105 protein-coding genes and 1 tRNA gene (2 of these 106 running past the window's edge) are annotated in these 114,225 nt (G+C 63.4%); 47 read left to right on the forward strand and 59 right to left on the reverse strand.

Annotation, left to right across the window (positions count from 1 at the left end):
• From PSV38_RS10495 to PSV38_RS10515, 5 genes are all read right to left on the reverse strand, one after another.
• On the reverse strand, positions 1–126 hold the 5' portion of the coding sequence (locus tag PSV38_RS10495; RefSeq protein WP_300547199.1) for a cytochrome oxidase small assembly protein. Its footprint begins 6 nt before the window's first position; the window shows 126 of its 132 coding nt (coding positions 1–126); it begins with the start codon at positions 124–126; the stop codon falls past the left edge of the window.
• Between the two features lie 14 nt (positions 127–140).
• Entirely contained in the window at positions 141–1,766 is a 1,626-nt protein-coding gene (gene ctaD, locus PSV38_RS10500) for a cytochrome c oxidase subunit I (RefSeq protein ID WP_300547201.1), read from the reverse strand.
• A gap of 38 nt (positions 1,767–1,804) precedes the next feature.
• Positions 1,805–2,998, reverse strand: coding sequence for a cytochrome c oxidase subunit II (gene coxB, locus PSV38_RS10505; protein ID WP_300547202.1), 1,194 nt, complete (start codon positions 2,996–2,998; stop codon positions 1,805–1,807).
• Between the two features lie 98 nt (positions 2,999–3,096).
• On the reverse strand, positions 3,097–3,651 hold the full coding sequence (locus PSV38_RS10510; protein ID WP_300547204.1) for a DUF2244 domain-containing protein: 555 nt from the start codon (positions 3,649–3,651) through the stop codon (positions 3,097–3,099).
• 218 nt (positions 3,652–3,869) lie between these two features.
• On the reverse strand, positions 3,870–4,802 hold the full coding sequence (locus tag PSV38_RS10515) for a biotin synthase (protein ID WP_300547206.1): 933 nt from the start codon (positions 4,800–4,802) through the stop codon (positions 3,870–3,872).
• A gap of 73 nt (positions 4,803–4,875) precedes the next feature.
• Between PSV38_RS10515 and PSV38_RS10520 the strand changes: the two genes are divergently transcribed.
• Both PSV38_RS10520 and PSV38_RS10525 read left to right on the forward strand, forming a co-directional pair.
• Entirely contained in the window at positions 4,876–5,598 is a 723-nt protein-coding gene (locus PSV38_RS10520) for a ComF family protein (protein ID WP_300547207.1), read from the forward strand.
• Positions 5,599–5,751: 153 nt separating this feature from the next.
• Complete coding sequence (locus PSV38_RS10525) at positions 5,752–6,186, forward strand: hypothetical protein (RefSeq protein ID WP_300547208.1); 435 nt, start codon at positions 5,752–5,754, stop codon at positions 6,184–6,186.
• Positions 6,187–6,199: 13 nt separating this feature from the next.
• On the opposite strand, the gene PSV38_RS10530 is transcribed toward PSV38_RS10525, so the two are convergent.
• Entirely contained in the window at positions 6,200–6,727 is a 528-nt protein-coding gene (locus PSV38_RS10530; RefSeq protein WP_300547210.1) for a hypothetical protein, read from the reverse strand.
• A 190-nt stretch (positions 6,728–6,917) separates the two neighbouring features.
• On the opposite strand from PSV38_RS10530, the gene PSV38_RS10535 reads away from it, so the two are divergent.
• On the forward strand, positions 6,918–7,133 hold the full coding sequence (locus PSV38_RS10535; RefSeq protein WP_300547212.1) for a hypothetical protein: 216 nt from the start codon (positions 6,918–6,920) through the stop codon (positions 7,131–7,133).
• Between the two features lie 16 nt (positions 7,134–7,149).
• Here PSV38_RS10535 and PSV38_RS10540 read toward each other — a convergent pair whose 3' ends face one another.
• From PSV38_RS10540 to PSV38_RS10560, 5 genes are all read right to left on the reverse strand, one after another.
• Positions 7,150–8,292 carry an NAD(P)/FAD-dependent oxidoreductase gene (locus tag PSV38_RS10540; protein ID WP_300547213.1) on the reverse strand — a complete coding sequence of 381 codons (1,143 nt, stop codon included), beginning with the start codon at positions 8,290–8,292 and terminating at the stop codon, positions 7,150–7,152.
• Positions 8,289–9,767 carry an FAD-dependent oxidoreductase gene (locus PSV38_RS10545; RefSeq protein WP_300547214.1) on the reverse strand — a complete coding sequence of 493 codons (1,479 nt, stop codon included), beginning with the start codon at positions 9,765–9,767 and terminating at the stop codon, positions 8,289–8,291. The genes PSV38_RS10540 and PSV38_RS10545 overlap by 4 nt, the downstream gene beginning before the upstream one ends.
• A 62-nt stretch (positions 9,768–9,829) precedes the next feature.
• Entirely contained in the window at positions 9,830–11,851 is a 2,022-nt protein-coding gene (locus PSV38_RS10550) for a neutral/alkaline ceramidase (RefSeq protein WP_300547234.1), read from the reverse strand.
• Between the two features lie 155 nt (positions 11,852–12,006).
• A complete protein-coding gene (locus tag PSV38_RS10555) occupies positions 12,007–14,841 on the reverse strand; it encodes a NosD domain-containing protein (RefSeq protein ID WP_300547235.1) in 2,835 nt (944 codons plus the stop codon).
• A 189-nt stretch (positions 14,842–15,030) separates the two neighbouring features.
• The gene (locus PSV38_RS10560) at positions 15,031–16,758 is read right to left on the reverse strand and encodes a hemagglutinin repeat-containing protein (protein ID WP_300547237.1); all 1,728 of its coding nucleotides are present in this window, start codon (positions 16,756–16,758) and stop codon (positions 15,031–15,033) included.
• Positions 16,759–17,358: 600 nt separating this feature from the next.
• On the opposite strand from PSV38_RS10560, the gene PSV38_RS10565 reads away from it, so the two are divergent.
• Positions 17,359–18,780: a Fic family protein gene (locus PSV38_RS10565; RefSeq protein WP_300547238.1), complete on the forward strand. Its 1,422-nt coding sequence runs from the start codon at positions 17,359–17,361 to the stop codon at positions 18,778–18,780.
• An 81-nt stretch (positions 18,781–18,861) separates the two neighbouring features.
• Here PSV38_RS10565 and PSV38_RS10570 read toward each other — a convergent pair.
• The 10 genes from PSV38_RS10570 to PSV38_RS10615 all read right to left on the reverse strand — a co-directional run bounded on the left by PSV38_RS10570 (position 18,862) and on the right by PSV38_RS10615 (position 25,906).
• Positions 18,862–18,936, reverse strand: a tRNA-Val gene (locus tag PSV38_RS10570).
• A gap of 47 nt (positions 18,937–18,983) precedes the next feature.
• Positions 18,984–19,706 carry a DNA polymerase III subunit epsilon gene (gene dnaQ / locus PSV38_RS10575; RefSeq protein ID WP_300547239.1) on the reverse strand — a complete coding sequence of 241 codons (723 nt, stop codon included), beginning with the start codon at positions 19,704–19,706 and terminating at the stop codon, positions 18,984–18,986.
• A gap of 1 nt (position 19,707) precedes the next feature.
• Positions 19,708–20,046 carry an ISC system 2Fe-2S type ferredoxin gene (fdx, locus tag PSV38_RS10580; RefSeq protein ID WP_300547240.1) on the reverse strand — a complete coding sequence of 113 codons (339 nt, stop codon included), beginning with the start codon at positions 20,044–20,046 and terminating at the stop codon, positions 19,708–19,710.
• 4 nt (positions 20,047–20,050) lie between these two features.
• Positions 20,051–21,919, reverse strand: coding sequence for a Fe-S protein assembly chaperone HscA (gene hscA, locus PSV38_RS10585; RefSeq protein ID WP_300547241.1), 1,869 nt, complete (start codon positions 21,917–21,919; stop codon positions 20,051–20,053).
• 11 nt (positions 21,920–21,930) lie between these two features.
• Positions 21,931–22,455: a Fe-S protein assembly co-chaperone HscB gene (gene hscB, locus PSV38_RS10590; RefSeq protein WP_300547242.1), complete on the reverse strand. Its 525-nt coding sequence runs from the start codon at positions 22,453–22,455 to the stop codon at positions 21,931–21,933.
• 69 nt (positions 22,456–22,524) lie between these two features.
• The gene (gene iscA, locus PSV38_RS10595) at positions 22,525–22,848 is read right to left on the reverse strand and encodes an iron-sulfur cluster assembly protein IscA (protein ID WP_290663065.1); all 324 of its coding nucleotides are present in this window, start codon (positions 22,846–22,848) and stop codon (positions 22,525–22,527) included.
• A 97-nt stretch (positions 22,849–22,945) separates the two neighbouring features.
• Complete coding sequence (gene iscU / locus PSV38_RS10600) at positions 22,946–23,332, reverse strand: Fe-S cluster assembly scaffold IscU (protein WP_300547243.1); 387 nt, start codon at positions 23,330–23,332, stop codon at positions 22,946–22,948.
• A 45-nt stretch (positions 23,333–23,377) separates the two neighbouring features.
• On the reverse strand, positions 23,378–24,598 hold the full coding sequence (locus tag PSV38_RS10605; RefSeq protein WP_300547244.1) for an IscS subfamily cysteine desulfurase: 1,221 nt from the start codon (positions 24,596–24,598) through the stop codon (positions 23,378–23,380).
• Between the two features lie 103 nt (positions 24,599–24,701).
• Positions 24,702–25,238: a Fe-S cluster assembly transcriptional regulator IscR gene (gene iscR, locus PSV38_RS10610; protein ID WP_300547245.1), complete on the reverse strand. Its 537-nt coding sequence runs from the start codon at positions 25,236–25,238 to the stop codon at positions 24,702–24,704.
• Positions 25,239–25,414: 176 nt separating this feature from the next.
• Positions 25,415–25,906 carry a low molecular weight protein-tyrosine-phosphatase gene (locus PSV38_RS10615; protein ID WP_300547478.1) on the reverse strand — a complete coding sequence of 164 codons (492 nt, stop codon included), beginning with the start codon at positions 25,904–25,906 and terminating at the stop codon, positions 25,415–25,417.
• Between the two features lie 260 nt (positions 25,907–26,166).
• Here PSV38_RS10615 and PSV38_RS10620 point away from each other — a divergent pair, with 260 nt between their 5' ends.
• Both PSV38_RS10620 and PSV38_RS10625 read left to right on the forward strand, forming a co-directional pair.
• Positions 26,167–27,246: a GGDEF domain-containing protein gene (locus tag PSV38_RS10620; RefSeq protein ID WP_300547246.1), complete on the forward strand. Its 1,080-nt coding sequence runs from the start codon at positions 26,167–26,169 to the stop codon at positions 27,244–27,246.
• Positions 27,243–28,409, forward strand: a complete 1,167-nt coding sequence (locus tag PSV38_RS10625; RefSeq protein WP_300547247.1) for a GGDEF domain-containing protein — start codon at positions 27,243–27,245, stop codon at positions 28,407–28,409. Before PSV38_RS10620 ends, PSV38_RS10625 begins: the two co-directional genes overlap by 4 nt.
• On the opposite strand, the gene uvrB is transcribed toward PSV38_RS10625, so the two are convergent.
• Positions 28,366–30,507 carry an excinuclease ABC subunit UvrB gene (uvrB, locus tag PSV38_RS10630; protein WP_300547248.1) on the reverse strand — a complete coding sequence of 714 codons (2,142 nt, stop codon included), beginning with the start codon at positions 30,505–30,507 and terminating at the stop codon, positions 28,366–28,368. The genes PSV38_RS10625 and uvrB overlap by 44 nt on opposite strands.
• 71 nt (positions 30,508–30,578) lie before the next feature.
• On the opposite strand from uvrB, the gene PSV38_RS10635 reads away from it, so the two are divergent.
• A complete protein-coding gene (locus PSV38_RS10635; protein ID WP_300547249.1) occupies positions 30,579–31,778 on the forward strand; it encodes an amino acid aminotransferase in 1,200 nt (399 codons plus the stop codon).
• A 73-nt stretch (positions 31,779–31,851) separates the two neighbouring features.
• On the opposite strand, the gene PSV38_RS10640 is transcribed toward PSV38_RS10635, so the two are convergent.
• Positions 31,852–33,453, reverse strand: coding sequence for a glyoxal oxidase (locus PSV38_RS10640; RefSeq protein ID WP_300547250.1), 1,602 nt, complete (start codon positions 33,451–33,453; stop codon positions 31,852–31,854).
• 208 nt (positions 33,454–33,661) lie between these two features.
• Between PSV38_RS10640 and phaZ the strand changes: the two genes are divergently transcribed.
• From phaZ to nth, 10 genes are all read left to right on the forward strand, one after another.
• The gene (phaZ, locus tag PSV38_RS10645) at positions 33,662–34,942 is read left to right on the forward strand and encodes a polyhydroxyalkanoate depolymerase (RefSeq protein ID WP_300547251.1); all 1,281 of its coding nucleotides are present in this window, start codon (positions 33,662–33,664) and stop codon (positions 34,940–34,942) included.
• A gap of 16 nt (positions 34,943–34,958) precedes the next feature.
• The gene (gene rsxB, locus PSV38_RS10650; protein WP_300547252.1) at positions 34,959–35,624 is read left to right on the forward strand and encodes an electron transport complex subunit RsxB; all 666 of its coding nucleotides are present in this window, start codon (positions 34,959–34,961) and stop codon (positions 35,622–35,624) included.
• 222 nt (positions 35,625–35,846) lie between these two features.
• The gene (locus PSV38_RS10655) at positions 35,847–36,062 is read left to right on the forward strand and encodes a hypothetical protein (RefSeq protein ID WP_300547253.1); all 216 of its coding nucleotides are present in this window, start codon (positions 35,847–35,849) and stop codon (positions 36,060–36,062) included.
• A 128-nt stretch (positions 36,063–36,190) separates the two neighbouring features.
• Positions 36,191–36,805 carry a LemA family protein gene (locus PSV38_RS10660; protein WP_300547254.1) on the forward strand — a complete coding sequence of 205 codons (615 nt, stop codon included), beginning with the start codon at positions 36,191–36,193 and terminating at the stop codon, positions 36,803–36,805.
• Positions 36,806–36,818: 13 nt separating this feature from the next.
• Positions 36,819–37,745: a TPM domain-containing protein gene (locus tag PSV38_RS10665; RefSeq protein ID WP_300547255.1), complete on the forward strand. Its 927-nt coding sequence runs from the start codon at positions 36,819–36,821 to the stop codon at positions 37,743–37,745.
• A gap of 64 nt (positions 37,746–37,809) precedes the next feature.
• A complete protein-coding gene (locus tag PSV38_RS10670; RefSeq protein ID WP_300547256.1) occupies positions 37,810–38,265 on the forward strand; it encodes a TPM domain-containing protein in 456 nt (151 codons plus the stop codon).
• A 70-nt stretch (positions 38,266–38,335) separates the two neighbouring features.
• Complete coding sequence (locus PSV38_RS10675) at positions 38,336–39,556, forward strand: efflux RND transporter periplasmic adaptor subunit (RefSeq protein ID WP_300547257.1); 1,221 nt, start codon at positions 38,336–38,338, stop codon at positions 39,554–39,556.
• Positions 39,556–40,764: an ABC transporter permease gene (locus PSV38_RS10680; protein WP_300547258.1), complete on the forward strand. Its 1,209-nt coding sequence runs from the start codon at positions 39,556–39,558 to the stop codon at positions 40,762–40,764. Before PSV38_RS10675 ends, PSV38_RS10680 begins: the two co-directional genes overlap by 1 nt.
• Entirely contained in the window at positions 40,757–41,470 is a 714-nt protein-coding gene (locus PSV38_RS10685; RefSeq protein WP_300547259.1) for an ABC transporter ATP-binding protein, read from the forward strand. Before PSV38_RS10680 ends, PSV38_RS10685 begins: the two co-directional genes overlap by 8 nt.
• A gap of 37 nt (positions 41,471–41,507) precedes the next feature.
• Positions 41,508–42,152, forward strand: coding sequence for an endonuclease III (nth, locus tag PSV38_RS10690; protein ID WP_300547260.1), 645 nt, complete (start codon positions 41,508–41,510; stop codon positions 42,150–42,152).
• Between the two features lie 30 nt (positions 42,153–42,182).
• Here nth and PSV38_RS10695 read toward each other — a convergent pair whose 3' ends face one another.
• Both PSV38_RS10695 and PSV38_RS10700 read right to left on the reverse strand, forming a co-directional pair.
• Positions 42,183–43,154: an SGNH/GDSL hydrolase family protein gene (locus tag PSV38_RS10695; protein WP_300547261.1), complete on the reverse strand. Its 972-nt coding sequence runs from the start codon at positions 43,152–43,154 to the stop codon at positions 42,183–42,185.
• A 48-nt stretch (positions 43,155–43,202) separates the two neighbouring features.
• Positions 43,203–44,111, reverse strand: a complete 909-nt coding sequence (locus tag PSV38_RS10700) for an SDR family oxidoreductase (protein WP_300547262.1) — start codon at positions 44,109–44,111, stop codon at positions 43,203–43,205.
• A gap of 50 nt (positions 44,112–44,161) precedes the next feature.
• Here PSV38_RS10700 and PSV38_RS10705 point away from each other — a divergent pair, with 50 nt between their 5' ends.
• Positions 44,162–45,226, forward strand: a complete 1,065-nt coding sequence (locus PSV38_RS10705; RefSeq protein ID WP_300547263.1) for a CDP-6-deoxy-delta-3,4-glucoseen reductase — start codon at positions 44,162–44,164, stop codon at positions 45,224–45,226.
• Here PSV38_RS10705 and PSV38_RS10710 read toward each other — a convergent pair.
• The 6 genes from PSV38_RS10710 to PSV38_RS10735 form a co-directional block, all read right to left on the reverse strand.
• Positions 45,211–45,921, reverse strand: a complete 711-nt coding sequence (locus PSV38_RS10710) for an ABC transporter ATP-binding protein (RefSeq protein ID WP_300547264.1) — start codon at positions 45,919–45,921, stop codon at positions 45,211–45,213. The genes PSV38_RS10705 and PSV38_RS10710 overlap by 16 nt on opposite strands.
• On the reverse strand, positions 45,918–46,706 hold the full coding sequence (locus PSV38_RS10715; protein ID WP_300547265.1) for an ABC transporter ATP-binding protein: 789 nt from the start codon (positions 46,704–46,706) through the stop codon (positions 45,918–45,920). Before PSV38_RS10715 ends, PSV38_RS10710 begins: the two co-directional genes overlap by 4 nt.
• Positions 46,703–47,788 carry an ABC transporter ATP-binding protein gene (locus PSV38_RS10720; RefSeq protein WP_300547480.1) on the reverse strand — a complete coding sequence of 362 codons (1,086 nt, stop codon included), beginning with the start codon at positions 47,786–47,788 and terminating at the stop codon, positions 46,703–46,705. The genes PSV38_RS10715 and PSV38_RS10720 overlap by 4 nt, the downstream gene beginning before the upstream one ends.
• A gap of 5 nt (positions 47,789–47,793) precedes the next feature.
• Positions 47,794–48,717, reverse strand: coding sequence for a branched-chain amino acid ABC transporter permease (locus tag PSV38_RS10725; RefSeq protein WP_300547266.1), 924 nt, complete (start codon positions 48,715–48,717; stop codon positions 47,794–47,796).
• Positions 48,718–48,848: 131 nt separating this feature from the next.
• A complete protein-coding gene (locus tag PSV38_RS10730; RefSeq protein WP_300547267.1) occupies positions 48,849–50,321 on the reverse strand; it encodes an aldehyde dehydrogenase family protein in 1,473 nt (490 codons plus the stop codon).
• 43 nt (positions 50,322–50,364) lie between these two features.
• Positions 50,365–50,637 (reverse strand): hypothetical protein, encoded by a 273-nt coding sequence (locus tag PSV38_RS10735; RefSeq protein WP_300547268.1) that lies wholly within the window; start codon positions 50,635–50,637, stop codon positions 50,365–50,367.
• Positions 50,638–50,786: 149 nt separating this feature from the next.
• Here PSV38_RS10735 and PSV38_RS10740 point away from each other — a divergent pair, with 149 nt between their 5' ends.
• Positions 50,787–51,029, forward strand: coding sequence for an RNA-binding S4 domain-containing protein (locus PSV38_RS10740; RefSeq protein WP_300547482.1), 243 nt, complete (start codon positions 50,787–50,789; stop codon positions 51,027–51,029).
• Entirely contained in the window at positions 51,026–52,675 is a 1,650-nt protein-coding gene (locus PSV38_RS10745) for an acyl-CoA synthetase (RefSeq protein ID WP_300547270.1), read from the forward strand. Before PSV38_RS10740 ends, PSV38_RS10745 begins: the two co-directional genes overlap by 4 nt.
• Before the next feature lie 388 nt (positions 52,676–53,063).
• Here PSV38_RS10745 and PSV38_RS10750 read toward each other — a convergent pair whose 3' ends face one another.
• Positions 53,064–53,543 (reverse strand): hypothetical protein, encoded by a 480-nt coding sequence (locus PSV38_RS10750; protein WP_300547271.1) that lies wholly within the window; start codon positions 53,541–53,543, stop codon positions 53,064–53,066.
• Positions 53,544–53,684: 141 nt separating this feature from the next.
• On the opposite strand from PSV38_RS10750, the gene PSV38_RS10755 reads away from it, so the two are divergent.
• From PSV38_RS10755 to PSV38_RS10765, 3 genes are read left to right on the forward strand one after another with little or no spacing between them, the layout of a single operon-like run.
• Positions 53,685–55,229, forward strand: a complete 1,545-nt coding sequence (locus tag PSV38_RS10755; RefSeq protein ID WP_300547273.1) for an AMP-binding protein — start codon at positions 53,685–53,687, stop codon at positions 55,227–55,229.
• The gene (locus PSV38_RS10760; protein WP_300547274.1) at positions 55,226–55,990 is read left to right on the forward strand and encodes a class II aldolase/adducin family protein; all 765 of its coding nucleotides are present in this window, start codon (positions 55,226–55,228) and stop codon (positions 55,988–55,990) included. Before PSV38_RS10755 ends, PSV38_RS10760 begins: the two co-directional genes overlap by 4 nt.
• A gap of 13 nt (positions 55,991–56,003) precedes the next feature.
• Complete coding sequence (locus PSV38_RS10765) at positions 56,004–56,708, forward strand: hypothetical protein (protein ID WP_300547276.1); 705 nt, start codon at positions 56,004–56,006, stop codon at positions 56,706–56,708.
• Here the strand turns inward: PSV38_RS10765 and PSV38_RS10770 are convergent, their stop codons facing one another.
• From PSV38_RS10770 to PSV38_RS10785, 4 genes are all read right to left on the reverse strand, one after another.
• On the reverse strand, positions 56,709–57,593 hold the full coding sequence (locus tag PSV38_RS10770) for an acyltransferase (RefSeq protein ID WP_300547278.1): 885 nt from the start codon (positions 57,591–57,593) through the stop codon (positions 56,709–56,711).
• Between the two features lie 85 nt (positions 57,594–57,678).
• On the reverse strand, positions 57,679–59,442 hold the full coding sequence (locus PSV38_RS10775; protein ID WP_300547280.1) for an ABC transporter transmembrane domain-containing protein: 1,764 nt from the start codon (positions 59,440–59,442) through the stop codon (positions 57,679–57,681).
• Positions 59,429–61,192 (reverse strand): ABC transporter transmembrane domain-containing protein, encoded by a 1,764-nt coding sequence (locus PSV38_RS10780; protein ID WP_300547282.1) that lies wholly within the window; start codon positions 61,190–61,192, stop codon positions 59,429–59,431. Before PSV38_RS10780 ends, PSV38_RS10775 begins: the two co-directional genes overlap by 14 nt.
• Positions 61,193–61,195: 3 nt before the next feature.
• Positions 61,196–61,438, reverse strand: coding sequence for a VF530 family protein (locus tag PSV38_RS10785; protein ID WP_300547284.1), 243 nt, complete (start codon positions 61,436–61,438; stop codon positions 61,196–61,198).
• A gap of 60 nt (positions 61,439–61,498) precedes the next feature.
• Here PSV38_RS10785 and PSV38_RS10790 point away from each other — a divergent pair, with 60 nt between their 5' ends.
• Together PSV38_RS10790 and fghA are read left to right on the forward strand one after the other, a co-directional pair.
• On the forward strand, positions 61,499–62,605 hold the full coding sequence (locus PSV38_RS10790; RefSeq protein ID WP_300547286.1) for an S-(hydroxymethyl)glutathione dehydrogenase/class III alcohol dehydrogenase: 1,107 nt from the start codon (positions 61,499–61,501) through the stop codon (positions 62,603–62,605).
• Between the two features lie 13 nt (positions 62,606–62,618).
• Positions 62,619–63,473, forward strand: a complete 855-nt coding sequence (gene fghA / locus PSV38_RS10795) for an S-formylglutathione hydrolase (protein ID WP_300547288.1) — start codon at positions 62,619–62,621, stop codon at positions 63,471–63,473.
• 31 nt (positions 63,474–63,504) lie between these two features.
• On the opposite strand, the gene PSV38_RS10800 is transcribed toward fghA, so the two are convergent.
• Positions 63,505–67,173, reverse strand: coding sequence for a hypothetical protein (locus PSV38_RS10800; RefSeq protein ID WP_300547290.1), 3,669 nt, complete (start codon positions 67,171–67,173; stop codon positions 63,505–63,507).
• 90 nt (positions 67,174–67,263) lie between these two features.
• Here PSV38_RS10800 and dbpA point away from each other — a divergent pair, with 90 nt between their 5' ends.
• The 3 genes from dbpA to PSV38_RS10815 all read left to right on the forward strand — a co-directional run bounded on the left by dbpA (position 67,264) and on the right by PSV38_RS10815 (position 71,869).
• A complete protein-coding gene (dbpA, locus tag PSV38_RS10805) occupies positions 67,264–68,682 on the forward strand; it encodes an ATP-dependent RNA helicase DbpA (RefSeq protein ID WP_300547292.1) in 1,419 nt (472 codons plus the stop codon).
• A 64-nt stretch (positions 68,683–68,746) separates the two neighbouring features.
• Positions 68,747–69,349 (forward strand): CatB-related O-acetyltransferase, encoded by a 603-nt coding sequence (locus tag PSV38_RS10810; RefSeq protein WP_300547294.1) that lies wholly within the window; start codon positions 68,747–68,749, stop codon positions 69,347–69,349.
• Positions 69,350–69,448: 99 nt separating this feature from the next.
• Positions 69,449–71,869: a YgiQ family radical SAM protein gene (locus tag PSV38_RS10815; RefSeq protein ID WP_300547296.1), complete on the forward strand. Its 2,421-nt coding sequence runs from the start codon at positions 69,449–69,451 to the stop codon at positions 71,867–71,869.
• Between the two features lie 3 nt (positions 71,870–71,872).
• On the opposite strand, the gene PSV38_RS10820 is transcribed toward PSV38_RS10815, so the two are convergent.
• Positions 71,873–72,415, reverse strand: a complete 543-nt coding sequence (locus tag PSV38_RS10820; RefSeq protein ID WP_300547297.1) for a glutaredoxin family protein — start codon at positions 72,413–72,415, stop codon at positions 71,873–71,875.
• A gap of 116 nt (positions 72,416–72,531) precedes the next feature.
• Here PSV38_RS10820 and PSV38_RS10825 point away from each other — a divergent pair, with 116 nt between their 5' ends.
• On the forward strand, positions 72,532–73,302 hold the full coding sequence (locus PSV38_RS10825; protein WP_300547299.1) for a ParA family protein: 771 nt from the start codon (positions 72,532–72,534) through the stop codon (positions 73,300–73,302).
• 74 nt (positions 73,303–73,376) lie between these two features.
• A complete protein-coding gene (locus PSV38_RS10830) occupies positions 73,377–74,264 on the forward strand; it encodes an alpha/beta hydrolase (protein WP_300547301.1) in 888 nt (295 codons plus the stop codon).
• On the opposite strand, the gene PSV38_RS10835 is transcribed toward PSV38_RS10830, so the two are convergent.
• On the reverse strand, positions 74,258–75,109 hold the full coding sequence (locus tag PSV38_RS10835; protein ID WP_300547302.1) for a PA4780 family RIO1-like protein kinase: 852 nt from the start codon (positions 75,107–75,109) through the stop codon (positions 74,258–74,260). The genes PSV38_RS10830 and PSV38_RS10835 overlap by 7 nt on opposite strands.
• Positions 75,110–75,186: 77 nt before the next feature.
• Between PSV38_RS10835 and PSV38_RS10840 the strand changes: the two genes are divergently transcribed.
• Positions 75,187–75,705, forward strand: a complete 519-nt coding sequence (locus PSV38_RS10840; protein ID WP_300547304.1) for a GNAT family N-acetyltransferase — start codon at positions 75,187–75,189, stop codon at positions 75,703–75,705.
• A gap of 24 nt (positions 75,706–75,729) precedes the next feature.
• Here the strand turns inward: PSV38_RS10840 and PSV38_RS10845 are convergent, their stop codons facing one another.
• Positions 75,730–76,614 (reverse strand): HDOD domain-containing protein, encoded by an 885-nt coding sequence (locus PSV38_RS10845; RefSeq protein ID WP_300547305.1) that lies wholly within the window; start codon positions 76,612–76,614, stop codon positions 75,730–75,732.
• A gap of 146 nt (positions 76,615–76,760) precedes the next feature.
• Between PSV38_RS10845 and PSV38_RS10850 the strand changes: the two genes are divergently transcribed.
• A complete protein-coding gene (locus tag PSV38_RS10850) occupies positions 76,761–77,351 on the forward strand; it encodes a chalcone isomerase family protein (RefSeq protein ID WP_300547307.1) in 591 nt (196 codons plus the stop codon).
• Here the strand turns inward: PSV38_RS10850 and PSV38_RS10855 are convergent.
• Complete coding sequence (locus tag PSV38_RS10855; RefSeq protein WP_300547309.1) at positions 77,344–78,765, reverse strand: cytochrome P450; 1,422 nt, start codon at positions 78,763–78,765, stop codon at positions 77,344–77,346. The genes PSV38_RS10850 and PSV38_RS10855 overlap by 8 nt on opposite strands.
• Positions 78,766–78,865: 100 nt before the next feature.
• On the opposite strand from PSV38_RS10855, the gene PSV38_RS10860 reads away from it, so the two are divergent.
• Complete coding sequence (locus tag PSV38_RS10860) at positions 78,866–79,795, forward strand: tRNA-dihydrouridine synthase (RefSeq protein WP_300547311.1); 930 nt, start codon at positions 78,866–78,868, stop codon at positions 79,793–79,795.
• On the opposite strand, the gene ppk2 is transcribed toward PSV38_RS10860, so the two are convergent.
• Genes ppk2 through PSV38_RS10875 form a run of 3 tightly spaced genes read right to left on the reverse strand, consistent with a single transcriptional unit; the run spans position 79,792 to position 82,552 of the window.
• On the reverse strand, positions 79,792–80,622 hold the full coding sequence (ppk2, locus tag PSV38_RS10865; RefSeq protein ID WP_300547313.1) for a polyphosphate kinase 2: 831 nt from the start codon (positions 80,620–80,622) through the stop codon (positions 79,792–79,794). The two genes, PSV38_RS10860 and ppk2, sit on opposite strands and share 4 nt — an antisense overlap.
• A 58-nt stretch (positions 80,623–80,680) precedes the next feature.
• Entirely contained in the window at positions 80,681–81,796 is a 1,116-nt protein-coding gene (locus PSV38_RS10870; protein WP_300547314.1) for a PA0069 family radical SAM protein, read from the reverse strand.
• 57 nt (positions 81,797–81,853) lie between these two features.
• Positions 81,854–82,552 carry a YkgJ family cysteine cluster protein gene (locus PSV38_RS10875; RefSeq protein ID WP_300547316.1) on the reverse strand — a complete coding sequence of 233 codons (699 nt, stop codon included), beginning with the start codon at positions 82,550–82,552 and terminating at the stop codon, positions 81,854–81,856.
• Positions 82,553–82,736: 184 nt separating this feature from the next.
• On the opposite strand from PSV38_RS10875, the gene rpoH reads away from it, so the two are divergent.
• Positions 82,737–83,666, forward strand: a complete 930-nt coding sequence (gene rpoH / locus PSV38_RS10880) for an RNA polymerase sigma factor RpoH (protein ID WP_300547318.1) — start codon at positions 82,737–82,739, stop codon at positions 83,664–83,666.
• Positions 83,667–83,673: 7 nt separating this feature from the next.
• On the opposite strand, the gene PSV38_RS10885 is transcribed toward rpoH, so the two are convergent.
• Genes PSV38_RS10885 through tal form a run of 3 tightly spaced genes read right to left on the reverse strand, consistent with a single transcriptional unit; the run spans position 83,674 to position 86,953 of the window.
• Positions 83,674–84,336 (reverse strand): HAD family phosphatase, encoded by a 663-nt coding sequence (locus PSV38_RS10885; protein ID WP_300547319.1) that lies wholly within the window; start codon positions 84,334–84,336, stop codon positions 83,674–83,676.
• Positions 84,333–85,973, reverse strand: a complete 1,641-nt coding sequence (gene pgi / locus PSV38_RS10890) for a glucose-6-phosphate isomerase (RefSeq protein WP_300547320.1) — start codon at positions 85,971–85,973, stop codon at positions 84,333–84,335. The genes PSV38_RS10885 and pgi overlap by 4 nt, the downstream gene beginning before the upstream one ends.
• 17 nt (positions 85,974–85,990) lie before the next feature.
• Positions 85,991–86,953 (reverse strand): transaldolase, encoded by a 963-nt coding sequence (gene tal, locus PSV38_RS10895; RefSeq protein ID WP_300547321.1) that lies wholly within the window; start codon positions 86,951–86,953, stop codon positions 85,991–85,993.
• Between the two features lie 101 nt (positions 86,954–87,054).
• Between tal and zwf the strand changes: the two genes are divergently transcribed.
• Positions 87,055–88,512, forward strand: a complete 1,458-nt coding sequence (gene zwf, locus PSV38_RS10900) for a glucose-6-phosphate dehydrogenase (RefSeq protein ID WP_300547322.1) — start codon at positions 87,055–87,057, stop codon at positions 88,510–88,512.
• Between the two features lie 16 nt (positions 88,513–88,528).
• Here the strand turns inward: zwf and PSV38_RS10905 are convergent, their stop codons facing one another.
• The 9 genes from PSV38_RS10905 to PSV38_RS10945 all read right to left on the reverse strand — a co-directional run bounded on the left by PSV38_RS10905 (position 88,529) and on the right by PSV38_RS10945 (position 99,934).
• Positions 88,529–88,816, reverse strand: coding sequence for an STAS domain-containing protein (locus tag PSV38_RS10905; RefSeq protein ID WP_300547324.1), 288 nt, complete (start codon positions 88,814–88,816; stop codon positions 88,529–88,531).
• Between the two features lie 5 nt (positions 88,817–88,821).
• The gene (locus PSV38_RS10910) at positions 88,822–89,511 is read right to left on the reverse strand and encodes an ABC transporter substrate-binding protein (protein WP_366526654.1); all 690 of its coding nucleotides are present in this window, start codon (positions 89,509–89,511) and stop codon (positions 88,822–88,824) included.
• 33 nt (positions 89,512–89,544) lie between these two features.
• Positions 89,545–90,411, reverse strand: a complete 867-nt coding sequence (locus PSV38_RS10915) for a VacJ family lipoprotein (protein ID WP_300547325.1) — start codon at positions 90,409–90,411, stop codon at positions 89,545–89,547.
• On the reverse strand, positions 90,408–90,890 hold the full coding sequence (gene mlaD, locus PSV38_RS10920; protein ID WP_300547327.1) for an outer membrane lipid asymmetry maintenance protein MlaD: 483 nt from the start codon (positions 90,888–90,890) through the stop codon (positions 90,408–90,410). Before mlaD ends, PSV38_RS10915 begins: the two co-directional genes overlap by 4 nt.
• 33 nt (positions 90,891–90,923) lie before the next feature.
• Positions 90,924–91,706: a lipid asymmetry maintenance ABC transporter permease subunit MlaE gene (gene mlaE / locus PSV38_RS10925; protein ID WP_300547329.1), complete on the reverse strand. Its 783-nt coding sequence runs from the start codon at positions 91,704–91,706 to the stop codon at positions 90,924–90,926.
• Positions 91,706–92,548, reverse strand: a complete 843-nt coding sequence (locus tag PSV38_RS10930; protein ID WP_300547331.1) for an ABC transporter ATP-binding protein — start codon at positions 92,546–92,548, stop codon at positions 91,706–91,708. The genes mlaE and PSV38_RS10930 overlap by 1 nt, the downstream gene beginning before the upstream one ends.
• Positions 92,549–92,774: 226 nt before the next feature.
• On the reverse strand, positions 92,775–94,250 hold the full coding sequence (locus PSV38_RS10935; RefSeq protein WP_300547333.1) for a glutamate synthase subunit beta: 1,476 nt from the start codon (positions 94,248–94,250) through the stop codon (positions 92,775–92,777).
• 28 nt (positions 94,251–94,278) lie between these two features.
• Positions 94,279–98,955 (reverse strand): glutamate synthase-related protein, encoded by a 4,677-nt coding sequence (locus tag PSV38_RS10940; protein ID WP_300547485.1) that lies wholly within the window; start codon positions 98,953–98,955, stop codon positions 94,279–94,281.
• 268 nt (positions 98,956–99,223) lie between these two features.
• Positions 99,224–99,934, reverse strand: coding sequence for a transposase (locus PSV38_RS10945; protein WP_300547335.1), 711 nt, complete (start codon positions 99,932–99,934; stop codon positions 99,224–99,226).
• 241 nt (positions 99,935–100,175) lie between these two features.
• On the opposite strand from PSV38_RS10945, the gene PSV38_RS10950 reads away from it, so the two are divergent.
• The 5 genes from PSV38_RS10950 to flhC (PSV38_RS10970) all read left to right on the forward strand — a co-directional run bounded on the left by PSV38_RS10950 (position 100,176) and on the right by flhC (PSV38_RS10970) (position 104,853).
• Positions 100,176–101,315, forward strand: a complete 1,140-nt coding sequence (locus PSV38_RS10950; protein WP_300547336.1) for a ferredoxin reductase — start codon at positions 100,176–100,178, stop codon at positions 101,313–101,315.
• 25 nt (positions 101,316–101,340) lie between these two features.
• Positions 101,341–102,492, forward strand: a complete 1,152-nt coding sequence (locus tag PSV38_RS10955) for an acyl-CoA desaturase (protein ID WP_300547338.1) — start codon at positions 101,341–101,343, stop codon at positions 102,490–102,492.
• A 1-nt stretch (position 102,493) separates the two neighbouring features.
• A complete protein-coding gene (locus PSV38_RS10960) occupies positions 102,494–103,681 on the forward strand; it encodes an acyl-CoA desaturase (protein WP_300547340.1) in 1,188 nt (395 codons plus the stop codon).
• 266 nt (positions 103,682–103,947) lie between these two features.
• On the forward strand, positions 103,948–104,268 hold the full coding sequence (gene flhD / locus PSV38_RS10965; RefSeq protein ID WP_300547341.1) for a flagellar transcriptional regulator FlhD: 321 nt from the start codon (positions 103,948–103,950) through the stop codon (positions 104,266–104,268).
• 48 nt (positions 104,269–104,316) lie between these two features.
• On the forward strand, positions 104,317–104,853 hold the full coding sequence (gene flhC / locus PSV38_RS10970) for a flagellar transcriptional regulator FlhC (RefSeq protein WP_300547342.1): 537 nt from the start codon (positions 104,317–104,319) through the stop codon (positions 104,851–104,853).
• 144 nt (positions 104,854–104,997) lie between these two features.
• On the opposite strand, the gene PSV38_RS10975 is transcribed toward flhC (PSV38_RS10970), so the two are convergent.
• Positions 104,998–106,437: a cytochrome P450 gene (locus PSV38_RS10975; RefSeq protein ID WP_300547344.1), complete on the reverse strand. Its 1,440-nt coding sequence runs from the start codon at positions 106,435–106,437 to the stop codon at positions 104,998–105,000.
• Between the two features lie 436 nt (positions 106,438–106,873).
• Here PSV38_RS10975 and flhD (PSV38_RS10980) point away from each other — a divergent pair, with 436 nt between their 5' ends.
• The 6 genes from flhD (PSV38_RS10980) (at position 106,874) to PSV38_RS11005 (ending at position 111,056) form a co-directional block, all read left to right on the forward strand.
• Positions 106,874–107,194, forward strand: coding sequence for a flagellar transcriptional regulator FlhD (gene flhD, locus PSV38_RS10980; protein ID WP_300547341.1), 321 nt, complete (start codon positions 106,874–106,876; stop codon positions 107,192–107,194).
• 48 nt (positions 107,195–107,242) lie between these two features.
• Positions 107,243–107,779: a flagellar transcriptional regulator FlhC gene (flhC, locus tag PSV38_RS10985; RefSeq protein ID WP_300547342.1), complete on the forward strand. Its 537-nt coding sequence runs from the start codon at positions 107,243–107,245 to the stop codon at positions 107,777–107,779.
• 263 nt (positions 107,780–108,042) lie between these two features.
• Entirely contained in the window at positions 108,043–108,903 is an 861-nt protein-coding gene (gene motA / locus PSV38_RS10990; RefSeq protein ID WP_300547346.1) for a flagellar motor stator protein MotA, read from the forward strand.
• A 33-nt stretch (positions 108,904–108,936) separates the two neighbouring features.
• Positions 108,937–109,914: a flagellar motor protein MotB gene (gene motB, locus PSV38_RS10995; RefSeq protein ID WP_300547348.1), complete on the forward strand. Its 978-nt coding sequence runs from the start codon at positions 108,937–108,939 to the stop codon at positions 109,912–109,914.
• A gap of 61 nt (positions 109,915–109,975) precedes the next feature.
• A complete protein-coding gene (cheY, locus tag PSV38_RS11000) occupies positions 109,976–110,377 on the forward strand; it encodes a chemotaxis response regulator CheY (RefSeq protein WP_300547350.1) in 402 nt (133 codons plus the stop codon).
• Positions 110,378–110,393: 16 nt separating this feature from the next.
• Positions 110,394–111,056 (forward strand): protein phosphatase CheZ, encoded by a 663-nt coding sequence (locus tag PSV38_RS11005; RefSeq protein ID WP_300547351.1) that lies wholly within the window; start codon positions 110,394–110,396, stop codon positions 111,054–111,056.
• A gap of 25 nt (positions 111,057–111,081) precedes the next feature.
• Here the strand turns inward: PSV38_RS11005 and PSV38_RS11010 are convergent, their stop codons facing one another.
• Both PSV38_RS11010 and PSV38_RS11015 read right to left on the reverse strand, forming a co-directional pair.
• Positions 111,082–111,855 (reverse strand): LytTR family DNA-binding domain-containing protein, encoded by a 774-nt coding sequence (locus tag PSV38_RS11010; protein WP_300547352.1) that lies wholly within the window; start codon positions 111,853–111,855, stop codon positions 111,082–111,084.
• Positions 111,852–112,940, reverse strand: a complete 1,089-nt coding sequence (locus PSV38_RS11015) for a histidine kinase (RefSeq protein ID WP_300547354.1) — start codon at positions 112,938–112,940, stop codon at positions 111,852–111,854. The genes PSV38_RS11010 and PSV38_RS11015 overlap by 4 nt, the downstream gene beginning before the upstream one ends.
• Positions 112,941–113,102: 162 nt before the next feature.
• Between PSV38_RS11015 and argH the strand changes: the two genes are divergently transcribed.
• Positions 113,103–114,225: the 5' portion of an argininosuccinate lyase gene (gene argH, locus PSV38_RS11020; protein WP_300547356.1), read on the forward strand. The gene runs 293 nt beyond the window's last position; 1,123 of the gene's 1,416 nt are visible here — the first part of the coding sequence; its start codon is at positions 113,103–113,105; its stop codon lies beyond the right edge, outside the window.

Here is a 114,225-nt window from a genome sequence, read left to right on the forward strand (position 1 = left end):
CTTGAGCAAAACCAGCCGCGTGATGAAGCCCACGAAAAAGACCAGGGCCACCGAGCCCAGGATCAATCCCAGGCGCACGTTGCGCGAGCGCAAGGCTTTCTGGCTGTCAGGGGTAGGCCGGGTCATCTTGATCACCTGGCTCAGCCGATCACGCGCGTGGCCGTGGGGTCCAGCTTGGGCGGCGTCTCGAAGGTGTGGAAAGGCGCTGGCGAGGGGATTTCCCACTCCAGGCCTTCAGCACCCTCCCAGGGACGGGCCGGGGCCGGCACGCCCTTGCCACGCATGGCCGGGATCATCACGCCAAAGATGAAATACACCTGGGCCAGGCCGAAGGCGAAGGAACCGATGGAGGCAATCTCGTTGAAATCGGCGAACTGCATCGGGTAGTCGGCATAACGACGTGGCATGCCCGCCAGCCCCAGGAAGTGCATCGGGAAGAAGGTGACGTTGAAGGCGATCAGCGACCACCAGAAGTGCAGTTGGCCCTTCCAGTCGGGGATCATCACGCCGGTCCACTTGGGGGCCCAGTAATAAAAGCCGGCGAACAGCGCGAACAGCGAACCTGCGACCAGCACGTAGTGGAAGTGGGCCACCACGTAATACGTGTCCTGCAGTTGCGTGTCGATCGGGGCCATCGACAGGATCAGGCCGGTGAAGCCGCCCATCGTGAACACGAAGATGAAGCCCACGGCCCACACCATCGGGGCCTCGAAGGTCATGGAGCCGCGCCACATGGTGGCCACCCAGTTGAAGATCTTCACGCCGGTGGGCACCGAGATCAGCATGGTGGCGTACATGAAGAACAGCTGGCCAGTCACGGGCATGCCGGTGGCAAACATGTGGTGAGCCCACACGATGAAGCTCAGGATGGCGATGGAAGCCGTGGCGTACACCATGGACTCGTAGCCGAACAGCTTCTTGCGGGCGAAGGCCGGGATGATCTGGCTGACGATGCCGAAGGCCGGCAAGATCATGATGTAGACCTCAGGGTGACCGAAGAACCAGAAGATGTGCTGGTACATCACCGGATCGCCGCCGCCAGCGGGGTTGAAGAAGCTGGTGCCGAAATGGCGGTCGGTCAGCGTCATGGTGATGGCGCCAGCCAGCACGGGCATCACGGCGATCAGCAGGTAGGCCGTGATCAACCAGGTCCACGAGAACATGGGCATCTTCATCAAGGTCATGCCCGGCGCGCGCATGTTCAGGATGGTGACGACGATGTTGATCGAGCCCATGACCGAGCTGGCACCCATGATGTGCATGGCGAAAATGCCGGCATCCATTGACGGGCCCATCTGCAGGGTCAGCGGCGCGTACAGCGTCCAGCCTGCGGCGGGCGCGCCACCAGGCATGAAGAAGGAGCCGACCAGCAGCAGCGACGCAGGGATCAACAGCCAGAAGCTGAAGTTGTTCATCCGCGCGAAGGCCATGTCGGAGGCGCCAATCTGCAGCGGGATCATCCAGTTGGCCATGCCCACGAAGGCCGGCATGATGGCGCCGAACACCATGATGATGCCGTGCATGGTGGTGAACTGGTTGAACAACTCGGGGTTGAACAACTGCAGGCCGGGCTTGAACAGCTCGGCGCGGATGCACAGGGCCAGCACGCCGCCGATCATCAGCATGGTCAGCGAGAACAGCAGGTACAAGGTCCCGATGTCTTTGTGGTTGGTGGCGAACACCCAACGGCGCCAGCCGTGGGGGTGGTCGTGGGCGTGATCGTCGTGCCCGTGGGCGTGACCGCCGTGATCAATGACTGCGCTCATGTCGAATCCTTTACGTATCTTGTCAGGTCAGCGCCGCGTCACTGACGGGCAGTGCGCACTTCGGCAGGCTGCACGACCTGCCCGGTCTTGTTGGACCAATGATTCTTGGTGTAGGTGATGACCGCAGCGATCTCGGTGTCGGAGAGTTGCTTCCAGGCGGGCATGATGTTGTTCTGCCCATTGAGCAGCACCTTGATCTGCAGACTCTTGTCGTCATTGAGCACAACGGCGGCGCCATCCAGCGGCTTGATCGCGCCACCACCCTTGCCGTTGGGCAAGTGGCAGGCGGCGCAATTGGCGGTGTAGACCTTCTCGCCACGCGCGATCAGATCGTCTTGGTTCCAGACCTTGTTGGGATCATCGGCCTTGGCCTTCATTTCTTTCAACTGGCCTTGCACCCAGGCGCTGTAGTCGGCATCAGACACGACCTTCACGTGGATGGGCATGTAGGCGTGTTCCTTGCCGCACAGCTCGACGCACTGGCCGTAGTAATCGCCGATCTTTTCAGCGCGGAACCAGGTGTCGCGCACGAAACCGGGGATGGCGTCTTGCTTGATGCCGAAGGCCGGCACCATGAAGGAGTGGATCACGTCGTTGGCGGTGGTGATGATGCGCACTTTTTTGTTGACGGGCACCACCAGAGCGTTGTCGACCTTCAACAGGTAGTTGTCACCCTGAGGAGTGCCCGCATCCGACAAGGCGCGGTGCGAAGCGTCCAGCGTGGACAGAAAGCCAATGCCCTCGCCTTCGCCCCGAAGGTAGTCATAGCCCCACTTCCATTGGTAGCCGGTGGCCTTGATGGTCAGGTCGGCGTTGGTGGTGTCTTTCTGGGCCACAACCACCTTGGTGGCGGGCAGGGCCATGCCGATCACGATGATGAAGGGGACCACGGTCCAGATGATTTCAACCGTGGTTGATTCGTGGAAATCGGCGGACTTGGCGCCCTTGGACTTGCGGTGTTTGAAGATGGAATAGAACATCACCCCGAACACACCAATGAAGATGATGCTGCAAATCCACAGCAACAAATAGTGCAGGTTTTGCTGCTCCAGGGCGATTTTGGTGACGGCGGGATGCATGTCCAACTGATTGACCGCCGGGCCGCCCGGCAAATCGTTGACCGCCCAGGCCGCAGAACTGGCCGCCAAAGACGCCAACGCGCCGCCAAACGCACAACCGACCGCCCGTCCTGCGGACCACCGACTCACCTGATGCCCAAGATCCTTGATCATTTCTTCGCTCGTCTATGGTTGAACTTGTTGTTTGAGAGGTCTGTTTGCGGAGGGACTGCCAGGCGCATGAACGCGACACAAGGTCACGGTCAGGCGCCTCAGTCCTCCAGGTGCTTGAGCGCCCAGCGGAACTCGTCCGCCAGCTGGCGTCGATGCTGGCGCTGAACGAATTCACCCACCACCACACTGCGCCCTTGCCCCGACAAACGCACCAGGGAGCCATCGTCCCGATCGGGCTCGACGCGCACCCAGCGCGGGTTGAATTCGACACAGTTGGTGCGGCCACCGCTTCGGCGTTCGACCCGCAGCAGATTGGGGCGCATCGCAATGTACTCGCGATCGGCGGCATGGCGGGAGTACATCAGCACCGCGGCCATGACGGCGAGCATTTCCATGAATGCAAAGGGCAGCACGAAGGCCGCCCCGAAATACCAGAAACCACCTGCCAGGCTGACCGACACCAGGCAAAGGGCGGCATACACCGACCAGACCTGGCGGGCGCTGAACGCACCATCGCGCTGAAGAAGCCACTCGACCCGCCAGCTGGCGGCATCGGGCGCCGCCATGGAAGCCGCACCCTGCACCAGATTCAGCAAAGGGCGCCACACCCCAAAGCGCAGGGCGGCTGAGGACATCAGGGGGACTGGGGACAAGGCGGCAGGCATTTACGCCACGGCTCCAAGGCCACAAAGGGCGGAAAAGGGCGAAACACCCGGAAAAAGGTCAGCTTCGTGGGCCGACCTCAATGATCCGGCTATTTTAACCGGGGTCTGTCGCTATCTCAACTCGCGAGGAATTTACTTTTGCTATGGCTAACCCGTGATTTTGCGGGATTCGCAACGTGCAGGCACCCCCACACGGCCTCGGAAACTCAGGTTTTGGACGAACCGTGCCGGATCATCGCCTTCATGTCATCGAGGGATACGCGGGTCTCGGCGGCGATGGGTGGACGGGGCGCGGGCTTGACCGCGTGGCCGTAGACCAACTCGATCGTCAGACCCAGGCGGCCGTCTGCCCGCATCAAACCCTGGGTGAGCGCCTTCAACAAGCGCGCACGCCAGCGAGGTGTCCGCAAGCCAGCAAATCGACCCTGTGCCACATTGCCACCCCAGGTGCGCCACTCGGCCAGCATTTCTTCGGCACTGCCCCAGGTGAGGGTGACCTGTTCCATGTCCATGACGGGATCGGCAAACCCGGCCTCGACCAAGGCGTCGCCCAGGTCGTGCATGTCGATGAAACTGATGGTGGGCAGGGGCCAGCCCAGCTCCCGGTAAAGATGGCGCAGTTCACGGGCGGTGTCGGGCCCCAGGCCGGAGCACATCAGGAAGCCGTCCACGGCCAGGGCCTGGTGCCATTGCTTCAACAAGCCCGGCAGGTCCGGGTGAGCGTGCAGCGCCATGTTGGCCCACAGCATCTGGACGCCTTGCGGCGCCCACGGGGCGGGCTCGGTGGAGGTGCCCAGCACGACCGGGTCAGTGTCACGGCGCCAAGGCGCCCACCAGATTCTGGGCGCCTGGGCCCGCCACTGATCCCGACTGCGTTGCTGCAACTCAGGCACAGGCTCCCTCACCCAACGCTGGGCTTGCGGGTAGTGGGCCTGCACCTCGGCGGCCCCGCCCCCCAGAAACCCACCCCAATCCAGCCATTGCAAAGGTTGCAAGAGGATGATTTCCAGCTTGGAGGCCAGTCGGCGCGCCACTTCCTGGTAAAGCCAAGGCGCTCCAGGTAGACCGGCCAGACGGCGCGCCTGGTGCAACAAAGCCTGGGATTGAGGCGCGACAGGATTGAGAGAAGGGGCGGACATGGGACACCGGTGACAGCAAGGACCCCTCCACGGAGCGATGGCTTGCGGGCGGAGCGCTCAGTATATTGACTGGATGCTTTCTTTGCCCAGCCCCTCTCTTCGCTGGCGCTTGCCGTGGCCCGGCCTGTGCCTGGTGTGCCAGCGCGCGCAATGGCAGGCCATCTGCCATCACTGCCTGTCGGCTTTTGCCCCGCCGCGCCTGCGTTGCCAGCGTTGCGCCTTGACGCTGAAAACCGGTCAGTCAGCCTGCACGGCCTGTGAAGACTACCCCCCGGAATTTGACCGCGCCCTGGCTGCCGTGGACTACACCTCGCCCTGGCGCGAGCTGATCGCGCGCTTCAAGTTCCAGGGCGATCTGGCGCTGGCCAAGCCTTTGGCCAATTTGATGGCCGCCCAAATCAACGCCTTGCCGCCCCGCGCTCGGCCTCACTGGATCATTCCCACACCCTTGTCGGCGCTTCGTTTGCGCGAACGGGGCTACAACCAGTCGTGGCAACTGGCCAGGCACCTTTCCCGGCAAACGGGCATCCCCACCCTGCCCGATGCCCTCCGCCGCGTGAAAGACACGCCCCGGATGATGACGCTGGAGGCGGACGATCGCCGAAATCAAATTCGAGGGGCGTTCGAGGTCAACACACCCTGGCGCCGTGCCTTGGTCGGGCGCCGGGTGGCCCTGGTGGATGACGTGCTGACCACGGGCGCCACGGTCGATGAGATCACGCGGACTCTGCAGGCCGCCGGGGTGCGCAGCGTGTCGGTGTGGGTGGTGGCCCGGACACCTGCGCCCGGTGCGTGAGACCGCGCAGGCCACGGGAGATCGCTGGTATTTCTAAAAAAATGATTTCTTGACGTAACGGTGAGCGGGCACGCTGGTTGCCCTGTCATTCAAGGCACTGCACTCGCACGAGTTGCAGAGATGTTGTCCTTGATTCACCAGAGAGCTCCTCCCATGCGCGCCGTCATCTTCTCGATCCTTGCGGGGGCCGCCTGCGCATCACATGCTGCGCAGCCTGACTGCTTGCCCGCGAGCCTGGCCTTGTCGAGCACGCCCACCGGGCAACCGATTGCCCGACACACCCAGCGACCCAGCTTGTTCATGGCGTCCAACCACGGCTTGGCCGCTTACTGGTTTTGCCAAGCTCCACATGGCCAAATCACTTACTGGGAGGTTCATGGCACGCCAAAAGCCATCTTGGAAGCAGGCGGGGCCAGCGTGCTGGAAATGCTCTACATCCAGGATCGCGACGCTTCCTTGAGCAAACTGTCGGCAACGCCCTGCAACCGCGCGAACATTGCCGACCTGGACGAACAGCAACTCTGCAAAGAATTGCTGGACGAGGTCAGGGCCCAGTGGCCCCAATCCTCGGTCACAACGTCCCCTTGAAACGGGACGCTTTTCAGCGGTAAATCTGCTCGCCGTTGTAGCTCTTCCAGCTTTGCTCAATGTGGGCCGCATCATTATCCGAACGCGGCCTCACGCCCATCAAGATCCCGCCTTCTTGAATGCCGGCTTCATACTGCTTGACCCGCTCTTCGGGGATGCCCAAGCCAATCAGGGCGCCGATCAGCCCTCCGCCAGCGGCGCCCGCGCCCGCGCCAGCCAAAGCGGCCGCCAACGGTCCCGCCACCACCACGCCCAGACCCGGAATGAGCAGTGAGGTGCCGATGGCTGCGACTGCTGCCGCGATGGCGCCAACGGTGCCGCCGATCGCTCCGCCGATGCCTGCACCTTCGGCGGCCTTGTTGCCCAGTTCGGTTTCGGGCAAGGAGGATGACTTGAAATGACGATTGCGTGTGTCATCGGACATCACCAGGTTCACGTCATCCTGACTGTAGCCGCGTTCAGACAGCGACTGGTAGGCGCGCTCTGCGCTCTCGCGGTCCTTGAACAGACCAGTGACGTAAGGGGTGTTGGTATTGGCCATGGTGGCTCCTCAGCGTTAAGTTAGTGACGCTCCATGTGTGGCAAATGGCGAGCCCATCGCGCTTGAACGCCCCAATAGTCGGCGCCACCCCCCTCATCTGCCCCGATCAAGGTGATGGCAATCCCGCAAAATTGCCACAAGGCGGATCGAACCTCACCAAGTCGCCTTCTTTTGAAAGCGATGGTAAAAAATGCCGATCAACGCAGCATCTACCCGCAGGCACGCCCTGGCCCTGTATTTCTTGGGCCTGGGTTTGATCATGCTGGGCGCCGCTCTGATGGACTACTTTGACTCCCTCATCCCGATGGCAACGTGCGCGTCCGCCGGACTGATGCTCAGCGCCCCATTGGTCCAGCAGCTGGTGTGGCGATTCCTGGGCCGTCCTTTGGACCGATCTGCGGAATGATTGCGTACCAGTGGGCCTAATGCCGGTGTGACAGGGCGATGAGTCGCCCCAACTGTCGCGCTTCCTGGGCGATTTCACGCAGCATGCCGGTGGGCGAGACGTAATAGCCGCAGAAGTACAAGCCGTGGGCCTGACTCAAGGCCTGGCCGCTGAGCAGGGGTGTCCCACCTTCGCCGAACACGCCCTCCCCCACTTCCAGCCAGGATCGGACATTCGGCCGATAGCCCGTGGCCAGCACCACGGCATCAAAGGCCTCGGCCCGGCCATCGCTGAAGACCACACCACCCTCGGTGAAGCGCTCGATGCCCGGCCTGACCTGGACCAATCCCTGCTTGATCAAGGCGATGGTGCCCACATCAATGAAAGGCACCCGCCCGTGCTTTCGAATCTGCGTCACCGGGCCCTCGCTGGGTTGGCGCAAGCCGTATTTCGACAAGTCGCCCGTGAGCAGGCGCATCACTGGCGCGTTCAGGGCGTCGGCCAGTTGGGGCGGCAAGGCTTTCTGCAGGATGCCGATGGTCAGGAAAGGGATGCCGAACACCTCGCGCCGGATGACGTTGACGGGGCTGCGCACGGCCAGGGTGGGCCGCGCGCCATGCTCGTGAAGATCAATGGCGATCTCGCCACCCGAGTTGCCCAGGCCGACCACCAGCACGCGTTGGCCCTTGAAGGCGGCGCCATGGGCGTAGGCCGAACTGTGCAGAATCTGGCCTTGGAAGGTGTCCATGCCAGGCCAGGCGGGACGTTGCGGCTCGCGGTTGTAGCCAGCGGCCACCACGAGCGATCGGGCGTGGTAAACGGTGTCCTGTGAGTGGACCTCCCAGCCATGCTCGCTGCGGCACGCACGCACGATCTTCTGTCCATAGAAGGGCTGGATCTGGTGGTGGCGCGCGTAGGCGTTCAGGTAGTCCACCACTTGTTGGCGCGAGGGGTAGCGCGGGTAGGACTTGGGGAAGTCAAAGAATGGCAAGGCCGAGTGGGCCTTGTCGGTGTGCAGGTGAAGGCGGTGGTAATGGCCGACCCAGGACGAACCCACGTGGTCGTGCTGCTCCAGCACAATGCAGGGCACCTTCTCTTTTTGCAGGCAGGCCGCCATGGCCAGGCCCGCGGGGCCCGCACCCACCACGATCACGGGCGAGGCCCGAGCCACCGCGTTCATGTGCTGAGGATCTCCTGGGCGACCCGCTCGCCCGAGCGCACGGCGCCTTCCATGTAGCCGGTCCAGACGGACGAGGTCTCGGTGCCGGCCCAATGCAGCTTGCCCACGGGCGCGCGCAGGCTGGGGCCGAAGCCGGTCAGCACGCCGGGTGGGAAGACCCCGGTGGGCCCGCCCCCGCTGAAGTTTTCGGCTTGCCAGTTGTTTTCCATGTAGGCCAGTGGCGTGACCGCCTTGGGGCCGAAGAACACGGCCAAGGCCTCCAGCACCTTGCGCTTGCGCACGGCGGGTGTCATCAAGGCCGCATCGCGGGCGTCCTGGCCATCGATGAAGGCCATGATCACGCCAGGCGCGCCAGCCGTGGGCTGGGTGGTGTCGAACACGATCTTGGGCAGGAAGGCATCACTGGTGACTTGGCCACTGAGGCCTTCGTCGCGCCAGAAAGGCCGGTCATAGACGACGTGGATCTTCCAGGCCGAGCCCATGGGCACGCGCTGCATCATTTGCAAACGCACCTGGGTGGGGCCGTCCAGCGGCTCGTAGCTCAGGCGCGAAGCCATCCAGGGCGCCATGGCCACGACCGCACGCTGAGCCCGCACGGTGAAGCCATCGCCCGAGACCGCGATGCCGCCGCCGTCTTGCTTGACCGACCGGGCCGCCGCGCGGAACAGGATGCGGCCACCCAACTCGCGCGCCATGCCCAAAGCGATCGATTGCGATCCACCCACGATGCGGTCTTGCTGCGCCCCGCCTTGCGTGCTGAGCAGGCTGGTCAGACCGCCGCCCGAGTGAACATAGTGCAGCATGTACAGGAAGGAGATGTCGCGCGGCTCGGTCGACACCAGGGACAGGACGCACAGGCGCAGCAGGCTCTTGGCATCGGCGGTGAGCAGGTTGCGGTCTATCCAGGTCTGCATGCTCTGCGCATCCCACTCGGCGGCCTTCAAGGCAGTCCAGGGGGCATCAAGCGGCACCTGCTTGGCCATGGCGTCGATCTTGAGCATGGTGATGGCCACCTCGCCCGAGGCCAGCAAATTGGACCAGGGCAGCACGCCCGTGTAGGTGCTGCGCTTGCCGTTAGCGTAGTTGATCAGCTTGCCGGTGTCGTAGACGGGATAGGTCTTCAGGCCCAGCTGCTGGACCAGGGCGTACATGCGGTCTTGCGTGGGGCCGATGAAGGCAGCGCCACCCTCGACCACGTAATTGCCAAAGGGGGCGGGCAGGTTCTGATTCCAGCAACGGCCACCGACACGGTCACGCGCTTCCAGCAGCAAGACCTGCCGACCTGCGGCCACCAGGGCTCGGGCACAGGCCAGGCCGGAGTAGCCGCCACCGATGATGACCACGTCGGTGCTGTACTCGCCAGTGGCCGTGGGGCCCGTGGCGGCCTGGGCCTGCCCACCCGTCATCAGGGTGGAGGCGGCTGATGCCGTGAGCGCCGCGAGAACGTTGCGGCGGTGGATGGTGGGCTGGGTCATGGTGGCCTTTCAAGGTGGAAAACAAGGCGTCGTCAAAAACGGTGCGTCGACCTCCTCCGCCGTCAACCGGACGTCAGCACCTGGAAGCTGCGGGAGGTGCCGGTGAAGGGCTTGATGACGCCCAGCAGCGACTTGGCATGGCCATGGTGCACGATGCGGTAAGTTCCCAATGGAGCATCAGCGGGGATGGTCCATGAAATCTCGGCCCTGGATTCTGCGGCGAACACCCGCTCCCAGCGGTACTTGGTGGACCAGTCCCCATCATCGGCCACCGCCTTCCAGCCCGCTGGGGTGAGTTGCTGCACCTCAAGGTAGGTGCCGCCTCGGCGCAGATTGTTCTTGGGGTGACCGGTCTGGAATCGCACGACCACGGTATCACCCCGCTTGTAGCTGCTGGCCGCATCGCTCAGCACGCTGCCAAAGGTGCGGCCCAGTGAGGGTGCATCCATGATCACGCCGGTCTGGAAGTTCATCTGGCAGCACGCCAGATCACGGGGTTGAAGCGTGTTGGTGGTGGGCACACCAGCCACCATGTCCTTGGCCAACTTGTCGAGTTCTTGCTGGTAAGCCGGTTGCGTCCAGGGGCCAAACAAGGTGCTGCCACCTTCGTAGTCCTGCTGGCTGTACTCCTCGGGGGTGGTGATGTAGTTGGTGTAGGCATTGGTGTAGCCCACCACCAGAACCTGCCGGATGTCCGTCCCGAGAGTCTGGGCCAACTGGCGCCGAATGCGGTAACCCGACATGACGGTGGCTTCACCGGGCAGGGTCGCCAGGTAGAGCTGACCCAAGCGCACCAGTTGGACGGGGACCACTTCGGGCGTCCAGGGGTAGGGTTGCAGCCGACCCGTTGGCACGAAGATCTGCTTGGCGCCATGGCACTCGCGCAGGCTGCTGGGGATGGTGAACACCAATCCACCCACGGATTGAAGGAAGGGGTTGGACACCCCCTCATTGGCCACACCAGGGCCGGGTCCATCTTCCGTGCTGCCTGCGGCAAACGCCGCGCCCAGCGCAGCGGAGCAGGTGGTGTGTGGTTGCGCATCCGGGGTGTAGGCCGCCGCCACTTGCACGCTGCTCATGTCGATGAAGCGCATGCGGTAGTCCAGCCCCCCGCTCAACACCGTGCTGGATTGGTTGGACAAGGCCAGGGCCTTGTCGGTCTGGCGCTGGCCAATGATCCGGGTGTTCTCAAACTCGTCCTCGGTGGGGCCACTCCCCGGCTTGAGGTTGAGGTTGGGCGTCATGTCGCCGGCATTGGTCTGCGCAAACCCCGCCACAAACGGTGAGGTGCTGCTGCGATAGCGCACGCCTTGGTGGTCATGCTCCCAGCGGTAAGCCGCGTAACCCTTGTTGTCGCCACTGATCAGGGTGTTCTTGCCGGTCATGCTGGTGCCATGGGTGGGGAACAGGCTCAGGGCGCCCACGGCCTGGCCACCCTTTTTGAAGGTCAGCACCGTCATCAAGGGGTCGATCTCCTGCGGGAAGGCAGCACGGTCAGACGCAGGGTTGCGCTGAAACGCGGGGGATGAGCGGTTTTTGCTGACGGTCGTCAACTCGCCTTGATTGAGCAGGATGTCGCCGGGCGCCTTGCTGGCATGAGCACGGTCAATGGATTCGACAATGCCATCAACGATGGCGTTGAAGGTTGCTTTCTGAAAACCCAGGATGGTGATGTTGTAGAGCGCGTAATGCGAATAGCCGCCGGGGCCCGCGTGCGTGTGCGTGGCCGTGATCACCAGGTTTTGCTGGTGGTACAGCGAACCATAGCGGGTGGCCAGTCTGGCCAGCACGGCTTGGTGAATGGACTGCGTGACCAAGCCAAGGTCGGTGACCACCAGCGCCACAGTTTTGTGGGTGGCAACGTCTTCGCTGATGAAGGCGCGGGCACGCAGGCGCTGGTGGATGCCCGAGGTTTTCTGGCCCAGCTCGGCATAGCCCATCATGCCCACCTCGGCGGCTTCGCCAGTGATGTCGCTGATGCCCACGCCGACCAGGTAGTTAGACGCAGCGGATGCCGGCCATTGAATGCACAAGGTCGTGAGCAAGGCAGCCGCAGCTGTGCTCAGGCTTCTTTGAATCGGCATGACGGGCTCCAATGATGGGAAGGCGAAAGCATTCGGGGCCGCCCACAAAGGCAGCCCATAGCAAAAACAATATGTTTTAAAAAAACATCGTTTTAATGATACGTGCCAATCGCACGCAAAGTCATCATTGGAAACCCTGCCTCCTGCCCAGCGGGTCAGGGCGAGGTGGGGCAGCCCGCCTCATCGACACCGCTCAGGCTCACGTCGGTGCCAGCGCAAGAGTCACGACCATTGGGCACACCATCCACATCGGAATCAAGCCAGGACTGGGCGTTCAAGCCAATGACCTTGGAGCCCCATGCCGATACCGACAAAGGGAAGCTCACGGGGGCCTTGGTCTTCACATCGATGTAGCTGCCGCAAGCCGCCGCATCCGGGTTCGGGCAAGCGATGCCCGTCCTGACGGTCGGTGAGGCGTTGTAGTAGCCCACGGGGGCGGCATTGCCGGTGAACACTTGCGCTTTGCGGAGCGACACATTGGCCAGCTTGAACGGCGACCCACCAAAGAACTTGAAATAGACCATGGCGTTGTTGCTCATCAACTCCTCGACGGTCAACAGGCGGCTGTAAGTGGCCTTGCCCAGGGAGCCCATGACCTGGGATTCGCCCGTCTGTGCAAAAACGGGCACGGCGACGTCATCCCACGGGGAGTCGCTGCGCAGGATCGAGGCCAGCAAGGGCGAGCCTGGCGCACCCGCAAAATTGAAGGACAACCAGTACTTGGTGTTCTTCTCCAGCGAAATCGGTGCTCCCGTGTTGACCGAGAACGAAACCCCCTGGGTGCTGCTGGGGTTGGTCGGCGTGACCGTCAGGAAGTTCTCACCGCTCAGGACACTGAGGGAGGCATCTCCCGTCCACCAACCATTGGTGTTGCCCGGGCTGAACACCCCGTTGAGGATCAACTCGGGGGCACCCGCCACGGCACCAATGCCATAAGACGTGGCATGCAGTGCACTGCCGGAGCTGGCCAAATCACGCCCACTGGCCTGCCACTGCTTGAAGGTCATGAAACGGCGAGTGCTGGCCGGCGTGTCGTTCTCGGCAAACTCAGCAGACCGGTAGCTCGCGTAAGCGTTGTTCGTGAAAGTGCCCAGGTCGGTGGTCGCCCGGTACAGGCTTTGTTGGTAGACCAGCGGCTCGGACGAGTTCGAGGCGAACACATTGCCGTTGAACACGTTGTTGGACATGGGGTAGGTGCTGGAGATGTTCTCCTGCAGCCACACCTGACGGCGATTGTTCACCACCGTGTTCGACGAGATGGTGTTGTTGCTGCCCTGGTGGATCAGCACGCCCATGTCGGATCCCGACACATGGTTGTTGCTCACCTGGGTGGCGCTGGCGTAGTCATCAAGGTAGATGCCGCCGACATAGGTCTTGCGCACGCCGTCGTTGAAGCCGTTGCTCATGGCCGAGCCGTCAAGCCGGTTGTCGGCCACCAAGGTGCCTTCGATGAAATTGTTGGAGATTGTCGTGCCCACGTCGAACTCGGTCCAGGCCGGGGTGTGGGGCTCATCGGTGATGCCGTACAGCTTGCCATTCACGTAGATGGCACCACAGTCGTCGTAGCCCAGACAGGCGTTCTTGACCAGGTTGTACGAGATGGTGTTGAGCTTGCCACCATGGATGCCGATGGCGGATGGGCTTTCCACCAGGTTGCCTGTGGCGTTGCCCTTGCGACCCAGTAAAATGGCAGCCCGGGCATAGGTGCCCGAGCCGGCATTCACCACCGTGTTGTTGGTGATGTTGATGTTCCGCGTGATGCTGTTGGCCCAACGTCGGTCGCCACTCACATCAATGCCTTCATTGACGCTGTTCTCGACGCGCGACTGATTGATGGAGCCTGTGCCCGCGCTGGACGACGACGTGTTGTTGACCACGTTGATGCCCTTGCGCCCCGCATGATTGACGACCACGTTGTTGATGGTGACGCTGGCGCCAGCTTTCCAGCCATGATCGATCACGATGCCATCGCCGCGCGTTTCGCGCACCTCCAGCCCGTTGATGCTGACCGACGCGACCTTGTCGGCCTGGATGCCGTGCATGCGCACCGCCGCGGTCAGGGCCTTGCCTTGGGGGGAAGTGCCATCGGGCAGCCAGACGTAGAGCTTCTTGGTGGCAGCGTCATACGACCACTCACCGGGTGCGTCCAGCATCCAGCGCTTGTTCTCCAGCCAATAGCCATACCGAGGATCGATCGGATAAGTGCCCACGCCGGGCCAATCGCCATCCCGAGCTTTCAGGATGTCGGCCGCGTATTCAGCGGTGGGCTGCATGTCGGCCGTGATGTTGACCTTGCCGCTTGCCACGGCTGAGGAGGTCGACACATACCGGGTCATGTACCAGTCATTGTTCTTGACGTAGACCAGGGCGTTGAGCAGGTCCTTGTTTTGCAAGCCAGAGGTATCCGGAGACACGTCCAACTGGTGTGAATACTCGTCGGCGAGTTGCACATTGGCAGGGCCGGTCTGCAGGAACTTGCGCGACCCCTTCTTGAACGTGCCGAAACCGACATTGGGGTGCCGGGCCCTGGTCAGCCGCACGCCATTCAGGAAGAGTTGGTCGACGCCGGAAGCGATGGCATTACCGCTGGCATTCGCCTCACTGACCAAAAGCGTGGATGCATTGGCAACCCAGACATTGGCGCCATCTGACGCCCAGGTGAGGCCGCCAGCAGGCACCGAGCCGCTGAGGATGGGCCTGGCCGTGGAGACGAAAGGCGGCGTGTAGCTGTTGTAGGTGACGCCCGACTTGACCTTCAAGGTCTCGTTCCAACGGTCGCCCGTTTTGAAGGAAACAATGTCACCCGGCTGAAGATTGGCACCATTGACCTTGCTGACTGATTTCCATGGAGTGGTAGTTCCATTGCCACTGTTGGCATCATTACCCGCGTTGCCGCTGGAGACATAGTACTGAGCGGCCCAGGCCGTCTGAGACAAGACCAGGCCTGCTGCGGCAAGGCCCAATGCTGTAGAAATTTTACCAAGTGGCATGCTTAACCCCTGCTGATGTGTGAAAGACCAGTGCCGTCACTGGATGGACATAGTTAACCGCAAAAATATAGCAACTTATTGGTATTTAAATTGCTACTTAATGGCAATTAAGTGATCACACCCCCAAGGTGAAGGGCAGGGAAACCCTCACCGGGATGCGAGACCGATCGGCACGGGAGCGGAAAGGTGTCACCGCCCGATCTTGACCCGCACCGTCTTCACGCTGCCATCGGCCTGCGGCACCTTGACCACCAGGTTGAGCGTGCCCTTGAAGTCGGCCGGCGGGGAGCCCGTGAAGGCGCCAGTGGCCGGGTCGAACTTCAGCCACGTCGGCATGGGCTTGCCGCTCGCGGTCTTGACCTCGATCTTCTTGCCCGGCGGCAAGGTGGCCGGCACCTGCACCACGGCCTTCACCTGAGGCCCGGCGGCCGCACCGGCCTTCTCGACGCTGCCACCCTTGGCCACCATGGCTGTCGTGGTCTTGCTGACCTCGCCCCCGGCCTTGGTCAGCCCGATCGCGGCGTTGCCACTGACCTCATCCGACTTGCTGATGCCCCCAGCCGCGTTGATGCTGGCCGTGCGATCGACCTTGGTGCCCACCAAGGTCACGTCCTTGCCCGCCACGATGTCGACCCCCTTGCCGCCTGCAATGCTCGCCGCGCTGGACGTGGTCGACTTGCTGCCCGACAGTTGCAAGGTGTTGCCCGATTCGCCGGTGTACTGGGTCGTGCCTTTGGTGGCGCCAGGCGTCGCCTGCCCTGCGCCGGCTGGTGCATCGCCGGCCGAGGTCTCGCGCTTGCCGGAAGCGGTGAGTGAGCCGCTCACGGCGAAACCCGAAGAGGTGCTTTCCGCCGCCTTCACATTGACGTTGCCGCCCGCCGCCACTGTCGTCTTGCCCTGTGCGGTCACCTGCGTGCCTTCCAGCGTGGTGTCCTTGCCTGACGACAGCGTGAGCTTGCCGCCAGACTGGACCGTGCTGCCCTTGGCCGTGGTGCTGCTGCCCTGCGCGTAGCCCGCGCTGAGGCCGACATTGCCTTCTGAAGACGAGCTGGCCTTGGTGGTTTCGCCCGTCTTGGCGTCTGTGCCGCCCGGGCTGCTGGACTTGGTCGCGCCGACCTTGCCGCTCACGTCCAGCGACTTGCTGGTCGCCGTGTCCTTGGCCGCATTGAAGGCCAGGTCACCCTTCGCTGCGATGCTGGCGTCGCCCTTGGCGGCGATGTTGCTGCCCTCGAAGCTCGCGTTCCCGCCGGACTTGACGTCGAGCTTGCCGCCCGACTGGATGCTGCTGACCACGGCCTGCGAAGAACTGGCACTGCTGTCCTTGTAGCCGCCGCTGAGCTCGGCCCCAGCCGACGAGCCACCCTTGCCCTTGTCGGCCGTGACCGAGGCGGCCACGTTGAAGCCCGTGGTGGCACTGGACTGCGTGTTGCGTGCGGCATCGACCTGAAGGTTGCCGCCGGTGGTGCCCTTGCCCGTGGTGGTGGAGGTGTTGGCCGCAGCCTTGTAGTCCAGCGAACCGGCGTTCAGCTCGACATCCTTGCCCGCTTTGATCTGCGTGCCTTCCAGGCTGGTCTTGCCGCCCGATGTGCTGCTGACCTTGCCGCCTGCCTTGATGTTGGACACGACGGCCGTGCTGGTCGACGACGCGCTTTGGCTCTGGTCGTTCTCGTAGCTGGCCTTGAAGCCCGCAGCAGCCGTCGCACTGGTTTCGGGCTTGGCGGTGGTCACCGGCCCCCCGAGGCCCACCGAGGCATCGGCCTTCATGGAGGCGCTGGCACCCGCCTCGGCGTACACGCCCAGCTTGGCCGTGTTCGTTTCCGACTTGGACGACTCGTAAGTGGTGTTTTGTGCGGCCTTGCTGGTGATGGTTTTGGCCGACTGCATGAAGTCGCCCCCCGCTTCGATGTTGGTGCCCACGTCGATGATGCTGTTGGCTGCCGAGCGTTGGATAGCCCTTGCGACGGATCTTGGCCCGCCAGTACTGCCCGCGTTTCTCGAAAGTTGCCATCTGCTCCTCATGTGGTGGTTGAGTGCGAGTGCCAGGCCTGACTGCTGCCCCACTGTCCCAAAATTGTCCCAAATTTTGAAACGGGCAAGAAAAAAAGCACCTAGCATCGCTGCTAAGTGCTTGATTTTCCTTGGTGGGCGGTGCAGGGTTCGAACCTGCGACCCCTGCCGTGTGAAAGCCCTCCGACCCCTAGGCGGGACACTGAAAACCGCCAAAAATCAACAACTTAACTACTCCACACATACCGAATTATTTACCAATATAACCGAGCGAGTGTCGGAGAAGTGTCGGAGATTTTGAAGCGACTTGAGCGTCAGCAGACCGGTGCCAGATCACACCATCGACCGGGTGGGCCACCCATTTTGGACTGTCCCGAAGCGCTTGGACTGGTCAGCCCTGTGTAGATGAGATGTCGTGAATACTAAAATCACGACACATAACTGTCGCAATACTTCTTGCGCGACAAATAAATTGTCGCGATACTCGGGCTCTGGCGCCAAGGAATGTACATGCCCCGAGTCCCCCCGCAACAAGAGCTTGATCGTCTGGCTGCGCTGATTAGCCAACAGCCTGATGGCATCGGGATCGATGCGCTTTCGCATGCGCTAGGCAACAACTTGCAGCGCCGCACCTTGCAGCGCCGCCTGGCCTTGCTGGTAGAACAAGGCCGCATACAGATGCTGGGCGAAGCCCGCGCTGTGCGCTACGCCATAGCGCCACAGGCCATCGGGGCCGCCACGCCTGACCAGATCAAAGCCGTAGATCAAGCCCCTGCTGATATCTACGTGCCGACATCAGCAAAGGGGCAGGAAATCAAGGCCTATGTGCGACAGGCCCGCCAACTGCGCAAGCCGGTGGGCTACCAACTGGGCTTCCTTGAGCAGTACCACCCCAATGTCACGGCCTATCTGCCTGAAGCACTGCGCGATCAATTGCATGCGCTGGGCAAATCGCCCGCAGACCAAACGCCAGCAGGCACATTTGCGCGCGACATCCTCAATCGCCTGTTGATTGATTTGTCCTGGGCATCGTCTCAACTGGAGGGCAACACCTACAGCAGGTTGGATACCGAGCGCCTGATCGAGTATGGCCAGGCCGCAGAAGGCAAGGATGTGCTGGAAACACAGATGATCCTGAACCACAAGCAGGCCATCGAGTACCTGGTTCATGACCCTGACCATGCCCGCGTGGCCCCGGACACCATCATCGCTCTGCATGCCTTGCTGTCAGACGGCTTGATGGCCGACCCCAGCGCCTGTGGCCGCATCCGCAGCAGAGCAGTTGAGATCGGCGGCAGCGTGTACCTGCCAGTCGCCCTGCCCCAGCGGCTGGAGGAACTGTTCGGCATCGTGGTGCAGATGGCGGCAGACATCCTTGACCCGTTCGAGCAAGCCTTCTTCTTGATGGTGCATCTGCCTTACCTGCAGCCATTCGAAGATGTGAACAAGCGCGTGTCACGCTTGGCGGCGAACATCCCGCTTATTCGCCACAACCTGTGCCCGCTGTCCTTCATTGATGTGCCGCAGCAAGCCTATGTAGATGCCATGATTGGCGTGTATGAGCTGAACCGGGTCGATTTGCTGCGCGACGTTTTCGTTTGGGCCTACGAACGCTCGTGCCAGCAATATGTCGCGGTCAAGCAGAACCTGGTGCCGCCCGATATCTTTCGCCTGCGCTATCGGCAGGCCTTGGGTGAGGTCATCGCCCAGATCGTCCGTGGTGATGAGGTCGCAACCCAGGCCACTGTGAACGCGAGAGTGCCGTCTGCCGTGCCTGAGGCGGACAAGGCGCATTTCATCAAGCTGGTTCTCGATGAGTTCAGCACTTTGCACCCCGGCAACGCTGTGCGCTTTGGCATTCGGCCTTTGGAGCTGGCCGCCTGGCGAAGCGCCCAGCGAGCCACTGACAGCTCACCACCTCAATCGCCATAAGTCTTTGAAAATCAAACACTTATAGGCAATCAAGGCAACAAAAAACCCGACCTGCTTTGAGGCAGTGTCGGGTTCATGTTTTGGTGGGCGGTGCAGGGTTCGAACCTGCGACCCCTGCCGTGTGAAGGCAGTGCTCTACCACTGAGCTAACCGCCCGAAACTGGTGATTTCGGCTACGCCTAGGTGTTTGGCGAAGAGCAAGATTATAGCACGGCTTCCAATGATTTCCAAATCGCCTTGCCGCCACTGGCTTTGTCGATGTCGGCCAGCGCCTTGTCAAAGGCCTCGGCTTCGGCCGTGCTGGGCTCGATCACCCTCAGCGCGAACAGGCTCAAATCCACGGCAGCGGCGTCGAGCGCGGCCTGGCTGCCCTCTTCGTCGCCCCCAGCATCGATCAACAGCGCATCCTGGCCGCGCGTCATGTTGATGTAGACCGTGGCCAGCAACTCGGCGTCCATCAAGGCGCCGTGCAAGGTCCGATGGGTGTTGTCGACTTCCAGCCGTTTGCACAAGGCGTCCAGCGAATTGGACTTGCCCGGGAACATCTCGCGCGCCATCACCAGGGTGTCGAGCACACCCTCGATGTGGTGGGCCATCACCCCCTTGCTCACGCGGCGCAACTCGGCATTCAGGAAGCCGATGTCGAAGCTGGCGTTGTGGATGATCAACTCGGAGCCAGCCACGTAGTCCAGAAACTCGTCGACCACGGACGCGAACAGGGGCTTGTCGGCCAGGAACTCGTCGGTCAATCCGTGGATGCGGACAGCATCTTCATGGTTGGGCCGCTGCGGGTTCAGGTAGAAGTGCAGGTGCCGGCCGGTCAAGCGCCGGTTCACCATCTCCACACAGCCGATTTCGATGATGCGGTCGCCCGACTCGGGGCTCAGGCCAGTGGTCTCGGTGTCGAGGAAGATCTGGCGCGACATGTCAGTGGTTCTCGCGCGCGTGGTTGATCGTGTACTTGGGGATGTCGATCACCAGGTCTTTGCCCGCCACGATGGCCTGGCAGCTCAGGCGCGAGTTGGGCTCCAGGCCCCAGGCGCGGTCGAGCAGGTCTTCTTCGGTCTCGTCCATCTCGTTGAGGCTGTTGAAGCCCTCGCGCACGATGACGTGGCAGGTGGTGCAAGCCGCGCTCATGTCGCAGGCGTGTTCGATGGCGATGTTGTTCTCGAGCAGCGCCTCGCAGACCGAGGTACCGGGTGCCACGGTGATGCTGGCGCCTTGTGGGCACAACTCGGCATGGGGCAGGATTTTGATGATGGGCATGGCGTCAGACTTGATCGATGGTGCGGCCGGCCAAAGCCTGGCGGATGCCGCGGTTCATCCGTTCGGCAGCGAAGGCTTCGGTGCCATTGGCCAGGGCTTTGATCGAGGCCTCCAGGGCATCCACATCGCCCCAATCACAGCGCTGGCCCACATTGGCCATCAGCTGATCGATCTCGGTGCGCTGGCCTGCGCTCAGCAGGTCGCCATCGGCGGTCAGCGCGGTGCGCGTGGCCTCCAGCATGCGCTCGGCCTCGACGCGCGCTTCGCGCAGCGAGCGGTCCTTCATGTCGGCTTCGGCCGTGGTGAAGCCTTCGCGCAGCATGTGGGCCACCTGGTCGTCACTCAGGCCATAGCTGGGCTTGACCACCACCGAGGCCTCGACGCCCGAGTGCTGTTCACGCGCGGTGACGCTGAGCAAGCCATCGGCATCGACCTGGAAGGTCACGCGGATGCGCGCAGCCCCAGCAGCCATGGGCGGGATGCCGCGCAACTCGAAACGCGCCAGCGAGCGGCAATGCTCGACCTGCTCGCGCTCGCCTTGCAGCACGTGCACGGCCAAGGCGGTCTGCCCTTCCTTGAATGTGGTGAAGTCTTGTGCCAGGGCGCAGGGAATGGGCGTGTTGCGCGGGATGATGCGCTCGACCAACCCCCCCATGGTTTCCAGGCCCAGGGACAGGGGCAGCACGTCCAGCAGCAGGTGATCGCCCTTGTCGTTGTTGCCCGCCAGTTGATTGGCCTGGATGCCCGCGCCCAGGGCCACCACTTCGTCAGGGTTGAGGTCGGTCAGAGGCGGTTGGCCAAAGAATGCGCCCACGGCATCGCGCACGGCCGGCATGCGGGTTGAGCCGCCGACCATCACCACGCCTTTGACTTCATCAGGCTTGACCTTGGCATCGCGCAGCACGCGCTTGACTGCTACCAAGGTGCGGTCGATCAAAGGCTTGGACAGCTCTTGCAAGCGTTCACGGGTGATGCTGGTGGACAGCATGCCGCCCGACAGCTTGCAGGACAAATGCGCGTGGCCATCGGTGGACAGCTTCTCCTTGATCGCCCGTGCCGCCACCAGCACCGCGCGTTTGTCTTGCGGCGTGACGGCTTCCATCTGCGCGTCCAGCAGGGCGGCTTCGGCCAAGGCATGGTCGATGTCGTCGCCACCCAAGGCGGAGTCACCTCCGGTGGCAACCACCTCGAACACACCGCGACTGAGTTGCAGCAGCGAGATGTCGAAGGTGCCACCGCCCAGATCGTAGATGGCGTAGAGGCCTTCGGAGCGGTTGTCCAGGCCATAGGCGATCGCAGCGGCCGTGGGCTCGTTCAACAAGCGCAGCACGTTCAGGCCGGCCATCTGCGCCGCATCCTTGGTGGCCTGGCGTTGGGCATCGTCAAAGTAGGCGGGCACGGTGATGACCGCGCCAAACAGGTCGTCGTTGAAGGTGTCTTCGGCGCGCTGGCGCAAGGTGGCCAGGATCTCGGCCGACACCTCGACGGGCGACTTGACGCCCGCCACCGTGACCACGCCCACCATGCCGGGCTGGTCTTCAAACTGGTAAGGCAGGCTCTTGGCATCGGCCAGGTCGGCCAACTGCCGGCCCATGAATCGCTTGACCGACACGATCGTGTTCTGCGGGTCTTCAGCCTGCTGGGCCAGTGCGTCAAAACCGATCGCGCGGCGTGTCTTGCCTTGAGCGTCGAGCAGGTAGCGCACGGCGGAAGGCAGGATCACGCGGCCCTGCTCATCGGGCAGGCATTCAGCCACCCCGCTGCGCACGGAAGCGACCAGCGAGTGCGTGGTGCCCAGGTCGATGCCGACCGCGATGCGGCGCTGGTGCGGGTCGGGCGATTGCCCGGGTTCGGAGATTTGCAGCAAGGCCATGGGGATGCGGCTCAGAGGCCGTCTTCGTATCGTTCAAGTCGCAGGTTGATCTCATCGCTCAAGCGATCGATGAACATCAGGGCACGCACTTCAAGTGCGGCTTGCGTGGGGTTGGACTGGACATCCAGCAATTGGGTGATCTTGGCCAGGCGCGCCTTGCGTTGGCTGGAGACCTCGCCTTCCAGCACCTGCACGTCTTCGGCCGAACCGGCGGCTTCCAGAGCTTCGCGCCATTCCATTTGCTGGATCAGGAAGTCAGAAGGCATCGCGGTGTTGCTCTCGCTTTGCACCGGCACGCCCGCCAGCTCGCACAAGTAGGCGGCGCGCTTGAGCGGGTCTTTCAGGCGCTGGTAGGCCTCGTTGACCCGCACTGCCCACTGCATAGCCACGCGCTGCGCAGCGCCACCCTCGGCGGCGAAGCGATCAGGATGCACCTTGGCCTGCAGCGCCTTCCACTGCGCGTCGAGCGCGCTGCGTTCCAGCGCGAAGGACCGAGGCAATCCCAGCAAGGTGAAATCATCAGCGTCGAGGTTCATGGCAATGCGCTCATCTCACAAAGCAAAACCCCACCACAGGGTGGGGTCGGCGGCCGGGCAAAAAGCAGGTCAGACGCGGAAGGACTCGCCACAACCACACCGGTCACGCTCTTTGGGGTTGTTGAACTTGAAGCCTTCATTCAGGCCTTCGCGCGCAAAATCCAACTCGGTACCGTCGATGTAAGGCAGGCTTTTGGGATCGACCAGGATCTTGACCCCTTGGTTCTCGAAGACGATGTCTTCCGGTGCCACCTCGTCGGCGAACTCGATCTTGTAGGCCAGGCCCGAGCAACCCGTGGTCTTGACGCCCAATCGCACGCCCACGCCCTTGCCGCGGCGGCCCAGGTAGCGGTTGATGTGCCGTGCAGCGGCATCGGTCAGCGAGACCGACATGCCTTGCGCACCCGCCTGGCCAGCGGAGGCCATCTCGGGCAAAGGCCCATTACCGGGCCCGCTGGTGCACGAGCTAGAAGCGGTGCTGACGGCTTGATCAGGCAGCATGTTTGGCCTTGTAGTCGTTCACGGCGGCTTTGATGGCATCTTCCGCCAAGATTGAGCAGTGGATCTTGACCGGAGGCAAAGCCAGCTCTTCGGCAATGTGCGTGTTCTTGATGGTGAGTGCTTCGTCCAGCGTCTTGCCGCGCACCCATTCGGTGACGAGCGAGCTGGACGCGATGGCCGAACCGCAGCCGTAAGTTTTGAAGCGCGCGTCTTCGATCACGCCGGTTTGCGGGTTGACCTTGATCTGCAACTTCATCACATCGCCGCAAGCCGGCGCGCCGACCATGCCGGTGCCCACGGACTCGTCGCCTTTTTCAAAGGCGCCCACGTTGCGGGGGTTTTCGTAGTGGTCAATGACCTTGTCGCTGTATGCCATGGTGGTACTCCAAGAACGAGTTGAGCGTAGCGCGTTGACGGGAAGTCAGTGCGCGGCCCATTGAATAGTGCTGATGTCAATGCCGTCTTTGAACATGTCCCACAAGGGGGACAGTTCGCGCAGCTTGGCCACGCGCTCTTTCAAGGTCGACACGGCGTAATCGATTTCTTCTTCGGTCGTGAAACGGCCGATGGTCATGCGCAGCGAGCTGTGCGCCAACTCGTCGCTGCGGCCCAGGGCGCGCAGCACGTAGCTGGGTTCCAGGCTGGCGGACGTGCAGGCCGAGCCCGAAGACACGGCGATGCCCTTGATGCCCATGATCAGCGACTCGCCTTCCACATAGTTGAAGGAGATGTTCAGGTTGTGCGGCACGCGGTGCTCGACGTCACCGTTGATGAAGATCTGCTCGATGTCTTGCAGGCCTTTGAGCAAACGCTGCTGCAAGGCCAGGATGCGCGGACCCTCGATGTGCATTTCTTCTTGCGCGATGCGGAAAGCTTCACCCATGCCCACGATCTGGTGCGTGGGCAAGGTGCCGGAGCGCATGCCACGCTCGTGCCCGCCGCCGTGCATTTGCGCTTCCAGACGCACGCGCGGCTTGCGGCGCACGTACAACGCGCCAATGCCCTTGGGGCCGTAAGTTTTGTGCGAGGCCAGGCTCAGCAGGTCGACCGGCAGCTTGGCCATGTCGATGTCGATCTTGCCGGTGGCTTGCGCGGCATCGACGTGAAAGATGACGCCTTTTTCGCGGCATAGATTGCCCAGCGCCGTGATGTCCTGGATGACACCAATTTCGTTGTTCACGAACATGACCGAGGCAAGGATGGTGTCGGGGCGGATCGCGGCCTTGAACTTCTCGAAGTCCAGCAGGCCGTTTTCTTCCACATCGAGGTAAGTCGCTTCAAAACCTTGGCGCTCCAGCTCGCGGAAGGTGTCGAGCACGGCCTTGTGCTCGGTCTTGACCGTGATGATGTGCTTGCCGCGGCTTTGGTAGAAATGTGCCGCGCCTTTGATGGCCAGGTTATTGGACTCGGTGGCGCCGGAGGTCCACACGATTTCACGCGGGTCGGCACCAATCAGGTCAGCGACCTGTTTGCGGGCGTTCTCCACGGCCTCTTCGGCATCCCACCCATAGGCGTGGGTGCGGGAGGCGGGGTTGCCGAAGCGCTCACGCAGCCAGGGGATCATGGCGTCAACCACGCGCGGGTCCACCGGGGTGGTGGCGCCGTAGTCCATGTAGATCGGGAAGTGCGGGGTCATGTCCATAGTGGGGACTCTTGGGAACTCATGCTGTTGCCGCCCTTCAACCTGCAAGGCAGGCCGGGGCCGGCGTGACCATCAGAAAAGCCTGCGATTATCGCCCGGCGACTTATTTCGCCAGCGTGGACCCCAGCGCGAACACCGAATTGGGGGCCGTGATCTTGATCGGCTTGACCACGGGTTGCGTCGAGATGGCGCGCTTGATCGGCTGCGCTTCAATCGAGACACCCTTGGCGAGCTGGTCTTCAACCAGTTTGCGCAGACTGATCGAGTCGAGGTACTCGATCATCTTGTTGTTCAGGCTGGTCCACAGGTCGTGGGTCATGCAACGGCCACCGTCATCGGAGCCCATGCAGTTTTCCTTGCCACCACAACCAGTGGCGTCAATGGGCTCATCGACGGCGACGATGATGTCGGCCACGGTGATGTCCTCAGCCTTGCGGCCCAGTGAGTAACCGCCGCCGGGGCCACGGGTGCTTTCGACGAGTTCGTGGCGGCGCAGCTTGCCAAACAACTGCTCAAGGTAAGACAGTGAAATCTGCTGACGCTGGCTGATCGCGGCCAGGGCAACGGGCCCCGTGTGTTCGCGCAGGGCCAGATCGATCATGGCGGTGACGGCAAAACGCCCTTTGGTGGTCAAACGCATGGCTCTTCTCCTTGTGGTCAGAATCTAGACGCCTCAGTCCTGGCCAGGGTAAACCAGAAACGACACCGACCGGGTATGACCGGCTGGCCCGGGGCGTAGTCAATCCCGAGTGAATTACTCAATTATAGAGAAACCTACTAATTTAGTCAACCAAAGACCAGGGAAATCCCTTGGGTTCAGGTCCGAACGGCCATGGCCCGAAGCCTTTGGTGAAGGTGGTCGACCAAGCCTTCACAGGCTGATTCCACCAAGTCCAGCACGGCCTCGAAGCCGTCTGGGCCGCCGTAGTAGGGGTCACCCACCACTTCACGGCCCAGCAAGGGGGAGCGCGCCGGAATGAACTCGGTCAGGCGCCGCAACTTGCTTTGCGCCTCCAGGCCCGGACAGTTTTTTTGCAGCGCCGCCAAGTTGTCCCAGTCCATGGCCAGGATCAGGTCGAACTGGTGGAAATCACTTTGCTGCACTTTGCGGGCCCGCAGGTGGTTGAGCTTGTAGCCCCGGCGCAGCGCATGCACCTGACTGCGGTCATCCGGCGGGCGGCCCACGTGCGATCCCAGTGTCCCGGCGGAATCAACTTCGACAAGCTGACCCAGCCCGGTTTGGGCCAGCTTCTGGCGCAGAACCGCCTCGGCGGTGGGCGAACGGCAGATGTTGCCCATGCACACCATAAGAACACGCAGCTTGGGGCCGCTGGGCGAGGCATCTAAAGAGGCGTTCTCAAGGGACACAGTGGGCGAAAAATGCAGTCAACAAGCTGGGATTGTCGCCCTCTTTGATGACCTTGGCACAAGCCGGGACGCTCAATGTGCACGCAAAACGGCCGATATGACCCCAGGAGCCGTGGGGCTCCGATCGACCACGCCCAATGTTCTCCGCACCGCCTGTCACGTTTGATGCACCCCAAGGATCCGCGTTTGCGCGACTGGTCATGGGCCCGCTCGGGCCTGTGCATGACGGCGCGCGGCGGCTGGTGCTGACCCTGCCCAGCTACGCCTTCATCGCGATGCTGCTGGTGGCGTGCGCCGGCATGGGTTTCGTGCAGCCTTGGCAGTCCACTGTGGTGATTGGCTACAACGTGGTGGGCATCGGGGTGTTCTATGGGCTGGTGCGCAGCGGCATGAGCACCAGGCTGGCCAAAGATTCATCGCTGGCCTTTCAACGGGTTTTGTTCAACGCGAGCATGGTGGTGCTGGCCTATGCCTTGATCCCCATGGCCCGGGGGCAGGCCTTGCAATGGCTGTGCCTCACAATCTTGTTCGACATGCGGCGCATGAGCAAGGTGCAGATCCGACTGGCAGCCGCCAGCGCCTACGCCATGCTGGTGGGCACCGTGTTGCTCATCTTGAAATTTTCGCCGTCGTCCATCGACATGGGCGCCGAGTTCATCAACGTGGCCATGGCCAGTGTCACGCTGTGCGTGCTGTTGGTGGTCACCCAGATCGGGCAAGGGGTCAACCAGCACCGAAAACAACAACAGATAGAGCTTGAGCGCACGGTGGCGCAATTGAACGCGCTGTCGATCCGGGATGGGCTGACGCAATTGTTCAACCGGCGCCATTTCCAGACTTTGCTGGACGAGGAGATGCGGCGCAGCCACCGCTCACGCCGTCCTTTTTGCGTGGCGATCCTGGACATCGATTTTTTCAAGCGGGTGAACGATCAACACGGTCATGCCATTGGCGATGTGGTGCTGCGCGAGGTCTCGCGCCTCGCCCAGGGCGCCATCGGCCCGTCGCATGCCTTGGCCCGCTGGGGTGGCGAAGAGTTTTTGCTGCTGATGCCGGAGACGCCCTTGTCAGCAGCCTTGCAGACCCTGGAAGCGGTTCGCCGCGCCATCAGCGAACACGACTGGGGCCAGCACGCCAAGGGCCTGCGCGTGACCCTGTCCGCCGGGGCGTGTGAACACCCCCTTGGCCTGGACTTGAGCCCGACACTGGAACGTGCCGACCGAGCGCTTTACCAGGCCAAGCATGGTGGGCGCGATCAGGTGATGGCGGCCAGCCCATGATGGGCCGATGGCTGTCCGAGTTGGTCGTGGGCAAGGACCCACGCATGAAGGCCCGCCTGGGCCTGTGCCTGGTGTCCGTGGTGATTTACGTCTGCTGGATCGCCGTGCTGCTCGCCTATGCGCTGCCGCGGCAGTTGATGTCGGAGGCGTCAGCACACTTCTTCGTCGTCTACATAGGCGTGGCGCTGTGCGTGTTCTACCCGCTGGTGCGCAGTGGACTCACCCGTACTTGGTCCGACCCCGGGCTGGTGGCACCGCAAATTTTGTGGGCCAGCGGCGCCATGATCATCAGTTACGCGGTGGCACCCATGGTGCGCTCGGTCGCGTTCCAGACCTTGTGCCTGATTCAGGTGTTCGGTTTTCTGAGCCTTCGGCCCAAGGTGGCCGCCTGGACCGGAGGGCTGACCACGGCCATGCTTGTCATCGCCTGGATTGCCATGACCCTGCTTGGCCTGAGCGAGGTGGATCCCCGCGCCGAGGCTTTGAAGATTTTGGCCTCGTGCTTCGTGTTGGTGCTGATGACGTTTCAATCGCGCAGCTTCGGGCTGCTGCGTGAACGCGCTTTTCACGAAAAAAAATCATTGGCGGCAGCCGCCGAAGCCCTGCGCCGCATCACCATCCATGACGGTTTGACCGGCCTTTTCAACCGGGCCCACATGCAAGAGCGCCTGGAGGCCGAGGTGCAGCGAGCGCTGCTGAACGGACACCACTTTTCGGTGGCCTTGATTGACCTGGATCATTTCAAAAGCATCAACGACACGCATGGCCACCCGGTGGGCGACGAGGTGCTGGTGAACTTCGCGCTCCAAGGCAGCTTGGTGCTGCGCGAAACGGATGTCATCGGCCGCTGGGGTGGGGAAGAGTTCCTGGTGCTGATGCCCGAAACCGAGGCCGCCAAGCAAGCCCAGATCGCCATGGCCCGCCTGCGCGACAAGCTGCGCTCAACGCAGGTGAGTCGGGTCGCCAGGGAGCTGCGCGTGCGCTTTTCTTGCGGCGTGGCCACCTGGAGCAGCCAGGACACGATCGAGCAAGTGCTTGAACGGGCCGACCAGGCCTTGTACCGCGCCAAAGCCCTGGGCCGCGACCGCACCGAACTCGAGCCGCCGCTGACACCCGGAACTACTTTTGCCGCCCAGCCTGAATCGGCACAATGTGATCGCTGACCACGGCGCCAAAGGCCTGTTCTTTCAGCAAGCCCAATTGGTCTCTTAAGCGCGCGGCCTTCTCGAACTCCAGGTTGCGCGCGTGTTCCAGCATCTGCTTTTCCAGTTGCTTGATGCGCTTGCCCAGGTCTTTCTCATTCAAGGCGGGTGCATCGGCCATGGAGGCGGTCAGAGCCTCGGCGGCGCGCAGGTCATCCTTGGCCGCGTTGGACATCACCCCATCGATCAGCTCCTTGACCTTCTTGTTGATGGTTTTGGGCGTGATGCCATGCGCCTCGTTGTGGGCGATCTGCTTGTTGCGCCGCCGCTCGGTCTCGCCCATGGCTTTGCGCATGGACTCCGTGACCTTGTCGGCATACAAGATCGCGTGGCCATTCTGGTTGCGCGCCGCCCGGCCGATGGTTTGGATCAGGCTGCGCTCGGAGCGCAGGAAGCCTTCCTTGTCTGCATCCAGGATGGCCACCAGTGACACCTCGGGGATGTCCAGTCCTTCACGCAGCAAGTTGATGCCCACCAGCACATCGAAGGTGCCCAGGCGCAGATCGCGCAGGATCTCAACACGCTCAACCGTGTCGATGTCGGAGTGCAGGTAGCGCACCTTCACCCCGTTGTCGCTGAGGTAGTCGGTCAGCTGCTCGGACATGCGTTTGGTGAGCGTGGTGATCAACACCCGCTCGTTTTTCTCGACGCGGATGCGGATCTCCTGCAGCACATCGTCCACCTGATGCACGGCCGGGCGCACCTCCACCATCGGGTCGATCAGCCCGGTGGGGCGAACGACCTGCTCGACCACCTGGCCAGCGTGCTGCTGCTCGTAGGCGGCCGGCGTGGCCGAGACGAACACCACCTGGCGCATCTTGCCTTCGAACTCTTCGAACTTGAGCGGCCGGTTGTCGAGCGCCGAGGGCAGGCGGAAGCCATATTCCACCAGCGTCGTCTTGCGCGAGCGGTCGCCGTTGTACATGGCGCCCAGCTGGCCGATCATCACGTGGCTTTCGTCCAGGAACATCAGCGAATCGCGCGGCATGTAGTCCACCAGCGTGGACGGCGGATCACCCGGCTTGGCGCCCGACAGGTGGCGCGTGTAGTTCTCGATGCCCTTGCAGTGGCCGATCTCCTGCAGCATTTCCAGGTCGAACTTGGTGCGCTGCTCGACGCGCTGCGCCTCGACCAATTTACCGCTGCCGACCAACTCTTTCACGCGCTCGTTCAGCTCATGCTTGATGCCTTCGATGGCGCTCAGCACCTGCGCGCGCGGCGTCACGTAGTGGCTCGAAGGATAGACCACGAAGCGCGGGATTTTCTGCCGGATGCGGCCGGTCAGCGGGTCCAGCAGCGACAGCGATTCGACCTCGTCGTCGAACAACTCCAGGCGCAGCGCCAGCTCACTGTGCTCGGCCGGGAAGATGTCGATGGTGTCGCCGCGCACGCGGAAGGTGCCGCGCGTGAACTCCACGTCGTTGCGCTTGTACTGCATGCGGATGAGCTGGGCGATGATGTCGCGCTGCCCCATTTTTTCGCCCGTGCGGACGATGAAGCGCATCTCGGTGTAGTCCTCGGGCTTGCCAATGCCGTAGATGGCCGACACGGTGGCCACGATGACCACGTCGCGCCTTTCAAGCAGGCTTTTGGTGGCGCTCAGGCGCATCTGTTCGATGGCCTCGTTGATGGCGCTGTCCTTCTCGATGAACAGGTCGCGCTGCGGCACATAGGCCTCGGGCTGGTAGTAGTCGTAGTAGCTGACGAAATACTCGACCGCGTTCTTGGGAAAGAACTCGCGGAACTCGGCATACAACTGCGCCGCCAGGGTTTTATTGGGCGCGAACACGATGGCGGGACGGCCCTCACGGGCAATCACATTGGCCATGGTGAAGGTTTTGCCCGAGCCGGTCACGCCCAGCAGGGTCTGGTAGGCCAGGCCGTCCTCAATGCCTTCACAGAGCAACTCGATGGCGGTGGGCTGATCCCCTGCTGGCGGGTAGGGTTGATAGAGCTGAAATGGCGAGTCGGGAAAACTCACGAATTGGCCCTCTGCCTCAGCGTCGGCGCCCCCTTTGGGCGCTTGAGCAGCAAGAGAAATATCAATCAAATCTGACATGAGGTGCGCAGGTCGATAAAATAATGGGTTAACTGGTTTCAGCTTATCCCAACCGATCAAGGACTGCTTGCATGGCCTCGCTATTCGCCACCGTTGAAATGGCTCCCCGGGACCCGATCCTGGGCCTGAACGAACAGTTCAACGCCGACCCCAATCCCGCCAAGGTGAACCTGGGCGTGGGCGTCTACACCGATGACCAGGGCAAATTGCCCCTGCTGAAATGCGTGGCCGCCGCCGAGCAGCAAATGCAGGAATCGCCCAAAGCCCGCGGCTACCTGCCCATCGAAGGCATTGCTGCCTACGACAAGGCCGTGCAAGCGCTGGTGTTCGGCGCCGAGCACGCCGCCGTCAAGGCTGGCCGCATTTCCACCGCGCAAGCCATTGGCGGCACGGGCGGTTTGAAGCTGGGCGCCGACTTCCTCAAGCGCCTGAACCCCGATGCGCAAGTCCTGATCTCAGACCCCAGCTGGGAAAACCACCGCGCCCTGTTCGAGAGCGCTGGCTTCAATGTGGGCACCTACCCCTACTACGACGCTGAGAAAAAGGGCGTCCACTTCGACGGCCTGCTGTCCACCTTGAAGGCTGCCGCTGCGGGCACCATCATCGTGCTGCACGCCTGCTGCCACAACCCGACCGGCTACGACCTGGACGACGCCCAGTGGGAGCAGATCATCGGCGCCGTGAAAGAACGCGGCCTGGTGCCCTTCCTCGACATGGCCTACCAGGGCTTTGGCAACGGCATTGCCGAAGACGGCAAGGTGGTCATCAAGTTCCTGGACGCTGGCCTGAACATCTTCGTGTCGACCAGCTTCTCCAAGAGCTTCTCGCTGTATGGCGAGCGCGTGGGTGCCCTGAGCATCGTCAGCGAATCGGCCGAGGAAGCCGCCCGCGTTCTGAGCCAACTCAAGCGCGTGATCCGCACCAACTACTCCAACCCGCCCACGCACGGCGCGCAAGTGGTGGCACTGGTGTTGACCACGCCTGCCCTGCGCACGATGTGGGAAGAAGAGCTGGCCGCCATGCGCGACCGCATCAAGCTGATGCGCGGCGCGCTGGTCGATGAACTGAAGGCCGCCGGCGTGAGCGATGACCTGAGCTTCATCACCCGCCAGAAGGGCATGTTCAGCTATTCAGGCCTGAACGCGACGCAAATGCAGCGCCTGCGCTCGGAGTTTGGCATCTACGGGGTGGACTCGGGTCGCATCTGCGTAGCCGCGCTCAACAACGGCAACATCAAGGCCGTGGCCGCCGCGATCAAGGCCGTGATCTGAGCCACTGATTTGAACCGACCATGACAAAGGGGGCTCACCGAGCCCCCTTTTTTTGTGCCCGGCCGAAACCGAATCAACCCAGCTTGATGATCTTCGCCACCGAAGGCACACCGGCTGAATTGAAGACGAACAGCATGTAGTAACCGGGTGGCGCGAGGTTGGCCGACGAAGGCACCTGGATGGTCAGGTTGGTGCCGGAGGCGGTGTAGCCCAACTCCATGAAGCGCTGGTCAAAGTCGACCGTGTGCGTGGCCGACCCGGTTTTGACCAAGGTGACGCGGCTGATGCCCGTCACGTCGGTGGTGGCCGCGATGCTGGCGCCCCAGGTGGTCACGGTGGGCGCCGACTGGATGACCGGGCGAACGGCCAGGACGCTGCCCGACTTGTACAAATACGGTGGCGTGTAGATCTCGGCATTCAGGTTGGTGGCAGGGCCGGGCGCCCCGCCGCCCGCCGTCAGCACCGTGGCATCGGGCAAGAGCAAGGACGCCGAGTGGTACAGGCGCATCTTGCTGGCCGTGGCGGCCACAGTCCAGGCCTTGGTGATCGGGTTCCAGATCTTGGCCTGGTAGGCCACGCCATTGGCCACGTTGTCCACCATGGAGCCGCCATTGACGAACACCTGCCCATTGGCCATCACCGTGGCCGAGCCATGGAAGCGGTCCTGCCCCACCCCCGCGACCGTGGTGGCCGTGGGCGTGGCGCCATTGATGTCGACGATCACCGCCTTGTTGAACTTGCGGAACGCCAAGATCTTGCCGGGGGCGTACATCACACTGGGCAGGTACACATCGCCCGTCGCCAGCTTGAGGGGCGTGGCGGCCAGCGAACCATTGCCAGTGGGGTCCATGTAATAAGTGCCGCCCCAGATGGTGGCCACGAACACCTTGCCGTTGGGCGCCTGCCAGGCGCGGGGATAGCTCCAGTTGCGCAGGCCATAGGCATCGTCGCTGGTGGCGCCGCTCAGCGTGCTCCAACCCTCGGTTTCGGAATACAGCTCAGGCGTGGGTGCCGGGGTATCCGGGTCAGCGCGCCCGCCCAGCACCAGCACCTTGCCATTGGCCAAGGTGACCACGGTGGGGTACCAGCGCAGCGCACTCATGCGCTGGGGTGCCGCGTACATCGCGTTGTAGCGGTAGTCGAAGAAATTGACGTCGTCCGCCGAATAGTTGCGCACGCCCTTGATGGTGCGGTCACCGCCGGTCAGCAGCACCGCGCCACTGGAAGGCACCACGATTTGCGCATTGCAAAAAAGGTCTGTGCCCGTGGTGTTGGGCAACATGAGGTGCGAGGCAGTGCCCGTGCCCTTGGTGGGGTCCCAGATGTCGTAATTGAACTGCCCGGTCTGCACCCCTTTGGCGTCGGTGCCATAGCTCATCACGCGCCCGTCGGGCAGCAGTACCACGTGGATGGGGATCAGCGGCCAGCTCGCCACAGCCCCAAACGTGCCTTTGAGGTACGCGTCGGTCGGGATCGAGCCCGTGGTGGTGGTCGGCGTGGTCGTGGTCCCACCACCACCGCCGAACAACTTGCGCAAATCGTCAAAAAAACCGGCATGGCTGACGGTGGGCAAACTGCCCAAAGCGGTCAGCAGCAGTGCTGAGCAGGCGTGTGAAGCCTTCGTTTTAAAAAAAGACCGTTGCGAAGCGGGCAGGCGCGAAATCAAATCAGTCATACAGGGCTCTCCCCAATGTGTAACCAAATTTAGCACGCGGTTTTTTTTGGTCATCCCTCATCAAGGGGGGGCCTCACCCCCGGAATTGCGGGGTGGACGTGCACTTGTTGTGCTTCTTGGAAAGGCACAGTCGGTGCAAAGATGCTTAAAGTCGTCTATGCTGCACTGCACAATGCGCCCAAAAGGTGCGTTTTTTGAGAGGTTACCCATGCTCTATCAAATTTTCGAAACCAACCGCGCCTGGATCAGCCCGTTCTCCGAGTTCGCCAGCGCCGCATCCAAGCTTTACAGCAACCCCTTGTCACCGTTTGCCCAAGTGCCCCAGGCCCAGCGGGTATCGGCAGGCTTCGATTTGGTGCATCGCCTCACCAAAGAATACGAAAAGCCCGAGTTCGGCATCAACAAGGTCATGGTGGATGGCACCGATGTGGTGATCCAGGAGCAAGTGGTCGTGGCCAAGCCCTTCTGCCGCCTGCTGCGCTTCAAACGGTTCACCGACAACGCCAAGCTGCTGGGCACCATGCGTGATCAGCCCTCTGTGCTGGTTGTGGCACCCCTGTCAGGCCACCACTCCACGCTGCTGCGCGACACCGTCAAGACGCTGCTGCAAGACCACAAGGTTTACATCACTGACTGGGTCGACGCCCGCATGGTGCCGGTCGATGAAGGCGCCTTCCACCTGGACGACTACGTCAACTACGTGCAGGAGTTCATCCGCACCTTGGGGCCGGACGTTCACGTCATATCCGTTTGTCAGCCGACGGTGCCGGTGCTGGCCGCCGTTTCGCTGATGGCCAGCCGCGGTGAACCAACCCCGCTGACCATGACGATGATGGGCGGCCCGATTGACGCGCGCAAATCGCCCACGGCCGTCAACAACCTGGCCATGAACAAGAGCTTCGAGTGGTTCGAGTCGAACGTGATTTACCGCGTGCCGACCAACTACCCGGGCGCCACCCGCCGCGTGTACCCAGGCTTCTTGCAGCACACCGGTTTCGTGGCCATGAACCCCGACCGCCACCGCGAGTCGCACTACGACTATTTCCTGGATCTGATGCGCGGCGATGACGACAGCGCCGAAGCCCACCGCGTGTTCTACGACGAGTACAACGCCGTGCTGGACATGCCCGCCGAGTACTACCTGGACACGATCCGCATCGTGTTTCAGGATTTCTCGCTGGTCAACGGCACCTGGGAAGTTCGCAATCCCGAGGGCGTGCCCGAGTTGGTCAAACCCGCTGACATCAGGACCACCTCCCTGCTGACGGTGGAAGGCGAGCTGGACGACATCTCTGGCGCAGGCCAGACTGAAGCGGCCCACGACCTGTGCTCCGGCATCCCGGCGTCGCGCCAGAAGCACTACACCGTGGAGGGGGCTGGCCACTACGGCATCTTTGCCGGTCGCCGCTGGCGAGAGATGGTCTACCCGGAAATCCGCAGCTTCATCTCGGCCAACAACAAGGCGGCCAAGGTCAAGAAAGCGGCATGACGTAGACTGCGGCGCCATGTTGGACGCCGCCCTGATCAATGCCCTTTTGCCGCAGACGCAATGCACGCGCTGCGGCTTTCCCGATTGCGCAAGCTACGCGCAGGCCATCGTGGCGGGCGAGGCCGGCATCAACCAATGCCCACCCGGTGGAGAAGCCGGCGTGCAACGGCTGGCCCAGGCCACGGGCCTGCCCGCCCTGCCCCTGAGCGATGACCATGGCCTTGAAGGCCCACGCTTTCTGGCCGTGATCGACGAGAAGTGGTGCATTGGCTGCACCTTGTGCATCAAGGCCTGTCCGGTGGATTGCATCGTCGGGGCCGCTAAGCAGATGCACACGGTGATCGAAGACTTGTGCACCGGCTGCGAGTTGTGCATCCCCGCTTGCCCGGTGGACTGCATTTCCTTGGTGCCCGCTATCGATGTTCAGCCCCCACCGACCGGCTGGGCTGCCTGGAGCGCGCCGCTGGCCCAGCAAGCCCAAGGCCGCTACGATTTTCACCTGCGGCGTGTTGAACAAGCCAAACACAACAACGATGCCCGCCTGCAGGCCAAGGCCGAGCGCAAGCTGGCCAACCTGGCCGAGGAGTCGCGCCTGACCGACCCGGCCCAATTGGACGAAAAGCGGTCGGTGATTGAAGCGGCGTTGGCCAGAGCCAGAGCGCGTCGCAACGCTGGCGACTGACCTGAAAAATCCGCACGGCGGCGGGGCCGATGGCTACATCAATTGTTCGTACTCAGATTAACGCTGTCTGGCAATTGCGACGCTTATTGCCGAAATGAGAGCTGGATTCCCCCCATTCAAGGGTCATCCGCATGTCACAGTTGGCCCGCAAAATGCATCCTCACGAAATGGGCAGCGCTTGCGCCGTCGCCCATGATGTGGAGATTGACTATGCGCGCCTTGATGAACCTTGCCATTGAACCTGCCCTGCACCTCTTCGAGGTGTCGGCGTTGGTGATCCTGAGCCCCACCTCGCAACAAGCGGTCATCCGCGTGTTGAAGGTCTTGGCCGACACGCCCATGGGCGCGGTCAAGATCGTGCGTGACCGCTACCCCAAATCACGGGCGCACCAAGTGATCTCGCGTCACAACCTGCCGGACAACCTGTCCTTCGCATGATGCTTGATGCTTGATGCATGACAAGGGCTCAAAGGCCCTTGAAACAAACCGGTTCGTTCCCAGTTATGCTGTTGCGCTGATGCGGTATTCGCATCGGCATTTCATACCAGGCTGAGGAAAGAATTGCGATGACTGATCCTTCACCCCGTCGCTGGCTGAGCGTTTTGGCCACCGCCACCATCGTCGTTTCCCTGTCGGGCTGCGGCTACAACGAGTTTCAGACCCTGGACGAGGCAAACAAATCGGCGTGGTCCGAAGTGCTCAACCAGTACCAGCGGCGTGCCGACCTCATTCCCAACATCGTCAGCACCGTCAAGGGGGAAGCCAGCTTTGAGCAGGACACGCTGACCAAGGTGGTTGAAGCCCGCGCCAAGGCCACCAGCATCCAGGCCACGCCCGAGTTGGTCAACGACCCGGCTGCTTTCCAGAAATTCCAGGCGGCCCAAGGCGAGTTGTCGAGCGCACTGTCACGCCTGCTGGTCGTCACGGAAAACTACCCCAACCTGAAGGCCAACCAAGGCTTCCAGGATCTGCGCGTGCAACTGGAAGGCACCGAGAACCGCATCACCGTGGCCCGCAACCGGTACATCAAGACCGTGCAGGACTACAACATCAAGGTGCGCAGCTTTCCCACCAACCTGACGGCCAAGGTCTTTAGCTACGACGCCAAGCCCAACTTCACGGTGCAGAACGAGGCGCAGATTTCATCGCCGCCCGTGGTCGACTTCAACACCAAGAAGTGATCGGCGCTCCATCGTGAGGCGCACGCTGTCGGGGCCCGTCTGGCTGCGCTGGACACTGGCCAGCCTGACCGCGCTCATTCTGCTGGTCATTGGGCCGGCATTCGCCGCCGACGATGGGGGCGTTCAAGCTGTGCCCGTGCTCAGTGGCCGGGTCATCGACCAGACCAGCACCTTGAGTGAAGCCCAGCGCGTGGCGATGGACGCCAAATTGGCCGGCATTGAAACCCGACTGGGCACGCAGATGGTGGTGTTGATGGTGCCGTCCACCCAACCCGAAGACATCGCTGCGTACGCCCAGCGGGTGGGTGATGCCTGGAAGATCGGGCGCCGTGAAGTGGGCGATGGCCTGTTGCTGGTGGTGGCCAAAAACGACCGCCGCGTGCGCATCGAGGTGGCCAAGACCCTGGAGGGCGCCATCCCCGACCTGGCCGCCAAGCAGATCATCACCCGGGCCATCACGCCTGCCTTCAAGGTCGGCGACTACGCGGGGGGCTTGAATCTGGCCATTGATCAGTTGGCGGCGCGCGCGCAAGGCGAAAACCTGCCGCTGCCAGCAGACCCCTCGGCGTCCTCAGCAGAAGGCCCTGGCTTTCAATGGAATGACTTGGGCGTGTTCCTGTTCGTGGGCGTCCCCGTGGTGGGCGCCTTGCTGACCTCCATGCTCGGCCGCAAGGTCGGCTCGCTGACCTCAGGCCTGGTCGTGGGCGGGCTGGGCTGGCTGGTGACCACCAGCACACTGATCGCCCTGGGCGTGGGCCTGGCCTCGGCCGTGGTCGTGGCCGCCATGGCCAGCGGTTCCCGAGGACGCGGTGGCCCCTTCATCGGGGGCGGCGGCTTTGGTGGAGGTGGAGGAGGATTTGGCGGTGGGGGTGGAGGCGGTGGCTTCTCATCCGGCGGTGGTGGCGATTTTGGCGGTGGAGGTGCATCCGGTGACTGGTGAATCCAGGGTTTCGGCCCACCCTCTGTTGCGCTGGGCCAGACACCTCTGGACCGACGGGGACGATGTGCGTCGCCAATTGGGCGTGGCCGGCCTGAATCGTTTGCAAGCGCAAGTGCGTGCCAGCGAAGTGCAACACTTGGGTGAATTGCGTTTGTGCATCGAAGGTGGCCTGAGTTGGCAGGACTTGAAAGACGGGCAAACCGCCCGCTCACGCGCGCTGCATCTTTTCAGCACCTTGCGCGTGTGGGACACCGAGCACAACAACGGCGTGCTGATCTACCTGCTGTTGGCCGACCACCGCATCGAGATCCTGGCCGACCGAGGCATCATCGCCCGAGCTGGGCATGAGCCCTGGGCCCACATCGCCCAACACCTGGCGACCAGTCTGCACGACGGCCAGTTTGAACACGGACTGAGCCAGGCCATCAGCACCGTCACGCACTTGCTGGCGACTCATTTCCCGGTTGACCACGATCGTGACAACCCCAATGAGCTGCCGGACAAGGTCGTGGTGATCTAGTCCTAGACCTTAGACGTCTTCAAAGGTGGGTTCTTGATGAGAGGCCGCCACGCATGCTCCGGATCACACCATGAAACGCCCCTTGTTGTTCGTCGTCCTCGCATGCTTGCTCTTTGGCGCCTTGGCATGGGGGCTGGTGCAAAAGATGCGCGGGCCGGCCTTGGCCGGCTACGAAGTCGCCGCGCGGCCGCTGGTGCAGACCGTGGTGGCGACCGGCCGGGTGGTGGCCGTATCGCGCGCGCAGATCGGCAGCCCGGTGACCGGCGTGGTGGTTGAGCGGCGCGTGAAGGAGGGCGACGTGGTGCAGCCTGGCGACGTGTTGGCGGTGCTTCGTGCTGACGACCTTGAGTCGGCGGTGCGCGAAGCGGAGGTCGCCCTGGCCCAATTGCAGCAGTCGACGCGTCCGCAGGCGCAGGCCGCGCTGCGCGAGGCGGAGGCACGTTTGGCCCAGGCCAGCCGCGAAGCCCAGCGCCGTCGCGACCTGTTTCAGCAGCAGGCCATTGCCCGCGAAGAGATGGAACAGGCGGTACAGGCTGAGACCATGGCCCGCGCCGCCGCCGAGCAAGCGCGGCTGGCTGCCCGGTCGCTGCTGGTCGGCAACCCCAATGAGGCGGCGGCGCGCGCCCGAGTGGCGAGCGCCAAGGCGCAGTTGGCCAAGACCACGATCCGCGCCGAAGTCGCTGGCACCGTGCTGACCCGCAACGCCGAGCCAGGCGACTTGGTGCAGCCCAGCCGCGTCCTGTTCGAAATTGCCCGCAAGGGCGACACCGAAGTGCTGCTACCGCTGGATGAAAAGAACCTCGAAGTGCTCGCCATCGGCCAGTCGGCCATGTGCATCGCCGACGCCTACCCTGCGCGGCCCTTCCCGGCCAAGGTCAGCTTCATCGCGCCCAGCGTGGATCCGCAACGCGGCACGGTGGACATCCGCCTCACCGTGACCCCGGTGCCGGGCTTCCTGCGCCAGGACATGACCGTCTCCGTGAACGTGGAAACGGGCCGCCGGGACCGCGCCATCGTGGTTCCGAACGAGGCCCTGACGGCCATGGACGGCAACCGCGCTGAGCTGTGGCTGGTTGCCGATGGCCGCGCCAAGCGACACCAGGTGCAACTGGGCCTGAGGGGCCTGACCCAAAGCGAAGTCACGGCTGGTTTGCAGGTCGGCGACCGTGTCCTGACAGACGCGCAGGCCGCGGTGGCACCAGGTGATCGCGTGCGCGTAGTGCTCAGCGGCCTGCCTGTCGGTGCTGCGGACCCTGCCACCCGCAAGGAACTGCCAGCCAAGCTGGACTGATGCCGATGTGGATCGAGTGGACCATCGCCACCAAGTTCCTGCGTGAAGGCAAGGCACAAAGTACGTTGATCCTGGTCGGCATCGCCGTGGGCGTCGCGGTGATCGTCTTCCTCACGGCACTGATCACCGGACTGCAGGGCAACATCGTCAACCGCACCCTGGGCACCCAGGCCCACATCAAGGTCCAGCCTCCGCAAGAGCGCAACCGCATCCTGCCGCCCGACCCCGGAAGCACACAGCTGGTGCTCGAGAACAAGCGCGCCCAGCGCCTGCGCTCAATCAACAACTGGCAGCAGGTGCGCGACGTGCTCGATGTGCAACCGCGCGTCAAGGCCGTGTCGCCGGTGATCTCGGGGCCAGCGTTCGCGCGCCGTGGCGAGGCGCTGCAATCGGTGGCGCTGGTCGGCATTGACGCGCCGCGCTACCAGCGCATCATCCCGATCCAGAATGACATGGTCGCCGGCGTGTTCCGCATCGGTGCTGGCGACGCCGTGATCGGCAAGCAGCTGGCCACCGACCTGGGCCTGCGCGTGGGCGACAAACTGCGCCTGGACGGCGGCCAGGGACGGGAGAGCGTGGTCAACGTGGCCGGCATCTTCGAGCTGGGGGTGCGCGAATTGGACGCGCGCTACGTGTACTTGGACATGAAGCAAGCGCAGTCGCTGCTCAACCTGCCCGGCGCCGCGACGATCATCGACGTGACGGTGGACAACATTTTCGATGCGCAGGCCGTGGCGGCGCGCATCGCCCGCCTCACCGGCCTCAAGGCGGAAAGCTGGATGGAAACCAACGCCCAGCTGATGAACGCCTTGCGCTCGCAAAGTCTGTCCACGCAGATGATCAGCGTGTTCGTGGCCTTGAGCGTGGCCTTGGGCATCGCCAGCGTGCTTTCAGTGAGCGTGGTCCAGCGCACACGCGAGATCGGCATCCTGCGCGCGATGGGCACCACGCGGCAACAAATGCTGCGGGTGTTCCTGGTCCAGGGGGCCTTGTACGGCCTGGCCGGCTCGCTGCTGGGCGGCTTGGCGGGCTATGGCTTGGTGAGCGCGTTCAATGCGTTCGGCCCCAAGCTGTTCTACATCCCGGTGAATCCGTGGCTGCTGGTGGCTGCGATGGGCCTGGCCACCGTCACCGGCATCCTGTCGGCCGCCGTGCCAGCGCGACGTGCCGCGTCTCTCGACCCAGTGGAGGCGATCCGTCATGTCTGAGCACGACGCCAGCCAGGAGGTACTGCGCTTGCAAGGCCTTCGGAAAAGCTACAACGGCGGCAAGCCCACCGAAGTGGAAGTGCTGCACGGCTTGGACCTGCGCCTGCAACGCCGCGATTTCGCCGCGCTCGTGGGGGCCTCGGGCTCGGGCAAGAGCACGCTGCTCAACGTGATCGGCCTGCTGGACCGCCCCACCGCGGGCGAGCTGTTTGTGCTTGGCGAGCCCACCCGGAGCATGGACGACGCACGGCGCACGGCACTGCGTGGCAGTGCGATCGGCTTCGTGTTCCAGTTCCACCATCTGATCCAGGCCTTCACAGTGCTCGAGAACGTGCTGATGCCGCTCATGGTGGCCACCGGCAAGCCCACGCGCGAACAACTCGACCGCGCTCGCGGCCTGCTGGCCCAAGTGGGCCTGGCGGGACTTGAGCAGCGCAAGCCCGACCAGCTTTCGGGCGGCCAGCAGCAGCGTGTGGCCGTGGCCCGCGCGCTGGTCACCCACCCGTCGCTGCTGCTGGCCGACGAACCCACGGGCAACCTGGACAGCAAGGCGGCCGCCGAAGTGTTCCAGCTGTTCCGCAACTTCAACCGCGAGTTCGGCTGCGCGGTGCTGCTGGTCACCCACGACTCACGCCTGTCCGAGCAGTGCGACCGCACGGTGACGCTGGTGGACGGCCGCATCGAAAGCGATGAGGTGCTGGGCTGATGCCTTGACACGCGAGCCACGCCGCTAGACTGGCGCCATGAAAGCCGCCGACATCGCCCCGTTTTTTGCCACGCTGCAAGCTGCCAACCCAGAGCCCGAAACCGAGCTGAACTACAGCACACCGTTCGAGTTGTTGACCGCCGTGCTGCTGTCAGCCCAGGCCACCGACGTGGGCGTGAACAAGGCCACTCAGAAGTTGTTTCCGGTGGCCAACACGCCGCAAAAAATCCTGGACCTGGGCTTTGAAGGGCTGTGCGAGTACATCAAGACCATCGGCCTGTACCGCAGCAAGGCCAAGCACCTGCTGTTGACCTGTCAGATGTTGATCGATTTGCACGAGGGCGAGGTGCCGCGCAGCCGCGAGGCCCTGGAAGCCCTGCCGGGCGTGGGCCGCAAAACCGCCAATGTGGTGTTGAACGTGGCCTTTGGCGAACACACCTTGGCGGTGGACACACACATCTTTCGCATTGGCAACCGCACGGGCCTGGCCCCAGGAAAGACGCCCTTGGCCGTGGAGATGAAACTGCTAAAGCGGGTGCCGCCGCAGTATCTGCGGCACGCCCACCATTGGCTGATATTGCATGGGCGCTACGTGTGCCAAGCGCGCAAGCCACGCTGCTGGGAATGCAGCGTGGCCCGCTACTGCTCGTTCAAACCCAAGACGCCAGCGCCGACGTCTTGATCGGCGCGGGCATCGGCATCGGCATCGGCATCAGGCCGCTTGGCTGCGCCGCTGGCGAGCAGCAACGCCCGCGATCAGCAAGCCAACCAGGGCCAGCCCGAACGTGCCGGGTTCAGGCACAGCGGCGGCCATGGACTGCCCCAAGGCCAGGTGCAGCCGGGCCGTCGGGTGCACACCATCCCACAGCGTGTACAGATCAGGGTTGGTGCACAAGGTGCCCCCCGTGCCGGTGTAATTGCCCGTCCAGCAGGACGCGGTGGCCGTGCCCCCGTCCGCCAAGACGGCATCACGGGCGGCATTCAAGGATGGATTGGGGTCAAAGACGCGGATGCTGGCACCACTCAAGTCGCCTTGAAGCCCTTGCAAGGCAGACGCCAGGTTGGTGTTAAAAAACACCGACAAGGCGTGGGCCTGTGCTTGCGCCGCCGGGCCACCATTGATGGCGTCCAGCGTGCTGGACAGGTCGGGCAGCAGGGGCACAAAGAAGTCGCGCGCGCCCGCGCCGTAGAGCTGGCTGACCTGGCCGGTCAGGTTGGCAATGGCCGGAGCCACTGCCGCCAGCTTGTCGGTGGCCGAGAAGAAGTCATTGCCACCGCCCCACAAGAAATACAGGGCGGAGGCATCGGCCGTTTTCTGGGCCGCGCTCAAGCTGGTGGTGAATTGATCGACCTCGTTCTGGATGCCGGGCAGGCCGGGGATGCCCGCGCGGTTGCTCGTGCCCGTGAGCGCGCCACCAAAAGCGTAGTCCACCAGGGCGATGCCCAGCGTTTGCGCCATCACCTCAACCGCCACGGGGCCATTGCTGAAGCGGCCGTTCCAGTACGGTGCAGTCGGTATGCCAAACCCCAGGCCCGCTTTGGTGGCCGCGAAGACATTGCCGTTGTCCGACAGGCTGTCGCCAAATGCCACGATCTGGCTGTAGGCGGCGTTCGCCGACGTGAAGGGCGATGCCATCAGGACGATGGCCGCGCCAATCGAAGTGAGTGCTGTGTTGAAACGCATGGTTTGAATCCTCGGTGATTTTTGAATGGTGGAAACTCAAACTTTATCTCAAGCCAATCCCAGGCCCTCGCGCACCGTGGGGCAGCGCAGCGTCACCCTCAACTCCGCATGCAGGCGGTGGTTGTCCAGCCGCCTGGACTCGCTCAAGAAAGACATCTGCATCGGCGACAAGGCCAGCGTGGCCTCGGCCCGGCTCATGCGCGGTGGGCGCGGCAGGCCGCACAGGTCGGCCACCATATCAAAGTAGTCGCCCATCAGCAGGGTCTGGTCATCGGATGCGTGCACGACACGGCCAGGGCGCCCTCGCCACAAGGCGGCCACGCACGCCCGCGCCAGGTCATCGGCCTGGATGTGGTTGGTGAAGACATCGTCCTCACGCCTCAACACGGGTGAGCCTTTGAGCACACGGTCGCGGGGATGCCCCCCTTCGCGGTCCACCGCGTAGATGCCGGGAATGCGCAGGATGCTGGCCCGCACGCCCGCCCTGCGCCCCCACCACCGCACCAGGGCCTCGGCATGGACACGGCGCTGGGCGCGTGGCGTGGTCGGCGCCACAGGCCGGGTCTCGTTGAACCGGGCGCCACCTGCATTGCCATAGACCCCCGTGGTGCTGCCATAAACCAGGTTGCGCACCCGGCCACGCCGGGACAAGGCCTGCAGCAAGTGGCGCGTGCGCGTGTCCTGGCTGCCTTGCCCTGGCGGAGGTGCCAAGTGCACCACCCTTGTGGCCAGCCCCGCCAACCTTGCCAAGGTCTCAGGTTGATCCAGGTTACCCAGCAAGGGCACCAGGCCTGCCTGACGCAAAGCCTGCGCACGCTCAGGCTGCGAGGTCAGGGCCAGCACGCGGCAACGCGGCAACAACTCGCGCGCCACGCGCAAGCCGACATCGCCGCAGCCCACGATCAACACGCGGGTCTGGCGAAAACGGGCGGGGCGGCTGATGGAAGGACTGGGCATGGGTGGCTGAGGGACAATGGAAGACAATTTTGACCGCAGTGGAGCGCGTTTTGAGCTTTTCCGTGACCATCCAGCCCAGTGGGCGCCAATTCTCGATGCAACGCGACGAGACCGTGCTGAGCGCGGCCATCAGCGACAACGTCGGCTTGCCCTATGGCTGCAAGGACGGCGCCTGCGGCTCGTGCAAATGCAAACTGATTGAAGGGCGGGTGATCCATGGCGTTCACCAAGCCAAAGCCCTGAGCGATGAAGAGGAAGCCAACGGCTGGATGCTGACCTGCTGCGCCACGCCACAGACCGACTTGATCATCGAGTCGCGCCAGGTGGTGTCGGCGGGCGACTTCCCCATCCAGAAAATGCCCACCCGCGTCATCAGCCTGACCTTGGCCGCTCCCGATGTGATGGTGATGCGCTTGCAACTGCCCACCAACAACACCTTCGGTTTCCGCGCCGGGCAGTACATCGAGTTCATCCTGAAGGATGGCAGTCGGCGCAGCTACTCCATGGCCAATGCCCTGAACACCGCGACCACCGCGGTGGAAGGCGCCGCCCCGGTGACCAGCATTGAGCTGCACCTGCGCCACATGCCCGGTGGCAAGTTCACCGACCACGTGTTTAGCACGATGAAGGAAAAAGAAATCCTGCGGGTGGAAGGCCCTTACGGCACCTTCTTCTTGCGCGAAGATTCAGACAAGCCCATCGTGCTGCTGGCCTCGGGCACGGGCTTCGCGCCCATCAAAGCCATCATCGAGCACATGCGCTTCAAGGACATCGCACGGCCCACGGTGCTGTACTGGGGTTGTCGCAGCCGCGCAGATTTGTACCTGCACGACTGGATCGAACAAGCCGTCGCCGAGCTGCCGTGGCTGACCTATGTGCCCGTGCTGTCGGAGCCCAAACCTAACGACCAGTGGGCCGGTCGCGTTGGCTTGGTGCACCACGCCGTCATGGACGACCTGCCCGATTTGTCAGGCCACGAGGTCTATGCCTGCGGTGCCCCAGTGATGGTGCAAGTGGCCCAGCGCGACTTCGTGAACCTGCATGGCCTGCCCGCCGAGTTCTTCTTCGCCGACGCCTTCACCAGCGAGGCCGACAAGGCTCACAACCCCAAATAAGCGGCTTGCACCTGCGGGTCGTTCAACAGGCTTTGCGCGGGGCCTTCCAGCACCAGTTCGCCCGATTCCATGACATAGGCGCGATTGGCAATCTCCAGCGCGCGGTGGGCGTTCTGCTCCACCAGCAGCACCGTCACGCCCTGCTGGGCGATGTCGGTGATGACCTCGAAGATTTTGTCCACCATCAATGGTGCCAGGCCCATCGAGGGCTCGTCCAGCAGCAAGAGCTTGGGCCGCGCCAGCAAGGCCCGGCCCATGGCCAGCATCTGCTGCTCGCCGCCCGACAAGGTGCCGGCCAGCTGGCGGTGCCGCTCTTTGAGGCGGGGAAAGCGTTGGTAGACGGACTCCATGTCCGCGTTGACTTCACCGTCGCGGCGCAGGTAGGCGCCCATGCGCAGGTTCTCGTCGATGGTCATGCGCGTGAAGATGCCCCGCCCCTCGGGCACCATGACCAGGCCTTGGGCGACCAAGTCCCAGGCGCCCTGCCCCTTGAGGCTGCGGCCCTGGTAAAGCACCTCACCCGACTGCGGCGCCAGCAAGCCGCAGATGGCTTTCAAGGTGGTGGTCTTGCCCGCGCCATTGGCGCCGATCAGGCTGACCAGCTCGCCTTCCTGCAAATGCAGGTTCAAACCCTTGACGGCCTGGATGCCGCCATAGGCCACGCTCAATTGGCGCAGGTCCAGCAAGGCGCTCATGTCGGTGCCCCTTGGTGAGTGGCCGCCGTGCCCAGGTAGGCTTCGATCACAGCCGGGTCGCACTGCACTTCAGCGGGCGTGCCACAGGCGATCAGCTTGCCCTGGTCCAGCACCGTCACGCAATCGCACAAGCCCATCACCAGCTTCACGTCGTGTTCGATCAGCAAGATCGCGCGGCCCTGGGCCTGGATGCGGCGGATCAGCTCGCGCAGTTGCAGCTTCTCAGTGGCGTTCATGCCGGCTGCGGGTTCGTCCAGCGCCAACAGGCGCGGCTCGGTGGCCAGCGCACGCGCGATCTCCAGGCGGCGTTGATCGCCATAGCTCAAGGTGTGGGCCGTCTGGTTCGCCACAGCGCCCAGGCCGACGAACTCCAGCAAGGCCTGTGCATCAAGGGTGATGCGCGCTTCTTCACGAACGAAGGCAGGCGTGCGCAACACCGCTTGCCACCAGCCCACCGTGGTCCGCACATGACGGCCCACGCGGACGTTGTCCAGCGCCGTCATGTGGGCGAACAGGCGGATGTTCTGAAACGTGCGCGCGATGCCCGCTTTGGCCACCTGGTGGACCACCGTGGGTTTGTAGCGGCGGCCCGCCAGTTCGAACTGACCTTGATCGGACGGCACCAGGCCCGTGATGACGTTGAAGAAGGTGGTCTTGCCCGCGCCATTGGGGCCGATCAGGCCGTGCACCTGCCCGGGCTGGATGCTCAAGCCCACGCCGCTCAAGGCTTGGACACCGCCAAAGCGCTTGGACACATTCGCCACGTTCAACAAGGCCCCGCTCATGCAGCCACCCCGGGCTTGTTGTCTTCATGGCGTGGTGCGGGCCACAGGCCACGCGGTCGCCACAGCATGATGCTGACCATGGCCAAGGCCACCAGCAATTGTCGCAAGATGGACGCGTCCAGCCGCCCGCCCGTCATCGCTTGCAAAGGCCCGGCCACATGGCGCAGCACCTCAGGCAAGGCTGACAGCAAAAAGGCCCCCAGGATCACGCCAGGCACGTGGCCCGAGCCGCCCAGCACCACCATGGCCACCACCATGACCGACTCTTGCAAGGAGAACGATTCAGGTGAGACGAAGCCTTGGAAGCTGGCGAAGAGCACCCCGCCGATCCCGCCAAAGGTGGCGCCCAGGCCAAAGGCCAGCAGCTTGAGGTTGCGCGTGTTCAAGCCCATGGCCTTGGCGGCGATCTCGTCCTCGCGGATGGCCATCCAGGCCCGGCCCAGGCGGGAGTTCTCCAGGCGCAGGCTGATGATCACCGCCAGCACCACGATGCCCAGGAAGAGGTAGTAGTGCAAGGTGACCGGCTGCAGCACGTATCCCGCGATGTGCCAGGGCTCGCCCAGGCTCACGCCAAAAATGGTGAACGGGTCGATGCTGTCGATGCCCTTGGGGCCGTTGGTGATGTTGACCGGCGCGTCCAGGTTGTTCATGAACACGCGGATGATCTCGCCGAAGCCCAGCGTGACGATGGCCAGGTAGTCGCCCCGCAGCTTGAGCGTGGGCGCCCCCAGGAGCACGCCAACCAGTGCCGCGACACCCGCGCCCAATGGGATCACCGCCCACACCGGCAGGTGCAGGCCAGCCGGGAACATGGCCGCCACCGCAGGCAAGTGGTTGCTCAAATGCGGCGAGGCCAGCAAGGCGAACAGGTAAGCGCCCACGGCGTAGAAAGCCACATAGCCCAGGTCCAGCAAACCCGCGTAGCCCACCACGATGTTCAGGCCCAGGGCCAGCAGGATGTAGATCAGCGACACGTCCAGGATGCGCACCCAGGCCTGGCCGAAGCCTTGAACGATCAGCGGCAACACCAACAGCGCCAGGGTGGCCAGGAGAAAGATCGGCAGCTTGTTCTTGGGGCTCATCGTCTTCATGCGCGGTCAGCCACGCGCTCGCCCAGCAGGCCTTGCGGGCGCAGGGTCAGCACCAGGATCAACACGGCGAAGGCAAAGATGTCTTGGTAGTGGCTGCCCAGCACGCCACCGGTCAGGTCGCCGATGTAGCCTGCACCCATCGATTCGATCAGGCCCAGCAGCACGCCGCCCAGCATGGCCCCGGGCAAGTTTCCGATACCGCCAAACACGGCGGCGGTGAAGGCCTTCAGGCCAGGCAGGAAGCCCATGGTGTGCTGCACCGAACCATAGTTGGCGGCCCACATGACACCGGCCAACGCGGCCAGCATGGCGCCAATGATGAAAGTGGCCGAGATCACGCGGTCGGGCCGCACGCCCATCAACTGCGCCACGCGCGGGTTCTCGGAGGTAGCGCGCATGGCCCGGCCCAGGCGGGTGCCGTGGATCAGCGCCATCAGGCCCGCCAAAGTCATGGCCGTCACCGCGATGATCAGGATCTGGACCAGGTTGGTCGTGGCGCCCATCACCTCGATCGGGTCGTCGGGCAACAGGATGGGAAACGGCTTGTAGTCGGGCTTCCAGATGATCATGGCCAGCGTTTGCAGCAGCAGCGACATGCCCATGGCGGTGATCAAGGGGGCCAGGCGCGGCGCATTGCGCAAGGGCCGGTAAGCCAGCTTCTCGATCAGGAAATTGAGCACCCCGCACACCACCATGGCGGCCAGAAGGGCCACCAACAGCAGCACCCAACCGGGCCAGCCCAGCGTGCCCAGGCTGGTCACCACGGTCCAGCTCACCAGGGCGCCCACCATCAACACCTCGCCATGGGCGAAGTTGATGAGGTTGATGATGCCGTACACCATGGTGTAGCCCAAGGCCACCAAGGCGTACATGCTGCCCAGTACCAGGCCGTTGATCAGTTGTTGTATGAAGGTGTCCACAGCTCGTTCACATGCAAAGCCAACACATGCAAAAAGCCCGCCACGTTGCTGCTTGACTCATGAAGAGCGGCAGCGACCAGCGGGCTGGAGAAAGATCGGAAGGATCAGTGTCCGATCTTATCAGGACACGTTCAGAACAATGAAGGCCAGCGCAGGCTGTCCACCGTCAGGCGGATCAGCTTCTTCTTGGTGTCCGTGTAGGGCGGGAAGAACATCTTGGCCATCATGATCGGGCCGGACTTGAGCACCGCCCGCTCGTGCGAGAAGGCCTTGAAGCCGAAGTGCCCGTGCGCGTTGCCGATGCCCGAGTTGTTGACGCCGCCGAACGGCAGGTTGCCGTGCGCGTAGTGCAGCACGCAGTGGTTGATGGCCACGCCGCCCGAGCTGGTCTTTTGCAGGATCTGGTTTGTGCGCGCTTTGTTGCGGCTCCAGATGTACAGCGCCAGGGGCTTGTGGCCCGCGTTGATCTGGCGCACCACCGCATCCACGTCGCGGTAAGCGATCAAGGGCAGCACCGGGCCGAAGATTTCTTCGTTCATGATGCTGGCATCAAGCGGCACCTGGTCGATCAAGGTGGGCGCGATGTAGCAGGTGGCGATGTCGATGTCACCGCCGGTGAGCAGGTTGGCGCCCTTGGCTTGCGCTTCTTGCAGCAAGGCGGCCACGCGCTGGGTGTGACGCTGGTTGATCACGCGGCTGAAGTGCGGGCTCTTGCGCTGCTCGGCGGGCGTGGCGCCATAGCGCTCGGCCAGCACCTTGCGGCACTCGGCCACAAAACCATCCTTGACGGACTCGTGCACGAAGACGTGATCGGGCGCGACGCAAGTCTGGCCGCAATTGGTGAACTTGCCCCACATCAGGGCCTCGGCGGCCAGGCGCAGGTCGGCGGTCTCGTCCAGGATGACGGGCGACTTGCCACCCAGCTCCAAGGTGACGCTAGTGAGATTCTTGGCGGCAGCGGCCATCACCACCTTGCCCACAGCAGGCGAGCCGGTGAAGAAGATGTGATCGAAAGGCAGGTCGAGCAGCACTTGCGAGGTGGGCAGGCTGCCTTCAAACAGCGCGACTTCTTCGGGCGGGAAGATGGCGGCGATGATCTCAGCCATCACCACGCTGACGGCGGGCGTCATTTCTGAGGGCTTGAGGATGACCGTGTTGCCAGCGGCCAAGGCCGAAACCATGGGGCCAAAGCACAAGTTGAGCGGGAAGTTCCAGGGCGCGATGATCAGGCTGCGGCCGCGCGGTTGGTATTCGATCCAGGCGGACGTCATGGCAGTGGCCATGGTGGGCCAAACCTTGGTGGGGCGCATCCACTTCTTGAGCGAGCCGATGGCGTGGCGGATTTCATCCAGCACGGGCATGAACTCGGTGCCTTCGACTTCGGACGAGGGCTTGCTGTAGTCCTTCTGGAAGGCCGCGTAGAAATCCTCGCGGCGGGCCATCATGGCATCGCGCAGTTTTTTCAAGCGGGCAATGCGTTCGGCCGCGGTGGACTCGCGCCACTGGAGGGCGGTCGCCAGTTGGCGGTCAAATACCTGACGGATCACGGCGGGGTCAGACTCCCCGGTGCTCGGGTCAACGACGTGCATCATGGCTTGGCTCATCCTTGTCTCCAATGAATGTTGGACTCAGAAAGATTCATTCAAACTACTTGGCGGCCAGACCGGCGCGGAGCACGCGGTCCACCAGGTCGGCCAGGGGCACGCCCTCTTGCTCGGCCTGGCTTTGCAGTTGCTTGACCAGGTCGGCGTTCAATTTCACGGCGAAGGCCACCAAGCCATTGGCTTGGTCGATTTTGCGCTGTTCACGGCGATCCGGCACCGAAGCAGCTGCGCTGCCAAAACGGCCGGAGGACGGCGCCTGGCGCATCTGGTCCATGATTTTGGAGGCCTTGTTCTTTTCGAGATCAGTTTTTTTCATCAGCGGCAGGCCTCGATGGCCTGGACAATAAGTCGACAATCCCGCGATTGTGCACCGCCACTGCACAGTCGTGCACCTTTTCACCCTCGACAAACGCCAGGCTTGCGCCAGGTGCAAGCCAAACTCCCCCCAAATAATCCATGGCCAGCCTGAATCAGATCACCTTCGAGTTGCGTGGCGACTTCATCACGCTGGACCGCCTTCTGAAGGCCACCGGCCTGGCCGAGAGCGGTGGCCGCGCCAAAACCATGGTTGCAGAAGGCATGATCCAGGTTGACGGGCAGGACGAGCTGCGCAAGACCTGCAAGATCCGCGCGGGTCAGGTGGTCAGCCTGCACGGTGCACGCATCCGGGTGGTCACACCCGCGGAACCCCAGGAGACATCGACATGAGCCAGAACATCTTCGACCAGGACCTGCCGCGTAACGAGGCCAATTTCACGGCCCTGAGCCCGCTGTCGTTCATCGAACGCGCCGCCCTGGTTTACCCTGATCGCCTCGCCATCGTGCACGGCGCACTGCGCCAGACCTGGGCCCAGACTTACGCCCGCTGCCGACAACTGGCCAGCGCCTTGAACCAGCGTGGCCTGGGCGTGGGTGACACGGTGGCCGTGATGCTGCCCAACACGCCGCCGATGGTCGAGGCCCACTTCGGCGTGCCCATGGCAGGCGCCGTGCTGAATGCGCTGAACACCCGCCTGGACGCGGAGGCCCTCGCCTTCATGCTGGACCACGGCGAAGCCAAGGCCGTGCTGGTGGACGTTGAATTCAGCGCCGTGATGGCCCGCGCCCTGGCGCTGCGCCAGTCCACGCAGCCCCTGCTGGTGATCAACGTCGATGACGTGGTTTACACCGGCGCGGGCGAGCGCATTGGGGCGCTGGACTACGAAGAGCTGCTGGCCAGCGGCGACCCGGCGTTCAACTGGGCCTTGCCGACCGACGAATGGAACGCCATCAGCCTGAACTACACCTCGGGCACCACGGGCAACCCCAAGGGCGTGGTCTACCACCACCGCGGTGCGGCCATGAACGCCGTCTCGGCCATCCTCGAATGGGACATGCCCAAGCACGCCGTCTACCTGTGGACGCTGCCCATGTTTCACTGCAATGGCTGGTGCTTTCCGTGGGCGGTGGCGGCGCGTGGCGGGGTGAATGTTTGCTTGCGCAAGGTCGATCCCAAGGCGGTGTTTGACGCCTTCCGCGAGCACCATGTCACCCACTATTGCGGCGCACCCATCGTGCACGCTTCATTGGTGAACGCGCCCGAAGCGTTGCGCCAGGGCATCCCGCGCGGCATCCAGGCGATGGTGGCTGGCGCGGCACCACCGGCCGCCATGATCGAAGGTATGGAGCAACTGGGCATCAACCTGACGCACGTGTATGGCCTGACCGAGGTCTACGGCCCTGCTTCCGTTTGCGTGAAGCACGAGGACTGGGACGCGCTGGACATTGGCGAGCGCGCGCGCCTGAATGCCCGCCAGGGTGTGAACTATCACCTGCAACGCAGCGTGGCCGTGATGGATGCAGGCACCATGCAGCCCGTGCCCCTGGATGGCGAAACCATGGGCGAGATCATGTTCCGCGGCAACATCACCATGAAGGGTTACCTGAAGAACCCCAAGGCCACTCAAGAAGCGTTTGCCGGGGGCTGGTTTCACACGGGCGACTTGGCCGTGCAGTACCCCGATGGCTACGTCAAGATCAAGGACCGCAGCAAGGACATCATCATCTCGGGTGGCGAGAACATCTCGTCGATCGAGGTGGAGGACGTGCTTTACCGGCACCCCGCGGTGCTGGCGGCCGCCGTGGTGGCCAAACCGGATGACAAGTGGGGCGAAACGCCTTGCGCTTTCATCGAGTTGAAGGCGGGTGCCCAGGTGACGGCCGAGGACATCGTGGCGCACTGCAGGCAGCACATGGCGGGGTTCAAGGTGCCCAAGGCCGTGGTGTTTGGTGAGTTGCCCAAAACGTCGACAGGCAAGATTCAGAAGTTTGAATTGCGCAAGGTGGCGGGGTCGGCTCGGGCGATTGATCCCTGATCCAGACTTTGCTGCAGTCTGGTTTGCTTTGCCTTGGCAGCGCGGGGCGCGGGCTGGGGCCCTTTTTTCGCCCGGCTGGTGGCATGCCACGGTTGCAATCGTGCTGCGCCACCAGCGGGGCGGATCAGGGATGAGGCGGAGGCGGGCGGGGCGACTTCGGGGGCGTCGAGGCGCGCAGGCCACGGCGGGTTGCCCATCGCGCAGCGAGGGGTCGGCGAGGACTGTTTGAGCCCGAAGGGCGAGTTCCGCAGCCGCCCGCGGTGGCCGAGCACCGAGCGCAGTCCGCCGCTACGCGGTGGACCGCCACCATAGGAGCCCCGCCCGCCTCCGACTCATCCCAGCCCCGCGCTGCCTATAAAAAGCCCCCGCCCCAAGCTCGGGAATAAAACTAGCCGACCGCCGCTCCCACCACTCGCGGCAACTGCCTCATCCCACCAATGAATTCAGACGGGATGTCAGCATCGCTTAGCAAAGTGGCGCCGTCATGGAAGCTCACGGTGGTCGACCCATCGCGCTGGGTTTCCACCAGCAGCTTCATGGGCAAATGCGGCTCGGCATTCGCCGTGTCCTGTACAACTGGCGTGTGCCCGTCCGTGTCACCCAGCACCAGCACCAAAGCGGGCGCCTGGCTCATGTCCTGTCCGCCAGGCCGCTGAGGCGACACCTTGGCCATGACCGACATGCCGCGCGAACGCGCCGCCTGCATCAGCTTGCTCACCGTGTCGTCCAGGCTGTGCTTGCTGGTCAGGGTCACCCAGCCGATTTTGGAGTCGGACGCGTCCTCGCTGTCGCGAAGCTCTGGCAAGCGCCCGGCCGCCATCAGCACCAGAGCCATGCAGCCAGTCATCCAGTATCGTTTCAAGCGCATGTCGGGCACCTCCAAAAGCAGTCCAGATAGGATGGGGGCGAGCTTGAGAAGTTCAAGCCCTGACAGGTTTCAGTTCGTAAAGCCGATGGCGCGCCAAATACCGCATGATGGCGGTATCAGGTTGCCCCATCATGACGACCCATGAATCTGTTCACCGCCTTCACCGCCGCCTGGCCGACCACCCTGGACGAGCCCGCGATCCTGACGGACACCGGGCTGGTTTACACCTGGCGCGACCTGGACCGCGCCACCGCCATGGTGGCCAACCTGCTGACCGGCCTGCGCCTGAAAGGCCACGCCGGGCGCCCACCGGTGGTGGCCGCGCACGTGGACAAGTCGGTCGAGGCGCTGATGCTGTACCTGGCCACCTTGCGGGCGGGCTTCGCCTTCCTGCCCCTGAACCCCGCCTATCGGCAGGCCGAGCTGGATTACTTTGTGAACGATGCGCGCCCTTCGGTGCTGGTGTGCCGCTCGCCCGATCAGGATTGGGTGGTGCCGCTGGCCGCGCAAGGCCGGGTCGCCCACCTGTTCACTCTGAATGACGACCGCACCGGCAGCTTGCTGACCCACGCTGCACGGCAATCTGATCAACAGACCGCCGCTTTGGCCCACGCGGATGACCTCGCCGCCATCCTGTACACCTCGGGCACCACCGGTCGCAGCAAGGGCGCCCTGCTCACCCACGGCAACCTACTCAGCAATGCCCGCACCCTGCTGCGCCACTGGGACTGGCGCAGCGACGACGTGCTGGTACACGCGCTGCCCATTTTTCACATCCACGGCCTGTTCGTGGCGGGCCATTGCGCGCTGCTGTCGGGCACGTCCATGCGCTGGCTGAACAAGTTCGACGCGACTGGCGTGATGCAGCAGATTCGGGATCTGGCCGAGCCCCGGGCCACGGTGTTCATGGGTGTGCCAACCATGTACGGCCGCTTGCTGGACACTGCCTACTTGCAAGCCGGTGGCTGCGAGGGCATGCGCCTTTTTGTCAGCGGCTCGGCGCCTTTGCTGAGTGCCACGGCCAACACCTTCGAGCACCGCAGTGGCCACCAGATCCTGGAGCGCTACGGCATGAGCGAGACCGGCATGCTGTGCTCCAACCCCTGCCGCCCCCGTGAAGGTGCGCGGGTGCCCGGCAGTGTGGGTCGGCCCCTGCCAGGCGTGGGCCTGCGCATCACCGACGACCACGATCAGGCCTGCGCGGCGGGCACGGTGGGCCACGTGCAGGTGCGCGGCCCCAATGTCTTCAAAGGCTACCTGGGCATGCTGGAAAAAACCCGCGAAGCCTTCACCCCCGATGGCTGGTTCAGGACCGGTGATGTGGGCTTGGTCGATGCACAGGGCTACGTTCACCTCAGCGGCCGCGCCAAAGACCTGATCATCACCGGCGGCTTCAACGTCTACCCGGCCGAGGTTGAAAGCCACCTCGAAAAACTGCCCGGCGTGGTCGAATCGGCCGTGGTGGGCGTGCCGCACCCCGACTTTGGAGAAGGCGTGATCGCCATCGTCGTGCCCCAAGCGGGCCAGGCGGTGGATGAGCATTCCCTGATCCAGGCCATGAAAGACACCATCGCCGGGTTCAAAGTGCCCAAGCGCGTGTTCTTTGCCACCGACCTGCCCCGCAACGCCATGGGCAAGGTGCAGAAAAACCTGCTGCGCCAACAACACCAGGAGACCTTCGCATGAGCCTGAACATCCCTTCCTTGAAAGACAGCGTCAGCCCCGAAGAATGGCAGCTGCGCGTGGACCTGGCCGCCTGCTACCGCCTGGTGGCTGCCTATGGCTGGAGCGACCTGGTCTTCACGCACGTGTCGGCGCGCATCCCCGGGCCAGAGCACCATTTCTTGATCAACCCCTATGGCTTGATGTTCGACGAGATCACCGCGTCCAGCCTGGTCAAGGTCGACCAGAACTGCAAAATGCTCAGCGACTCGCCCTTCCCGGTCAACCCGGCAGGATTCACCATCCACAGTGCCGTGCACGCGGCGCGCGAAGACGCTGGCTGCGTGCTGCACACCCACACGCGATCGGGCGTGGCGGTGTCGGCGCAGAAAGACGGCGTGCTGCCGATCTCGCAGCAAAGCACGTTTGTGCTGGCCTCGCTGGCGTACCACGACTACGAAGGCGTGGCCTTCCGCGATGAAGAAAAGCCCCGCCTGCAAGCCGACTTAGGCCACAAGAACTTTCTGATGCTGCGCAACCATGGCCTGCTGACCGTGGGGCCCACCATCGCCGATGCCTTCCTGTCGATGTACATCTTCGAGAGCACCTGCCAGATCCAGATCGCCGCGCAGTCAGGGGGTGCCGCCTTGACGCAGGTCAATCCTCAGATCGTTGACGGCGTGGCCCATGCGATGAAGGTGCAGACTGGCAGCTTGGGCGGGGCTTTTGTGTGGCCCGCCTTGATCCGCAAGCTGGAGCGCCTGGATCCCGGCTACCAAACCTGAAGCAGTGCATGGCATGAAGAAGTGGGAACTGATCGCAGGCTTGCTGGTCGCGTCTTTGGCAGCGGCCACCTTCATCGCGCTTGACCATGGCGAGCCAAAAATGTCCAGCCCTGAGCAGGCGCCCATGAAGGAGTTGCCGTGGCAAATCCAGCAGCTGCCATCGGGCGACACCCAGGTCTTTGGCCTGACGCTGTCCGCTCATCCGGAGGCCGCCAGCACGCTGGGTGATGTGCAACGCCGATGGGCGTCAGACTTTCAAATGGCGGTGGTGGCCGCCCCTGGCGAGAACGGCACCCTGGAAGCGTATGTGGAAACCGCCACCATGGGGTTCATCATTGGCAAACTGGTGGTGACCGCCCAGGTCAGCCCGCAGGTGATCCAGGGATTTCGCGAACGCGCGGCCAATGTTGGCTACATGAACAGCAGCACGCGCAAGTACCGCTTGAACGCCACCGACCAGGCGCAGGCCTTGCGCTCACCCATCCTGGCACTGGCCTTCATCCCGCAGGCCAACCTGGACGATGACATCGTGAAGGCCCGTTTTGGCAAGCCCGCCGAACGTGTGCGCACCAACGCCCACTCAGAACACTGGCTGTACCCGGAAAAGGGCCTGGGCATCACGCTGGACAGCGAGGGCAAGGAACTGCTGCAGTACGTCGCCCCCGCTCAGTTCATGCACCTGCGCGAGCCCCTGAGGCAGCCCGCGCAAACCCCCTGATCAACGGGGCTTGAAGCTGGCCACCAGCTCATTGATGCGCCGGTCTTTTTCGACCCACAGCCCGTTGACCCAGGTCTGCAAGCGGGTGCGGTAAGCCGGGTCGCGACCGGTGTCGGTCTTCAAATCTGGCGGGATCGCGATCTGGCGCACGTCCACGATCACGTCGCTCAGGCGTCCGCAGATCAGGTCGGTGAAGGTGGGCACGCCCTTGGGGTAGACGATGGTCACGTCGAGCAAGGCATCGAACTGCTCGCCCATCACGGCCAAGGCCATGCCAATGCCGCCTGTCTTGGGTTTGAGCAGGTGCTGATACGGCGACTGCTGGCTGTCTTTCTTGCTGGGCGTGAAACGGGTGCCTTCCAGGAAGCTGATCACCGAAGTGGGCACCACGCGGAACTTCTCGCAGGCCCGGCGTGCGGTCTCCAGGTCCTTGGCCGCACTGGCCTTGCCGCCCTTGCGCGACATGAAGGGGAAGTCCAGCGCCCACCAGGCCAGGCCGATGATGGGCACGTAGATCAGCTCTTTCTTGATGAAGAACTTCAACAGCGGAATGTGCCCGCTGAACACTTTTTGCAGCACCAGGATGTCGACCCAGCTTTGGTGGTTGCTGCTGACCAAGTACCAGCCTTGGCGTTTGAAGTTTTCAACCCCGGTGATCTGCCAACGGGTGTGCCCCACCGCAGCGATCCAAAGGCCGTTGTTCGCCACCCAGACGTCGGCGATCTTGTTCAAGGCGTAGTCGGCCACCTGACGCACCGCCCGGAACGGCAACACCAACTTGAGCAGCGCGAAAGGGATCATCAAGGTGAAGCCGATCAAGGTGTTCACAGTAATGGCCAAGCTGGCCAAGGTCGCCTTGACGACATACACAAGTCTTTGGAACATGGTGATTTGAACGCGCGACGGTTGCCTACGCCCTGGATAACGACAGACCGCAATTATGGCGCCTGGCGGCCAGGCATCACATTCTTCAGGCCGCCTCCTGCGCCTGCCATTGCTGCAGGAGGTAAAGGCGCTGATAGCGCCCCTCGGGCAAGGCCATCAGCGCCTCGTGCGACCCCTGCTCGGCGATGCGGCCATGGTGCAGCACCACGATCGCATCGGCATCGCGGATGGTGGACAAACGGTGCGCGATGGCCACCACGGTCACCTGGCCATGCAGCGCATCCAGGGCTTTTTGCACCAAGCGCTCGGTGTCGCTGTCGATGTGCGAGGTGGCCTCGTCCAGAAACAGGATGCGCGGCTGCCCTGCCAGGGCCCGCGCCATGGCCAGCAATTGCTTCTGGCCCACGGACAGGCGCGCGCCACCCTCGCCCAGCGGCGTGTCGTAGCCGTTTTCCAGCGCCAGGATGAAATCGTGCACCTGGGCAGCGCGTGCGGCGGCCTCGATTTGAGCCGGACTCAAGCCCCGTCCCATGTCGATGTTTTCGCGCGCGCTGGCGGCCAGCAGGAAGGGCTCTTGGGGCACCAACCCGACGGCTTGGCGAAAGGCTTCGTCATCGATGTCATCGACCGGCTGGCCGTCGATGGTGACGGTGCCGACGGGCGCCGGGTAAAAGCGCAGCATCAGCGACAGGAGCGTGGATTTGCCGCTGCCGGTGTGGCCCACGATGCCGATGAACTGGCCCGGCGCGATGCCCAGGTTCACGTCGTGCAGCACTGGCGGGTTGGCGGCGTAGGCGAAGGTCAGGTGGCGGATGTCGATGGCACCTTGCGTGACCCGGCCTGATCCGCTGTTTCGCAAGGACTCGGCCTCTTGCAGCAAGGCGTTGACCCGCGCCGCCGCCACCATCGATTGCTGCAACTGCGAGAACTGCGTGGTGATCTGGATGAGGGGCTCGACCACGCGGGCCATGGTGCTGATGAAGGCGTAAAGCACGCCGATCTCGACCGGGCTCAAGGTGCCGCCCTGGCTGCGCAAACCAAACACGGTCATCACCAGGGCCAGCAGTGAAATGTTGAGCAAGTCGAGCGCGGGGCGCAGCAGCCACGCATTGGCGCGCAACTCGTCACGGCGGGCCTGCAACTGCGCATGCGCCGTCTGCGCAAAGCGCTCGGCGAAACGGGGTGTGGCATGGCTGGCCTGCAAGACCGCCATGCCCGCGATGGATTCGCCCATCTGCGCGTTCAGGTCGCTGCGCAACTGGCGAGAACGGGTCACGGCCGGGGCGCTCAGGCGTTGGTAGAGCCAGACGATGGCGGTCACGGCGGGCACCAGCAGCGCCACCACCAACATCAGTTGCCAATCGAGGTAAGCCATCGCGAACAAGGCGGCCACCAGGGCCACCACGCTGTCGAGCATCACGAACAGCACCTGCACGTAGAGCGCCTTGACCGCTTCGGTGTCATTGGTGACGCGGCTCACCAGTTGGCCGGTGATGGCCCGGTCAAAGTAAGCCATGGGCAGGCGCAGCACGTGGCCATAGACCTCTTCACGCAGGCGCAGCACCGAACGCATGGCCAGGCCCGCCAGGCGGATCAACTGGCCATAGCGAATCCAGCTGGCGATCCAGGTGGCGAACAGTGCGCCGACCAACAGGCTGGCCATCTCGGGCCAGGTGCCTTGGTGCGGCATCAGGTGCCGGTCGATGAAGGCCTTGCCCAGGATGGGGCCCAGCGCCTCCAGGCCCGCGGCCAGCATCAGCCACAGCAGGCCGCGCCGCAGGTGGTGCAGCTCGGGTTGGGCTGCGCGGCGCAGCAGGGCCAAGGCCTGGCCCCGGTCAAGCGGCTGCATCGTCGGCCTCCAGTTGTTGTTCCAGTTGCTGGTAACGCCATTGCCGGGCGTACCAGCCTTCCTGCGCCAGCAGTTGCGCATGGCTGCCCTGCTCGGCCACCACGCCTTCTTTCAGCACCAGAATGTGGTCAGCGTCGGCCACGGAACTGAGCCGGTGGCTGACCACGATCGCGATGCGCTCGGGGCGCAGGGCTTTCAACTCGCGAAGGTGCCGCAGGATGCTGGCCTCGGTGTCGGTGTCCACGGCGGACAAGGCATCGTCCAGCAACAGCAAGGGGGCATCGGCCAGCAGGGCGCGGGCAATGGCCACGCGCTGGCGCTGGCCGCCAGACAAGGTCACGCCGCGCTCACCCACCGGCGTGTCATAGCCTTGCGGCAAACGCAGGATGTCGTCGTGCACGGCGGCCATGCCGGCCACGTGTTCCACCTCGGCGCGCATGGCCTGGGGCTTGGCCAGCGCGATGTTCTCGGCCACCGAGGCTGAGAACAGAAATGGCTCTTGCGGCACCCAGCTGACGGCGCGGCGCAGGGTGTCCAGCTTGTAATCGGCCAAGGTCACGCCGCCCCATTTCACACGGCCTGAATCAGGCGCGAACTGGCGCAGCAGCAAACGCACCAGCGTTGATTTGCCCGAGCCCGTGGGGCCCACCAAGCCCAGGGTCTGGCCCGGTTGAACCACCAGCGACACGCCTGACAAAGCCGGTTGGGGGTGGCCGGGGTAGGTGAACTTCACCCCGTCTGCCTGCAAAGCGCCGGGCTGGATGGCGAGCACCGGGCCATGGTCCTGCACCGTGAGCGGCGCCTCCAGCACCGGCCGCAGGCGATCCCAGGCAGCACGGCCCCGCTCGATCAGGGACAGCACCCAACCGGCCGCGAACATGGGCCAAATCATCTGCCCCAGGTAGAGGCTGAAGGTGGTCAACTGGCCAATGGTCAACTCCTTGTGCCAGACCAGGTAGCCGCCCATGCCCAGGCTGAGCATCGTGGCCGCGCCCAGCGTGAGGCTGACGGCGGGCTCGTAGGCGGCTTCCCAGCGCTGGGCCTTCAGGCTGGATTGCGCGGCCTGGTCGGCCAAGCGGGTGAAGTCGGCGGTGCTGCGCGCTTCCAAACCCAACGCCCGCACGGTGCGCACGCCCGACAAGGTCTCGTGCACCTGGTCGTTGAGGTGGCCGAAGTTGTCCAGCGACTGGCGCGACGCCGTGTGCACGTGGTTGGAGATCCACCAGAAGGCCCAGCCCATGAGGGGAAAGGGCAGCAGAGCCACCAGGGTGAGCCGCCAGTCCACGCCCAGCGCCATCGAGCCGATCACCAGGAGCAGGGTCATGGTGCCGTCAAAGCCCGCCAGCACGGCCTCGCCAGCGGCTTGCTCCACCGCGTCGATGTCGTTGGTGGCCAGGGCCATCAGGTCGCCGGTGCGGCGGTCCTGGTAAAAGCGCGGGCCCTGCAGGCTGAGGCGTTCGTACAGGCGGGTGCGCAGATCGACGCCCAGCCGATACGCCGCCGCGTACAGCAACTGCCGCCAGGTCACGCGCATGAAGTAGATGGCCAGGCCCGCCAGCACCATCAGGCCCACCTCGCGGATCAGCCCATCGGTGTCCAGCCGCCGCGCCACCAGGCCATCCACCAGGTGGCCCACCTGGCGCGGCAGCCAAACCGTGAGCAGGGCGATGGCAACCAGCATCACGGCCGAGGGGCCGTAGGCGCGCCAATGGCGAAAGATGAACTTGGTGACGAGCGCGGACAGGGACATCGGTCAGCTTTGCCCCGACCGGCGCCGCTCCCGCAGCATGAACAGGTACAAGCCTTCAACCTTTTCTCGCGCCCAGGGCGTCTTGCGCAGAAAGCGCAAACTGGACGACACGCTGGGGTCAGCCTGGAAGCAACGGATGTTGATGAGCCGACCCAACTCTGGCCAACCGTAGCCGGCCACCAATTCGTTGAGGATCGTTTCGAGCGTCAGCCCGTGCAACGGGTCCTGGCTGGGGGGATTTTTCATGGCGGCATCATGCCGCACTTATCATGTCCCCACCTCACCGAATGCCTTGAAAGAACGCCCATGAAGACACGTGCCGCCGTCGCCTGGAAAGCCGGACAGCCCCTGACCATTGAAACCGTCGATCTGGAAGGCCCGCGCGAGGGCGAAGTGCTGGTCGAGGTCAAGGCCACCGGCATTTGCCACACCGATTACTACACCTTGTCGGGCGCCGACCCCGAAGGGCTTTTCCCTGCGATTTTGGGTCACGAAGGCGCGGGCATCGTGGTCGATGTGGGCCCCGGCGTCAGCTCGCTCCGCAAGGACGACCACGTCATCCCCCTGTACACGCCCGAATGCCGCCAGTGCAAGTTCTGCTTGAGCCGCAAGACCAATTTGTGCCAGAAGATCCGCGCCACGCAGGGCAAGGGCCTGATGCCCGATGGCACGTCACGCTTTTCGCTCAATGGCGATCCGCTGCTGCACTACATGGGCACGTCCACCTTCAGCAATTTCATCGTGGTGCCCGAGATCGCATTGGCCAAGATCCGGCCTGACGCGCCCTTCGACAAGGTTTGCTACATCGGCTGCGGCGTGACCACGGGCGTGGGCGCGGTGCTGTTCAGCGCGCAGGTCGAGGCGGGCGCCAATGTGGTCGTCTTTGGCCTGGGCGGCATCGGCCTGAACGTGATCCAGGCGGCCAAGATGGTGGGCGCCGACAAGATCATCGGCGTGGACCTGAACCCCAAGCGCGAAGCCATGGCCCGCCAGTTCGGCATGACGCATTTCATCAACCCGAAAGATGTGCCCAATGTGGTCGACGCCATCGTGCAACTGACCGACGGTGGCGCCGACTACAGCTTCGAGTGCATCGGCAACACCACCACCATGCGCCAGGCGCTGGAGTGCACGCACAAGGGCTGGGGGCGCAGCCTGATCATCGGCGTGGCCGAGGCCGGTGCCGAGATCAGCACCCGCCCCTTCCAATTGGTGACCGGCCGCAAGTGGGAAGGATCGGCCTTTGGCGGCGCGCGCGGCCGCACCGACGTGCCCAAGATCGTCGACTGGTACATGGACGGCAAGATCAACATCGACGACCTGATCACGCACAAGCTGTCGCTCGATCAGATCAACGAAGGTTTTGACCTGATGAAGAGTGGCGAGTCGATCCGCTCGGTGGTGATGTACTGAGCGCGCGTTGGCCATGACGACCGCCACCATCGAGACGCTCAGCGAGCATGCCTGCTTTGGCGGCGTGCAAGGCTTCTACCAACACGCCTCCAGCACCATTGGCTTGCCAATGCGCTTTGGCGTGTACCGGCCACCGCAGGCGCTGCATTCAGCCAGCACACCCGTGCTGTGCTACCTGGCGGGCCTGACCTGCACCGAAGAGACCTTCGCCATCAAGGCGGGCGCCCAGCAGTACGCGGCCGAGCATGGCCTGATCCTGGTCAGCCCCGACACCAGCCCGCGCAACACGGGCCTTGAAGGCGCCGATGCCAACTGGGACTTCGGCACGGCAGCCGGTTTTTACCTGGACGCCACAGCGGCACCTTGGTCCCAGCATTGGCGCATGGAAAGCTACCTGACGACAGAGCTGCTGCCCTTGGTGTTGCAGCACTTCAAAGGCGATGCCGAGCGCACCGGCATCTTTGGCCACTCGATGGGCGGCCATGGCGCTTTGACCCTGGCCTTGAAGCACCCCTCGTTGTTCAAGAGCGTGTCGGCTTTCGCGCCGATCGCCGCGCCCACGCAATGCCCCTGGGGCCGCAAGGCGCTGCAAGGCTACCTGGGTGATGAGTCTTCAGAATGGGCCCGGCACGACGCCACCGAATTGGTCAAGGGCGGGGACAAATGCCCACCCATCCTGCTTGACCAGGGCTTGGCCGACAAGTTCCTGGCGGACCAATTGCACCCGCACCTGCTGGAGGCCGCCTGCCAGCAGCATGGCCAACCCCTCACGGTGCGTCGGCATGAAGGTTACGACCACGGCTACTACTTCATCAGCACCTTCATGCGCGACCACATTGCGCATCACGCCGCTGCTTTGAAGGCCTGAGGCGCGTGAGGCGCCCGGGTAGCGGGCCGCCTCACGCGGGCATCGCCCCCGACTTGTTGGACGACGTCTGCTGCAAGCTGGGCGGCAACCACAACTCGATCACCCCGGGGCGCCGGTTGAGTGACTTGGGCAGATCGCGCACCCACACCTTGTCCGCCGACTCACCCGGCCCCACCCAAGGCAGGCCCAGCAAACCCGCCATGGCTTTGGCACAGGCCCGGCTGCCAGGATCGTGCAGCACAAAGGTGGGCTGAGGCCAGGGCGCTGGCCGCCGCTGCTGGCGCACCTGAGCACTCAGCGTCACGTTCTCGATCGGCGCCACCTGCACCAGCTCACCCGCCTGGGCCTGCAGCGTCTGACGCAAAACCGTGGCGGGCACGCGAGAAAATTCGTCATACACCTGCACGTACAAGATCGTGTTGCCCTGTGGTCGGCGGCAGGCCTCCAGCGACACGGCGGCGGGCGTCGTGGCCGCCACGGCTGGCACCTCTTTCGGTGGCACCGCTGGCACAGGCTCAACGGGCGCTTTGGCGGTGTTGGTCAGCGGCCCCTTGGCGCTCCAGTTTTTCAGTTGCTGCCACACGGCGTCGGCCGCCAAGGCCTGCCCAAGCGGTGAGTTGCCCGAATCCCAATAGCTCAAGGCGGAGCTGGCTGGTTGGAACGACGACACCAGTTGCAGCTCGCTGCGCATGCGCAAAGCGGTGGCCGGGCATTCAGCCTCGGTGGCCCCCGGTTTGGCAAAGTCGGTGGCAATGCGAGCGGCCACCAGATCCACACCCTCGCGCTCCAGCAAACTCAGCAAGGGGCTGCCCCGCATCACCTGCAGCAGCGTCTTCGTCTGCACATACAGGAACTCCGGCATCTTGGGGCAGCTGGCATCGATGCCCTGCAAACCTTTGGACACCTCGGCGAACAGCTTGCTGGCTTCGGTGCGCGACTCGGCCTCCTTGCGCTGCACCTGTTCGATCGTTTGCCAGGCCGACAGGATCAAGGTGCCCGAAGCGCCCAGGCCCAAGGTCGTGCCAATGGCGGTGGCGCGGGCCGTGCGGCGCCACCAAGGGGCGGCCTGGGCTTTGTCGGGCGAGTCCTTGGCGTCGTTCAGGCGCGCGGCCACGCGGATGCCGTGGTGGGCCGGGCTGCGCCAGCCGGGCAACTGCGCCAGCCAGGTCTCGTGCATGGCCAAGCCGAAGTCCTCGCCCAGGCGGTGGTAACTCTCCCATTGGGCTTCATCAAATGACTGGTCGCCAGTGGACTCGTGCGGGAAGTCTTCGCGCTTTTGCGCGTAGGCCAGCACATCCACGTCCAGCGCGTTGTGCAGGTTGGGCTTGACGATCAGCAGCGTGCCCTCGGGGCGCATCAACACCGTCTGGCCATCATCGCGCTTGACCGGGCGCTCGCGGTAGCGGATGCGCGCCAGCAGCACGCCTCGGCAGGAATGGCTGTTCGCCACGTCTTCGGGCGACAGCACCGTCAGGCCACCCTCGCAATCCGAGGTGAACAAACGGCGGGCCTCTTCGCGCGAGTAAAAATCGATCTCGGCGCCAAAATCGATGCGGGCCTTGCGCACCAGGTTCTCGATGTCGCCAAACTCGTAGCGTGGATCGCAACTGGCATCGGACAGGATGATGAAATCCAGCTCGCGTTTGACCAGCGCATAAACGCCGGTGTTCTCGAAGTGCCCGCCATCCGACAGGTACCACCAGGGTCGATCGCCCCCAAAGTAGACGGCCGTTGCCTCGCTGGCCAGCATCAATGGCTTGGGCAGAAAGCGCCACGACAAATCGCTCAAGCAGCGCAAGGGCACGAGCGCGCCTGGCGAACGAATCCAATGGCCCAGGCGCACGCCCAGGAAGTACAGCAACAGGGCCAATCCCCGAGTGGTGTAGGCGCCCGCCCCTGGCGAGGCCGCCGCACCTGACACCGCCACCCACCGCCCCAGCGTGCCAGCGTCGTGATCGGCCTGCATCGGGATGAAGCGCGATGGGCCCACCTCCAGGCCGCGCCAGGTGGCCGTGACCGCCGCGCCTTTGCGGTCGGCGTTGTACAGGCCGCTCAGGTCATCCCGCGTCTGGTTCAGGCAGGTGTTGACCAGGTGGATGGGGCCGCCGCGCAACTCGGGCTGGTAGTGGCGCAAGCCCATGTCATCACCCTCTTCCACCGACGTGACGTCGGCCCGACCCGCACCACCACCACCACCAGCACCCAGCCCCCGCCGGGGATTGCCCACGGCCAGGTAAGCGCGGGTCAGGCGCGCCCGGTAGAAGCTGTGCAGTGATGACGTGTTGGGCATCTGGGCATTGCCCGCCGTGAGCACCACCCACGTGAACCACACCAGGGCCACCAGCGCCGCCCGCATCCATGAAGGCGTGTTGATCAGCGGCGCGAAGGTGTCGGGCGCGAAGATGAACCATTGCAACAGCACCAACCAGCCCAGCACCAACACCAACAGCCCCGCCAGGCTGCCCACATTGATCAGGCGAGGCAGCCATTCGCGCGCGCGCCCACCCGCCTCGGCCGCCATTTGCTGCAATGGCTGCACCATGGTGCGCAGGCCCAGGGCCACCAGACCGCCAAATCCCACGCCACGCCACAGGTAGTTCTCGTTGCCCGCCTGGGATTGCAGCTCTTCCAGCAACCACCAACTCAGCACATCCAGCGCCCCCAGCCCGGCGACTGCACATGCCGCGAGCGTGACCATGCGCAAGGCCCGGGTGAGCGCATTGCGCAAGCGGGCCACGGCCAAGGCATGGGGATCGCCGCTGAAGAGCAACCAGCCTTGCGCCAGCGATTGCCCCACCGTGATGGACAACAGCGCCAACACCGCCGCGCTGATGGCCGTCAAACCATCATGACCAGGGTCCAGCAACTGCGCCGCGATTGACCAACGCACCAACACCCAGGTCCCGAAAGCACAGCCCAGCAGGAAGAGCACATCGCCCACGCTGGGGCCCGCCGACTTGGCGCCCGGGTTGGCCGTGTCTCGCGCCGCCCAATAGCCCGAGATCAGCCCCGGCGCGGTCAGCAGCCAGCCCGCCAAGGCCACAACCCACCAGGGCGTCTGCCAGAAGGCCCAGCCTTTGGGATCAAGCACCTGGGTGCTGTGCTGCAACAAGTGCGGCGCCACCACGATCAGGCCGACCAGCATGCAGGCCACCATGAATTCCGCATGGATGGCGAGCACGGCACGCAGGTAAGTGACCACCGCCGTGCCCCAATCGCGCGAGCCCGAGGTGGACAGGTAGCGCCCATTGCGCCGCAGCCATTCCAGCACCGGCGATGACGCGTCGGCCATCAAGGCCTGCGCACGCGCGATGCCAAAACTGGACACCAGGCGCCCGAACATACCCCCGATGTAGCCTCCGCCCGAGACCGTGGACAGGTAATCGACACGCCCCAGCAGGCCATCGGCATCCAGCGTACTCTCATCAACGGGCACACCATCTGGGCCGCCACGGCGGTGCTGGGCCAGGCCACGCATCAAACCCAAGGCAAAAGTGGCGCTGCGCACGCCGCCGCCCGACAAAGCCAGGCCCACCCGTGGCAGCTTCAATTCGGTCTCTGCATGGACCGACGCCTCGCCGAGCACCTGCTGCCTGCGCGCCTGCAAGGCGGCCTGCTCGGCAGACTGCAAAAGCGCGCCAGCGCCCGGGTGCGCGGCCTGGCCGGGATGTTCAAGCGAAGATTGGATGGAGGAGCTCATGCCCAATGCTGCTGCATATGGCGGCAACTGCCAACCAATTCAGGGACGACAAATTAGGGGGTGGCAGCCCCGGCGCGGATAATCCGCCACATGAACGCCCCCACCCCGACCGCCAAGACCTCCGCCGACCAGCCCTTCAGCCTCCTGCCCCTGGCCCCCGCCATGCTGGACAACCTGACGCAACTGGGCTACCTGACCATGACCCCGATCCAGGCCGCCAGCCTGCCCATTGCGCTGGCCGGCCAAGACCTGATCGCCCAAGCCAAGACCGGCAGCGGCAAGACCGCCGCCTTCGCTTTGGCCCTGCTGACGCGCCTGGACCCGAAGAACTTCGCGGTGCAGGCCCTGGTGCTGTGCCCCACGCGCGAGCTGGCCGACCAGGTCACCCAAGAGATCCGCCGCCTGGCCCGCTTCGAAGACAACATCAAGATCCTGAGCCTGTGCGGCGGCACGCCCATGCGCGGCCAGATCGACAGCCTGGAGCACGGCGCCCACATCGTGGTCGGCACGCCCGGCCGCCTGATGGACCACCTGGAGCGCGAAACCCTGAACCTGTCCGCCCTGAACACCCTGGTGCTGGACGAAGCCGACCGCATGCTGGACATGGGCTTCTTCGACGACATCGTCAAGGTGGCCAAGCAGTGCCCGAAGGATCGCCAGACCCTGCTGTTCTCGGCCACCTACCCTGAAGGCATCGCCAAGCTGAGCCAGCAGTTCCTGCGCAATCCGCAAGAGGTGAAGCTGACCCAGCAGCACGACGACAGCAAGATCCGCCAGCGCTGGTACGAAATCACCGAGACCGAGCGCCTGCACACCGTGGCGCTGCTGCTGCAGCACTACCGCCCCGTCAGCACCCTGGCCTTTTGCAACACCAAGCAGCAATGCCGCGACCTGGTCGATGTGCTCACGGCCCAAGGCATCGAGGCACTGGCCCTGCACGGCGACCTGGAGCAGCGCGACCGCGACCAGGTGCTGATCCAGTTTGCCAACCGCAGTTGCTCCGTGCTGGTGGCCACCGACGTGGCCGCGCGCGGCCTGGACATCGCGCAGCTTGAGGCCGTGATCAACGTCGACATCACGCCCGACACGGAGATCCACGTGCACCGCATCGGCCGCACCGGCCGCGCTGATCAAAATGGCTGGGCCCTCAACCTGGCCACGATGAACGAGATGGGCCGCGTCGGCAACATCGAAGTCGCGCAGGGCAAGCCCTCCGAATGGCACCCGGTGAGCGAGTTGACGCCCGCCAGTTCAGAGCCCCTGCTGCCCCCCATGATCACCCTGCAGATCCTGGGCGGCCGCAAGGAAAAAATCCGCCCGGGCGACGTGCTGGGCGCCCTGACCGGCGAAGCGGGGTTCACCAGTGCGCAAATCGGCAAGATCAATGTGAACGACTTCCACACCTATGTGGCGGTGGAGCGCGGCATTGCCCGCCAGGCGGTCAGCAAGCTGTCCGAAGGCAAGGTCAAGGGCAAAAAGGTGAAGGTTCGTTTTCTCAACGAACTTTGAGCGATTGGGGCGGCAGAGCCGCGTGTATAAAGTCTTCACCTTGATGACCACAGGATGACGCCCCATGACCGCTCTTGACCCCAACCTGCCCCGCTACGGCGTGATCGGGAACAGCAAGGTCTCGTTCGGGCGCTTCAACTACGGCACGCAATACCTGTCCATCCACGAATGGGGCGAGGGGGCCTCGTTCAGCATGGGCAGCTTCTGCTCCATCGCCTCCAACATCACCATCTTCCTGGGCGGCAACCACCGCACCGACTGGATTACCACCTTTCCCTTCGGGCACGTGTTCCAAGAGCAACTGGGCGGCATGCACATCAAGGGCCATCCCGCTACCAAGGGCGACGTGGTCATCGGCAACGATGTCTGGATCGGGCACCACAGCACCATCATGTCGGGCGTGACCATCGGTGATGGCGCCGTCATTGGCGCCCACGCCGTCGTGATCAAGAACGTCGAGCCCTACGCCATCGTGGGCGGCAACCCCGCCAAACACGTGAGATTCAGGTTTGAACCTGAGATCTGTGAGCTGCTGGGCCAGTTCAAGTGGTGGGAGCTGCCGGTGGACGACATCAAGGCCATCGCCGAAAAACTGTCCGCTCAACCCACCGTCGAGCTGTTGCAAGCCTTGATCGACACCTACAAAAACACGCCCCGCACACCCTGACGGCGGGCGCCGGGCAACCACCCTACTCAAAATAGGGCCATGGATTTGCCCTGAAAGTGGACAATAGAGGGTTGCCCCTTCGTTGTCTCGCCGCCTGCCATGTCCGCCACCGCCTCGCCGATCACCATCCCCAAAGCTGAAAAGACCCTGAACGGCTACCGTCCGTACTGGGCCAAACGCTTTGGCACGGCCAAATACCTGCCCATGAGCCGGGACGAGATGACCGCGCTCGGCTGGGACAGTTGCGACATCATCATCGTGACGGGCGACGCCTACGTGGACCACCCCAGCTTCGGTATGGCCGTGATCGGCCGCATGCTCGAAGCCCAGGGCTTTCGCGTCGGCATCATCGCGCAGCCGGATTGGCAAAGCGCCGACCCCTTCAAGGTGCTGGGCAAGCCCAACCTGTTCTACGGCGTCACCGCCGGGAACATGGACTCGATGATCAACCGCTACACGGCCGACCGCAAGATCCGCAGCGACGACGTGTACACGCCCGGCGGCCAAGGCGGCAGCCGCCCCGACCGCGCCTCGCTGGTTTATGCGCAGCGCTGCAAGGAAGCCTACAACGACGTGCCCATCATCATGGGCGGCATCGAAGGCTCACTGCGCCGCATCGCCCACTACGACTACTGGCAAGACAAGGTCCGCCGCTCCATCCTGGCCGATGCCAAGGCCGACCTGCTGCTCTACGGCAACGCCGAGCGCGCCATCGTCGAGATCGCGCACCGCCTGGCTGCGCGCGAGCCCATCGAGCAGATCACCGATGTGCGCGGCACCGCCTTCATGCGCCGCACCAACGACCCCACCGCGGCGGGCTGGTTCGAGCTCGACTCGTCCCAAGTCGACATGCCTGGCCGCGTTGACGAGCACATCAACCCCTACCAAACCACGTCAGAACAGGCCGAAGCGCAGGGCACGACCTGCGCCAAGGAAGACGCCGCCAAAGCCGATGGTCCGCCCTCGCCCATGCCAGCTTCAGGCGGCGATGCCACCAGCGCCATGGCCGCCGCCATGGGCAGCGGCGTCAAGCCGATCGCCTTCGTGCGCAACCCTTTGAGCGTGGTCAAGCCCACCGGCAAGATCAACATGCCGCCGCGTGACCGCACGGTGATCCGGCTGCCGTCTTACGAGCAAGTCAAGAGCGACCAGGTGCTCTACGCCCACGCCAACCGCGTGCTGCATTTGGAGACCAACCCCGGCAACGCGCGCGCCCTGGTGCAGGCCCACGGCCACCGCGACGTGTGGATCAACCCGCCGCCCATCCCGCTGACCACGGCCGAGATGGACTTCACCTTCGATCTGCAATACGCGCGGTCACCCCACCCCGCGTATGCCGACGAAAACGGCAGCCACGATGGCGCCACCAAAATCCCCTCCTGGGAGATGATCCGCTTCAGCGTCAACATCATGCGCGGCTGCTTCGGCGGTTGCACCTTCTGCTCCATCACCGAGCACGAAGGCCGCATCATCCAGAGCCGCAGCGAAGATTCGGTCATCAAGGAAATCGAAGCCATCCGCGACAGCGTCAAAGGCTTCACCGGCGTCATCTCCGACCTGGGCGGCCCCACGGCCAACATGTACCGCATTGGCTGCAAATCGCCCGAGATCGAGGCGGCCTGCCGCAAGCCATCTTGCGTGTACCCGGACGTGTGCTCCAACCTGAACACCGACCACGGCCCGCTCATCAAGATGTACCGCCGAGCGCGGGCCTTGAAGGGCGTCAAGAAGATCCTGATCAGCTCGGGCCTGCGCTACGACCTGGCCATCAAGTCGCCCGAGTACATCAAAGAGCTGGTCACCCACCACGTGGGCGGCTACCTCAAGATCGCGCCCGAGCACACCGAGCAGGGCCCGCTCACCAAGATGATGAAGCCCGGCATCGGAAGCTACGACCGTTTCAAGCAGCTGTTCGAGAAGTTCAGCGAAGAGGCCGGCAAGAAGCAGTACCTCATCCCCTACTTCATTGCCGCCCACCCGGGCACCAGCGACGAAGACATGATGAACCTGGCCATCTGGCTCAAGCGCAACGGCTTCAAGGCCGACCAGGTGCAGACCTTCTACCCCTCGCCCATGGCCACGGCCACCGCGATGTACCACACCGGCCGCAACCCCTTGCGCAAGATCACCCGTGACAGCGAAACGGTGGACATCGTGCGCGGTGACCGTCGGCGTCGCCTGCACAAGGCCTTCTTGCGCTACCACGATGCCAACAACTGGCCCTTGCTGCGCGAGGCCTTGAAAGACATGGGCCGCGCCGACCTGATCGGCAATGGCAAACACCACCTGATCCCGACCTACCAGCCCGTGCTGGACGGCAGCTACCAGACCGCGCGCCGCAAAAACTCCACGCCCACGGGCGCGGTCAAAACGTCGCCGGTGACCAAGGGCCGCATCCTGACGCAGCACACGGGCTTGCCACCGCGCGAGACTGGCGCCAGCGCATCGCCGACCCGTTCGGTGAAAAGCGTGGGGGGCGGCATGGCCCACAAGGCCATTGGGCGCAAAAAACCTCGCTAAGGACTAAGACTTCAGCAAAGCGAGAAACTCGTCCGAGTCAAACCCGTTTTTCATGGGCTTGCCCTTGACCATCAGGAAGGGCACGCCCACGCCGCCCAACTCCTGCAACTTGCGCTCGCAGTCCATGCTGGTTTGCGCATCGCATTCGGTGAAGGCAAAACCGTTCTGCGTCAACCAGCCCTTGGCTTGCGCGCAATAAGGGCAGGTGGTGGTGGTGTAGATGATCACATCGCCCGACTTGACCGAGGCCGCCAAAGCCTGCACATCGCCTGACGAAGACTGCTCGGTGGCGCCGCCCTCGGCGCGGTGCTTGGCCGCCGCCTGCCACCCCATCCACGCGCCATAAGCCAGCACGGCCGCCGCCACACACTTGCCCCACGCGAACTGGCTTTGCTGCCGGGCCACGAACACATCGGTGCGCACGGGTTGGGGCCTCAAGCCCTCGGAGGCCTTGGCATAAGCCACGCCGCAAGCGGGGCATTGCCAATCGGGGGCCACCGCTCCGGGCTGGCGAACATGGTGGCACTTGGGGCAGCTCTGCGTCATGTCATGCGTTGGTGGTTGGGCAAGCCACACTCTGCCTGAAATCACCCACCCTGCACCACCAGAATGCGCATTGTTGCAGTGCACAATGCGCATTCATCAGCAGAAGGGACCGGACCATGCGCTACGTTGTGTTCAACCAAAAAGGTGGTGTCGGCAAATCCACCATCACCTGCAACCTGGCGGCCATCAGTGCGAGCCAAGGACTGCGCACGCTCGTGGTCGACCTGGACCCCCAAGGCAACTCCACGCATTACCTGATGGGCGATTCGATCGAGGAGGGCACCGCCAACCTGGCCGAGTTCTTCGACCAGACGCTGAAATTCAGTGCCCGGCCCAAGAACACCGCCGACTTCGTGGTGGCCACGCAGTGGGACAACCTCGACCTGATGCCCTCCAGCCCCGAGCTGGAAGAGCTGCAAAGCAAGCTCGAATCGCGCCACAAGATCTACAAACTGCGCGACGCCCTGTCGGAACTGGACGAGGCCTACGACCGCGTCTACATCGACACCCCGCCCGCGCTGAACTTCTACACGCGCTCGGCCCTGATCGCCGCCCAAGGCTGTCTGATCCCGTTTGACTGCGACGATTTCTCGCGCCGGGCGCTTTACGCCTTGTTGGAGAACGTGCAAGAGATCCAGGCCGATCACAACAGCGATCTGAAAGTCGATGGCATCGTGGTCAACCAGTTCCAGCCGCGCGCCAACCTGCCGCAAAAACTGGTGCAGGAGCTGATCGACGAAGGCCTGCCCGTGCTGCAGCCTTACCTGAGCGCCTCGGTGCGCATCCGCGAATCGCACCAGCAGGCCATGCCCATGATCCACCTGGATCCCCGCCACAAGCTGACCCAGGATTTTGTGGCTTTGCACGACAGTTTGCGTGCCATTTGATCCACACCCCCTTTAACGCGGGGCGGTAAATACACCAATCGAATTTTGACAACATCGACGGTATGTTTGGCGGCATGAACCACACCAAACTCACCAAACTCTCTCGCCTGCTGCAGGTTTCACTGGGCGTCAGCGCCCTGGCCCTGTCCCTGGCTGTCCAAGCCCAGCAAACCGGCGCTGACCCCACCACCGCCAGCATTGAAAAGGCCGGCCCCCTGGCCGTGGCCAACGTCAAAGTGTCCTCGCCCAGCGGCTACGGCTCCGGCACGGTCTATTACCCCACCACGGGCAGCGCCTATGGCCTGGTCTCCGTGACCCCGGGCTTCACTGAAGGCCAATCAGCCATCAACTGGCTGGGCCCGCTGCTGGCCTCACACGGCTTCGTGGTCGTCACCATCGGCACCAAGACCATCCTGGATGTGCCCACCAACCGCGCCAAGCAAATGATGGCGGCCCTGGCCCAAGTGACCGCCCTGAGCGCCACCAAGACCAGCCCCTTCGCCGGCAAGGTTGACGCTTCGCGCCTGGCCGTCATGGGTCACTCCATGGGCGGAGGCGGCTCGCTCGACGCGGCCCGCGACAACCCCAATCTGAAGGCCTCGATTCCGCTGGCCCCGTGGGAAACCACCAAGGACTACAGCAAGACCACCGTGCCGACGCTGATCGTGTCCTGCGAAAGCGACGCCATTGCACCGGTCAAGGACCACGCCAACAGGTTCTATGACAGCTTCACGCCCACCTTGACCAAGGCATTGCTGGAAATGAAGGGCGCCAGCCACTTCTGCACCAACAGCTCGGCCAACACCGCCACCAAGACCTTGATCGGCAAGTACAGCATCTCGTGGCTGAAGCGCTTTGTGGACGGCGACACCCGCTACAGCCCCTTCCTGTGCGGCGCTCCCCACCAGGCTGACCTGACGGGCTCGCTGATCTCCACCTACAAGGAAAACTGCCCTTACTGAGCAGGTGTTTGAAGCCGCAGCCTGCGGGCGGCTTCTTCATCCTTGGCGTCGTCGATCTCGCGCAGCACCGCGCCGAGGTCGACGGCTTTTTCGCTTTTGGCGAACTGGCCGGTGAGTTTCACCTCCGGGTTCAGGGCCCCGGCTTCGTACAGGGCCCAGATTTCTCGGCCGTAGTCGGTGGTCAGCAGCTCGGGCGCGTATTGCCCAAAGTAGTTGCGCAGATTGGCCACATCGCGCTCCAGCATGTCGGAGGCATGGTTGTTGCCAGCGGCGTCCACCGCCTGGGGCAGGTCGATGATGACCGGGCCATCGGAGCCCACCAGGATGTTGAACTCCGACAAGTCACCGTGGACCACGCCAGCGCACAGCATGCGCACCACTTCCATGATCAAGGTCTGGTGGTACTGGCGGGCCAGCTCGGGCTCGAAAGACAGGTCGTTGAGGCGCGGAGCGGCATCGCCATCGGCCCCCGTCACCAACTCCATCAGCAACACGCCTTCATGGAAGTTGTAGGGCTTGGGCACGCGCACACCCGCACCGGCCAACCGGTACAAGGCATCGACTTCGGCGTTCTGCCACGCGGCCTCTTGCGCCTGGCGGCCATAGCGCGTACCTTTGGCCATGGCGCGCGCCTGGCGGCTGTTTTTGGTCTTGCGGTTCTCGGTGTAGTCCACCGCCTGGCGAAAACTGCGCTTGTTGGCCTCTTTGTAGACCTTGGCGCAGCGGATGTCGTCGCCGCAGCGCACCACGAAGACCATCGCCTCCTTGCCGCTCATCAGCTGGCGCACCACCCCGTCGATCAAGCCATCTTCAATCAGCGGTTCCAGTCTTTTGGGGATTTTCATGGTGCGCATTGTGCGCTGCCCGGATGCGACGACAATCCTCGTCCAGAACTTATCCGTCCAACAACACCCAATCAGTCATGTCCCGATATCAGGTTCGCTCCGCCATTCCCCGCGATGCCATGGCCATTGCCGACATCTACGCCGCCGCCGTGCAGGCTTCCTACAAGGACCTGGTGCCTGACGAACTGCTGAGCACCCTGTTCGCCACCAAGCGCCAGGGCTACTGGCGCGAGGCCATCGAAATGGGCGAACCTCAGATCCAGGTGGCCACCGAGGGCGAGCAGGTGGTGGGCTTCGTCGGCTATGACCGCTCACGCGACCCCAAGACCCCCTCCACCATGGGCGAAATTTGGCAGATCTACGTCACCCCTGAGCTGTGGGCCACCGGCGCCGGCCTGGCCCTGTGGGACGCCGCCCGCGATGGCCTGGAAGACGAAGGCTGCACCCACGTGTCGCTGTGGCTGCCCTTGCGCAACGAGCGCGCCCTGACCTTCCACGAGGTGGCAGGCTTCAAGCGCGAACTGACCACGGCCAAGACGGTGGACATGGGTGGCGTGAAGATCGAGACGATCCGCCTCGTTCGGTCCATCGGCTGATCACGGGTCGGGCCCGGCTGGAGATCAGCTGATCTCCAGCATTTCCATCACTTCGTCTTCCCAGATGGCCAGCTCATCGGCCGAGACCTGGAGCCAGGCCAAAGCCTTGGCACCGTGCGCCGTCCAATCCTTTTCCGGCTGCAGGCCCTCCTGCAAGCGCAAGAGGTGATCGGCCAGCAGACCGGCCGCCACCAGGGTGTGCACCTCAGGCTCGGTGAAGCGATCGCCCAGCGAGGCCAGGTCGTGGTGCTGCCGGATGGCCGCCATCAAGGTGGGCGACAACCGCCAAACCCGGGCCACCAAAGCGCCCACCACGGCGTGGTCGGTGCGGTGGTTGGCGTTTTCAGTGGCCACGTAAGATCGATCAACGCGGGCCTGGGCTTCCACCATGGTCCCCACGTAGCCCTTCACGCTTTGCATCATCACTGGCAGGCCCACATGGCAGAACAGGCCGTAGGTGTAGGCCAGGTCAGGTGACATGCCGGGCAGGCGCTTGGCGATGAAGGCCATGGCCAGGGCCCGCTTGGTGGCACGCTCCCAAAATCCTTGCAGGTGCGCGCTGGTGATGCGGATGGCGTTTTGCGCCAGGAAACCCGTCAAGATCGCCGCCGTTTCAGTCAACCCCAGACGGTTCATGGCCTGGCCAATGCTTTGCACCGGTTGACCACTGGCGTACAGCGGCCCATTGGCGGAGCGCAGCAGCGTGGCCGACATGGCCACATCGCTGGAGGCAATTCGGGCCACTTCGTTCAGGTCAGGTTCGCCCGCCGCCATGGCTTTTTGCAATCGTGTCAGCAATTCCGGACAAGGCGGAATGACGATGTGCTGCAGTGGCCCTTTCGCCCTGGCTTGATCCAACTCTTGCTGGATGGCAGAGGTGCGCGTCGGCGCCAGTTCGGTGGTCGTCATGGAAAGGCCTGGGAGTGGTGCACAGCCTTGGGTATCGGCTTTTTATCCAGGAACTGAAGAGGGGGAAAACCGGTGTTACACAAAACAGCCAAGCTGCGATGATCATGGCGGGACGATGAGCCCTGCCAAGAATGAGGAGTCGCACTGTGAAGAGACAAAGCCTATGGCGGCGCTGGGCGCTTTCATGCCTGATGGTGCTGGCCAATGCGGCCCATGCCGCACCACCTCGTGAGCTGGAGGGCGTCGCCATCGACGACACCGCTCAGGTAGCGGGCGCCAAGCTGGTGCTCAACGGCGCGTCGATTCAAAAGCGCGGCTTTTTCAAAACCAACACCTGCGCCTTGTACCTGACCGAAAAGCGCCACACGCTCGGCGAGGTCGTGAAGCTGGCCGGGCCCAAGCGTGTCCACCTGGTCATGCTCCGCGACGTGAAGGGCTTCCTCATCGCCCGACAGTTTTTGAACGATTTCGCGGCCAGTGCCTCCGAGGCCGAAGCACAGGCCTTGACCACCGAAGTCGAGTCCATCGCCGCTGGCTACGCCAAGATCGACATGCTGCACAAGGGCGATGTGGTGCTGATCGACTGGATCCCTGGCGAGGGCATCGCTGCTTCGCTCAACGGCCAGTCCATGGGCCCCGCCCACGACAATGAATTGCTGTGGGACGTGTCCTTGCGCCCGGTGATGGGTCCTCTGGCGCCCCGCGAGTTGCGCGAGCAGCTGTTGGGCATCAACTGAGGCGGGGTTTGAGGCGCATGGTCAGGCCCACGGGCGTCATGGTGAAGGACATCAGCTCTTGCGCTTCGCCGCCCTGTGGCGTGTCAACGCGGTCGATGTCGAACTGGCTCAGCAAGGTGACCATGGCCACCTTCATCTCGACCATGGCGAGGTAACGGCCCGGGCACACGCGGGGGCCGCTGCCAAAGGGGGTCGAGACCTTTTTGGCCGTGCCTTCGGCCAGCCAACGCTCGGGCATGAACGCCGCGCCGTTCTGGAAGTGTTGATCGTTCAGCGCATCGTGGCGCGAGATGCACCACACCAGCGCGCCTGTGGGCACCAGCACATCGCCCACCACGGTGTCGCGCAAGGCTTGCTGCACCCGGAAGGGCGCGACTGGCTTGAGCCGCATGGTTTCCTGGATGCAGGCGTCCACGTAAGGCAAGTCGCCCATTTGGTCCATGGTGACGGCCGACAGGTCCTCACCCACCACGCGGCGCACCTCGTCTTGCGCTTGCCGCAAAGCGGCCGGGTGACGGTGCAAGAGGTGGATCAACCAGGCCAAGGTGTTGGCGGTGGTGTCCTCACCGGCCAGCAGCATGGTGAACACATTGCCCGCCACGACCTCGTCGTTCACGCCACTGTCGGGTTGGTCGGCGGCCACAATCAGGGCCTCGATCAGGTTGGTGGGCTGCTCCCGTCGGGCGGGCTCCTGGCGCATGCGTTCGCGCGCCTGCTCGATGAAGCCATTGATGGCCTCCCTCACGGTTTTCAAACTCCGTTCCAGGTCGTGGTCCGACGGCAGCTTGACGTAACGCCAATACGGCAACAGCGCGTTGAGACGCTTGAACAAGGCGGGGAAGATCTTGTCCAGGTGCCGCTGGATGACTTCTTCATCCGACTCCAGAGTGTTCATGTCCACCCCAAACGCCAGGCCGGAAATGGCGTCCACGGTGAAACGCATCAAATCGCCTTGCAGGTCAATCGCCTGCCCTTGCCGCGCGGCTTTCTGCCAACGCCCATTCAGGCGCTGAGCCACCTTCATCAAGGCGGGAAAATAGGCACGCACATGGGTGGGTGAAAACGCCGCCATCACCATGCGCCGCTGATGGTGCCAATCCTGGCCCTCGGCGCTGAACAGGCCTTGCGCGCCGCCCAGCTCCTTCACCACCCGTTCCAGGCTGGCTGGCCGCCTGAACCCATCAGGTCGGTCTTTCATGACCGCATTGATGGCCTCGTGGTCGGTCAGCACCAGCACCGGCGTGGGCCCCAGGCGCACCAGGAAGGTCGGCCCGTACTCGCGTGCCCACTGCTCAAAATCCAGGTGGATGCGTGGCCGCTTGAGCTGCAGGGCATTGCCCACGATGGGCAGGGGGCGTGGGCCGGGCAGTTGGTCCAGGCGGCGCAGGGGCGGATGGCTCAGCAAGGTGCTCAAAGGATGACTCCATCGCGGGGGGCCCTCAGTCTCGCACGCGAGACACGCCCGGCCAAGCTCCGTACACTACGCCCCCGGCTCCTCCCTCCCTGAATTGTTCATGACCATCCTGCTCGCGCCCATGGAAGGCCTCCTGGATTTCCCGCTGCGCGACATCCTGACCCGCGTTGGCGGCATCGACCGCTGCGTGTCCGAGTTCATCCGCATCACCGACCAGTTGCTGCCCGAGCGTGTCTTCACCCGCATCGTGCCGGAACTGCTCCATGGTGGGCGCACGTACGCTGGCGTGCCGGTGCGCGCGCAACTGCTGGGCTCCGACCCCAACTGCATGGCCGAGAACGCCGCCCTCCTTGCGACCCTGGGCCCGGCCGGCATTGACCTGAACTTCGGCTGCCCGGCCAAGGTCGTCAACCGCCATGGCGGTGGCGCGGCCTTGCTGGTCGACCCTGAGTTGTTGAATGCCATCGTGTCCGCCGTGCGCCGCGCCGTGCCGGCCGACATGCCCGTGTCGGCCAAGATGCGCCTGGGCTACCTCGACGATTCCATGGCGGTCGAATGCGCGCAGGCCCTGGCCAGTGGTGGCGCAGAAGAACTGGTCGTGCATGCCCGCACCCGCGCCGATGCCTACCGCCCCCCCGCCTACTGGGACCGCGTGAACGACATCCGCCTGGCCGTGAACATCCCCGTGGTGGCCAATGGCGAGATCTGGAACGTGGACGACGCCCGCCGTTGCCAGCAAGCCTCGGGGTGCCAGGCCTTGATGCTGGGGCGAGGCATGGTGGTCAATCCCGGGTTGGCGCTGAGCATTGCCACCCCAGGCCACCCCGGCATCGCCTGGTCAGAGTTGGTGCCACTGATCGAGGCGTTCTGGCAACTGATCCAGCCCCGCGTCGAACCGCGTCACCGGGCCGGTCGGCTCAAGCAATGGCTGAATTTTCTGCGCCGCCAATACCCGCAGGCCGAAGAAGCCTACGGCCGAGTACGCACCGTCAACGACCACGCGCTGGTGGGTCAGACCTTGTTTGCCTAATCAAGATTAGCCAAGGGAATGGGCTTGACCGGCCCGTCAAACTTCTCTTTGGCAGGTTTGCCAGACAAAGGCGGAAACGCCAGCTGAGCCTCAGGCACCTGGCAGTCGGGCAACTGGTCCAACAGGTGGCGGATCAAGGTCAAGCGCCCCCGGCGCTGGTCGTTGAAATCAACCAATGTCCAGGGTGCATGTTTGGTGTGCGTGGCCTCCAGCATGGCGTCTCGGGCCTGCCCGTACTCTTTGTATTTCAGGCGAGCTTCCAGATCGATGGGCGACAACTTCCAACGCTTGAGCGGGTCGTTCAAGCGCTCCGCCATGCGTTGCTCCTGCTCTGCCTGGTCCACCGTGAGCCAGTACTTGAAGAGCAGGATGCCATCGTCCACCAGTAGCTTTTCAAACGCGGGCGCCTGCTTCAGGAAGCGCTGGACCTGCTCATCGCTGCTGTAGCCCATCACTTTCTCGACCCCGGCGCGGTTGTACCAGCTGCGGTCCATCAGCACGATGTTGCCGCCCGCCGGCAAATGCGCCACATGGCGCTGAAAATACCACTGCGCTTGCTCGGTCTCGGTGGGTTTGCTCAAGGCCACCACATGGCACATGCGCGGGTTGAGCGTTTCGCTGATGGCGTTGATGACGCCGCCCTTGCCCGCCGTGTCCCGGCCCTCGAACAAGATCAGCACCCGCTTTTGATGGTGCTGCACCCAGCGCGCCAGGTTGTTGAGCTCCACTTGCAAAGGCGCCAGCAAGTCGCTGTACTGCTGCTTGCCCACACGGTCGTCCGACTCGGGGTCTTTGTCTTTGTCCTTGCCTTTGCCGTTGTTGCCCATGGCGTGCTCGATGAAGTGACGGTGCGATCTTTATAACCCGACCTGTCCATGCCAATGGTCAGAACAAGGTGCCCTGCCGGTCTGAGGCCTGCGCAAACGATGCCTGCGGGCGTTGGAATCGGCTGACGTCCAACTCAAGCGCGGGCCGACGCGACAAGCCATGCCGCGCGGCCGCCTTGCTCACACGCTGCGCGATCAATTCGGCCCACAGGCCATGGCCCCGCATGCGGTGGGCAAAGTTGGCGTCGTAGTCCTTGCCACCCCGCAGGTCGCGGATGCGCGCCATGATGCGATCAGCGCGCTCGGGCACATGGTGCTGCAGCCATTCCTGGAACAAGGGGTTGACCTCCCAGGGCAAGCGGACCACGGTGTAATGGATGGACCCGGCCCCAGCCTCGGCCGCGGCCTTGATCACCTGCTCGATCTCGGGTTCATTCAAGAAGGGGATGATGGGCGCGACATTGACCCCGACTGGCACCCCCGCCTCGGCCAGGCGCCGGACGGTCAGCAAGCGCCGATGAGGGGCCGCCGCGCGGGGCTCAAGCTTGCGGCACAGCACCGGGTCCAGCGTGGTGATGCTGACCAGCACCAAGGCCTGATTGCGCCGAGCCGCCAGGCCGATCAGGTCCAGATCCCGCTCAACCCCGCTGGACTTGGTCACGATCGAGAACGGGTGCTCACACTCGGTCAGCACCTGCAACACGGACCGGGTGATGCCCAGCTCGCGCTCCACCGGCTGATAACAATCGGTGGCCGAACCCAGGTTGATGGCGCTGGGCTGATAACTCGCCTTGGCCAGCTCGCGCCGCAGGCAATCGGCCGCGTTGACCTTGGCCACCAGGCGGGTTTCAAAGTCCAAACCAGGCGACAGGTTCAGGTAACTGTGGGTGGGCCGCGCGTAGCAGTAGATGCAGCCATGCTCGCAGCCCCGGTAGGGGTTGATCGACCAGGTGAAAGGCAGGTCTGGCGAATCATTGCGCGTCAAGATGGTTTTGGCATGCTCGTGGGTGACCTGGGTTTGCACGGCCGACGCTTCCGCATCCACCTCATCGGCATCGGTTGGCCAGCCGTCATCAACCCGCTCGCGCCCCTCTCGGTGGAAGCGGTGCAGGATGCGGGTGGCGGTGCCCCGCCCTTTGAAGGGCGTGGCGATCAGTCGGTCGTCGGGCAGCATGGTACTGTTTATTTATACAGCACCAACCGTATCCCTGCAAGCCCTACCCCCTCGCTTTCAAGAAGACGCGCTGGAATCAAACTCCGAAAACGTCGCTTTCACAAAGGCGCGCTTGCCGCTGTTAAAGCGCTTGGCACTGTCAGGGCTGCGCATGGCCTCCAGGAAGGCCGATGACAAATGGTAGGTCCGGGTGTCCAGCCCCAGCTCCTCCACCGCCTTTTTGAAGCCTGCCGCACCGCCCATGGCGGCATGGAAAACATCGTGAGCGTAGGTGTTGGGCCAGGTGTTGAAGGGATCCTCGAACGACTTCTGGCAGTTGTCCTTGTCGGTGGAATGGTAGTTGCGGCACACGGAGGGCCGCGCCGCGTAGACGGAACAACTGTGATCAACCAGGAAGGGACAAGTTGGCCTCAGGGTGAGCCGGGCCGCCTCGGTCGCGGCTTTGCGCTCATTCACGTTGCGGGTGGCGCGCTCGATCGTGCCGCGCAACTGCTCCGCCGTGAAGTGCCTCGACACGTAGGCCTGGACCTCAAACACCTCGAAGGGGTGGGCCACGACCTCGAACTGGCGGCAGCAGTAACTGCAACCTGCCTCACAAGCCAAAGCTTGGGGCGATGCCTGAACGGCAGTGTCCAATTTCGCGTCATGGCGCGCGTAAAACCGCACCACGGATTCCCGCATTGTGAATTTATGAAGGTCTTCACGCGCCTGGGCCAACTCGGGCCGCGCGTGTTCAAGCATCCGCTCTTCGGACATGGGGAACTCTCCTTGCAGGGTGGCCAAGATAGCAAACTCTGCCGCTGAATCGGCCCTGGCGTTTCCGCGCATTGAAACATTTTGAAAGTCCCTTCAGGGGAACTTTTCAAGGCTTAGCACTCAAAGCAATAGAGTGCTAATATTTCCTTTCAAAGCAAAGGATGATTCCGAAAGGACGCCAACGATGACTGCCGCCGCTACCGCCTTGACCACCCGTGATCCCTGGACCCTGGTTCCCTCGCTGGGCAACCTGGATGCCTACATCCGCGCCGTGCAAGACATTCCCATGCTCAAGGTGGAAGAAGAGCAGGCTCTGGCGCGCAAACTCCGTTCGGAAGGCGATGTTCAGGCCGCCGGTCGCCTGGTGCTGTCCCACCTTCGCCTGGTGGTGTCGATTTCGCGCCAGTACGTGGGCTACGGCCTGCCCCAGGGCGACCTGATCCAGGAAGGCAATGTCGGCCTGATGAAGGCTGTCAAGCGCTTCGACCCCGACCAGGGCGTGCGTTTGGTCAGCTACGCCATGCACTGGATCAAGGCCGAAATCCACGAATACATCCTGAAAAACTGGCGCATGGTCAAGGTGGCCACCACCAAGGCCCAGCGCAAGCTGTTCTTCAACCTGCGCTCGCTCAAGCACCAGTACAAGGGTGACGCCGACGACGCCCACGTGGGCCGCATGGGTTTCAGCGAATCCGAGATCCAGCGCGTGGCGCACGACCTTGATGTCCGTCCCGAAGACGTCATCGAGATGGAGACCCGCATGTCGGGTGGCGATGTGGCGCTCGAAGCCCCGGCCGACGACGACCACGAGGGCCCTGCGGCCCCCATGGCCTACCTGTCGGACGACGCCAACGAACCCACCCGCGTCATCGAGGCCAACCACCGTGACTGGCTGGCCAGCGACGGCATCACGCACGCCTTGAACCAGCTGGACGACCGCAGCCGCCGCATCGTTGAAGAGCGCTGGCTCAAGGTCAACGACAACGGCTCGGGCGGCATGACGCTGCACGACCTGGCGGCCAACTATGGCGTCAGCGCCGAGCGCATTCGTCAGATCGAAGTGGCCGCGATGAAGAAAATGCGCAAGGCCTTGAGCGCAGAAGAAACCGCCTGATGAAGGCTCAAAGCGCTTGATGGTGGCTGGGCAAGGCGCCCAGCCTGATCAAGTCGCGCTCGCATTGCGCGGCATCGACGAACTGAACCGCGTTCCAACCCAGTTGCTGGGCTACCGCCACATTGCCCCCGTGGTCATCAATGAACACGCAACGGCTGGGCTCCAGGCCAAACTGCTGCGCCGCCGTGGTAAAAATCGCGGGCTCAGGTTTGATCTGACCCACATCACACGAAAACACGCCATCGCGAAAGTGCTTCAGGAACGCGTGCTCGCGCAGCAGATGCTGGGCAAACGGGCTCGGCATGTTCGACAGGTAGTGCAGTCGCGTGCCTGCCTTGGCCAGGCGCTCGATCCAGGCCACCGTGGCCGCGATGGGCGCCAGGTGAATCGGGATGGCATCCAGCAGGCGGTGCAAGTCACCGTGCGCCAGCCCTGTGCGGTGGGCAAGACGCAATTCAATCTCGGGCCGCTGCAAAGCACCGCGGTCAAACTCTGTCCAGTCGCTGCCAGGGGTGAATGACTGGAAGATGCTCAACGCCAGGGCCTGGGCCTCATCGCGGGTGGTGGCCAGGTGCGGCCACATCGACAGGATCAGATCGGGCGGGCTCCAGTTGAAGACCACCCCACCAAAATCGAACACCACGGCCTCGCAGGGCGCGACGAGGCTCACCGCAAGCGCCCGATGAGGGCCGCCGTGGAGGCATCCAGCCCGGTGACATCGCCCGTGGCCAAACGTGGCAACAAGGTCTTGCTCAGCGCCTTGCCCAGCTCCACGCCCCATTGGTCAAAGGAGTTGATGCCCCACAGCGCACCGCTCACAAACGTGCGGTGCTCGTAAAGCGCCACCAGCGCGCCCAGTGATTCGGGCGTGAGCTGGTCCAGCACCAGGGTCAGGCTGGGGCGGTTGCCGGGGAAGGTGCGGTGGCGCGCCAGCACATCGCGCGGCACGCTGCTAGAGGCTGTGGGCACGGTCTCCTGCGCAGCCTCAAGCTGGGTCTTGCCCCACATCAAGGCTTGCGCCTGCGCCAGGCCATTGCTCAGCAAAACCTGGTGCTGTTGCGCCATCAGCGCGCGCAACTCGGGAGACCATTGTTTTTCATCGCGGTGCGTGGCCTGCCTGACCAGGATGAACTCCAGCGGGATGACATCGGAGCCCTGGTGCAGCATCTGGAAGAAGGCATGCTGGCCATTGGTGCCCGGTTCGCCCCACACCACGTCACTGGTGGCGTAAGGCAAAGGCTGGCCATCCTGGTCCACGCTCTTGCCATTGCTTTCCATCAGCAATTGCTGCAGGTAAGCGGGCAAGCGCCTCAGGCCATGGTGATACGGCGCGATGCCATGGCTGGTGTAGCCCTTGAAGTTGCGGTACCAGACGTCCAGCAAACCCAGCCACACCGGCAGGTTGGATTCAAGCGGCGCCTGCGCGAAATGCAGGTCCATGGCATGGGCGCCCGACAGCAAGGCCTTGAAATGATCGCGCCCCAAAGCCAGTGCAATGGGCAAGCCAATCGACGACCACATCGAGAATCGCCCGCCCACCCAATCCCAAAAGCCAAACGTGGTGGTGATGCCAAAGGCGGCGGCGCCTTCCACATTGGTGGTGGTGGCCACGAAATGGCGAGCGATGTCCTGCCCACCCTGGTCCAGAAACCACTGGCGCGCGGCTTGCGCGTTGGCCATGGTCTCCTGGGTGGTGAAGGTTTTGGAGGCGATGATGAACAGCGTGTGTTCGGGCAGCACGCGGCGCAACACCGCTGCCAGATCGTGGCCATCGACGTTGGACACGAAATGAAAATTCAGGCGTGGGTGCACGAAGGGATCCAGCGCGGGCACCACCATTTGCGGCCCCAGGTCGGAGCCACCGATGCCGATGTTGACCACGTCATGGATGTCACCGCGAGCCAAGCTGCCTGCTGTGGCGCGGATGCCCTCCACATAGGCCAGCATCTGGTCCAGGGTTTGGTGCACCAGCTCGCTATGAGGCGCCTGGCCGCGCGGCGCCCGCAAGGCCGTGTGCAGCACCTCGCGCCCTTCGGTCTGGTTGATGGGCTCGCCAGCCAACAAGGCATCGCGCCGAGCCTCGATGCCGCATTCGCGGGCCAGGTCCAGCAGATGGCGGGTGGTGGCGACGTCCCAATGCGCGCGCGAGGCATCCACGAAGACACCGGCGGCTTCGAAAGCAAACCGTTCGGCGCGCTGAGGATCCTGGGTGAACAGATCGCGCAAATCCTGATCGCGCCCATGCGCCTCGAAATGCCCCTTCAAGGCCTGCCAGGCCACCGTTTGATCACAGCGCGGAAATGTCATGCCCACCACCTCGGCCATCAACGCTGCGCTTCGATGAGCGCGTCCAGCTTGGCCGAGTCAACGGCAAACGAACGGATGCCTTCGGCCAGTTTCTCGGTGCCCATGGCGTCGTCGTTCAAGGCGTAGCGGAAGGCGGCTTCGGTCAATGGCGGCACCGGCGCGGCGCTGCCGATGTCGGAGGCCCCACCCAGCTGCCTTCGCACCGGCTGGCTGGACGCATCAGCAGCCTGCAACTGGGCCAGCAACTCGGGGCTGATGGTGAGCAGATCGCAGCCCGCCAGGGCCAGGATCTGGCCCACGTTACGGAAGCTGGCGCCCATCACCTCGGTGCGGATGCCCTGCTGCTTGTAGTAAGCGTGGATGCGCGTCACCGACTTCACGCCTGGGTCATTCAGGCACGCGTTGGCGGCCTCGTCCCAGGCGCTGCCCGCCGTCTTCTTGTACCAGTCGTAGATACGGCCCACGAAGGGCGAGATCAGCTGCACGCCCGCGTCGCCACAGGCCTGGGCCTGGCAGAACGAGAACAACAAGGTCAGGTTGCAATGGATGCCTTCGCGCTCCAACTCGCGGGCGGCCTGGATGCCCTCCCAGGTCGAGGCGATCTTGATCAGCACGCGGTCGCGGTGGATGCCGGCTGCCTCGTACCAACCGATGATGCGGCGGGCCCGGGCCAAGGTGCCCTGGGTGTCGAAGCTCAGGCGGGCATCCACCTCGGTGGAGACACGGCCCGGCACGACTTTGAGGATCTCCAAGCCGAAACGCACCAGCACCTGGTCCACGATGGCGTCCAGGGCCTCGCCCCGGTGCGCTGCCACGGTGTCGGCCAGCAAGGGCGCATAGTCGGGCTTCTGCACCGCCTTCAAGATGAGCGACGGGTTGGTCGTGGCATCTTGCGGCGTGAACTGTGACAACTGCTTGAAGTCGCCGGTATCGGCCACGACTGTGGTGAATTGCTTGAGCAGATCGAGTTGGGAAGCCATGAAGTGAGCTCTTGCTCTCAAATTGTTTTATCGTGGGCTTGATTTTGAATGGTTTTTCGTGACAAACCGCTGCGAACCCTTTTTTACACCCTCCTCAGCCCATGTCTTTTGACCTTGTTTTTTTTGGCGGCACCGGCGATCTGACCTGGCGCAAGCTCATGCCCGCTTTGTTCCAGGCCTGGCGACACGGCAAACTGCCCGCCCATGGCCGCATCCTGGCCGTGGCCCGTGATGACCGGGATGATGCCGACTACCGCGCCTGGTTGAAGGATCGGCTGCAGGAGGCCGAGAGTGCCAAGCGGCCCAGCGAAGAGGAGTTCGCGCGTTTCTCCGAGCTGATCCACTACCTGCGCATGGACCTGTCGCAGCCCACGGACTATCAGCGTCTGAAGGAGTGGCTGGGTGCCCGAGGCGCCGACACCGTGGTCATCTACCTGGCCACCAGTCCGCACCTGTTCCCGTCCATTTGCGAACAGTTGGGGGCTTGCGGCCTGAACCATGATCGCGTGCGCGTGGTGCTTGAAAAACCCCTGGGCCACGACCTGGCCAGCGCCCAGGAAATCAACCGCGTGGTGCGCTCGGTGTTCTCTGAACAGCAAGCCTTGCGCATTGACCACTACCTGGGCAAGCCTTCGGTGCAGAACCTGATGGCCCTGCGCTTTGGCAACATCCTGTTTGAACCGTTGTGGCGGCGCGAAAGCATCGCCAACATCCAGATCACCCTGGCCGAGAGCATTGGCGTGGGCACGCGCGGCGACTTCTACGACCGCACCGGCGCCCTGCGCGACATGATCCAGAACCACGCGCTGCAGTTGCTGACCATGATCGCCATGGAGCCCCCCTCCAGCGCGCACGCCGACGCCATCCGCGACGAAAAACTCAAGGTACTGCGCTCGCTCAAACCCTTTGACGCCATCACCGTGGCCCGCGATGTGGTGCGCGGCCAGTACCGCGCCGGCAATGTCGAAGGCCATGCCGCCGTGGGCTACGTTGAAGAAAGCAAGGTGCCCCCCGGCAGCCACACCGAAACCTTCGTGGCTCTGCGCTGCGAAATTCAGAACTGGCGTTGGGCGGGCGTGCCCTTTTACCTGCGCACCGGCAAGCGCCTGGCCCAGCGCCAGGCCGAGATCGTGGTCAATTTCAAGCCCACGCCCCACCCCATTTTTCCGGGGCCCAACGCGGCCAACAAGCTGGTGATCAAGCTGCAACCCGAAGACGGCCTGGAGTTGCAACTGTTGGCGGCCAAGGGAACCTCGTCTGGTGCTGAGCATGAGGCGTTGTCACCCGTGTCGCTGGACCTGGACTTCGACAAGGCGTTTCCGACCAACCGCGTGGGTGCTTACGAGCGCATGCTGCTGGATGCGCTGGCAGGCCGCTTGAACCTGTTCGTGCGCTCGGACGAGCAGGAACAGGCCTGGCGGTGGGTCGAGCCCATCCTGGATGCCTGGGACGCCAACCCGAATGGATTGCGCCCCTATGCTGCGGGCACCTGGGGCCCACCAGCCGCCAGCGCGCTGGTGGCCCGCGACGGGTTTGCCTGGGCCGAAGAAGAGTGCTGAAAACCTTCGCCAGCGATCAGACCGATTGCAACAGCGCATCCACCCCATAAAGCCGCGCCAGTTCCTGCAGCTTATTGGGCAACGATTGCACCGCGAATGCCCGGCCCTTGGCCCGGGCCATTCGCTGGCATTCCAGCAGCACGGCCAAGGCACTGGAGTCGAATTGCTCCAGGGTGGAGCCATCCACGGTCAGCATGGCCGCTTCACCAGAGCCTGCGGCCGCCGCGCGGTCCAGGGTCTCGCGGAACAAGCGCAAGGTGGCCCCCACTTGGGCGTGGGTCAAGACAGCAGGCAACATCAGCATGGCAATCAGCCCACTGGTTTCTTGCTGGCCAGTTGCTTGTTGCGCTCGGCCAATTTGCCGATCAGGCCATCCACACCGGAGGCTGACACTTCCTGGGCGAAGCTGCTGCGGTAGGTTTCCACCAACCAGGCCCCCAGAACGTTGACATCGTAGATCTTCCAGCCGTCGCCAACCTTTTCAACGCGGTAGTCGATCTGCACGGGATCCCCCTTGCCGCGCACCAGGGAACGCACGATTACCTCGGTGTCTTCCGGGCGCGAACGCACCGGCTTGAACTCCACCACCTGGTCCTTGATCTGGGCCACGGCACCGGCGTAGGTGTAGGTCAGCAAGGTGCGGAACTCCGCTTGCAGGCGCTTTTGCTGGTCAGGCGTGGCCTGGCGCCAGTTGCGACCCACGGCGGAGGCCGTCATGCGCTGAAAGTTGACGTAGGGCAGCACCTTGGCTTCGATCACCGCAATCGCCTTGCGCAGATCACCAGACTGGATGGCCTTGTCGCCGCGCACGGTGTTGATCAGGTCGGCGGTGATGCTTTTGACGAACAGGTCGGCCGTCTGGGCGGCCGCCGTGGTCATGACGTCGGCAGACGCCGCCATGGCGGCTTGTGCCAGCACAGCCGGACTGGCTGCGGCCAAGGCCATGGCAAACGCCAGGGAACGCAGCACCGTGCAGGGGGAAAGCTTCGAAATGTTCAAGATCTTCGTCCTAAGGATGATGGTCATGCAGTCTTAACGCACGAACTCGTCCGCGCGCAGACCTTGTAACTCTGCAACGGTGATATCAGGCCAATGTTTGGCATCCGAATCAATCTTGGATTGCGGGGCCACGGGGTCGACAGCAGGCTCGCTGTCGTAGTCTTCCTCGTCCTCTTCGGGCGGCTCGCCGTTGTAAACCTGGCTCTGCCGACGCTGCAAATAGGCATCACGCACGAAAGAATACGGGTCCAGGGCCACGTCGGTCAGCAAATTGGTGACGTCCAAGACGCTGGCGCGGGCATTGATCACCTGCAGGATGGACACACCCATGGCGGCCTCGTCATCGTTGATCACCAAGCGGGGGCTGAAGTACAGGTCACCCGGGATGCTCACCGAATCCCGCAAGGTCGAGGGCCCCAGAATGGGCCAGACGATGTAAGCGCCAGGCTTGACGCCCCAGACGCCCAGCGTTTGCCCGAAGTCCTCGTTCTGGCGCTCCAGGCGCATGGGCGTGGCCATGTCAATCAAGCCAGCCAAACCGAAGGTGGTGTTGACGCTGACCCGCATGATCTGCGTGGCGCCTTGACCCGGATGCCCTTGCAGAAACAGGTTGATGGCCGACCACAGGTCTTTGAAATTACCGCCAAAGTTGCTGATGGCCGTGCGCACAGGCTGTGGCGTCACGGCCTTGTAACCGGTGGCCACAGGCTTGAGCAGGTTGTCGTCCAGCGCCTGGTTGAAAGAGAAGACCTTGCGGTTCATCACCTCCAGCGGGTCAGGATTCTGGCGGGTGGCACAACCTTGCAGCAAGGTGGTTGACACGATGAGCAAGCCACCCAAGCCTTTGGCCCAGGTCGAAGTCTGAACGGGGGCAGCCCATTCAACCGGTCGTGGATTCACTTCTTATCTCCCGAGGCACCACCGCCGTCCGCCGCCTTGCTGAACAAAAACTGACTGATCAGGTTTTCGAGCACGATGGCCGATTGAGTGGTTTTGATGGCGTCACCTTGAGCCAGGTTGATTTGTTCGTAGCCTGGCTCAAGGCCAATGTACTGCTCACCCAACAAACCTGCTGTGAGGATTTTGGCGGAGCTGTCTTTGGGAAAGCTCACGCCTTTGTTCAAAGCGATTTCAACACTGGCCTGAAAGGTCTTGTCGTCGAATTTGATGGCCTGCACACGGCCAATCACCACGCCAGCGCTTTTGACGGCTGCTTTGGGCTTGAGGCCGCCGATGTTGTCAAAGCGGGCCGTGACCACGTAGGTCGGGTCAAACGACAAGGTCAGCAGGTTGCCGGCCTTAAGCGCCAGGAACAAGATGGCCGCCGCGCCCAACAGGACGAACAAACCCACCCACACGTCAAATCTTGATCGTTGCATTGCTATTTCTCCGTGCCGCGTTCGTTGATCTGGTCAGATCGAGAACATCATGGCCGTCAGTACAAAATCCAGCGCCAACACGGCCAACGAAGCCACCACCACGGTGCGCGTCGTGGCCCGGGACACCCCTTCGGGCGTGGGCTGGCATTCAAAACCCTGCAACAAGGCGACGAAGGTCACCGTCAGGCCAAACACCACACTCTTGATCAGGCCGTTGCCCACGTCATACCAGACGTCAACGCCACCCTGCATCTGGGACCAGAACGCCCCCGAATCGACGCCGATCATGATCACACCGACCACCCAGCCGCCAAAAATACCCACGGCCGAGAACACGGCGGCCAGCAAGGGCATGGCGATGACGCCGCCCCAGAATCGGGGTGCCAGCACCCGCTGGATGGGGTCGACCGCCATCATCTCCATGGCAGCCAGTTGCTCGCCCGCCTTCATCAAACCGATGCCAGCAGTGAGCGACGTGCCAGCGCGACCGGCGAACAGCAAGGCGGCCACCACCGGGCCCAGCTCGCGAACCAGCGACAAGGCCACCATGAGGCCCAAGGCCTCGCTGGAGCCGTAGCGCTGCAGGATGTAATAGCCCTGCAGGCTGAGCACAAAACCCACGAACAGACCAGAGACCGTGATGATGGCGAGCGAATGGTTGCCCAAGAAGTGGATTTGCTCGCTCAGCAGGCGCCCGCGCCTCAAGGTGGGCAGCAGTGAGCCCAACAAACGCAAGAACAGGCGCGCGGCATAGCCCACATCGGCGATCTTGCCGCGCAAGGCGTAGCCCACATTGGCAGGAGACCAGGCGTTCATCATCCACGAACTCCGAAGTCCTGGCCCGCGTCCACCGCAGGGTGGTGGAAGCGCACCGGGCCATCCGGGGCGGCGGTCACGAACTGCTTGACCAGAGGGTCGTCGCTGGCCCGCAATTCAGCGGGGGTGCCTTGCGCGGCAATGCGGCCATTGGCCAGCAGCACCACGTGGTCGGCGATCAGGAAAGACTCGTCGACATCGTGGGACACGAGCACGCTGGTCAGCCCCATGGTGTCGTTCAATTCGCGGATCAGGCGCGCGGCCACGCCCATCGAGATGGGGTCCAAGCCAGCGAAAGGCTCGTCGTAGAGCATCAACTCAGGGTCCAGCGCCATGGCGCGCGCCAGGGCCACGCGGCGGGACATGCCGCCTGAGATTTCACTGGGCATCAGGTCGCGGGCGCCACGCAGGCCCACGGCGTTGAGCTTCATCAGCACCAGATCGCGGACGATGGACTCGGGCAGGCGGGTGTGCTCGCGCAAGGGAAAGGCCACGTTTTCAAACACCGACAAGTCGGTGAACAAGGCGCCAAACTGGAAGAGCATGCCCATGCGGCGACGCGCAGCCATCAGGCCGGCGGCGTCCAGCGTGCCGATGTCCACGCCATTGATCAGCACGTGGCCCTTGATGGGAGACAATTGCCGACCGATCAGGCGCAGCACGGTGGTCTTGCCGCCACCGGAGGTTCCCATCAGGGCGACCAGCTTGCCGCGCGGCACCACCAAATTAATGTCCGACAAAATAACGCGGTCCCCATAGCCGCACGTGACGCCACGCAACTCCACGAGCGCGTCGGGAGACTGGAGCGGCAAAGCGGATTCGGAGGGGGTGTTGGCTGTCATGGCAAAAAAATGCGCCGGTGAGCATGCACCGGCCGGTGGATCATAGGGGATTCCCCGTCGCCCTGCCGTCCGGGCGAGGGGTAGGCACAACAGCCTTGAGCCTTATCTCGACAACTTCAGGCAACTTGGCGCAAGTTTGAGCAGGTTTTTGATCCCCAAATGGCTCAGCGCAACGCCACGGTGATGACCGCGGACGCTGCGCTGACAGGTTGACGACTTTGGAGGCTTAACGCGGCAGATCGGACGTGCCCATCAGGAACTCGTCGATCGAACGTGCGGCCTGGCGGCCTTCGCGGATCGCCCACACCACCAGGGACTGGCCCCGGCGCATGTCGCCTGCGGCAAACACCTTGTCCACATTGGTGGCGTAACCACCCATGAAGTCGGTGCTGGCGCGCGCGTTGCCGCGGTTGTCCTTGTCCACTCCGAAGCCGCTGATGATGGTCTCGACCGGGCTGACAAAACCCATGGCCAGCAGCACCAAGTCGGCCTTGAGCACCTGCTCGCTGCCCGCCACTTCTTCGAACTTGCCGTTCTTGAATTCGACGCGCACGGTCTTGACGCCCGTGACCTTGCCGCCTTCGCCGATGAACTCTTTGGTGGCAATGGCGAACTCGCGCTCGCAGCCTTCTTCGTGGCTGGACGAGGTGCGCAGCTTGATCGGCCAGTAAGGCCAGGTCATGGGGCGGTCTTCCTCTTCGGGCGGACGGGGCATGACCTCGAACTGGGTCACGCTGGTCGCGCCATGGCGGTTGGAAGTGCCCACACAATCGGAGCCAGTGTCGCCGCCGCCGATCACGATCACGTTCTTGCCCGTGGCCATGATTTGGTCCTTGACCTTGCCGCCGCCGTTGATACGGTTCTGCATGGGCAGGAATTCCATCGCGAAATGGATGCCTGACAAGTCGCGCCCAGGCACGGGCAGGTCGCGCGATTGCTCTGCGCCCCCGGCCAGCAGCACAGCATCGAAGTCCGCTTGCAACTGCTTGGGCGTGACGGTTTCCTTGGCCCAGTTGGTGACCTTGCTGCCTGGCCCTGATTTTGGCAACTCACCCACCATCACATTCGTCTTGAAGACGATGCCCTCGGCTTCCATCTGCTTAACGCGCAAGTCGATGTGGCCCTTGTCCATCTTGAAATCGGGGATGCCGTAGCGCAGCAGGCCGCCGACGCGGTCGTTCTTTTCGAACACCGTGACGTCGTGGCCCACGCGGGCCAGTTGCTGTGCAGCGGCCATGCCGGCGGGGCCGGAGCCCACCACGGCGATCTTCTTGCCGGTCTTGACCGTGGCGGGGCGGGCTTGAACCCAACCTTCGGCCCAGGCCTTGTCGATGATGGCGTGCTCGATGGACTTGATGCCCACCGCGTCGTCATTCACGTTCAAGGTGCAGGCGGCCTCGCAGGGTGCGGGGCAGATGCGGCCGGTGAACTCGGGGAAGTTGTTGGTGCTGTGCAGCACCGTGATCGCGTTCTTCCAGTCGCCCCGGTAAACCAGGTCGTTGAAGTCCGGAATGATGTTGTTGACGGGGCAGCCGCTGTTGCAAAACGGCGTGCCGCAGTCCATGCAGCGCGCGCCCTGGATCTTGGCGTCTTCGGGCTTGAGGCCGATGACGAATTCCTTGTAGTTCTTCAGCCGCGCCTCAACGGGGGCATAGCCCTCTTCAAGACGGTCGAATTCCAAAAAGCCGGTGGGTTTTCCCATGTCGATGAACTCCTGTGTGTCTGGCCGCTCAGGCCTTGGCCTTGCCAGACTTGGCCTTCACATCGTCCTTGGCTTTGGCGATGGTGGCGACGGTTTCTTGTTTGGCGCCCATCTCGGTGAGGGCGCGGCGGTATTCGTGCGGGAAGACCTTGACGAACTTGGGCAGCAGCGTGCTCCATTGGTCAAGGATTTCGCGCGCACGCAGCGATCCGGTCCAGCGGTGGTGGTCTTCGATCAGCTTCTTGAGCAAAGCCTCGTCGGCCACACCGTTGTGCATGGGGATGCCATCGGCCTGCTGGTCGGCTGCGGGCAGCACCTTTTCCAGGCTGACCTGGGCCAGGTTGGCACGCCTGCTGAATTGGCCGTCTTCGTCGTAGACATAAGCCACGCCGCCCGACATGCCCGCCGCGAAGTTGCGGCCGGTCTGGCCCAAGACCACCACGGTGCCGCCGGTCATGTATTCGCAACCGTGGTCGCCCGTGCCTTCGACCACGGCCGTGGCACCCGACAGGCGCACGCCGAAGCGCTCGCCGCCGACACCACGGAAGAAGGCCTCGCCACTGGTGGCGCCGTACAGCACCGTGTTGCCCACGATGATGTTGTCGACCGCGTTGCCACGGAAATCTATGCTGGGGCGCACCACCACGCGGCCGCCGCTCAGGCCCTTGCCGGTGTAGTCGTTGGCCTCACCGATCAGGTACAGGGTGATGCCCTTGGCCAGGAAGGCGCCGAACGATTGGCCGCCCGTGCCTTCCATCTGGATGAAGATGGTCTGGTCTGGCAAGCCATCGGGGTGGTGCTTGATCAGCTCGCCCGACAGCATGGCGCCAACAGTGCGGTTGACGTTGCGGGCCTCTTCCATGAACTGGACCTTCTCGCCACGCTCGATGGCGGCGCGGGACTTCTCGATCAGGCGCAGGTCCAGGGCCTTGTCCAGGCCATGGTCTTGCGTCGACACGTGCAGACGCGGCACGTCGGCGGGCACCGGCGGCAGCGCAAACACGCGGGTGAAGTCCAGGCCCTTGGCCTTCCAGTGCTCGACGCCCTTGCGGGTGTCCAGCAGGTCAGCGCGGCCGATCAGTTCGTCGAACTTCTTGATGCCCAGTTGCGCCATGATCTGACGCGCTTCTTCGGCGACAAAGAAGAAGAAGTTGACGACGTGCTCGGGCTTGCCGGAGAACTTCTTGCGCAGCACCGGGTCTTGCGTGGCCACGCCCACCGGGCAGGTGTTCAGGTGGCACTTGCGCATCATGATGCAGCCCTCGACCACCAGCGGTGCGGTGGCGAAGCCGAACTCGTCGGCGCCCAACAAGGCACCGATGACCACGTCACGGCCGGTCTTCATCTGACCGTCGGCCTGCAGACGGATGCGGCCGCGCAGGCGGTTCAGCACCAGCGTTTGCTGGGTTTCGGCCAGGCCGAGTTCCCACGGCGTGCCGCAGTGCTTGATCGACGACCAGGGCGAGGCGCCCGTGCCGCCATCGTGGCCCGCGATCACGATGTGGTCGGCCTTGGCCTTGGCCACGCCAGTCGCCACCGTGCCCACACCCACTTCAGACACCAGCTTGACGGAGATGTCGGCCTTGGGGTTGACGTTCTTCAGATCGTGGATCAGCTGGGCCAAGTCCTCGATCGAGTAGATGTCATGGTGCGGCGGGGGCGAAATCAGGCCCACGCCCGGCACCGAGTGGCGCAGCTTGCCGATGTAGTCGGAGACCTTGCCACCGGGCAACTGGCCGCCTTCGCCAGGCTTGGCACCCTGGGCCATCTTGATCTGGATCTGGTCGGCGGACGTCAGGTACTCGGTGGTGACACCGAAGCGGCCCGAGGCCACTTGCTTGATCCTGGAGCGCAGGCTGTCGCCAGCGTTCATCTCGTAGTCGACTTCGACGACATTGGCGCCGATGATCTCGGACACCTTGGTGCCTTGCTTGATCGGGATGCCCTTGAGCTCTTGACGGTAACGGGCCGCGTCTTCGCCGCCCTCACCGGTGTTGCTCTTGCCGCCGATGCGGTTCATGGCCAGGGCCAGTGTGGAGTGCGCTTCGGTGCTGATCGAACCCAACGACATGGCGCCCGTGGCAAAGCGCTTGACGATGTCGGCAGCCGACTCGACTTCTTCCAGCGGGATGGCCTTGGCCGGGTCGATCTTGAACTCGAACAGGCCGCGCAGGGTCAGGTGACGACGCGACTGGTCGTTGATGATCTGGGCGTATTCCTTGTAGGTGTCGAACTTGTTGGCACGCGTGCTGTGCTGCAGTTTGGCGATCGCGTCCGGCGTCCACATGTGGTCTTCACCACGGGTGCGCCAGGCGTACTCGCCACCGGCGTCCAGCATGGATTCCAGCACCGGGTCAGCCCCGAACGCGGCCTTGTGGTTGCGGATGCCTTCCTCGGCCACTTCGAACACGCCGATGCCACCCACTTGCGTGGCCGTGCCACGGAAGTACTTGTCGATCAGCTCCTTGTTCAGGCCGATGGCCTCGAACAACTGCGCGCCGCAATACGACATGTAGGTCGACACGCCCATCTTGGACATGATCTTGGACAGGCCCTTGCCAATCGCCTTGACGTAGTTGTAGATGGCCTTGTCGGCCGACAACTCACCCGGCAACTCCTGGTGCATGGACACCAGCGTTTCCAACGCCAGGTAGGGGTGGACGGCTTCAGCGCCATAACCCGCCAGCACCGCGAAGTTGTGCACTTCACGCGCCGTGGCGGTTTCAACGACCAAGCCAGCCGACGTGCGCAGGCCCTTGCGGACCAGGTGGTGGTGGATGGCCGACAGCGCCAGCAAGGCCGGGATGGCGATGTTGCTGCGGTCCATCTTGCGGTCGCTGATGATCAGGATGTTGTGACCCGACTGGATCGCTTCCACCGCTTCAGCGCACAGCGAGGCCAGCTTGGCTTCGACACCTTCGTGCCCCCAGGCCAGTGGATAGACGATGTCGATCTCGTAAGGCTTGAACTTGCCACCGGTGTGCTTGTCGATGTTGCGCAGGCGCGCCATGTCGTTGAAGTCCAGCACGGGCTGGGACACTTCAAGACGCATCGGCGGGTTCACCGCGTTGATGTCCAGCAGGTTGGGCTTCGGGCCAATGAAGGACACCAGCGACATCACCACCGCTTCGCGGATCGGGTCGATCGGCGGGTTGGTGACTTGCGCGAACAACTGCTTGAAGTAGTTGTACAGCGGCTTGTTCTTGTCCGACAGCACGGCCAGGGGCGAGTCGTTGCCCATCGAGCCCGTGGCTTCCTCGCCATTGGTGGCCATGGGGGCCATCAGGAACTTGACGTCTTCCTGGGTGTAGCCAAAAGCCTGCTGGCGGTCGAGCAGCGATTCGCTGAACTCGCCCACGGTGCCGCTGGCCTCGATGGTGTCCAGCTTGATGCGGACGTTCTCGATCCACTGACGGTAAGGCTTGGCCTGCGTGAACTGGGCCTTGAGCTCTTCGTCATTGATGATGCGACCTTGCTCGAAGTCGATCAGCAGCATCTTGCCGGGCTGGAGGCGCCACTTCTTGATGATCTTGTTCTCGGGGATGGGCAGCACGCCCGATTCCGAGGCCAGGACCACGAGGTCGTCGTCGGTGATGATGAAACGGGCGGGGCGCAGGCCATTGCGGTCCAGCGTGGCGCCAATCTGGCGGCCGTCGGTGAAGACCATGGCGGCCGGGCCGTCCCAGGGTTCCATCATGGCGGCGTGGTATTCATAGAAGGCGCGGCGGCGCTCGTCCATGGTCGAGTGCTGCTCCCACGCTTCCGGGATCATCATCATCGCGGCTTGCGCCAGCGGGTAGCCCGACATGGTCAGCAGTTCGAGCGCGTTGTCAAACGTGGCGGTGTCCGACTGGCCGTCCATGCTGATGGGGTAGAGCTTCTTCAGGTCATCGCCCAGCACGGGCGACTTCATCACGCCTTCGCGGGCGCGCATCCAGTTGAAGTTGCCCTTGACGGTGTTGATTTCACCGTTGTGCGCCACCATGCGGTACGGGTGGGCCAGAGGCCATTCGGGGAAGGTGTTGGTCGAAAAGCGCTGGTGCACCAGCGCCAGGGCCGAGACCACGCGCTCATCGGCCAGGTCAAGGTAGTACTTGCCGACCTGGTCGGCCAGCAGCAGGCCCTTGTAGATGATGGTGCGGCACGACATGCTCACCACGTAGTACTCGCCGCCGTGCGTCAGGCTCAGGCTGGAGATCTTGCTGGAGGCCGTCTTGCGGATCACGTAGAGCTTGCGCTCCAGGGCATCGGGCACCAGGATGTCCGGGCCACGACCCACGAAGACCTGGCGCATGACCGGCTCTTTTTCGCGCACGGTGGGCGACATAGGCATGTCGCGGTCCACGGGCACGTCACGCCAGCCCAGCAACACCTGGCCTTCGGCCTTGATGGCGCGCTCCATCTCTTGCTCGCACGCCAGGCGCGAGGCGCTTTCCTTGGGCAGGAAGATCATGCCCACGCCATATTCGCCAGGCGGGGGCAAATCAACACCCTGTTTGGCCATCTCGGCACGGTAGAACTCGTCGGGAATCTGGATCAGCAAGCCAGCACCGTCGCCCATCAGCGGATCGGCACCCACGGCACCCCGGTGGTCAATGTTCTCCAGGATCTGCAAGCCCTGGCGCACGATGCTGTGGGCTTTTTGGCCCTTGATGTGCGCCACGAAGCCCACACCGCACGCGTCGTGCTCGGCGTTGGCGTACATCCCATGCTCGGCGGCATGCAGGATTTCTTGTTGGGTGGCCGAGGTAGAAGCTTCGGTTGAGGTGGGGAACTGAGTTCCCGAAGTCGCCTGGTTCATGGCGCGCTCCAGAAGTGAGTGGAGATAAAACAACGGCAAAGAGGCCCAAGGATACTGCGCGAGGCAGCCAATTTCAAGTCCATTAAATAGGGTCAGACCATAATTAACAGATCAACGACATAAACAAGGGCCTTAATCAGGGACACATCACCAAGTTCACGAGGAAAACGCCCTATTTCGGTGCCTCATCCACCGGGGTGAGCCGACGGGGTCGCCCGCGAGGCTTGGGCTGCACATGCCGCCCCAGCACCCCCTGAACCTTCTGAAGAAAATCATCACCCCCTAAAGCCCACCCTTTGTGCGTGGCACTGGATAACTCGGACACCTGCCGAGCGGACAATCCCTGTTCAAGGCGTCGCCGCCAAGCCGCTTCGCGGTCAAAAGGCGTGTTGCCCAAAGCCCAGTACAGGGGATGGTCCTGGATCACAGGGTCCACCCGCAAACCCAGGTGGTGACCGACGCTGGACCACCGGTCTTCCGTCACGTGCTGCACCGCCCCCGCCCGCAAAGCATGTTGTTCGATGAAAACCATGCCATCAAGCAAGTACCGCGCCGCCTCGATCACCGTGCAGCGGTAACGCCCCGACCACAAGCCACCGCGCCGGTCATGACGCCGGTTGTAGGCGGCCACATAGCGCCGCCCCACCGACTGCATCAAGCGGCTCAAGCCTTCATCGGTGGCGGGCGTGGCCAGCAGGTGCAGGTGGTCAATGGCGATGACATAGGCGTGGATGGCCACCGACTCCTCACGGGCCGCCTCTTTCAAAATGCGCAGCAACAAGGCCACATCGGCCTCATCGCGCACCAGCGCCTGACCTTCGTGAACGTGCTGAACCACCATGTGGGGCCATTCGGCCCCGCTCAACCGTGGCATGCGCGCCATGTGCTGCTCCTTGGATCGGGTCTGACCCCGAATTCTGAGGCAAAGCAACCTAGCGGGACCGATGACCCCAACCCCCTTGTTTGCGGGGGAACCCTGAGATTTCAAGGACTTCCCCCGATGCTCCGAAAAGCCCTAGACAGTACGCTATACACATGTGCATTAAACTAACGATTAATGTTGCACGCTCCCCGTGGTTTTTGGCGAGCCTCAACGTTGTCTTGTTGCCCGGAGTTTTCCCCTGATGGTTGATCATTCTTCATCCTCCTTGACGCCCTCGGCCATGGGCCGCGTGTCGGGGTGGCTGACGCACTGGGGCATCAGTCCCCTCGCCTTCGATGACACCCTCAGCCTCATCAGCCCGCTGCTGACGGTGACGCGCCTGCATGCGCGGGTGATCGCCAAACAGTCCGAGACACCCGGCGCCACCACCCTGGTGATGCAAGCAGGTTCGGCCTTCCGAGGCCTGCAGCCTGGCCAGTTCATCTTGTTCAGCGTGGTCATTGATGGGGTGCGCCACCGCCGCGCCTACTCGCCGCGCAGCGTCGATGGCCGCCCCGGACGCTTTGCCATCACCGTGCAACGCCAGCCGGGCGGCCTGATGTCCAACCACCTGAACGAGCACACGAAGGTTGGCGACATCATCGAGATCGATCACGCGGGGGGCGCCTTCACACTGCCAGCCGCCACGCCCTCTGAAGTCTTGCTGATGGCTGGTGGCAGCGGCATCACGCCCTGCATGGCCATGCTGGAGCACCTGCTGCGCAGCCAGGCCGCCACACGCGCCACGCTGATTTACTTTGCACGGGGCCGTGAAGACCGCATCTTTGCGCAGGCCCTGGACGACATGGCCAAGCGTTGGCCACAGTTCACCTATGTGGCCATCGACAGCGTGGCCAACACGGTCACGGGGCCCGGTGCTCAGGCGCAACAGCAAGTGCTGGACGTCGCCCTGCTGGACCAAACCGCGCCTCAATGGCGCCAAACCCTTGCTTATTGTTGCGGCCCGGCACCGCTGATGGACGCTGCCCGCCAGTTATGGCTGGACGCCGGCATCGGCGTGCAATTGCACCTGGAAGCGTTCGCACCCGCGAAACCCTCCGGCGACACCCACGCGGTGCATTCCGTGCACATGGAACGCGCCCGTCAGACTCACAGCTTCTCAGCCCCCGGCGACCTGACCATCCTGGTCGCGGGTGAAATGGCTGGATTGACCATGAAACACGGCTGCCGCCAGGGCATTTGCCACGAATGCACCTGCCGCTTGCGCAGCGGCAGCGTGCGCGATCTGACGTCTGGCGCCCGCATCGATGGCGAAGGCCAGCCCATCCGCCTGTGCGTCAGCGCAGCGATGAGCGACCTCGACCTTGAATCCCTGAATTGATTGAATGAGCCTGGCAGGTACGACCATGAATCACCCCACGAAACAGATCGGCCCCAAGACCATCGAACAGATGGACGCCTTTCAACGCGACCTGGACGTCATTGGCGCCGAGGCGCGCAAGCTCGTTGGTGAGCAAGATGCTCAGCACATTCGCAAGGTGTTGCGCACCGTGCGTGTGACCGAGGCCCTGGGCCGCGCGCTGCTGCTGTTCGGCTGGTTCCCGCCCACGTGGTTCCTGGGCACCTTGCTGCTGGGCATCTCCAAGATCGTGGACAACATGGAGTTGGGCCACAACGTGATGCACGGCCAGTACAACTTCATGAACGACCCGCGCTTCCATGGCGACACTTTCGACTGGGACAACACCTGCCCCGCCTCCGAATGGCGCCACGCGCACAACTTCGTGCACCACACCTACACCAACGTCATCGGCATGGACCGCGACTTTGGCTACGGCCTGCTGCGCTTGTCCAACGACCTGCGCTGGAGCTGGCTGCACCCCTTCCAACTGGTGTTGACGGCCCTGCTGGCGCTGTACTTCGAATGGTTCGTGGCCGTGCACGACATGCAGATGGACAAGGTGGTCATCGGCCGCAAGAAGTGGGCCGATGTGCAGCCCCAGTGGCGCGTGGTGCGCCAGAAGTTCGCTCGCCAGCTCCTGCGCGACTACGCCGCCTGGCCTTTGCTGGCCGCTGCCCTGGCCATGCCTTTCGGCCACGCGGTGGATGCCGCCCTGGCCGTGCTGGTGGGCAACTTCGCCGCCAACATCATCCGCAACGTCTGGGCCTGGGCCATCATCTTCTGTGGCCACTTCACTGACGACATCTACACCTTCAGCAAGCAATCGATCCAGAACGAATCGAAGGGCCAGTGGTACCTGCGCCAGATTTTGGGTTCGGCCAACATCCAGGGCGGCCGCTGGATGCACTTCATGAGCGGCAACCTCAGCCACCAGGTCGAGCACCACCTCTTCCCCGACATCCCCGCGAACCGCTATGGCGAGATGGCGCCCAAGGTGCAGGCCGTGTGCGCCAAATACGGCGTGCCCTACAACACCGGCAAGTTCGCCTGGCAGTTGATGACGGTGCTCAAGCGCGTGGCCCGCTACAGCCTGCCGGGCGGCCCGCACAAGGCCGTTCACATTGAAGTCGAATCGATCTTGCCCGAGAACGCGTGACATGAACATCAGCTCCGCCTGTCGGCCGAACATGCGGATCACGCCTGGCCCCCAGACGACAGCGGAGTTCGATGCTTTCGCCCGCGAGATCGACCAGGTGCGGGTTGACTTCAAGGCCTCCCTCGACGAGTCGGATTCGCGCTACATCAAGGGCGTGCTTTACCTGATCCGGGGCCTGGAATCGGCCGGGCGTGCATTGCTGACCCTGGCCGCGCTGGGCTGGCCCATCGGGCTGCTCGGGGCGGTGCTCCTGGGCCTGAGCAAGTGCATCGACAACATGGAGTTCGGGCACAACGTGATGCATGGCCAGTACAGCTGGTTGAACGATCCGCGCTTTGAGGGCATCACCTGTGACTGGGACACGGTCTGCAGCCAGCAGAACTGGAAAGAGTCCCACAACCACATGCACCACTATTACACCAACGTCGAGGGCATTGACCGCGACTTTGGGTATGGCTTTTTGCGCTTGTCGAGCGACACGCCGTGGGAGCCGCGCCACGCCGTCCAGAGCCTCTACATGGTCATCGTGGCGTTTCTGTTCGAGTGGGCCATTGGCATCCACAACATGGCCTTCGATCAATTGCGAAACGACCGAGAGGCCACCAAGGTGAACATCGCACGGCTGTGGCCTGCAGCGCGGGCCAAGATGTGGCGCCAGACCAAGAAGGACTACCTGCTGTGGCCGCTGCTCGGCGGGATCGCCAGCCTGGCGCTGGGCCATGGCTTCTGGGCAGGCCTGGGGGCTTCGCTGCTGGGCCACTTCATTGCCAACGTGATCCGCAATCTGTGGACCTTCGTGACCATCTTCTGCGGGCATTTCACCGACCAGATCCACACGTTTGACCCGGCGGACCTGAAGGCGGAAACCAAGGGGCAGTATTACCTGCGCCAGTGCCTGGGTTCGGCCAACATCAGTGGTGGCAAGGTCTTCAATTTCATGACCGGGCACCTGAGCCACCAGATCGAACACCACCTGTTCCCAGACCTGCCCTCGCACCGCTACGCGCAGTTCGCACCCCGTGTGCGCGAGATCTGCGCACGGTATGGCGTGCCCTACAACACGGGTAGCCTGGCCAGGCAGTTTCCAACGGTGCTGTGGCGCGTGCTTCGCCACAGTTTTCCCGGTGGCGAAAGCCCGATGTCGCGCCCGGCGACCGCCGTGGAAGCACCTGCTCACGTCCCTTCGTGACACAGGGCACGGCCTGGGTCTTCCAGGCGTTCACATCGTGAGACTGGCCCGGCATTGCCGGGCTTTTTTCTGCATGGGTTTTGGCCTGTTTCTGCGGCCGACAAAACCCCTTTGTCAGGTTTCTTCCTACACGACAGGCAGCGTGGACCCGACGCGCCTTACAGCGACCACCCTATTCAGTTATCCCAGGTGACTGCGCAGAATCCATTCCATGGTGAGACGCAAATCCCACCCCCACCCAATCGCCAAGACACCGGAGCCACCCCATGAACGCCGACCAAATCCTGATGGAAATTCGCGAAACCAACCTGTCGTACCTGATGCTGGCCCAGAGCCTCATCCGTGCCGACCGCGAACAAGCCCTGTTCCGCCTGGGCATGTCGGAAGAAGCCGCCACCATGATCGCCATGCTGTCGCCCGCCCAGGTGCTGAAGATCGCCTCCAGCAACACCTTGCTGTGCCGCATGCGTGTGGACGATGACCTGGTTTGGACGCTGCTGACCAACCACGGCAAGTCGGGCTCCAGCGATGTCACCCGCCTGCACGCCAACATCCTGATGGCCGGTCGCCATCAAGAAGCTGCCTGAATCTGCTGACCTCGTTCTTTGACACCCACACTTCTCGAAAGCCCCACCATGCGCACCAAGAGCCTGTTGACCGAAGCCAAGCAAATCGAACGTGCTGTCACCTTGATCGGCCTGGGTGCCCGCCTGCAAGTGTTGGAGTCGGAGACCGACATCTCTTATGAGCGCCTGCTGCGCCTGTACAAGGAAGTGTCTGGCAAGTCGCCTTCCAAAGGCCAACTGCCCTTCTCGACCGACTGGTTCATGACCTGGCAGCCCAACATCCATGCCAGCTTATTCCTCAACATCCACGAGTACCTGAACAAGTCTTCCGAGATTGACGAGATCGATGTCGTCATCAAGGCTTACCAGCTCTACCTGGAGCAGACCCAGTCCCAAGGCCTCGAGCCCCTGCTGTCCGTGACCCGCGCCTGGCGCCTGGTCAAGTTCATCGACAACGGCATGCTCTGCCTGACCAAATGCAACAAGTGCGGTGGCTCTTACGTGACCCACCCCCACGAAATCGCCCGCCACTTCACCTGTGGCCTGTGCAACCCCCCAGCACGCGCCGGCAAGGGCAAGGCCGCTGGTGCCCTGCACATGCATTGATTCTTCTCAAGTATTTCTCTGTGGTACCGAAGTAGTTGTAGTTGTTCTTGTAGTTTTGCTTGTTTCATTGTTTTCTCCTCCTAGCGTCACGCCAGTGACTTGCCAACGGACTCTTCGGAGTCCGTTTTTTTTAGCCGTCCAGCGTCAAGCGCGTTCACGCAGTTTCATGGTCAGGCCCACGGGCTCCATCGTGAAGGCCATGTGCTCTTGCGCCTCCTGGCCGTCGGGCGTGTCCACGCTGACGATGTCGAAGCGGGACAGCAGCATGGCCATGGCCATCTTCATCTCCAACAAGGCCAGGTAGCGGCCCGGGCACACGCGCGGCCCTGCGCCAAAAGGCATGGACACGCGCTTGGCATGACTGGCGTTGTGCTGTGGGCCGTTGCCCTCGGCCAGCCAGCGTTCGGGCTTGAAGGCGGCAGCATCCTCGAAATGCTGCTCGCTCACGCTGTCGTGGCGCAGCACGTTCCAGATCAGGGTGCCTTCGGGCACGCGCACATCGCCCACCACCGTGTCGCGCGAGGCCTGCAGCGGCAGGAAAGGAGCGACGGGTTTGAGGCGCATGGTCTCGTGGGCGCAGGCTTCCAGGTAGTCCAGCTCGGCCATCTTTTCGGGGGTGAAGGCGGCGGGGTCGTTGGCTTTGCTGCGCACCTCTTCCTGTGCGCGCTTCAAGGCCAGCGGATTGCGCTGCAGCAGGTGGATCATCCAGGCCAGGGTGTTGGCCGTGGTGTCCTCACCGGCCAGCAGCATGGTCAGCACGTTGTCGGCCACGTCCTGGTCGTTCACCCCGCTGTCAGCCTGGTCGGCGGCGGCGATCATGGCTTCCAGCAGATTGGGTGGGTTGTCGCGGCGCGTGGGGTCGGCCTGCAGGCGCCCGCGCGCCTGGGCAATGAAGTCGGCGATGGCCACCTTGACTGCCGTCACGCTGCGGTCCAGATCACGGTCGGAGGGCAGCTTGAACACGCGCCAATAAGGCACCAGGGTCAGGATGCGCGTGAACAAAGCGGGGAAGATTTTGTCCAGGTGCTGCTGGATGATGTCCTCGTCCGACTCCAGGGTGTTGACATCAAAGCCAAAGGCCAGGCCGGTGATGGCATCGACCGTGAAACGCATCAGGTCGGATTGCAGGTCGATGGCGCTGCCAGCCTGCGCGGCTTTCTGCCAACGTGTGCCCAGGCGTTGGGTCACCTTCAGCAGTGATGGGAAATAGGCGCGCACATGGCCGGGTGCGAAGCTGGCCATGACCATGCGCCGCTGATGGCGCCAGGCATCGCCCTCGGCCGCGAACAAACCCAGCTTCAGGTTCATCTCACGCGAGATGATGGCCAGGCGCTCCGAACGGTTGAAATCGTCGGGCCGTGCTCGCAGGATGGCACCAATCAACTCATGGTCGGCCACGACCAGCACGGCGATGGGGCCAAAGTAGGCGCGGAACAGCGAGCCATACCGCCGGGCCCACTGCTCCACGTTCTGGTGGATCAGGTCGCGATCAATCTGGAAGGCATTGCCCACCAGCGGGAGGCGGGACGGACCAGGCAGGTCATTCAGTTCGCGAAGCGATGCAACGGAGGTGGTGGTAGGCATGGGGGCTTTCCTCTTGTCTGATCCACTGAAGGCGGCATTGATGTGAGCATTACAGTGCTTTCCGACCAATGAAGCCAGCGTGGTGACCATGATCACCCAGGAAAGCTGCGCTCGGTGATTGGCGTGATCCGCAGAGCCTCTCTGGAGCCCCCCTGCTGGGCTCGCCCGAACTGGAGGACGAGCTGGTGCGGATGGTGTGGCGACTGGTGTCCGTCAATTTACGGCCTGATCGATTGACCTGGTTGTTTTCTGGATGGTGTTTCCCCTGGTTTTCGAGGCTTTGTAAGGGATCTTCTGACAAGACGTGCAGCCAGCGCCTAACGCGGGATACAGCTGTGCACCCATTAAGAAAACCTGGCATCGGGATCACTATTCATTCCATGGTGAGACGCAAATCCCACCCCCACCCGATCGCCAAGACACCCGGAGCCACCCCATGAACGCCGACCAAATCCTGATGGAAATTCGCGAAACCAACCTGTCGTACCTGATGCTGGCCCAGAGCCTCATCCGTGCCGACCGCGAACAAGCCCTGTTCCGCCTGGGCATGTCGGAAGAAGCCGCCACCATGATCGCCATGCTGTCGCCCGCCCAGGTGCTGAAGATCGCCTCCAGCAACACCTTGCTGTGCCGCATGCGTGTGGACGATGACCTGGTTTGGACGCTGCTGACCAACCACGGCAAGTCGGGCTCCAGCGATGTCACCCGCCTGCACGCCAACATCCTGATGGCCGGTCGCCATCAAGAAGCTGCCTGAATCTGCTGACCTCGTTCTTTGACACCCACACTTCTCGAAAGCCCCACCATGCGCACCAAGAGCCTGTTGACCGAAGCCAAGCAAATCGAACGCGCTGTCACCTTGATCGGCTTGGGCGCTCGCCTGCAAGTGTTGGAGTCCGAGACCGACATCTCTTACGAGCGCCTGCTGCGCCTGTACAAGGAAGTGTCTGGCAAGTCGCCTTCCAAGGGCCAACTGCCCTTCTCGACCGACTGGTTCATGACCTGGCAGCCCAACATCCACGCCAGCTTGTTCCTCAACATCCACGAGTACCTGAACAAGTCTTCCGAGATCGACGAGATCGATGTCGTCATCAAGGCTTACCAGCTCTACCTGGAGCAAACCCAGTCCCAAGGCCTCGAGCCCCTGCTGTCCGTGACCCGCGCCTGGCGCCTGGTCAAGTTCATCGACAACGGCATGCTCTGCCTGACCAAATGCAACAAGTGCGGTGGCTCTTACGTGACCCACCCCCACGAAATCGCCCGCCACTTCACCTGTGGCCTGTGCAACCCCCCTGCACGCGCTGGCAAGGGCAAGGCTGCTGGTGCCCTGCACATGCATTGATTCGTGAAATCCGCACGCTGCCGGGCCTCAAGCCGGGCCATGCGTTGCCGATAGAACTGTTGGGCGGTTTGGAAACGAAACGTCCTTGCTTGTCTCCTCCTAGCACGACGAGTGCTTTAGCGGGCCCCACACCGGGCCCGCTTTTTTCTATGCCATGAAAAAAGCCCCGCACGCACGCGTCTGTTCACAGCTTAGGAAATTGCCTTGCTCGCCGAAGATCAAGGCATTGATCAACCTGCCGCACATCGCCTGACCAGAACACCATGAACGTCGTCATCGGATACATCGTCGCGCTGGGTTGCATCTTTGGGGCATACATCATCCACGGTGGCAACACGGAGGTGATCCTCCATGCGCTGCCCCTGGAAATGATGGCCATCTTGGGAGGGGCCTTGGGCGCCTTCGTGGTCAACAACCAGACCAAGACCATCAAGGCCGTGCTGCGCAACTTCGGGACCTTGCTCCAAAGTTCCAAGTACACCAAGGCCCGCTACATGGAGCTGATGGCCATGATGTACGAGATCTTGCAGAAGGTGCGCAAGGAAGGCCTGATGTCCATTGAAAAGGACGTTGAAGACCCCCACAACTCTGCCCTGTTCAAGAAGTACCCCACCATGGGCCACGACCACCACGTGGTCGAGTTCATCACCGACTACCTGCGCATGATGGTCTCGGGCAACCTCAATGCTCATGAGATCGAAAGCCTGATGGACAACGAGATCGACACCCACCACCACGAAGGCCATGCCGCCGTGGCCGCCGTGGCCCGCCTGGCCGGCGCCCTGCCCGCCTTCGGGATCGTGGCCGCCGTGCTGGGTGTGGTGAACACCATGGGTTCGGTGGGCCAACCCCCAGCCGTCCTGGGCGGCATGATCGGCTCGGCGCTGGTCGGCACCTTCCTGGGCATCTTGCTGGCTTACGCCGTGGTTGAACCGCTGGGCGGCCTGATGGAGCAAAAGCTCGACGAAGGCACCAAGGAATTCAACGTGGTCAAGACCGTGCTGCTGGCCAGCATGCAAGGCTACGCGCCACAGGTGGCCATCGAGTTCGGCCGCAAGGTGCTGTACTCGACCGAGCGCCCCACCTTTGCCGAGCTTGAAAGCCACGTCAAGGGCAAGAAGTGACCCAAGCCATGATGAACCTCGCGGAGACCTCCCATGGCCGGTGATTCCAAAAAAGTTCAGCCCATCATCATCAAGCGCGTCAAGAAGGGCGGCCACGCCGTTCACGGTGGCGCCTGGAAGATCGCCTACGCCGACTTCGTGACGGCCATGATGGCCTTCTTCCTGTTGATGTGGCTGCTGGGCTCGACCACCGAGGGCGACAAGAAGGGCATTGCCGATTACTTCAACAGCCCACTGAAGGTTGCCATGTTTGGCGGCTCAGGCGCGGGCGATGCATCCTCGATCATCAAGGGGGGCGGCAACAACCTGGCCGAAAGCGTGGGGCAGCTCAAGAAGGGCGCCTCGGAAACCGCCGAGATCAAGGCCCGCAAGAAAGCCATCAAGGCCGAGCAGGCTGTCGCCGAACGCGCCCAGTTGGCCGCGCTCAAGCAAAAGATGGAAGAAATCATCGCCAATGACTCGCGCCTGGCGCAGTACAAATCCCAGATCCGCCTGGACCTGACGGCCGAAGGCCTGCGCATTCAGATCGTGGACGACCAGAGCCGCCCCATGTTCGACAGCGGCAAGCCGGAGATCAAGGGCTACATGCACGACATCCTGCAGTCCATTGGCGCCGTGCTGTCGGTGGTGCCCAACCGGCTCACCATCGAAGGCCACACCGACTCCAAGCCCTTCAGCGCGGGTGAGCGTGGCTACAGCAATTGGGAGTTATCGGCCGACCGGGCCAACGCTTCCCGGCGCGAACTGATCGCGGGGGGCCTGTCAGGCGAAAAGGTCTTGCGCGTGCAAGGGCTGGCCGCCAGCCTGCTCTATGAGAAAGACGACCCCGAAAGCCCCTTGAACCGACGCATCAGCATCGTGGTCATGAACCGCGAAGCTGAGGATCGCTTCTTCCAGGCCGCCAAGATCGAATCCGGCCAGACCGACGAAGAAACCGCCACCGACCCAGAAGTTCCTGCGGCCTTGGCCAGTCCCATAAAGGCCTCAAGCCTCCCCACCGAACGCCGATAACGGCTGTGAACACCTCGCGGAGGCCGTGCAAGGCCTCTATCGATTGAATCAAGGACGAGCCATGAGCAATCCCTCCCCCGACATGAAATTCCTGATCGTTGACGACTTTTCCACGATGCGCCGCATCGTCCGAGGTTTGCTCAAGGAAATTGGCTTCAACAACGCGGAGGAAGCCGAAGACGGCGCCGTGGCCTTGAACATGCTCAAAAACGGCAAATTTGATTTCGTGGTCAGCGACATCAACATGCCCAACATGAATGGCTTTGACTTGCTCAAGGCCATCAAGGCGGACGACACACTCAAGCACCTGCCGGTGCTGATGGTCACCGCCGAAGCCCGCAAGGAAGACATCGTGCTGGCGGCTCAGACCGGCGCTGCGGGTTACATTGTCAAGCCCTTCACCAAGGCGACGCTGGAAGAGAAGGTGCAAAAAATCATGCAAAAACTCACGGCCGCGGCCTGAGCAGGGAGAACCAATGATGAAGATGGACGATCTGCCCACGATGGCGGCACCTGCAGCAGCAGCCGCCGCTTCGCCAGAAATTTTTCAGCAGTTGGGCACGCTGACACGCCAGTTGCACGACACGCTCAACCAGTTGGGGGTGCTGCCCAAGCTGACCGACTCGGTCAACAACCTGCCGGATGCGCGCAGCCGCCTGAGCTACATCGCTATCAAGACCGCGGCCGCCGCCGAAAAGGTCTTGAACCTGGTGGACGAGGCCAAGGCCGATCAGGCCCACATCGTGGCCCAGACGCGCAAGCTGGCACAACTGCTCGTCGCGGACCCGGTCAAGGCCGTGGCCAGTGGCGCGGTGATGAATTTTGTGGAAGACGTGGAAACCGTCACACAGCGGGTGGACGGGCACCTGACCGACATCATGATGGCGCAGGACTTCCACGATCTGACAGGTCAGGTCGTCGCCAAGGTGGTGTCCCTGGCCACCGACCTGGAAAAGCAATTGGCTGGCGTGCTGATGCAGGCCGCCCCGCCCGAGTTGGCCCACAAGGCCGAAGTGGCCATGACAGCCAACCACCACATTGAACCCTCCTTGAGCGGCCCGGTGGTGGATGGCGAAGGCCGCACCGATGTGGTCAACAACCAAGGCGAAGTCGACGATCTGCTGGCCAGCCTGGGCTTCTAGGCCCAAGCCTCACGGGGCGCTTTGTTCAGCGCCCCGCCATCACCTCGCGCACCGTGGCCACCTGCCTTCTCGACACGGCCAGCCACTCGCCCGTGGGCCCGACCTGCACCGCCCAGGTCTCGCCGCCCTCCTCGTCATCGGCCCGGCGCTCCAGCGCCTTCATGGCAGAGCGAGCCACCAAAGCATTGCGGTGCACGCGCACAAAGCGCTCGCCCAGTTGCGCCTCCAACTCCGTCAGAGATTGATCCAGCACGTGGCTGTGCTCGGCCGTGCGCAGGGTCACGTACTTCAGCTCGGCCTTCAGGTAGATGACCTGTGAGGCAGGCACGCGCACCAGGCGGCCCCGGTCCTGGGCCACCAAGGTGGGCTCGTCCACTGGCTCGGGCACGCCAGGCGCGGCAGCAGGGGGCTTGCGCTTGACGCACCGGGCCAGCGCGGCATTCAATCGGTCCAGCCGAACCGGCTTGGTCAGGTAATCCAACGCTTCCAGCTCAAAGGCCTGCAAGGCATGCCCGGCATGGGCGGTCACGAACACCACGGCGGGTGGACTGGGCAGCGTGCGCAATCGTTCGGCCAGGCGCAGTCCATCGGGGCCCGGCATTTGAATGTCCAGCAGGACCAGGTCGATCACAGGAGCGACCGAGCCATCGTTTGAACCGAAGATCGCCAAGGCCTGACGCGCATCACCTGCCTCGGCCACCACCACGTTGGGGCAATCGGATTGCGACAGGAGCGTTTTCAGGCGCAGGCGCGCCAGCTGTTCATCGTCCACCACCATGACGCGCAAAACATCGTTCATCTTGCATTCATCCCCGGCTTGAGCGGCACGGACACGCGCACCACGTAGACCGAAGCATGCTCGGCCGTTTCACCTTTGTGCACCCCGGCGGCAAAACTCGCCTCAACATCGTGCATCAGCCGCAAACGCTGGCGCACATTGCGCAAGGCGATGCCGTGGCCAGCGGTTGAGGCCGCCTGAGGATTCGCCGGAATGGAGTTGGTGATGGTCAGCACGGCCTGCCCCGCCTTCACGTGCGTGGACACGCGCAGCCAGCCGCCATCCGGGTCGGCCTCCACGCCATGCTTGACGGCGTTCTCCACCAGCGGCTGCAGCATCAGGGCAGGCACCTCGGCCTCGCCCGCTGCCGGGTCCAGCGTCCAATGCAAGGTCAGGCGCTCGCCAAAGCGCAATTGCTCAATGCGCAGGTAGCGTTGCGCCAGGTCGATTTCATCGGTCAGCGATGCGCGCAAATGCGGCGAGGTCAGCGCCTGGCGGAACAACTCGGCCAGGTCTTCCAGAACGGCTTCGGCCCGCGCGGGTTCGATCTGCACCAGTGCGATCGCCGTGTTCAAGGTGTTGAACAGAAAATGCGGTCGGATGCGCGCCTGCAGCTCGGCCAAGCGGGCCTGGGCCTGGGCGGGCAACTCGCTGTGACCGCGCTGGCGCAACCAGGCCAGGGTCACCGAGGCGAATGCCGCGCCGGTCAGCATGGCCGGACACACCCCCCACCAACTGCGTTGGGCCCCACCCATCCACCAGTCCAGCATGGACGATTGCACTTCGCCATACAGGCCCGCCAAGGCGCCCAGCAGCACCGCGCTGCCCCACTGGCCGAGCGGCGACATCCGCTCCAGCAGCGAACGGCCAGCGCAGGCCAGCACCAGCCACAGCAAACTGGCTGGCAATGCCGTGGCCAAGGCTTGCGACCAGCGCACCAGCCAGTCGGCCGGACTGACCGCCACATGGGCCACGCCCAGCGCCAGAACAAGTTGCATGCCCAACACCACGCGCAGTACCACGCCCACGTGGCACACGTCAAACGCCGAGCGCGATGCGCTGCGGGCGGGAGTGGCTGGCTGGTCAAATCCGGTGGCCGCCCACATGGTTGGCGCGGCCAGCGTGTCACCCGCCTGATCCTGTGTTTGGGCCCTGGATGGCGCTTTTGCAGGCGCGGCCACCCGCGACCGAAGTGATCGGTTCGACGTGGGGGGCGTGGGCTCTCTACAATCCATGGTTGGAACATTCTCGCCCAAGCACGCTGCGCCATGAGCACAAATCAACTCGACACCAAGTCCCAGGCCTGGTCGGCCCTCTTCTCAGAGCCGATGAGCGACCTGGTTAAACGCTACACCGCCAGCGTTTTCTTCGACAAACGGCTCTGGCGCGCGGACATCCAGGGCTCGCTCGCGCATGCTGAAATGCTGCACGCCCAGGGCCTGATCTCGGCCGCCGACTGGGCGTCCATCGAGAAAGGCATGGCCCAGATCACGCAAGAGATCGAAGCCGGCAGCTTCGAATGGAAGCTCGACCTGGAAGACGTGCACCTGAACATCGAGGCCCGCCTGACCACGCTGGTGGGCGACGCCGGCAAGCGCCTGCACACCGGCCGCTCACGCAATGACCAGGTGGCCACCGACGTGCGCTTGTGGCTGCGCAGCGAGGTCGATGAAATCGGCGTGCTGCTGAACGCCCTGCAAAAGGCCCTGGTCGATGTGGCCGAGCGAAACGCCGAGACCATCCTGCCCGGCTTCACCCATTTGCAAGTGGCCCAGCCTGTGAGCTTTGGCCATCACCTGCTCGCTTATGTGGAAATGTTCGCCCGCGATACAGAGCGCCTGATCGACCTGCGCAAGCGCATCAACCGCCTGCCTCTCGGATCGGCCGCACTGGCCGGCACCAGCTACCCCTTGGACCGCGAACGCGTGGCCCGCACGCTGGGCATGGTTGACGAGGCAGGCCAGCCCGCCGTCACTCAAAACAGCCTGGACGCTGTCAGCGACCGCGACTTCGCCATCGAGTTCACCGCCGCCGCCTCGCTGGTCATGGTCCACATCTCGCGCCTCAGCGAAGAGCTGATCTTGTGGATGAGCCAATCGTTTGGCTTCATCGACCTGGCGGATCGCTTCTGCACCGGCTCATCCATCATGCCGCAGAAGAAGAACCCCGACGTGCCTGAGCTGGCGCGTGGCAAAACCGGCCGCGTGGTGGGCCACCTGATGGGCCTGATCACCTTGATGAAGGGCCAGCCCCTGGCCTACAACAAGGACAACCAGGAAGACAAGGAACCCTTGTTCGACACGGTCGACACCTTGAAGGACACGCTGCGCATCTTCGCGGAAATGGCCGGGGGCATCACCGTCAAGCCCGAGGCGATGGAGCGTGCTGCCA

Origin of the sequence: Aquabacterium sp., assembly GCF_029946005.1 — a bacterium.
GTDB lineage: Bacteria > Pseudomonadota > Gammaproteobacteria > Burkholderiales > Burkholderiaceae_C > Aquabacterium.

Coding starts and splice junctions, on each gene's coding strand:
- ctaD (WP_300547201.1), bottom strand. CDS start 1,766: ATGAGCGCAGTCATTGATCACGGCGGTCACGCCCACGGGCACGACGAT.
- coxB (WP_300547202.1), bottom strand. CDS start 2,998: ATGATCAAGGATCTTGGGCATCAGGTGAGTCGGTGGTCCGCAGGACGG.
- PSV38_RS10515 (WP_300547206.1), bottom strand. CDS start 4,802: ATGTCCGCCCCTTCTCTCAATCCTGTCGCGCCTCAATCCCAGGCTTTG.
- PSV38_RS10520 (WP_300547207.1), top strand. CDS start 4,876: ATGCTTTCTTTGCCCAGCCCCTCTCTTCGCTGGCGCTTGCCGTGGCCC.
- PSV38_RS10525 (WP_300547208.1), top strand. CDS start 5,752: ATGCGCGCCGTCATCTTCTCGATCCTTGCGGGGGCCGCCTGCGCATCA.
- PSV38_RS10530 (WP_300547210.1), bottom strand. CDS start 6,727: ATGGCCAATACCAACACCCCTTACGTCACTGGTCTGTTCAAGGACCGC.
- PSV38_RS10535 (WP_300547212.1), top strand. CDS start 6,918: ATGCCGATCAACGCAGCATCTACCCGCAGGCACGCCCTGGCCCTGTAT.
- PSV38_RS10540 (WP_300547213.1), bottom strand. CDS start 8,292: ATGAACGCGGTGGCTCGGGCCTCGCCCGTGATCGTGGTGGGTGCGGGC.
- PSV38_RS10545 (WP_300547214.1), bottom strand. CDS start 9,767: ATGACCCAGCCCACCATCCACCGCCGCAACGTTCTCGCGGCGCTCACG.
- PSV38_RS10550 (WP_300547234.1), bottom strand. CDS start 11,851: ATGCCGATTCAAAGAAGCCTGAGCACAGCTGCGGCTGCCTTGCTCACG.
- PSV38_RS10555 (WP_300547235.1), bottom strand. CDS start 14,841: ATGCCACTTGGTAAAATTTCTACAGCATTGGGCCTTGCCGCAGCAGGC.
- PSV38_RS10565 (WP_300547238.1), top strand. CDS start 17,359: ATGCCCCGAGTCCCCCCGCAACAAGAGCTTGATCGTCTGGCTGCGCTG.
- dnaQ (WP_300547239.1), bottom strand. CDS start 19,706: ATGTCGCGCCAGATCTTCCTCGACACCGAGACCACTGGCCTGAGCCCC.
- fdx (WP_300547240.1), bottom strand. CDS start 20,046: ATGCCCATCATCAAAATCCTGCCCCATGCCGAGTTGTGCCCACAAGGC.
- hscA (WP_300547241.1), bottom strand. CDS start 21,919: ATGGCCTTGCTGCAAATCTCCGAACCCGGGCAATCGCCCGACCCGCAC.
- hscB (WP_300547242.1), bottom strand. CDS start 22,455: ATGAACCTCGACGCTGATGATTTCACCTTGCTGGGATTGCCTCGGTCC.
- iscA (WP_290663065.1), bottom strand. CDS start 22,848: ATGTCGGTCTCGCTGACCGATGCCGCTGCACGGCACATCAACCGCTAC.
- iscU (WP_300547243.1), bottom strand. CDS start 23,332: ATGGCATACAGCGACAAGGTCATTGACCACTACGAAAACCCCCGCAAC.
- PSV38_RS10605 (WP_300547244.1), bottom strand. CDS start 24,598: ATGGACATGACCCCGCACTTCCCGATCTACATGGACTACGGCGCCACC.
- iscR (WP_300547245.1), bottom strand. CDS start 25,238: ATGCGTTTGACCACCAAAGGGCGTTTTGCCGTCACCGCCATGATCGAT.
- PSV38_RS10615 (WP_300547478.1), bottom strand. CDS start 25,906: ATGGTGTGCATGGGCAACATCTGCCGTTCGCCCACCGCCGAGGCGGTT.
- PSV38_RS10620 (WP_300547246.1), top strand. CDS start 26,167: ATGGGCCCGCTCGGGCCTGTGCATGACGGCGCGCGGCGGCTGGTGCTG.
- PSV38_RS10625 (WP_300547247.1), top strand. CDS start 27,243: ATGATGGGCCGATGGCTGTCCGAGTTGGTCGTGGGCAAGGACCCACGC.
- uvrB (WP_300547248.1), bottom strand. CDS start 30,507: ATGTCAGATTTGATTGATATTTCTCTTGCTGCTCAAGCGCCCAAAGGG.
- PSV38_RS10635 (WP_300547249.1), top strand. CDS start 30,579: ATGGCCTCGCTATTCGCCACCGTTGAAATGGCTCCCCGGGACCCGATC.
- PSV38_RS10640 (WP_300547250.1), bottom strand. CDS start 33,453: ATGACTGATTTGATTTCGCGCCTGCCCGCTTCGCAACGGTCTTTTTTT.
- phaZ (WP_300547251.1), top strand. CDS start 33,662: ATGCTCTATCAAATTTTCGAAACCAACCGCGCCTGGATCAGCCCGTTC.
- rsxB (WP_300547252.1), top strand. CDS start 34,959: ATGTTGGACGCCGCCCTGATCAATGCCCTTTTGCCGCAGACGCAATGC.
- PSV38_RS10655 (WP_300547253.1), top strand. CDS start 35,847: ATGAACCTTGCCATTGAACCTGCCCTGCACCTCTTCGAGGTGTCGGCG.
- PSV38_RS10660 (WP_300547254.1), top strand. CDS start 36,191: ATGACTGATCCTTCACCCCGTCGCTGGCTGAGCGTTTTGGCCACCGCC.
- PSV38_RS10675 (WP_300547257.1), top strand. CDS start 38,336: ATGAAACGCCCCTTGTTGTTCGTCGTCCTCGCATGCTTGCTCTTTGGC.
- PSV38_RS10680 (WP_300547258.1), top strand. CDS start 39,556: ATGCCGATGTGGATCGAGTGGACCATCGCCACCAAGTTCCTGCGTGAA.
- PSV38_RS10685 (WP_300547259.1), top strand. CDS start 40,757: ATGTCTGAGCACGACGCCAGCCAGGAGGTACTGCGCTTGCAAGGCCTT.
- nth (WP_300547260.1), top strand. CDS start 41,508: ATGAAAGCCGCCGACATCGCCCCGTTTTTTGCCACGCTGCAAGCTGCC.
- PSV38_RS10695 (WP_300547261.1), bottom strand. CDS start 43,154: ATGCGTTTCAACACAGCACTCACTTCGATTGGCGCGGCCATCGTCCTG.
- PSV38_RS10700 (WP_300547262.1), bottom strand. CDS start 44,111: ATGCCCAGTCCTTCCATCAGCCGCCCCGCCCGTTTTCGCCAGACCCGC.
- PSV38_RS10710 (WP_300547264.1), bottom strand. CDS start 45,921: ATGAGCGCCTTGCTGGACCTGCGCCAATTGAGCGTGGCCTATGGCGGC.
- PSV38_RS10715 (WP_300547265.1), bottom strand. CDS start 46,706: ATGAGCGGGGCCTTGTTGAACGTGGCGAATGTGTCCAAGCGCTTTGGC.
- PSV38_RS10720 (WP_300547480.1), bottom strand. CDS start 47,788: ATGAGCCCCAAGAACAAGCTGCCGATCTTTCTCCTGGCCACCCTGGCG.
- PSV38_RS10730 (WP_300547267.1), bottom strand. CDS start 50,321: ATGAGCCAAGCCATGATGCACGTCGTTGACCCGAGCACCGGGGAGTCT.
- PSV38_RS10735 (WP_300547268.1), bottom strand. CDS start 50,637: ATGAAAAAAACTGATCTCGAAAAGAACAAGGCCTCCAAAATCATGGAC.
- PSV38_RS10745 (WP_300547270.1), top strand. CDS start 51,026: ATGAGCCAGAACATCTTCGACCAGGACCTGCCGCGTAACGAGGCCAAT.
- PSV38_RS10750 (WP_300547271.1), bottom strand. CDS start 53,543: ATGCGCTTGAAACGATACTGGATGACTGGCTGCATGGCTCTGGTGCTG.
- PSV38_RS10755 (WP_300547273.1), top strand. CDS start 53,685: ATGAATCTGTTCACCGCCTTCACCGCCGCCTGGCCGACCACCCTGGAC.
- PSV38_RS10760 (WP_300547274.1), top strand. CDS start 55,226: ATGAGCCTGAACATCCCTTCCTTGAAAGACAGCGTCAGCCCCGAAGAA.
- PSV38_RS10765 (WP_300547276.1), top strand. CDS start 56,004: ATGAAGAAGTGGGAACTGATCGCAGGCTTGCTGGTCGCGTCTTTGGCA.
- PSV38_RS10770 (WP_300547278.1), bottom strand. CDS start 57,593: ATGTTCCAAAGACTTGTGTATGTCGTCAAGGCGACCTTGGCCAGCTTG.
- PSV38_RS10775 (WP_300547280.1), bottom strand. CDS start 59,442: ATGCAGCCGCTTGACCGGGGCCAGGCCTTGGCCCTGCTGCGCCGCGCA.
- PSV38_RS10780 (WP_300547282.1), bottom strand. CDS start 61,192: ATGTCCCTGTCCGCGCTCGTCACCAAGTTCATCTTTCGCCATTGGCGC.
- PSV38_RS10785 (WP_300547284.1), bottom strand. CDS start 61,438: ATGAAAAATCCCCCCAGCCAGGACCCGTTGCACGGGCTGACGCTCGAA.
- PSV38_RS10790 (WP_300547286.1), top strand. CDS start 61,499: ATGAAGACACGTGCCGCCGTCGCCTGGAAAGCCGGACAGCCCCTGACC.
- fghA (WP_300547288.1), top strand. CDS start 62,619: ATGACGACCGCCACCATCGAGACGCTCAGCGAGCATGCCTGCTTTGGC.
- PSV38_RS10800 (WP_300547290.1), bottom strand. CDS start 67,173: ATGAGCTCCTCCATCCAATCTTCGCTTGAACATCCCGGCCAGGCCGCG.
- dbpA (WP_300547292.1), top strand. CDS start 67,264: ATGAACGCCCCCACCCCGACCGCCAAGACCTCCGCCGACCAGCCCTTC.
- PSV38_RS10810 (WP_300547294.1), top strand. CDS start 68,747: ATGACCGCTCTTGACCCCAACCTGCCCCGCTACGGCGTGATCGGGAAC.
- PSV38_RS10815 (WP_300547296.1), top strand. CDS start 69,449: ATGTCCGCCACCGCCTCGCCGATCACCATCCCCAAAGCTGAAAAGACC.
- PSV38_RS10820 (WP_300547297.1), bottom strand. CDS start 72,415: ATGACGCAGAGCTGCCCCAAGTGCCACCATGTTCGCCAGCCCGGAGCG.
- PSV38_RS10825 (WP_300547299.1), top strand. CDS start 72,532: ATGCGCTACGTTGTGTTCAACCAAAAAGGTGGTGTCGGCAAATCCACC.
- PSV38_RS10830 (WP_300547301.1), top strand. CDS start 73,377: ATGAACCACACCAAACTCACCAAACTCTCTCGCCTGCTGCAGGTTTCA.
- PSV38_RS10835 (WP_300547302.1), bottom strand. CDS start 75,109: ATGAAAATCCCCAAAAGACTGGAACCGCTGATTGAAGATGGCTTGATC.
- PSV38_RS10840 (WP_300547304.1), top strand. CDS start 75,187: ATGTCCCGATATCAGGTTCGCTCCGCCATTCCCCGCGATGCCATGGCC.
- PSV38_RS10845 (WP_300547305.1), bottom strand. CDS start 76,614: ATGACGACCACCGAACTGGCGCCGACGCGCACCTCTGCCATCCAGCAA.
- PSV38_RS10860 (WP_300547311.1), top strand. CDS start 78,866: ATGACCATCCTGCTCGCGCCCATGGAAGGCCTCCTGGATTTCCCGCTG.
- ppk2 (WP_300547313.1), bottom strand. CDS start 80,622: ATGGGCAACAACGGCAAAGGCAAGGACAAAGACAAAGACCCCGAGTCG.
- PSV38_RS10870 (WP_300547314.1), bottom strand. CDS start 81,796: ATGCTGCCCGACGACCGACTGATCGCCACGCCCTTCAAAGGGCGGGGC.
- PSV38_RS10875 (WP_300547316.1), bottom strand. CDS start 82,552: ATGTCCGAAGAGCGGATGCTTGAACACGCGCGGCCCGAGTTGGCCCAG.
- rpoH (WP_300547318.1), top strand. CDS start 82,737: ATGACTGCCGCCGCTACCGCCTTGACCACCCGTGATCCCTGGACCCTG.
- pgi (WP_300547320.1), bottom strand. CDS start 85,973: ATGACATTTCCGCGCTGTGATCAAACGGTGGCCTGGCAGGCCTTGAAG.
- tal (WP_300547321.1), bottom strand. CDS start 86,953: ATGGCTTCCCAACTCGATCTGCTCAAGCAATTCACCACAGTCGTGGCC.
- zwf (WP_300547322.1), top strand. CDS start 87,055: ATGTCTTTTGACCTTGTTTTTTTTGGCGGCACCGGCGATCTGACCTGG.
- PSV38_RS10905 (WP_300547324.1), bottom strand. CDS start 88,816: ATGCTGATGTTGCCTGCTGTCTTGACCCACGCCCAAGTGGGGGCCACC.
- mlaD (WP_300547327.1), bottom strand. CDS start 90,890: ATGCAACGATCAAGATTTGACGTGTGGGTGGGTTTGTTCGTCCTGTTG.
- mlaE (WP_300547329.1), bottom strand. CDS start 91,706: ATGAACGCCTGGTCTCCTGCCAATGTGGGCTACGCCTTGCGCGGCAAG.
- PSV38_RS10930 (WP_300547331.1), bottom strand. CDS start 92,548: ATGACAGCCAACACCCCCTCCGAATCCGCTTTGCCGCTCCAGTCTCCC.
- PSV38_RS10935 (WP_300547333.1), bottom strand. CDS start 94,250: ATGGGAAAACCCACCGGCTTTTTGGAATTCGACCGTCTTGAAGAGGGC.
- PSV38_RS10940 (WP_300547485.1), bottom strand. CDS start 98,955: ATGTACGCCAACGCCGAGCACGACGCGTGCGGTGTGGGCTTCGTGGCG.
- PSV38_RS10945 (WP_300547335.1), bottom strand. CDS start 99,934: ATGGCGCGCATGCCACGGTTGAGCGGGGCCGAATGGCCCCACATGGTG.
- PSV38_RS10950 (WP_300547336.1), top strand. CDS start 100,176: ATGGTTGATCATTCTTCATCCTCCTTGACGCCCTCGGCCATGGGCCGC.
- PSV38_RS10955 (WP_300547338.1), top strand. CDS start 101,341: ATGAATCACCCCACGAAACAGATCGGCCCCAAGACCATCGAACAGATG.
- PSV38_RS10960 (WP_300547340.1), top strand. CDS start 102,494: ATGAACATCAGCTCCGCCTGTCGGCCGAACATGCGGATCACGCCTGGC.
- flhD (WP_300547341.1), top strand. CDS start 103,948: ATGAACGCCGACCAAATCCTGATGGAAATTCGCGAAACCAACCTGTCG.
- flhC (WP_300547342.1), top strand. CDS start 104,317: ATGCGCACCAAGAGCCTGTTGACCGAAGCCAAGCAAATCGAACGTGCT.
- PSV38_RS10975 (WP_300547344.1), bottom strand. CDS start 106,437: ATGCCTACCACCACCTCCGTTGCATCGCTTCGCGAACTGAATGACCTG.
- flhD (WP_300547341.1), top strand. CDS start 106,874: ATGAACGCCGACCAAATCCTGATGGAAATTCGCGAAACCAACCTGTCG.
- flhC (WP_300547342.1), top strand. CDS start 107,243: ATGCGCACCAAGAGCCTGTTGACCGAAGCCAAGCAAATCGAACGCGCT.
- motA (WP_300547346.1), top strand. CDS start 108,043: ATGAACGTCGTCATCGGATACATCGTCGCGCTGGGTTGCATCTTTGGG.
- motB (WP_300547348.1), top strand. CDS start 108,937: ATGGCCGGTGATTCCAAAAAAGTTCAGCCCATCATCATCAAGCGCGTC.
- cheY (WP_300547350.1), top strand. CDS start 109,976: ATGAGCAATCCCTCCCCCGACATGAAATTCCTGATCGTTGACGACTTT.
- PSV38_RS11005 (WP_300547351.1), top strand. CDS start 110,394: ATGAAGATGGACGATCTGCCCACGATGGCGGCACCTGCAGCAGCAGCC.
- PSV38_RS11010 (WP_300547352.1), bottom strand. CDS start 111,855: ATGAACGATGTTTTGCGCGTCATGGTGGTGGACGATGAACAGCTGGCG.
- PSV38_RS11015 (WP_300547354.1), bottom strand. CDS start 112,940: ATGTGGGCGGCCACCGGATTTGACCAGCCAGCCACTCCCGCCCGCAGC.